Origin of the sequence: Actinoplanes sp. CA-142083 (genome assembly GCF_050942195.1) — a bacterium.
In the GTDB taxonomy this organism is placed as follows: Bacteria; Actinomycetota; Actinomycetes; order Mycobacteriales; family Micromonosporaceae; genus Actinoplanes.
This window is the reverse complement of record NZ_CP192076.1, coordinates 4792907-4904300: the sequence shown is the minus strand read 5'-3', so window position 1 is coordinate 4904300 and position 111394 is coordinate 4792907. Positions and strand designations below refer to the sequence as shown.

The following is a 111394-nucleotide window of genomic DNA, read 5'->3' as shown; positions in this document are numbered from 1 at the left end:
CGGCGCCCTGGGCGAGGGTGGGCGGGCAGGCGTGCGCGGCGTCGCCGATCAGCACGACCCGGCCGCGGTTCCACGGAGCGTCGAGCACGTGGCTCTCGAACCACGTGTAGTTGACCCGCGAGGGGTCGGTCAGCGACTCGCGGATGTCGTCCCACGGCCCGTGGTAAGCCTGCGAAAGTGAACGCATCACCTCGAGCGATTCCTGCGGCGACAGCGTGCTGCGGTCCTGGGCGTCCTCCACGACGTACGCGTAGAGGTTGTCCTCCCCGGTCGGGCAGTACCCGGCGATGTAGCTGGGACCGCCGTAGAAGAGGTCGGTCCGCGTGACGCTCGCCGGCCGCGCGGTGAACGCGCGCCAGATGCCCATGCCCACGCTGTGGGTCTCGAGGTTCACGCCGAGCATGCGGCGGGTCCACGAACGGATGCCGTCGGCGCCGATCACCAGGTCGTAACGCCCGGACGAGCCGTCCGCGAAGGTCACCGCGACCCCGGTCTCGTCCTGATCGAGCGCGGTGTAGGTGGTTCCGAAGCGAATTTTCACACCGGTCGCGGCGGCGCGATCCAGCATTAACTTCGCCAGTGTCGGACGGTACATGCCCAGCGTGGCGGGCAGGTCCGGGCCGCCGGTGCGGATGTCGTCCAGCTGCACGATGAGCGTGCCGTCCGGGTCGGGCGCGCGCAGGCCGAGCGTGTCGAACGCGTACCCGTGCTCCTTGACCTGATCCCAGACGCCGAGCGACCGGAGCACCCGCAGCGCGTTGCCCTGAAGCGTGATTCCCGAGCCGTGGGCGGAGATGTCGGGCTTGATGTCGATGAGCTCGACCGAGACGCCACCCTCGGCGAGCAGGATCGCGGCGGCGGCGCCGGCAGCGCCGCCGCCGACCACGAGAACATTGCGGACGGCGGGCACGATCGTTTCCCCTCTGTTGCCGGGAGATGTGACTGCGACCACTGTCCGGCACCACGGAGTCATCAGGAAAGAGCCAACTGGTGATGTGGGCCATCAGCGGTGCTTATACTGCGGCGGTGCCGGTCGACCGGATGCTCGCGAATCTCGATCTGAACCTGCTGGTCACCCTGGACGCGCTGCTGCGGGAGCGGAACGTCACGCGCACCGCCGAGTCGGTCGGGGTGAGTCAGCCGGCGGTGAGTGCCGCGCTGGCCCGGTTGCGGCGGCACTTCGGCGATCCGCTGCTCGCCCGGGCCGGAAACCGCTATGAACTGACTCCGCTCGCCGCGCAACTGCTCGCCTTGACCGGGCCGGCGCTGGCCGGGGTGCGCCGGGTCTTCGACGTGACGCCGGATTTCGATCCGTCCAACGTGGAGCGGGAGTTCACCGTCATCACGTCGGACTACGCGGCCACCGTGCTCGGGCCGATCATCTCGCGGAAACTCGCCGCCCAGGCGCCGGGCGTGCGGCTGCGGCTGCAGTGGACGACGCCGTACACGGTCGACCACGCCGCCGACACTTTGCGCACGGCTGACGGCCTGTTGCTGCCGCACGGTTTTCTCACCGACATTCCCTACGTCGACCTCTACGAGGACCGCTGGGTGTGCGTCGTGTCGGCAGACAACGACGAGGTCGGCCCGGAGCTGACGCTCGACCAGCTGGCCGAGTTGCCGTGGGTGGTGCTGTACAACCTGAGGACGGCGTTCGCTCCGGCCGCGCAGCAGATGCGAATGCTCGGTATCGAACCGCGGGTCGAGGTGGTGGCCGACGGGTTCCTGCCCATGCCCTTCCTGGTCGCGGGGACCCGGCGGGTCGCGCTGCTGCAGGAACGTCTCGCTCGCCGGTTGGCGGAACCCGCGGGCGTACGCGTGCTGCCCTGTCCTTTCGACGTCGTGCCGCTCGCCGAAGCCTTCTGGTGGCACCCGATCTACGCGAACGACCCCGCCCATGTCTGGCTCCGCGGCGTGCTCGCCTCGGCCGCCCGGGAGCTCACGAGCCATCAGCCTGGTTTATGAGCGCTATCGGACAATCGCTCTTCCGCTGATCGTGTGCCTGCCCCGATAGTCCGGTGTGACCTGCGTCTCCACCGTCGAAGGGCCACCCCTCCATGTCGTCACACCTGGACATTCCCGTCGAGACACCGCCGCGGCGGCAGGCCGGGCCCGCCCAGCTCGCCCTGCTGCTGGCCGGAAGCTGTCTCGCGGTGCTCGGCGCCGTGCTCATCGCCCCGGTCCTCCCGAAGATGGAGGATCACTTCGCCGGGGTGGCCGGCGCCGACGTGCTGGTGCCGATCGTCCTCACGATCCCGGCGCTGGTCATCGGCCTGACCGCGCCCTTCGCCGGCCTTGTCATCGACGCCATCGACCGCAAGCGGTTGTTGATCGTCGCTCTCGTGGTCTACGCGATCGCCGGCACGGCGCCGCTCTACCTGAGCTCGCTTGGCGCGATCATCGCCAGCCGGGCCGTCGTCGGCCTGTGCGAGGCCGCGATCATGACCTGCTGCACCACGCTGATCGCCGACTACTGGTCCGGGCCGGACCGCAGCCGCTATCTCGGCCTGCAGACCCTGACCGCGACGGTCGCGGCCACCGTTTTCCTCGCGCTGGGCGGCGCCCTGGGCTCCGCGGGATGGCGTACGCCGTTCTGGGTCTACCTGGTGGCGCTGGTTCTCGTGGTGCCGATGGCGAAACTTCTGTGGCAGCCCGCGGCGGAGGCGAAGCCGGCGAGACTTCCTCCGCTGCCGTGGCGCTCGCTCCTGGTTCCGTGCCTCGTCACGCTGGTCGGTGGGGTCGTTTTCTACGCGCTGGTGGTGCAGCTTTCGTTCGTCCTCGACGACCTCGGCGTCACCTCGAGCGCGGCGATCGGCGGCGTGAGCGCGGCGATGTCCCTGGCGACGGCGGCCGGATCGGCGTCGTTCGCGAAACTTTCCGGCCGCCGGCCGCGCACGCTGCTGCCGATCGCGTTCGGGCTCGCCGCCGTGGGTCTCGCGATCGTTTTCGCGGCCGGCAACGTGGCGGTCGTGACCGTGGGCGCGATGGTGACCGGGGCCGGGACGGGCCTGCTGCTGCCGGTCCTGCTGACCTGGGCCACCAACCGGCTGCGCTTCGAGCAGCGCGGCCGGGGCACCGGGCTGTGGACCGGGTTCCTGTTCGTCGGGGAGTTCGCGTCGCCGCTGCTGGTCGCCGCGTTCGGGGCGGCGGCCGGTGGGCTCCAGCCCGGGCTCGGCGTGCTCGCCCTGGTCGCCGCGGCACTCGCCGTGGTCACTCTCCTGGTGGTGCCTCGCAGTGCGGCGCCGCTCAATGTGACTGAATAATCCAGATTTTTCATCCTTTTCGGCAGTAGCATCGTTAAGCGTGAACCTGCTACGGCGAGTACGGGTGACACCGCGCCTGGTCGCGGGCTTCGCGATCCTGGCGCTGTGCGTCGTCGCCATGTGGATCACCGCCGTCTGGTCGGCGAACGCCACCCGGACCACCGCCCAGGCCCTGGCCCGCTCGCAGGCCCAGCTCGACGCCGCCCAGCAGCTCAAGTACCGGGTCACCGACGTCAGCGGCTGGCAGGCCGGCTACGCCTTCAACATCGTCCGCGGCGCGACCGACGCGACCGCGGACACGGCGCCCGAGCGGGCCGCTTTCCTCAAGTCGATGGCGAGCTTCACCACGGAGGTAGACGAGCTCGCGGCCCTGCCGCTGACTGACGCCGAGCTCACCGACGTGGCGCTCATCCGGGCCACGTTCCAGCAGTTCCAGGACATGGACGACCAGGTGATCGCCGCGTACCGGGCGGGCACCCCGGCCCAGGTCGACGCCGCCAACGACCTGGTCGCCGGGCCCGGGCTCGACCTGTACGCGGTGATCGCCGGTGGCGTGGACCGGCTGCTGGAGAGCGCGCGGCAGCGCGAGGCGGTCGCGCACAAGCGGGCGGACGACACCGCGAACCGGGCCAGCCACGTCGCCACCTTCGTCGGGTGCCTGACCATGCTCGTCTCGATCGTCTTCGCCGTCCTGATGGCGCTGTCGATCATCCGGCCGCTGAGCGCGCTCGGCGACCGCCTGGCCGACATCGCCGAGGGCGAGGGCGACCTCACCAAACGCCTGGAGACCAGCGGGCACGACCAGTTCACCGACGTGAGCCGCTCGTTCAACCTGTTCGTCGACAAGATCGCCGCCACGGTCCGGGAGATCGGCGCGTCGGCCTCCACGGTCACACACGCCAGCGAGACCCTGACCGCCACCGCCATCCAGATCATGGTGGACGCGAAGGCGACGTCCCGGCAGTCCGGCGACGTGGTTCTCGCGGCCGACGAGGTGGCGGCCAGCGTCCGTACGGTTGCCGCCGGCACCTCCACCATGGGCGGATCCCTGCAGCGCATCGCCGGCACGTCAGCCGAGGCGGGCCGCGTCTGCGAGCAGAGCCTGCAGGCGGCCCGCGCCACCCAGGAGGTGATCGGGCGGTTGGCCGCCACCAGCCAGGAGATCGGCGAGACCGTACGCGTCATCACCGCGATCGCCCAGCAGACCAACCTCCTCGCCCTGAACGCCACCATCGAGGCCGCGCGGGCCGGCGAGTCCGGGAAAGGTTTCGCGGTCGTTGCCGGCGAGGTGAAGGAACTCGCCCAGGAAACCGAGGGCGCCACCGACGACATCACCGCGAAAGTGCAGAGCATCCAGCACGACACGACGATGGCCACCGAGGCGATCGGCGAGATTGTCGAGATTGCCGGGCGCCTGGGTTCCTTCCAGACCGAGATCTCGGCGGCGGTCACCCAGCAGACTGCCACCACGGACGAGATGAGCCGCAACATCAGCGAGTCGACGACCAGCTCGGCCGACATCGCGGCCAACATCGCCACCATCTCGACAGGCGCGCAGACCACCACGAGCGGCGTGATCGACATCCAGCACGCGACGCAGGAGCTGTCCCAGCTGAGCAACGGCCTCCGCGTCCTGGTCGGTCAGTTCCGCGTCTGACGCGTGATCAACGCGGCGGTGTCGAGCACCCGGTGCCAATCGAGCTCGGACGGCGGCCGGTCGGTCAGCGCGCCCATCGCGGCCATGGCGGTCAGCAGCCGGAGCCGGATGACCGGCTCGGGCACCTCCGCGGCCTCGGCGAGAAGCGCGCACTCGACCTTGAATCGCTGCGACCGCGCGAACTGAACCAACGTCTCGGGCAACACCGGCGAGCCCTGCGCCGGTTGATGGTCGCCGACCTCCACCGTCAGGCGCGCACCCAAGGCCGCCGCCAGCCGGTTCACGGCGGAGAGAGTCGGATTACCCCGGCCGTTCTCCAGATTGGCGATGTAGGGCACGGAGAGACCCGCATCTGCCGCGACCGCGGCGATCGTACGGCCGGATGCCACACGCAGGTGACGTAGCCGAGCACCCAGATCATCTATCTCCACAGAATAGATGTTGTCACAAAGTGTCTCGCCGGAATACGGTCCGGCGATGATGACCGCGGTTCTGCGCCAACCCGGTTACCGCCGGCTGTGGGCGGCGACCACGATCGACGCCCTGGGCTCGTGGCTGCTGGTCATGGCGGTGCCGTTGCAGGTCTTCAAACTCACGGGATCGGCGATCTCGACCGGGCTGGCGCTTGCTGTTCAGGCGGTGCCCGCCGTGACGATCGGCCCGTGGGCGGGCGTCGCGGTCGACCGCTGGCGCCGCCGAAACGTGCTGATGACGGCCAACCTCTTCGCCATGGCCGGGGTGAGTCTGATGGTGCTGGCCACCGTGCCGGCGAGGACCGGATTCCTGTTCGCGGGGCTGTTCGCCGAGAGTGCCGCGGTCTGCTTCCTGCGGCCGGCGCTCCGCGCGGTGACACCCATGGTGGTGCATAGCGAAGCCGACCTCGCCGCGGCCAACTCGCTAGCGGCCTTCAACGACGCCGTTCTCCGCCTGACCGGACCTCTGGCCGGCACGTTTCTGGCGGCAAGGGGCTGGTTCGACGTCCTCGTCATCACCGACGCCGCCACGTACGGCATTGCCGCCGCGATCGTCGCCGGCATCGCCGTCGGTGACTCGCCCGCCCGGCGCAGCGCTGGAGCCGGCCGTCAGATACGGGACGGGCTACGCCACGTGCTCGTCACGCCTCTGCTGCGTGGCTTGCTCGCGAGCAGTTGGGCCTTCTGGACCGGAAACGCCGCCCTGACCGCTCTGCTGGTCCCCTTCACCGCGACCCGGCTGCACAGCTCCGGGCAAGCCCTCGGTTATCTCATCGCCGGGCTCGGCATCGGTTACCTGGCCGGATCGATGATCAGCGGGCGCGTGATCCTGCGACACACCACTCGCACCATCGTGAGCGTGGCCTACACCTCGGTGGGGCTTTGCTTTTTCGTCATGGTGAACGCCACCACGCTCCCGGTTGCCGTCGCGGCCGCGACCGCTGCGGGTGTGCCGGGTGTGGTGGCGCTGACCGCCATCGGGCACCGTCTGCAGGCCGACACTCCGAACGCCATCCTCGGCCGCGTCTCGGCCACCTTCTTCACCAGCGATGCCATGGCCGCCCTCGCCGGCGCGCTCGTCGCCACCGCGGTCGTCGACGTGGTGAACCTTGACACGGCTCTGCACATCTTCAGCGCCCTGGTGCTGCTCACCGGGCCGTTGGCGGCCGTCGTCGTCCCCGGGCCGACCCGGTGACCACCCGGTCAGGCGCGCGGGTCAATGTCCCGGGCGGTGTCCATCTCGTCCAGGACGCGCTGCGCGATGCGGAAGGCGGTATTCGCGGCCGGCACTCCACAGTAGATCGCCGCCTGCAGCAGCACCTCTTTGATCTCGTCGTCGGTGAGGCCGTTGGTGCGCGCCGCGCGCACGTGCATGGCGAGCTCCTCGTGGTGGCCGAGGGCCACCAACGCGGTCATGGTGATCATCGAGCGACTGCGGCGGTCCAGGCCCGGGCGGGTCCAGATCTCCCCCCACGCGTACGCGGTGATGAGCTCCTGAAAATCGCGGGTGAACGGTGTTGTCCCTGCCACGGCCCGGTCGACATGCGCGTCGCCGAGAACGGCCCGCCGCACCGCCATCCCTTGCGCGCGCACGTCGTCAAGCATCCGCCGCCCGGCGTCGATCGCGACCCCGGCCGCGCCGTCCGCCGCCTGCCCGCCCGCGACACTTTCGCCGCCGGCTTTCCCGAACAGCGCGAAATGGTCGTCGAGCTGCGCCGCCACATCGGCCGGGCACTCGGCCGGCGCCAGGTGGGCGACGCCCTCGAACACCACGAGACGGCCGTTGCGCACGGTGTCGGCGATCAGCTCGAGGCCGGATGGTGGCGCGGGCTGGTCGTCGGCGCCAGCGATGGCGAGGACCGGCGCCGCGATCTCACCGAGGCGATCCCGTACGTCGAAAGTGGCCAGCGCCTCGCAGACGAGCGAGTAACTTTCCGGGTCGGCCGCGCGCAGCGCGTCGAGCAGCGACTCCACGACTTCGGGCTCACGTTCGGGGAATCCGGGCGCGAACCAGCGCTGGATCGACCCGGCAACCACCGCGCGGGTGCCGTCGGCGCGGACCGTCTCGGCGCGCTGCCGCCAGCCCGCGCTCTCGCCGATTTTCGCGCCGGTGCCCAGCAGAACGGCCGCGTCGACCCGCTGCGGCGCGTCGAGCAGAAGCTGCAGACCGACCGCCCCGCCGACCGAGACACCCGCGTAGAGAAAGGATTCGCCGGGCCGCACGCGGTCGGCCAGCTCGAGAACGCCTTTGGCGAGCCCCGCAATGCCGAAGCCGGAGGGTGCGGGAGCGCTGCGGCCGTGCCCGGGCAGATCCCACCCGACGACGTGGAAGTCGCCGCGCAGCTGGGCAACGCAGCGAGCCCAGAGGGATTCGATAGACGTGCCCAGCGACGGGCCGAGCAGCAACAGCGGCCGGCCCGGCGACTCGTGAAGGGTGACGGCGGTCAGCATGGCTTCTCCCGGCAGGCCGCGGTGGTGTGGTGGGGGACGGCCGCCGGCACGGGTTCCCCCGCGCGCCTGCCAGCGCTCAGCACGGCTTTCCTTGCGCGCGGGCCAGCGCCGCGTCGATCAGCTCGTCGCTCGCGCCCAGATACTGGCCCTCGTCGCCCATCTTGCGGCGCTCGGCGTCGATGCCGGGACGGGCGGCAGTCAGCGTCGCGGCCATGCGGGCGGCGTCCACGCGCAGGCCTTCCAGCAGCTCTGCCGTCTGGTCGGCGGCCACGGCGGTGCGGCGGGCCAGCGTTCGCAGTGTGGCCCATTCGACGTGCCAGGAACCGTCGGGGCGCTCGTCGATCGCGTTGGCGGCGGCGGTGTGCATCGTCGCGGCCAGGGGCGGGGCGGCCAGGGCGGCGCGGCGGATCAGGATCGACAGGACCGGGTTCTGTTTGTTGGGCATCGCGGACGAGCCGCCCCGGCCCTCGGCGGGCGCCTCCGAAAGCTCGCCCACCTCGGGGCGGCTGCCCAGCAGGACGTCGTTGGCGATCTTGCCCCAGGCGTCGGTGCAAGTGACGAAAGCATCGGCGACGCGGGTGAAAGGCGCCCTCGCGGTGTGCCAGGGCGGGCGGGCCGGCAGGCCGAGGACGGCGGCGGTGGCGCTCACCAGGTCGAGAGCGGCGGCGGGCGAGCCGGCCAGGGCCGTCGGGGCCGCCAGGCTGCCGGCGGCGCCCCCGATCTGGATCGGAAGGTCCGCGGCACCGTTCAGCGCGTCGCGGGCGTCGAGCACGCCCTGCAGCCAACCGGCAGCCTTGAGGCCGAACGTGGTGGGGATGGCGTGCTGGGTGAGCGTGCGGGCCGCCATCCGCGTGCCGCGGTGCCGTTCGGCCAGCTGCGCCAGCGCGACCACCTGCCGGCCCAGCGCTTTCGCGAGGAACGCGCAAGTTTCGCGCGACTGCAGCACAAGCGCCGTGTCGAGGACGTCCTGACTGGTCAGGCCCGTGTGCAGCGTGGTGGCCACCGACGGGTTCGCCGCCCGGAGGAGCTTGAGGAACGGGATGACCGGATTGCCGCCGCCCTCGGTTTCGGCCGCCAGCGCCCGTACGTCGAAACCCGCTTTTAAATCGCTCTTGTGACCCCGGGCGGCGAGCCAGGCCGACTCGACCCGCACCATGGCCTCGACGACGCTCGCGTCGGTGAACAGGTCGCCGGCGCGGGCGTCGCCCGGCCAGAGCAGGTCGGTCATGCCCAGACGCCGCGATGTTTCGGGAAGCTCAGGAAGACCGTCTCGCGCTGGCCCTGCAAGTGAATGTCGAATCGCAGGCCCGTGTCGTCGCGCGTGGTGATCAGCGTGTGCCGGCGGGATTCGTCGACGTTGTCGAGCAGCGGATCGGGGCCGAAGAGCTCGGGATCGGGCAGATACGCGCGCGTGAACAGGCGATCGAGCAGGCCGCGCGCGAAAACGGTCACGGCGAAGAACGGCGGCCGGCCCTCCTGCGTGACGCCGGGCTCGAGCGTGGTGAACCAGTAGTGGCCGTCGGCGTCGCTGGCGGCCCGGCCGAAACCGGTGAACGTCCAGCCGTCGCGCTTGATGGAGCCGGGCACCCGGCACACCTTGCCGTCGGGGTCGGCCTGCCAGATCTCGATCATCGCGTCGGGCACGGGCACGCCGTCGCCGTCGAGCACCCGGCCGTGCAGGCGGATCGCGTCGGCCCGGCCCGGCGGCACCAGCTCGTTGCCGCCCTCGTAGGGAAGGCCGAGGTGGAAGAACGGGCCGACGGTCTGCCCAGGCGCGGCGGTCACGAATTCTCCTCGAGGTCCGTGTCGAGCGGGGTGCGGTGACTTCCGGTCAGCACGATGTCCCAACGGTATCCAAGACTGAATTCGGGACTGGTCAGGTCGTGCTCGTAAGTCGCGATCAACATGTCGCGCGCTTTGGGGTCGGTCACCGATTGGAAGATCGGGTCGAGCGGGAAGAGCGGGTCGCCCGGGAAGTACATCTGCGTGACGAGGCGCTGCGTGAAGTCGGTGCCGAACAGCGAGAAGTGGATGTGCGCCGGCCGCCAGGCGTTGAGATGGTTCCGCCACGGATACGGGCCGGGCTGAATCGTCGTGAACTTGTACCAGCCGTCGGCGTCGGTGAGGCAGCGGCCCTGGCCGGAGAAGTTCGGGTCCAGCGGCGCCGGGTGCTGGTCGCGCAGGTGGGCGTAACGACCGGCCGCGTTCGCCTGCCAGATCTCCACGAGCTGATGCGAAACCGCCCTACCATCGCCGTCCACAACCCGGCCGGACACGGTGATCCGCGAGCCCTGCGGCTCCCCCGCGTGCTGGATGGTCAGGTCGGCCTCGGCGTCGGCCACGTCCGAGTGCCCGAAGCAGGGCGCCCACAGCTCGACACCCTCGGGGTCGGCCGGCTGCAGCGCCTTGGTGGGGTGGCGCAGGATGCTGCTGCGATACGCCGGATAGTCGAGGCGTGGCTGGTGTTCGCGCGCGCCGACGCCGTCCTCGATCTCGCGGTTGATGTCCGCCTGGGTGGTCGTCACCTCCCCGACGCTATGCTTCCGCGCTTCCAGGCGCGATACTTGGCTTCCGTTGGACGGAAGGACGACGATGTCCGCGAGCGTCACCTCGCGCGCCCTCGACCTGCTCGGCGCGTTCGATCCGGACCACCGCGCGCTGACCCTCAGCGCCCTGGCCCGCCGGGCGCACCTGCCGCTCGCGACCGCGCATCGGCTGGTCGGCGAGCTGAGCCGGTGGGGCGCGCTGGCGCGGCTCGACTCCGGCGAGTACGTGATCGGCCGCCGGCTCTGGGACCTCGGGCTGCTGGCGCCGGTGCAGGCGGGGCTGCGGCAGGCGGCGTCGCCCTTCCTGCACGACCTCTACGGCGCGACGCTGGCCACGGTGCATCTGGCGGTCCGCGACGGCACCGAGGTGCTGTACATCGACCGGCTCTCCGGGCACGTCTCGGTGCCGGTGGTCAGCAAGATCGGCTCGCGGCTGCCGATGCACGCGACCGGGGTGGGCAAGGTCCTGCTCGCGTACGCGCCGGAGGAGATCGTCACCGAGGTGCTGAGCAATCTGACCCGGGTGACGGCGTACACGATCACGCAGCCGGTCCGCTTGCTGGAGCAGATCCGGCGGGTCCGCGCCGACGGCTACGCCACCACCGGCGAGGAGATGAGCCTGGGCGCGTGCTCGGTGGCCGTGCCGGTGCGCGGGTCCGGCGGCGAGGTGGTGGCCGGGCTCGGCATCGTGGTGCCCGACCTGCGGCGGGAGCGGTCGCGGCTGGTGTCGGCGCTGCAGGTCGCGGCGCAGGGCATCACCCGGACGCTGACTTCCGCTGAACGGAAATAGGGGGTTGCCGGTCCCGGGTCCGGGCGGGTTGTCTGGTGGCATGCGTACCCAGGTCGCCATCATCGGCGCGGGCCCCGCCGGCCTGCTGCTCTCCCACCTGCTCACCCGCGGCGGCGTCGAGTCGGTGGTCCTCGAGACCCGCTCGCAGGAGTACGTCGCGTCCCGCATCCGGGCCGGCATCCTCGAGCAATCGAGCGTCGACCTGCTCACCGAGGTGGGCCTGGGCGACCGGCTACGCGCCGAGGGGCACGAGCACCGCGGCATCTATCTGAACTGGCCGGGCGAGCGGCACCATCTCGACTTCGTCGACCTGACCGGCCGCACGGTCTGGGTCTACGGCCAGACCGAGGTGCAGAAGGACCTGGTCGCGGCGAGGACCGCGGACGTGCGTTACGAGGTCACCGAGGTAGCGCTGCACGACGTGGAAACTTCCCGGCCGTACGTCACCTACCTCGACAGCGACGGAAACCAGCAGCGGCTGGACGCCGACGTGATCGCGGGATGTGATGGTTCATTCGGGCCTAGTCGCCACGCGGTGCCGGCAGAGACTTTCGAGCGCGTGTACCCGTACTCGTGGCTCGGAATCCTGGCGGATGTGGCGCCCTCCACGGACGAGCTCATCTACGCCTGGCACCCCAACGGATTCGCGCTGCACTCGATGCGCTCCCCCACGGTCAGCCGGCTGTATTTACAGGTGCCCAACGGCACCGATCCGGCCTCGTGGTCCGACGACCGGATCTGGGAGGAGCTGGCGCTGCGGCTCGGGCACGGCCACGACGGCTGGAAACTGACGCCCGGCCCGATCACCGACAAGAGCGTGCTGCCGATGCGCAGCTATGTGCAGACCCCGATGCGGCACGGCAACCTCTTCCTCGCCGGGGACGCCGCGCACATCGTGCCGCCGACCGGCGCGAAAGGGCTCAACCTGGCGATCGCCGATGTGACTCTGCTTTCGCAGGCGCTGGTGGCGCTTTTCCAGTCGCGCGACTCGAGGCTCGTCGATTCCTATTCGGACGACGCCCTCCGCCGCGTCTGGCGCTGCACGCATTTCTCGTGGTGGATGACGACGATGTTGCACACAAGTGATGATCCGTTCGACGCGCAGCTCCAGCTCTCGCAGCTGAAGTGGGTCACGTCCTCGAGTGCCGGGGCGACCGGACTGGCCGAGAACTACGCGGGCCTGCCGATCGGCTTTTAATCCACACAGCCAGCGCGGTGGTGATCGGCACGGAGGCGACCAGGCCGATCGTGCCGACCGCGCTGCGCAGCACCTCCTGCGCCAGCAACTCGCCGGTCAGCACCTGCCCGGCGGGCCGCCCGTCGGTGGCCAGGAGCAGGATCAAGGGCAAGGAGCTTCCCGCGTACGCGAGGACGAGCGTATTCACCGCTGAAGCCACATGTGCTCGCCCGATGCGGCTGGCGGCCCGATAGAGGGCGCGTCCGGTTGCCTCGATCTCGGCGACGGCCGCCGCCTGGGTGACCGTCACGTCGTCGAGCACCCCCAGCGCGCCGATCACGATGCCCGCCAGCAGCAGGCCGCGCATGTCGATGTTTCCCCTGGTCGCGGCCAGGAACGCGTCGTCGTCTCCGGCCACGCCGGTCAGGTGCAGCGCGCCCGTGAAGGCGGCGCCGAGCAGGCCGGTGAGCACGAGGCTGGCGAGGGTGCCGGCGACCGCGACCGAGGTGTGCGCGTTGAAGCCGTGCGTGAGATAGAGAACGGCGAACATGATGGCCGCCGAGCCGACCACGGCGACCAGCAGCGGCGGTTCGCCGTCCAGGATCGCCGGGATCACAAACAGCAACAGAACCGCGAAACTCGCCGCCAAGCCGGCCAAGGAAGTTAATCCGAGTTTGCGGCCGAACGCGAGAACCGCACCGACCGCCGCGAGGATCAGCCAGATCATCGGGCCCGCCCGCTGATGGTCGACCACGGTGTAGGGCCGGCCCCCGGCGACCGCCTCCGGCGCGTAGAGCAGGACCACCTTGTCGCCGGTTTCCAGCGTCGGCGCGCCCGGCCCGGCCGGCAGGTCCACGGTGGTCTCGCCACCCTTGCCCGGGCCGGCGGTCACCGTCACCCGCGCGGTGGAATTGTTGATCGCCGTTATCGTGCCGAGCGCCCGTTCACCGGCCGCCGGCGCGGCCGCGGATCGCACGTGCCCCGGCCAGAGCAGGATCATCGCGACGAGCGTGGCGCACGCCGCCGGGATCAGCACGGCGGCCAGGATGCGCGGCGTCCGCGCGGCGGGCGCCTCGTGCGAGTGACTCAAGCCCGCGACGCTATGCCCCGCCAGCACCTATTCACAAATGAACATATGCGCAGCTCAGCCCAGCGTCGATTTCGTCTGGCGGGCACGGCTATGGTGGGCGCCGGCCCATCCTGTGGGGAGTGAACCCTTGAGCCCGTCCCGCCTCAGCGCCGAGGAGATCGACTGGTCCTCCTCACCACAGCCCGCCGCGCCGCCCACCCCTTCACCGACCCCGCGCCGTCGCCGGATCGGGTCGCTGGAGATCCTCGCCGTCCTGCTCGTGCTGCTGGTCGTCTTTCGCGGGTGGCTGGCCGGGCTTGTCTCCGGAGCGCGACTCCAGACCTGGACGACCGTCTTCGTGTCGGTGCTGGTGCAGGCGGTGCCGTTCCTGGTCTTCGGGGTGGTCCTCTCGGCGGTGATCGCTGTCTTCGTGCCGCGGTCGTTCTGGGCGCGGGCCCTCCCCCGCCACCCGGCGCTGGCTGTTCCGGCGGCGAGCCTGGCCGGCGTCATCCTCCCCGGATGTGAATGCGGCAGCGTCCCGATCGCCGGCTCGCTGATCCGCCGGGGCGTCACTCCCGCGGCGGCCCTCGCCTTTCTGCTGGCCGCGCCCGCCATCAACCCGATCGTGCTGACCGCGACGGCCGTGGCGTTCCCCGGCAAGCCCGAGATGGTGGTCGCGCGGGGCGTCGCCAGCCTGGTGGTGGCGGTGGCGATGGGCTGGTTGTGGCTGCGCCTCGGCAAAGCCGACTGGATCCGCCTGCCGCACCGGCCCGACCTGGACGGCGAGTCCAAGACGCAGGCCTTCGTCTCGGCGATCCGCCACGACGTGATGCACGCCGGCGGCTACCTGGTCCTGGGCGCCGCGGCCGCCGCCACCATCAACGTGGTCGTGCCGGCGTCGTGGCTGCAACGCTTGGCCGACAACCCGTTTCTGTCCGTCCTCGCCCTGGCCGTCCTGGCCGTGTTGCTGTCGATCTGCAGCGAGGCCGACGCTTTCGTGGCGGCGTCGCTTTCACAGTTCTCGCTCACGTCGCGGCTGGTGTTCCTGGTGGTGGGCCCGATGGTCGACCTGAAGCTGATCGCCATGCAGACCGGTGTGTTCGGCCGCCGCTTCATGCTGCGCTTCGCGCCCACGACCTTCGCCGCCGCCATCCTGGTAGGCACTGCCTTCGGGGTGGTGCTGCTGTGAGCCGCCTCGCCCAGGCCGTCGTGCTGCTGCTCTTCGGAGGGGCGATCCTGCGCGCCTCCTTCACCGACCTCTACCTCCGCTACGTGAAGGAGGGTCTCCGCCCGTTCCTCGTAGCGGCCGGCCTACTGCTGGTCGTGGCGGCGGTGATGACGCTCTGGCATTCACTCCGGGCCGGTGAGGCAGCCGACGACGGGACGGATGACGGGCATGGACACCATGAGCCACGCGTGGGATGGCTGCTCATCCTTCCGGTGCTAGGGCTGCTGCTCGTGGCGCCGCCCGCTCTCGGCTCCTTCGCCGCCGGCCAGGCGGGCAGCGTGGCCGCGGCGCCTACGTCCGACTCGGACTACCCGCCTCTGCCGGCGGGTGACCCGGCACCGGTCGGGCTGCTCGACTACGCGTCACGCGCGCTCTTCGACGACGGGAAGAGCCTGACGGGACGCGACCTCAAGCTCACCGGCTTCATCACGCCCGCCCCGGACGGCAGCCCGATGCTCGCCCGGATCGTGCTCACCTGCTGCGCCGCCGACGGCCGGCCGATCAAGGTCGGCATGACCGGCAAGGTCCCGCTCGAGGCCGCCGCCGACACGTGGGTCGAGGTGACCGGCGTCTACACCGCCAAGCGCACCAAGGATCCGGTCAACGACGTCGACGTCGCGTACGTCGAGGTGAAGTCCTGGCAGGAAGTCCCCCAGCCGAAGCAGCCCTACTCGTGAAGCCCGGCCGGTGACGCTTCTGCACGACCGCCCCGCCGCGGCGGACGCCCGGCAGCGCCCGCAACGGCGCAGCGCCGCCGCGGCCGCCGTGGCTGTCGCCGCCGCCGTGGCGCTGTTGGTAGCGGGGCCCCCGACGACCACGACGCCGGCCCCGGCGGGACGCGTCGACGCCGCCCAAGCCTGGCCGAAGGCCCAGCGCGCCGACTTCGACCCGGTGCTGCCCGACGGCCCGCTCTTCACGCCGCTGCTCTTCCTGGACACGACCACGGCGCTCGGCACCGCACCAACCCCGGATGCCCGCTGGGTGCGGCTCATGCTGTGGACGAAACCCGCCGCCACACCGCGGGAGCTGCGCCGCCTGCCCTTGGAGAGCAACCCGCAGTTCGAGGCGGCCACCGCCGCCGGCGACGACCTCGTCTGGACCGAGTCGACCGACAACAAACACCTGCAGATCTGGCATGCCAGGCGCAGCGGCGGTTCCGCGGCGCTTCTGACAACCGACACCGGTGATGCCCTCTTCTACGGCAACTCCTTCGACCTCGTCGTGGCCGACGGCCGGGTGCACTGGGCAGCGGCCGCCAAGGACCGCAAGTTAACGGACATTCGCTCCGCACCTATGGCCGGCGGTGACGTCGACATCCGCTCCGAGCAGGGCGAATGGGCGCTGTCCACATGGCCTTGGTTAGTGGACGAGCAGGAGGCAAGGCTGCGTAACTTGTCGACGAGCCGCGACGCCGAGGTCGTCACGAGCGGGCCGGAGCTCGCGACCTGCGGCCCGGTCTGGTGCCGGGTCATGGTGATGGGCGGCGAAGGGCTCGCCCGCATCGATCTCATGCACCCGGACGGCTCGGAACGGCGGCGGATAGCCGGCGGCGGCGCGCAGGCGGCGGTGACCGACGTGGCGGTGCTCGACCGCTTCGAGCTGCTCGCCGAGGCCGGCCCCGACGCCGACGTCACCGGCACGGCCACCCTGCTGGCCTACGACACCGCGACCGCGCGGACTGTGGCGGTCGCGAAGGAGGTCGACGGGACGTTCACTTCGGGCGGCATGCTCTGGTGGTCCACCGGCGACGACGACTCCATCACGTGGCACGCTCTGGATCTCCGTACGATATGAGGCATCGCCGCGAAGCCGAAGCCTCGCGGCGATGCCGGTTGCCGATCGGGCGGTGGCCCCGATCAGCGGTGAGGCGAGATCAGGCGGTCGTGCAGGCCGCGCCGTTGAGGGCGTAACCGGTCGGCGCGCCGCTGTTGCCGGTGTGCGTGGCCTGGAAGCCGATCGTCGTCGAGCCGCCGGTCGGCAGCGCGCCGTTGTAGGACATGTTCGTGGCCGTGACCTGGCCGGACTTCGGGTTGTAGGTGGCGTTCCAGCCGCTCGTGATGGTCTGGCCGGACGGCAGGGCAAAGGTCAGGTTCCAGCCGTTGAGGGCCGACGAGCCGGTGTTGGTGATCGTGATGTTCGCGGTCAGGCCGGTGTTCCAGGCGCTGATCTGCGAGCTGATCCGGCACGCGCCCCCGGAAGGCGGCGTGGTGGGAGGCGTCGTCGGCGGCGTGGTGGGCGGCGTCGTCGGCGGCGTCGTCGGCGGCGTGGTGGGCGTCGAGCCGTCGAGGCCGAAGAACGAGATCGCGAGCTTCGCCTGGCCGGACAGCGGCAGCGAGTGGCCGACGCCGGAGACGCTGATGCCCTCGACGGGCGCCTGCGTGGTGCTGGAGCCGTAGCGGGTGCGGGTCCAGCCGGACTGCGGCGAGTCGGTGGAGACCGGCGTCTGGCTCACGCCGAGCACGTTCGTCCACTGCTTGATCTCTTCGCCGAAGTTCGGGTACTGCAGCGTCGTGTCGGTCGTCCCGTGGAAGAGCTGCATCCGGGGACGGCGGCCGCTGTAGCCCGGGTACGCGGCCCGTACGAGATCGCCCCATGCCTGTGGGGTTTTGATGGACTGGCCGTTCGCGCAGGTGCTGTTCCAACCGGCCTGGTTGGCCGGATTGGCCGGGTCGCCGGCGCTGGCGGCGAAGCAGCCGAACGGCACGCCCATGAACGCGGCGCCGGCCGCGAACACGTCGGGGTAGTCGCCGAGCAGAACGTTGGTCGCCATGCCGCCCGAGGAGGCGCCGGTGACGAACGTGCGGTTCACATCGGTGCCGTAGCGCTGCTGCACGTAGCGCACCATCGACACGATGCCGGCCGGGTCGCTGTTGCCGCTGTGCGACAGCGCGCCCGCCGAGGAGTTGTCGAAGCAGTTCCCGGAGCGCGTCGCGGACGGGTAGATGACGATGAAGCCGTACTGGTCGGCGAGGGTGCGGAACTCGGTGCCGTTGAAGAACGCCGGGCCGTTGCCGGTGCAGTAATGCACGGCGACCAGCAGACCGGGACTCGCGGCGAGCCGGTCCGGCACGTACAGGTACATGCCGAGGCCCGTCGGGTTGTTGCCGAAGCTGGTGATCTGCTGGAGGGACGCCGCGGCGGCGGGCGAGGCCGGCAGGGCCACCAACCCGAGGACGACCGCCGCGGCGGCGGCGAAGGAGGCGAGAAGTCTCTTCATGCTGGGGGAAGCCCTTCGGGAGCGAGCGGGGCGGGGTGGCCACGGGACACCGGACGGGGGAGGTCCCGTGGCCACACCCAGATTCAGCGAGCCGTGCAGCTGGGCGTCCCGGACGGGCCGACACCCGTGCCCTGGAAGCCGAACTCGGTGTACTTCCCGGCGCCGACCGAGCCGTTGTAGCTGACGTTGGTGAAGCTCACCGCGCCGCTACTGCCGCTGGCCGTGGCGCTCCAGGTGTTGGTGACGGCGGCGCCACCCGGCAGGGAGACCCCGACGGTCCAGCCGTTGAGCGCGCTCGACCCGGCGGTCACCCGGATCGTGGCCACGAACCCGCCGGTCCACTGGTTGAGGGAGACCGTCGCGCTGCAGCCCGAGCCGTCCGGTGGCGGCGTGCTCGGCGTGGTCGGCGGCGGGTCGGTCGGCCCGTTCGAGGTCGGGCTCGAGGTCGGGGTCGTCGGCCCGACCGCGTTGAGCGCGTTCAGCGCCGACGTGTACGCCGCCTTCTTGTTGCCGCTGTTGTCGAACAGCAGCGGGGTGCCGCTGGCGCGCCACGAGTCGCTGTCCCGGATGCCCCACACGGTGATGCCGTTGCAACGGGTGACCGCGAGGCAGGCGTTCACGACGGTCGCGTACGTGTTCGCCTGCGCCGTCCCCGATCCCTCGATGTCGAGCTCGGTGATCTGCACGTCGACGCCCAGGTTGGCGAACCGCTGGAGGTTGGCCTGGTAGTCGCTGGGCACCGGCGACTGCGCGTTGATGTGGGACTGGAAGCCCACGCAGTCGATCGGCACGCCGCGCGCCTTGAAGTCCTGCACCATGTTGTAGACGGCGGTCGATTTCGCATTGACCCCGTCCGTGTTGTAGTCGTTGTAGCAGAGCTTCGCGGCCGGATCGGCGGCCCGCGCCGCCTTGAACGCGGCCTCGATCCAGTCGTTGCCGGTGCGCTGGAGGTTGGAGTCGCGCCGGGCCCCGTTCGAGCCGTCGGCGAACGCCTCGTTCACCACGTCCCAGGAGTAGATCTTGCCCTTGTAGTGGGTCGCGACCTGGGTGACGTGGTTGAGCATCGCGTTGCGCAGGGCGGTGCCGGACAGGCTCGACACCCAGCCCGGCTGCTGCGAATGCCACGCCAGGGCGTGGCCGCGGATGCGCTGGTTGTGCGACTGCGCGTGGCTGACGATCTGGTCGGCGCTGGAGTAACTGAACGAGTTCTGGGACGGCTCGGTGGCGTCCCACTTCATCTCGTTCTCGGGCGTGACCATGTTGAACTCGCGGTCGAGGATCGTGGAGTAGACGGAGTCGCTCAGCTTGTAGGCCGCGACGGCGGTGCCGAAGTAGCGGCCGGACTGGGCGGCCGAGGCGCCGAGCGTGGTGGCCGCGTCGGCGGAGCCCGCGGTGAGGAGCACCGAGCCGGCCGCGGCGAGGACGGCCGCGGTGGCGGAGAGGCTGGCGGCGAGGACGCGCCGCCGGGGGGAACGGTTCATGATTCCTTCCAGCTGTGCAGGGGACGGGCCTTGGCCGATACAGCAGAAAGTGATCCGGATCGATCGAAACATTAACGGCATGTTCCGGAAATCACAACCCGCGCGTTCCGCAGATCGTGATTTCGGGAACGCTCCCACGGCCCGTCTTATCCCCTTAAATCCGCGTTTAGCGGAGCTATTTGCGTGAGATCAACCTCCGGAAGTTTCGGAAATAGCCGCATGACATCGTTGACATCTACGAATGAACCGTTTCAGAAACGACCCGCCGCGCCGGGGTGGCGGAGGCCGCGAGCGGATACATCGCCCCGAGCAGAATCAGGGCCGCCACGGGCAGCAGATCGAGATTGATGCTGATCGCTGAATAGCCGGCGAAGAAGAGCATCGGGCTCCACACCGGCAGCCGCCCCGCCGCGACCTGCAGGCTCAACAGCCCGATCGTCCCCAGCACGAAGGCGATCGGCCCCACCGCCTGCAACAGGTCCGGCAGCGGATAGCTGTCGCGGAACGACGCCGAGAGGTCGCCGATGATCACCCAGATCATGCAGCCCGAACCGAAAACGGCCGCGGCCGTGGCGACCAGAGCGGTGCGACGAGCGAGCCGGGCCCGGCGGTACAACGCCACCGCCAGCAGCACGAACGTCACCATCGAAGCGAGAAACGCGAGGTGGCCGAGGTCCCAGGCCGGGCCGCCCTTGCGGTGCCCGTCAACCCCGTCGATCCACCGGAGGACGCCGTAGGCCAGCAGGAACAGCGGCGCGGCGAAGGCCATCGATCTCATGGGCCGAGCCTAGGAACGCGGGCACCCGAGAAGGCATCGGTGAGATCCCGCCCCGTCCCCCTAAGGCCGATCCCTGGTGAAGGCCTCGATCAGCGCCACTCGCTCCGGCAACGGCGCCGGCGGCACCTCGATCAGCTCGAACCCGAGCTCCCGATACGTCTCTTCATGGATCCTCTCGAAAACCAGCGATTGGGCCAGAGTGATCCGGCGCGCGGCCGTGGGTTCCACAAAACCCCGATTCCGTACGAGGAAAGCAGTCCTCTCATACCGATCGATCTCGTGGAGGAGGCCGTCCGGCGGCTCCCGGTCGGAGTAGCGGCACAACGCGAGCGTGCAGACCGGAGAGCGGTCGAAGAACACGACACTTTCCCCGTACGCGTCGGAAGCTCGTTGCCTTTGCAACCGCAGGATGCGCTCGGCGAAATCGGGCCGCTCCCACGGCCTCGGATCGCCGAGGGCCTGGCCGAGCGCGATGACGTCGGTGGCCGCCTCCTCCACCACCGAATGGCCGTTAACTTCCAGCTGGCGCAGGATCGCGGTCTTCCCGGATCCCGGTGTGCCGGTGAGGATGTAGGCGCGCATGGCCGTCATCGTCCCATCGGCAGCACCGCGGCGGCGGCCAGCGGGAAGACGGCCGCCGCGGCGAACGCGGCCCGATAATCGGCCGCGGCGATGACGGTGGCCATCACCGGCGCGGTGGCGATGGCGACCACGTTCTGCGCGGTGTTCTGGATCCCCAGAGCGCGACCGGCCCAGGCGGGACCGGCGTGCTCGGCGACCGCCGTGTAGGCGAGACCGTTGGGACTGACCGTGAGCACGGCCGCCGCCAGCAACGCGGTCACGGCCGCGGCCTCCCCCGCCGGCCCGGACGCGGGTGCCGCCGCCGCCAGCAACGCGACGGCGGCGGTGATGGCCACCGAGATCCGGCGGGCGGGCCGCAGCCGCAGCCCGACCCGGTCCGACCACCAGCCGGCTACGAGCCGGGCGAGCGCGCCACCCGCCTGGCTCGCCGCCAGCAGACGGCCGGCCGCGCTCGCCGTCCAGCCGTGCGCGTCGACCAGGAACACCAGCGCGAACGTCCCCACGGTGACCTGCGGGACGATCAGCAGGGAGCTGGCGGCGTGGATCCGCCACAGGATCGGCGTCCGGTAGGGCCCCGCGGCGTTCGCGGGCTTCGATTCCTCCGCCGGCGGCGGATCGCGCACGACCACCGCCACGACGGCCGCCGCCGCGAGGGCGATCAGGCCGAGCATGACCAGCGCGGCCGGCCGGCTCATCGAGGGCAGCGTCAGCGCCGCGAAGCCGACCCCGATCGGCAGGGTCGCCTGGCGCATGGCCATGGCCCGGCCCCGCTCGCGGGCGACGAACCAGCCGAGGATCAGCCGTCCGCTCGACGCGTTCACCGCCGCGCTCGTCGCGCCGGCCAGGAAGAAGCAGACGGTCAGCGGCGCCGTGCCGTGCACGAGCGCGGCGGCCGGCAGGATCAGCCCGGTCGCGGCGAGGCCGGTCGTCAGCACCCCGCGCTCGCCCCAGCGGTCGGCGGCGGCGCCCCAGGCGATCAGGGTGGCCAGCAGGCCCGCCGCCGGCGCCGAGGTGAGCAGCCCGGCCTGGGCCAGGCTCAGGCCCTCGTCGCGCAGCGCCGGGATGAGGAACGGCAGCCCGAACTGGAACGCGCAGCCGGCGGCCATGGCGGCCATCCCGGCCGCCAGGACCGCCCACCGCCGCCGGTCACTCAGCGCCGAACCACCGGGTCAGTTGCTCGCGCAGACCCTGCTGGTCGTCGCCGATCCAGGCCACATGCCCGTCCGGCCGCAGCAGCAAGGCCGTCGGCTCCTCGCCCGCCACCACGTGGTCGACCCGGTCGGCCCATCCCGTCACGTCGAGCTTGCCCGTGCGGTCGAGCAGCAGCCCGCGGCCGCGGTGCGTCAGCTCGTAGAGGCGGCCGTCTCCGAGACGCACATCGCGAAGGCGGCGGCCGAGCAGCGGAGGGCCTTCGCCGAAGTCATAGCGGATCCCGATCGCCGTCACCTTCCCGAGCAGGAAACGGATGACCTCCGGGAAGTCCATCAGCTCGGACACCAACTGCCGGACGGCCTGCGGCCCGGGCTCGGTGAGCAGCAGCTCCATCTGCGCGACCGTCGTGTTCAGCACGTCGGCCGCGACCGGGCGCCGCTCGGTCTCGTAGCTGTCGAGCAGCCCCTCCGGCGCCCGGCCGGCGACCTCGGCGGCCAGCTTCCAGCCCAGGTTGAAGGCGTCCTGGATGCCCAGGTTGAGCCCTTGGCCGCCGGTGGGCGGGTGGATGTGCGCGGCGTCGCCGGCCAGCAGCACCCGCCCGGCCCGGTACCGCCCGGCGAGCCGGGTCGCGTCGCCGAACCGGGACAGCCAGCGCGGCGAGTGCATCCCGAAATCGGTGCCCGCGTACGCCTTCACCTGTCGCTTGAGCTCGTCGAGCGACACCGGCGCCCGGGAGTCAGCGGCCACCCCCTCGGCCGGCGCGACGATGCGGAACACGCCGTCCCCGAGCGGCACCGCGCCGAACCGCAGCTGGGTCTTGCGCACCTCGGCCACGGCGGCCATCAGCGTCTCCACCGGCACCCCGATCCGCACCTCGCCCAGCAGCGTCTCGACCCGGCTGGCCTCACCAGGAAAGCCGATGCCGACCGCCTTGCGCACGAGGCTGCGCCCGCCGTCGCACCCGACGAGGTACCGGCCGCGCAGCGAGGTGCCGTCGGCCAGCTCCGCCGTCACAGCGTCGTCGTCCTGGTCCAGCCGCACCAGCTCGGCGCCGCGCCGGATGTCGGCTCCGGCCGCGGCAAGGTGCTCGGCGAGCAGGCGCTCGGTGACGGTCTGCGAAATGCCGAGCATGTAATTGTGCGCGGTGTCGAGCCGCCCGTCCCAGGGCTTGCTGATGCCGGCGAAGTAGCTGCCGATCGGATGCTTGCGGCCCTCGGCGAGGAACGGCTCGAGCATGCCGCGCTGGTCCAGCACCTCGATGGTGCGCACGTGCAGCCCGAGCGCTCCCGCCGGCCGCGTCACCTCCGTCCGCCGTTCCAGCACGACTGTTTCGACGCCGTGCAGCCTGAGCTCGCTTGCCAGCATCAGGCCGGTCGGTCCCCCGCCGGCCACAATCACGTCGACCACAAGCCGATTCTGCAACTCCCACCTCCGGCAGGGATGGCCTAGGTCCGGATCACGGTGAATCCGCCGGGCAGCACCACCGCCTGTCCCGTCGCCCGCCGCACGCCCTGCGCGTCGTAGGTCTCGATCGTCGGCCGGCCGGTGACGTCCACCTTCCGCGGCGTTCGGGCGGCGCTCCGCAGCAGCGTCGTGGTGTGCCCGTTCCCCTCGATCACGTAGCGGGACACCAGCGGCTCCAGCAGGACCGCGTCCAGCACCGCCTCGCCACCCGTCGCGGTGGCGGTCAGCTCGGTGCTGCCGGGTGCGAGCTCCCGGTCCAGGGTCACCGGCAGCAGCGCCCCGGGCGCCGGCGAGGCGCCCTGCGGGCCGATCCGGCCATGCCGCACCGCGCCGAGGCTGCGCCCGCCTGCCGACCAGCGGGTGACCGCGGCGCTGCCGGGCCGCAGGTCGGCGATCGGGAGCACGAGTTGCGGTTGGTCGCTCGGCGGCAGCTCCCAGCGGACGGTGTCGCCGGCGGCCATCCGGAGATAGCTGCCGTTGCTGAACTGGGATTCGCCGGTCCACGCCGACGGTGGCGTGACCACCGTGCCGCCGGCGCCGCTCTCGGCCTCCACTGTGGTCGAACCGATCCGCTGGGCGATGTGACCTTGGCGGGCCAGCTCGGCCACGTCCGGATGGGCGTCCAGGGCCAGCATGCTCAGCAGGCCGTGGATGGTGGATTCGGCGCCCGCGTTGCGGTTGACGGTCCCGTCGCCGGCGATGCCGTCGACCGTGCGGCCCGTCGCCGGGTCGTAGGCGGCGACACCGGCCGCGTTGGCGCCGAAGTACCACGCGGCCAGGATGCCGGCGAGCCGGCGGAAACCGGCGCGGCCGGTCGCTTCCCCGACGGCGAGCAGTGACTGCAGGCGCGAGTCCACGCCGTACGCGATCTGGTTGCGATCGATCCGGGCGGGCAGCCGGCCGTTGTCGGGGCCGCCCGAGGTGAGCAGCCACGGCGTGAAGACCGCGGCGTCGGTCACCGCCGGTCGCATCAGATCCGCGTCGCCGAGGACCTGACCGGCCCGGGCGAGCGCGGTCGGCATCTGGGAGGCCCAGGCGTGCCAGTCCGAGAGGGAGAGCGCCCACGGGCGTACCGCCCCGAACGGCCATTCACTTGCGGTGCCGTCGGACAGTGCCGCGATGCCCGCGGCGAACTGCCGCAACGCGCGCCTTGCGACACCGCCGGCTCCCGATGACACGTACGCGGCGAGGCCCAGCACCGCCTCGGCGGTCGCGTCCGCGCCGTCGACGATGAGCCACGCGGGCGCCCGGTCGCCGTCGACGACCTGCCACGTGCCGTACCGGGTGAGGACCTGGCGATCCAGCGCGCCGATCGCCAGATCGAGCCGCTGCCGCAGGAACGCCGCGAACGCGGGATCGGCGGTGCGCCAGGCGGCATACCCCTCCCCCAGCGCCCACACCGCGCGGGCCAGCCAGTACGACGGCCCGCTGTCGCTCGGGTCGGGGGAATCCGGCGGCTCGGCACTCGGCCGCAGGCTGCCGTCGGGCTGCATCCACAGCACGAAGTTGCCGGTCCGCGGTCCGGTCACGGTCTGGAAGTACGCCAGGCCGCGGAGCAATTCGTACGACGCGTCGCGGCTGCTCGCCGAGCCGGTCTGCCGCCAGTGCCGCAGGTACACCACGGCCGCGCGGGCGATGTCGTCGCCGTTGAAGGCGCCCTGCCCGTACGTATCGGTCGCCGGATCGTAGGCGCCGCCGCCGATCCGGCGGTACGTGCCGTCGGGGTTGGGTTCGGCGTAGGTCCAGAGCACCCCGATCGGCGCCGGACCGTAGGTCGTGTGCCCGGCCTGCGCGGGCGGGGTGACGCTGTCACGCAGGAAGGTCAGGTGGGCCAGGTTCGTGAGCGGAGCCGGCGCGGACTTCAGCATCGGCGCTGTCAGGGCTAGGCCGCTGCCCAGCAGGACGGAACGGCGCTTCATGGCGCACTCCTTCGGTAAGCCGGTCCAGGCGGGCGACGCCGATCTTCGAGTCCGCCATGCCGTAGAAGACGTAGTGGACCCCGTCGACCTGCTCGATGGCGGTGGGAAAGACGACGTTGGGGACGGTGCCGGACTGCTCGTCCTGGGTCTCCGGCACGAAGAGGGGTTCGGCGGTGCGGGCCAGCACCCGCCCGGGGTCGGCCGGGTCGAGCAGCATCGCCCCGGCGGCGTAGGTGACGTCCTGGCCGGTCGGATCCCAGCCCGGCGGGATGTATCCGGTGACGCCGTGGTGGATGAGCAGCCAGCCCTCGGGCACCCGCAACGGCGGCGGCCCGGCGCCGATCTTCAGCTCCTCGAAGGGGAACTGCGACAGCGCCACGCAGCGGTGGTGGCGCGGCCGGACGAGCGCGGTGAGGTCGGCCTCCGCCTCGGCGGCGGGCACGTAGGAGATCCAGATGCCGGCCCGCTCGTCGGTGACGCCGGCCGGCAGGTGAACCCCCTCGCCGGGCCGCAGCCAGCCGAGATCCCACATAGGACGGTGGAGCATGGCGTAACAAAGCTCGCCGTCCGGCCCCGGGACGGGCGAGGGGAAGAAGACCGCGTCCTTGTTGGGGAATAGGTTGAGGTCGGTGTCCAGGCCGGGCTGGTACGCGAACTGAACCGGCCCGAGTCGTTGCCACGTCATCAGATCCGCGGAGACGGCCAGCGCGAGCCGCGGCCCCAGCGGGCCGTAGGCCACGTACGTCATGAGGTGGCGCCCGAGGGTGGGAACCCAGGTCGTGCGCGGGTCCTCGACGCCGGCGTTGGCGAGGCCGCGTTCCCAGCCCTCGTCCGGCGCGAGCACGACCCCCTCCCGCCGCACACCCACCGGCACCCCGTCGCGCAGCTCCACCTCGGCCAGCCCGACCCGCGACACGTTGCCGGTGGCGACCAGCCGCGGCAGCAGGTGCAACCGCCCGTCCGGGGTGCGGCCGCTGGCGGGATTCAGGACGCCCTCGGCCTCGAGCGGGTTCGCCGGATCGGGCGTCATCACCACGCCCAGGCGCGTCATCGCGTACGGAACAGTGGTTTTGATCGTCATGTCAGCCCTTCACCCCGGAACCGAGGTCGGTGGAGACGAAATGGCGCTGGAAAGCGATGAAAAGGGCCACGGCGGGGGCGGCCAGCACGCACGCGCCGGCCAGGATCGCGCCGAACGGGTTGGCGGCGCGGGCCGACACGTTGCTGATGTAGTTGGCCAGCGAGACCGCCAGCGGTTGCATGTCCGCCTGTTTCGTGACCAGGAATGGCCAGAGAAACTCGTTCCACGGCCCGATGAAGGTCAGCAGCACCGCGGTCAGAAGCGCCGGTCGCACCAGGGGCAGCGCGACCGACCAGAGAATCCGCACCTCGCTCGCGCCGTCCAGCCGCGCCGCCGCGAAGAGGTCGTCCGGCAGCTGCAGGAAGAACTGCCGGAAGACGAAAACGGCGGTCGTGTTGATGGCAAAGGGAAGGATCATCCCGAGGTACGAGTCGGCGAGGCCGTATCCCCGGACGATCAGCACGTAGAGCGGGATCAGCAACAGCTGGAACGGGATCACCTGCACCAGCAGCACGACGACAAACAGCGTGCCGCGGCCCCGGAAACGCAGGCGCGCCAACGCGTATCCGGCGAGCACGCCGAACACGACGGTGCCGAGCAGGACGCCGCCGGTGAAGATGCCGGAGTTCACCAGCGAACCCACCAAGTCGACCCGCGAATTGATGTCCGCGTAGTTCTGGAACGTGAGATCGGACGGGGTGAACGCGCCCGCCACCGAAGTGTCCGGCTCGCTCTGCAACGAGCCGATCAGCATGTAGTAGAACGGGAACAGGAAAAGCAGCGCGCCGCCGAACAGCAACACATATCGCACCACCGTGGGCCATCGAGACATGCTCAGTCCCTTTCGATGAGACGGCGATTCACGTACGCCACGACGAGCACCCCGATGATGAGAAGCACTCCGATGGCCGCGGCGAAGTCGGGCTCGCCCTGCTGAATGCCGCGCTGGTACATCACCAGCACCGGCGAGGCGGACGCGCCGTTCGGGCCGCCGCCCCCGGTCAGCAGGTACGGCTCGGTGAACAGGTTGGCGCCGGTGATCAGCGCCACGATCACGACGAGCGCGGTCGCCGGGCGGACCGCCGGAACGGTCACCGACCAGAAGCGGTTCCACGCCGACGCGCCGTCCACCGCGGCCGATTCGTACAGTTCCTTCGGCACGTTCTGCAGCGCGGCCAGATACAGCAGGATGAAGAAGCCCAATTGCTTCCAGGTCACGAAAATCGCGATGACCGGCATGGCCAGGCTCTCGTTGACCAGCCACGACGGGTCCGGCGCGAGCGGGCCGAGCACCTGGTTGACCAGGCCGTCGGAATTGAAGAGGAACAGCCAGACGCCCACCACGGCCACGCTCGCCGTCACGTACGGGACGTAGAAAGCGACCCGCAGGAACGCCCGGGCGTGGACCACCCGGTTGAGCGCGACCGCCAGCACCAGCGCGAGGGCCGTCGTGAGCGGCACGTTGATGACGAGGAACACGACAATGTTGCGGAAAGCCTGTCGCACGGCCGGGTCGGTCACCACCGCGCGGTAGTTGTCGAGGCCGACGAACGGATGGTCGACAATGGCGCCCGGCGCGGCGAAGAAGTAGTCGTGGAAGCTCATCCAGACCGCGAAACCGAACGGGTACGCGAACACAATCGCGATGTACACGGCGTAGGGCGCCGCCAGAATCATGCCGACCGGGTGGCGCCCGAGCACCCTCGTCATGAGCCGCTGGCGAGTTGGTCGACCTTCTGCGCGGCGCCGGAGAAGGCATCGGCGACCGGCTTCTTACCGAAGATCACCGATTCCGAGTACGCGTCGCGGAAGGTCTGCCAGATCGCGACGGAATTGGGAACGTTGGGCACCTCGACGGTCCGCGCCGCCTGGTCGGCGAACTGGGCGTAGGCCGGGTTCTTGGCGAAGTAGTCCGGATAGGCGGTCTGGAGGTCCTTGCGCAACGGCATCTGGCCGGTCTTGGTGAGCAGCGCGCCGTCCTGGTCCTTGCTGGTGGCGAACTTCAGCACCTCCCAGGCGGTGGCCCGGTTCTGGCAGGCGCTGTACATCGCCACGTTCTTCGCATCGCTGAACGTCTCGACTTTGTCCTTCTTGGTCGACGTCGGCACCGGCGCCGCGCCCCATTTCACTTTGTCGCCATAAACCGCGATCGCCCACGGTCCCACGATCGCCATGGCGGCCTTCTTGTCGGCGAACGAGTCGCCGTTGTACTGCTCCTTGGCGGCCAGGCCCTCGTCGTACAGCGTCTTCCAGAACGCCGCGACCTTCTGCCCCTCGGGCGAGTTGAACTGCGCCTTGTTGTCCTCCACCAGCTGCTTGCCGCCGGTCTCGGCCGCGAACAGCGGATAGAAATCGAACCAGGACTGGAAGAATTCGCTGGTCGGCGCCGGGTAGATGGCGAACGGCGCGGCCTTGGCCGCCTTTATCTTGCGGGCGGCGGCGAGGAATTCATCGTAGGTGGAGAGCGCGGGCTTCTCGGGGTCGAGCCCCGCCTTCGCGAACAGGTCCTTGTTGTAGAAGATCATCACCGGGTTGGACTTCCACGGCATTTGGTAGAACTTTCCGTCCGGCGACTTGTACTGCTCGGCCGTGTCGCCGGTGCGATCGGCGATGTACTGCGCGCCGCCGTCGAACGTGTCCAGAGCGACGAGGCCGCCCTGCTTCTGGAACTGCGGCACCGCGGCCGGCGACGTGTTGAAGATGAGGCAGGGCGCGTTGCCGGCCGTGATCGCGGCCCCGATGACCTCCTCGGAGCTCTTGCCCGCCGGGATCTCCTGCGCGGTGATCTTCTGGTCGGCGTGCTGGGCGTTCCAGGCCTCGACCATGGCCTTGCCCCAGGCCACCTCCTCCTGGTTGTTGGAGAGCCAGACGGTGATCGGGCCGGTGGCGGCGTTGGCCTTCTTGGCGTCGCCACCGCCGCCGCCGTCACAGCCGGCGACGAGGGCGAGGGGGACGGTGAGGGACAGCAGGACTGCCGGGAGGGTGCGTTTCACGGTGTCTCCTCGTTGTTTCTCAGGACGGCGGCGCCGCCGTCGACGCTCGGATGACGAGCTCGGTGGGCGGAACGGGGATGTCACCCCCGGCTGCGCCCGCGATGAGGTCGAGAAGCGCCGTGGCGGCTTCCCGGCCCCACAGGTACGGGTCGGTGCGAACGCTCGTTAACGGCGGAGCCACATAGCCCGCCAGTTCGGTGTTGTCGAAGCCGGTGACGGAGAGCTGGGCCGGGACGGCGACGCCGTGCTCCAGTGCGACGCTCAGCCCGGCGATGGCCATCAGGTCGTTGGCGTAGACGATCGCGGTCGGTCTCGGGTCGGAGGTCAGCAGCTCGCGTGTGGCCTGGGCGCCGCCGGCCGCGGAGAAGTCGGCCTCCACCACCGCGTCGGCGGGCAGGCCGGCTTCGCCGAGCGCCTGTTCCCAGGCCAGCCGCCGGACGGTCCCGTGCAGGAACCGGGCCGGCCCGGCGACGTGGGCGATCCGCCGGTGTCCCAGCTCGACCAGGTGTCGCACGGCGGCGGCTATTCCCGGCCGATCGTCGACGAGCAGCGCCGGGAAGTCGCTGGGCAGGTCGGGCCGGGCGATGGTCACGGCCGGCATTTTCAGCTCGCGCAGCAGCGCGATCCGCGGGTCGTGGACGCGCAGGTCGAGCAGGAAGACCCCGTCGACCCGCTTGGCGTCGGCAAGCCGCCGGTAACCCGCCTCTTCCTCGTCGTCCGGCACCACCTGCAGGACGAGCGCCTGCCCGCGCTCCGAGAGGGTCCGCTCGACGCCCGCGATGAAGGCCGGGAAGAACGGGTCGGCCCCGAGCAGCTCGGGCGGCCGCGCGAGCACGATGCCCACCGCGAAGGCCCGCGAGACGGACAGCGCGCGCCCCTGGTGGCTGGGTGTCCACCCGAGAGCCTCGGCGGCGTCGAGGATCCGCTGCCGCGTCTCGGCGGCGACCCCCGGCCGCCCGTTGAGGGCGAAGGAAACCGTCCCCTTCGACACGCCGGCGGCCCGCGCCACATCCCGGATCGTCGGCCGATCCGACCTGGTCATCGCCACCTCCGCGCGGTACTAAACCGGTTTGAACGCAGACGTTAAACCGGTTTGAACGACCCCGCAAACGGAGGAGCCATATTGGTTGATCCGTATGCTGGCCGCCGTGAGCTTCTCTTCCGCCGGCCTGCCGCTCTACTACGAGTGGCACGGCCAGGGCGTCCAGCATCCGCTGTTGCTGATCCACGGCGGTGGCTCCACGATCGAGTCCAACTGGGGGCGGCTGATCCCCGCCCTGGACGATTCCCGGCGCATCCTCGCCGTCGAGCTGCAAGGGCACGGCCGCACCACCGCCGGCGACAAGCCCGCTTCGTTCGAGGGATCGGCCGACGGCGTCGCGGCGCTGCTTCAGGAGCTGAACATCGGGCCGATCGACGTGCTCGGCTTCAGCAACGGCGGGCAGGTCGCCATGCAGCTCGCCGCGCGGCATCCGGTGGCCGTTCGCCGGCTGGTGGCGGCGTCCGCGCCGTTCCGGCGTTCCGGGATGATCGAGGGCTTCTGGGACGGGATGGCGGCGGGGACCTTCGCCGACCTGCCGGCGCCGTACCGCGAGGCGGACCTCGCGGTGAGCGGCGATCCGGCGCACGCCGAGCGGATGTTCCACCTGGACCGCGAGCTGATGCTGACCGGCTTCCGGGACTTCCCGGACAGCCTGCTGGCCTCGATCGCGGCGCCGACCCTGGTCGTGGCGGCCGACCAGGACGTGGTGCGCCGCGAGCACACCGTGGAGCTGGCGGGCCTGATCCCGGATGCCCGCTTGCTGATCGTGCCGGGCAATCACGGCGACTACCTGGGCGAGCTGGCCGCGGCCGGCGACCCGGGCCCGCTCGCGCGGACGTTGCCGTTCCTCGTCGACTTCCTGGACAGGTAGGGGTAACCCCCGGCGGCAACGGCCCGCTGCCCTGACTGTGCGGGCCGCCGCGGCCGTGTTGGCTGGGCTCCATGAGGGAGATCGAGCGGGGGCCGGTCCTGGGCGGGATCGCGGTGGTCGTGCTGCTGGCGCTGCACTGCCTGCCGGACGCGGGCGGGGTGGATCCGGTACGCGAGACGCTGTCGGAGTATCCGGTCCGCTCGGCCGGGCTCGGCGTGCTGTTCGTGCTCGCGCTGTTGTGCGCGAACGCGGCGACGGCATTGCTGGGCGCCGGTATGGCGCGGCGGGGGCTGCTGCGCGTGGGCGCGGAGACGGCGTTGCTGGTCATCTGGTGTGTGAGCCTGCTCGGGCTCACCGTGTTCCTGAAGGATCCGCTCGGCGCGGCCGGGACCTGGTACGGCGAGGTGCACAAGGCGTGCGCCACGATCAACTTCGTGAGCCTGCCGGCGCTGGGAGCGTTGCTGTGGTGGCGTTTCCGGCGGGCTGCGCGATGGCGGGCCTTCGCGGTGACCGCCGGCCTGCTCGCGGCGGCCAGCCTGGCCTGCGCGACGCCGTTCGCCGCGGCGTTCCTGCTGCACGACGGAAGCGGCGCGGCCGGCCTGGTCGAGCGCGGCGTGGTCGCCCTCGACGTCGCGCTGATCGCCACGCTGGCCGCCTGGTCCCGCGCGATGGCCGATGCACCGAGCGCACGGCGCCCGACGCCGTGCTGACCCCGGACCGCGCGCGACGCCGTGCTGACCCCGGACCGCGCCCGAAGCCGCGCTGACCCGGCGGCGGCCCGCCAAAGGGCGCCGGCGACATCCGATCAGCCCTGCGCCGCGCCGGGCGCCATTCTGCTTCAGCCGCGCCTCAGTACACGTCGCGGGCGTATCGCTTCTCGGCCGAAAGCTGCTTCACATAAGCGTCGGGGTCGACCCGGCCGTGAGTGGCGGCGATGTCGCGCAGCGCCTGGTCCACGTCGCGGGCCATGCGGCTCGCGTCGCCGCAGACGTAGAGGTGGGCGCCGTCCTGCAGCCACGACCACAGGTGGGCGCCGTGCTCGCGCATCCGGTCCTGGACGTAGACCTTGCTGCGCTGGTCGCGGGAGAAGGCCAGATCGAGGCGGCTGAGCACGCCCGAGGTCTGCAGCGCCGCGAGCTCGTCGGCGTAGTAGAAGTCGGAGTCGCTGCGCTGCTCGCCGAAGAACAACCAGTTCGGGCCGGTCGCGCCGCGGGCCTGGCGCTCGCGGAGGAAGCCGACGAACGGCGCGACACCGGTTCCGGGCCCGACCATGATCATCGGGGTCGAGGGGTCGGCAGGCGGGCGGAAGTGCGGCGATCGTTGCACGAAAACGGGGACCTCGTCGGCGGTGTCGGCCAGGAACGACGAGCAGACGCCCTTGCGGGAGACGCCGCGGTGGTTGTCGAAACGCACCACCGAGACGGTGAGGCTCACCCGGTGCGGGTCGGTCAGTGGCGTAGAGGAGATGGAGTACAGCCGTGGCTGCAGCCGTTTCAGCACGTCGACCCACTCCTGGGCGGCGGCGCGCACGGGATACTCGGCGATCAGGTCGGCGGCCTGCCGGCCCCACATCCATTTCGCGAGCTCGCCCTTGTTATCGGGGCGCAGCAGTGTCTTGAGGAACGGGTCGCCGGCCCGCTCGGCGAGGAAGCGCAGCAGGTCCGGCGTGATCCGGGTGATGTCCAGGTCGCTGCGCAGAGCCGCGCTCAGCTCGCGCTCGCCCAGCTTGTCGACCGACACGGCCTGGTCGGCGCGCAGGCCGGTGACGGTGAGCCATTCACCGACCAGGTCGGGCGAGTTCGACGGCCAGATGCCCAGCGCGTCGCCGGCCGCGTAGTCGAGGCGCCCGCCGGTGTCGAAGGTGAACTGCCGCACCTCCTTGGCCGAGCCGGGCCCGCTGAGCAGCTCGTTCCCACAGAGAATCGCGGTTAACGGCGCGGCGCGGGTGGGTTGTGGAACGGGCGCGGCGACCGGCGCGGTGAGCGCGACGACGACCTGTTCGAGCCAGCCGTGCGCGTCCTCCTCGAAGTCAGGTTCGCAGTCGACGCGCGGCGTGAGCCGGACCGCGCCGAGCTCGGCGAGCCGCTCGTCGAGGCGTCGCCCGTGCCCGCAGAAGTCGTCGTAGCTGGAGTCCCCGAGGGCGAGCACGGCGAAGCGGCGTCCGTCGAGCCGTGGCGCGTCCACGCCGGTCAGCGAATCCCAGAACCCGGCGCCGTTGTCGGGCGCCTCCCCGTCGCCGAACGTGCTCGTCACGATCAGCAGGTCGGCGTCGGCGTCCAGCAGCTCGACCGCCGACGCGTCCATCCCGCGCAGCGTGGCCGGCCGGCCCGCATCGGCCAGTCGCCGCCCCACCGCCTGCGCGAAGTCCTCGGCATTGCCCGTCTGAGAGGCCCAGAGCACCTGCAGACTCCGGGCCGGCGCCAAGTCCGTTCTTTCCACAAGCCTTTCGCGTACGGAGTGTGAAGCACCCGCGAGCAGCCCGTTCACCCATGCCGCGGCGGAGGGGCCGAACGGCGCGTTGGCCGGCAGCACCGGCGGAGCGATGTCGGCGGAAAGTGCCCCGACCGCGCTGAGGAATCCGGCGAGGTAGTGCCGCTGCGACTCGTCGAGCGTCGGCGCCACGGGAAGACCGAGGACGCCGCGCAACAGATCGACCCCGGCCGGTTTCTCAGGTTCGAGGAGCACCGCTGCCGGGACCGCTGCCGGGACCGCTGCCGGGACCGCGGCCGGCGTCAGCGAAACCGCGCAAACTTTCAGCTCCGGTTGGAAAGACAACGGGTCGACCGCGTCGTTCGTGACCGCGTTGACCGACACGTACTCGCCGAACAGGTCGTTCCAGTGGAACGGCGCGAAACAGTTTCCGGGCATCACCCGGTCGGTCACCACCGCCGGCAGCACCGCCCGGCCGCGCCGGGACGCCACCTCGAGCGGGTCGCCATCCGCGACGCCCAGCGCTCGCGCGTCGGCCGGGTTGACCTCCACGAACGGCCCGGGGTTGAGTTTCGTGAGCTTGCCGACCTTGCCGGTCTTGGTGAGCGTGTGCCACTGGTGCTGCACCCGCCCGGTGTTGAGCACAAAAGGGAAATCGTCGTCCGGTAACTCGGCCGCGGGCAGGAACGTCCGCGCGTGAAACACCGCCCGCCCGGACTCGGTGGCGAAAGTCAACGCCGGTTCCGTGCCGTCCTCGTTCACGCGCAACGGCTGGCTCACGCCGTCGTTGCGGTAGCGAATCGGGTTTCGCGCCGGCGCGGAGGGCGGAAAGGGCCACTGCACCGGCCCGTCGGCGAGCCGCTCGTACGAGACCCCGCGCAGGTCGTAGCCGGTCTGCGGGTTCCAGAACTGCTTGATCTCCTCGAGGATCTCCGCCGCCGACTCGTACGCGAAAGCCTCGCCGTACCCCATCTCCCGCGCGACCATCGCGATGAGCTGCCAGTCCGGCAGGGCCTCGCCCGGCGGATCCACGGCCGCGTGCACGAGCGTGAGGCTCCGCTCCGAGTTGATCATGATGCCGTCGGCCTCGGACCACATCGCCGCGGGCAGCGCGATGTCGGCGTACGCGTTGGTCTCGGTCTCCGCGTAGGCGTCCTGCGTGATGACCAGCTCGGCGGCCTCCAGGCCGGCGATCACCGTACGGCGGTTGCCCACCGAGGCCACCGGGTTGGTGCAGATGATCCAGCAGGCCTTGATCTCGCCCGCGGCCATTCGCTCGAACATCTCGACCGTGCCCTTGCCGACGTCGGTGCGCAGCGTCCCGGCCTCGAGCCCCCACGCGTTCTCGACGAACTCCCGGTCCGCCGGCACCAGCACCGACCGCTGGCCGGGCAGGCCCGGGCCCATGTAGCCCATCTCCCGGCCGCCCATCGCGTTCGGCTGGCCGGTCAGCGAGAGCGGCCCGCTGCCCGTACGGCAGATCGCGCCCGTCGCGAGATGCAGGTTGCATACGGCGTTGGTGTTCCACGTCCCGTGGGTGCTCTGGTTGAGGCCCATCGTCCACAGCGTCACCCAGTTGCCGGCCGCGCCGATCCACTCGGCCGCCCGCCGGATTCCCTCCTCGGGCAGCCCGGTCAGCTCGGCGACGCGGTCCGGCGGATAGTCCGCCAGGAAATCGGGCATCGCCTCCCAGCCCGACGTGTACGCCGCGATGAACTCCGCGTCGATGTCGCCGTTCTCGACCAGCAGGTGCAGCAGGCCGTTGAGCAGCGCCAGGTCGGTGCCGGGCCGGATCGGCAGGAACAGGTCGGCCTTGTCGGCGGTCGCGCTGCGCCGGGGGTCAACGACGATTAACTTCGCGCCTGCCTTGACCCGCTCCATCATCCGCAGGAACAGGATCGGGTGGCAGTCGGCCATGTTCGCGCCGATGACGAAGAAGACGTCCGCGTGGTCCAGGTCGTCGTAGGAGCCGGGCGGCCCGTCGGCGCCCAGCGAGAGCTTGTAGCCGGTGCCCGCGCTCGCCATGCACAGCCGCGAGTTCGACTCGATCTGGTTGGTGCCGATGAACCCCTTCGCCAGCTTGTTCGCCAGGTACTGCGCCTCCAGCGTCATCTGCCCCGACACGTAGAGGGCGAGCGCGTCCGGCCCGTACTCGTCGATGATTTCGCGCAGTTTCGCGGCCGTGACCTGGACCGCCTCGCGCAGGCCCATCGGCGTGGGGGTGCTTTCGCGCTCGGCGCGGAACAGCGCCGTCGACAGCCGGCCCGGCGCGGAGAGCATCTCGGCGCTGGTCGCGCCCTTCGTGCACAGGCGTCCCGCGTTGGCCGGATGATCCCGGTCACCGCGCGCCTTGACCGCGACGCGGCGCCCCTCGGGGTTCCGCTCGACGTCGAGTATCAGTCCGCAGCCGACGCCGCAGTACCCGCAGACGGTCCTGACCTGCGCGGCCACGCTGTTTCCCACAGGAACGAAACTAAGTGAGCGCCGTTTCGCAGGGGTCAATCCTCTGTGCGCGAGGCGTTACCCGGCTCTCACCTTTCGCCTGCGGCGGATGTGATCGCCCTGGCGCCCAGGGGTCATGATTACTACGTGAGGTTGATTCTGAACGTTCTGTGGTTCATCTTCGGCAGCGGCTTCCTGCTGGCCATCGCCTACGGCCTCGCCGCGCTGATCTGTTTCGTGCTCATCGTGACCATCCCGTTCGGCATAGCCTCGCTGCGCCTGGCGGTCTACTCTTTGTGGCCGTTCGGTCGCACTGTGGTAAGTCGCCCCGGCGCCGGCGTGGCCTCCGGCATCGGCAACGTCATCTGGGTGATCGTCGCCGGCTGGTGGCTCGCCCTCACCCACCTGATCACCGGCATCGCCCAGTGCCTGACCATCATCGGCATCCCGTTCGGCATCGCCAACTTCAAGCTGGTCCCGGTGGCGTTCTGGCCGCTGGGCAGAGAAATCGTCGACCTCGACTAACGGTCAACCTGCGGGAGGACGTCATGGAAATCTCCGGCATCTTCACAGCCATCGTCATCGGCCTCATCATCGGCGCGCTGGGCCGCCTGGTGCTGCCCGGCAAGCAGAAGATCGGCTTCTGGCTCACCCTGCTGATCGGCATCGTGGCCGCCCTGATCGGCACGTTCATCGCCGCGGCCATCGGCGTCGACGACACCGACGGCATCGACTGGATCGAGCTGATCCTGCAGATCGCGCTGGCGGCCGGCGGCGTGGCGCTGGTCGAGGGCCTCGGGAGCAGGCGCCGCTCCTGAGTGCCGCCTCTTTCGGGAGATAGAGCATCTCTTACGAGAGCGGGATCTTGACCCCGGCCGAGAACATCGATTCGTGCAGCACTATCGATGTCAGCTTCGCGGCGGGCGGAACGTCGAAGACGAGCCGGCCCTTCACCGTGTTGCCGGGATTGATCTGCTGGAGGAAGGTCGAGGAATCCTTGTTCGCGTAGACGCCGGCGCCCGAGTCGGCCGAATACTGGTTGCCGCCGGCGTCGAAGGCGGTCTGCGAGATGTCGGTGAACATCGCGGCCGACTTGCCGACGTTCTTCACCGAGACGTCGATGAGGCAGTACTGGCCCTGCGCCTGCTGGTTGAGCACGTCGTCGCCGACCTCGGCCACGCCGCACTTCATGCCGGTGACGGTGAACTCGAAGGTCCCGTCGGCGATGGGAGCGTTCATCTTGCCCTCGGCGGCGTTCTTGCCCTTGGAGTTGCCGTCCAGCTGGTTGAGGGCGGCGCCGGTGCCGCCGAGAACGAAGGCGAACAGGCCCGCGCAGCCGAGAACGCCGGCCAGGATGATGCCGCCGAGGATCCAGGGCCACTTCGGCTTCTTGCGCGGGGAAAGTTGCGGTGGCTGCTGCGAAAATTGCGAGGGCGACGCGTACGGCTGCGGTGGCGCATAGGGATCGGCCGGCGGCATCGACTCGCCCGGAGGCCGGCCGTAAGGCTGCGGCGGCGCGTAGGGGTCGGCGGCCTGCGGCGGCGCGTACGGGTCGGCGGCCTGCGGCGGCGCGTAGGGGTCGGCGCCCGGCTGCGGAGGCACACCGGGGCGGGCGGCCGGGTGCGGCTGGCCGTAGGCCGGCTGGCTGAACGGCGGCTGGTGGGGCTGCTGGCCGTAGGGGCTGCGCTGGTTCGCGTCGTAGGACATGCGAGTGGACTCCGTTGCAGGCCGGTGGTGGACGGCGCGGACCGGTGCGGGCCGCGCAACCACCCAACGACGTTCGCGGTGCATGCGGAGTCGACCGGACGGGCCGGGGTGACCGACGTTCAGTCAACGGGACTGCACTTAAGGTCACCGATGGGGTGCGGAGTGACCGTCCATTGGGCAGGGTTCGGCTCGGACGGCACCCTCGTGGTGCGCACGGAAAGTGATGTGCGAAGCTGCGCGCTACATTCTCAGCTCTCATTGTCCGGAGGCCCTCTATGGCTTCGTTCCTTTATCTGGTCCTCGGGCTGGTGATCGGCCTGCTCGGCGGCTGGTTCCTGCGGGGACTCCGCGCCGGCTCGCAGGCCGCCCCGACCGAGTCCGTCCCGTCCGCTCCGGAAGCCGCGAAGACCGAGTCGGCCCCGGAGGCCACCCCGGCCGCGACCGCCGCCGTCGTCGAAACCGAGCCGACCGCGAAGGCCGAGGCCGCCGAAGAGGCCACGCCGATCGCGGCCGAGCCGGAGCCCGTCGCCGTCAGCGAGCCCGAGCCGGTTGCCGCCGCTGAGCCGGTCGTCGAGCCGGAGCCCGTCGCCGACACCGAGCCGGTCGTCCCCGCCGCGGAGCCCGAGCTCGTCACCGCCGCAGCCGACCCCGAGCCGGCCACCGCGCCCGAGCCCGTCGTCGCCGCTCCGGTTGTGGCCGAGCCCGTCATCGCCGAGCCCGTCATCGCTGAGCCCGTCGTCGCCGCCCCGGTCGTCGCCGAGCCCGTCATCACCGGGCCGCTCGTCGCCGAGCCGGCCGCCGGGGAGCCCGTCGCGGTCTCCCAGGTCGACAACCTCACCAAGATCGCCGGCATCGGCCCGAAAGCGGCGGCCGCCCTCTCCACCGCCGGCATCACCACCTACCGCCAGCTCGCCGACTCCGACGAGAGCGCCATCCGCGCGGCCCTCGCCGCCTCCGGCATGCGCGCCACCGCCGCCATCTCGACCTGGCCCGAGCGCGCCAAGCAGATGGTCGACACCAGCAACTAGAACCTTTCGTGTTCCGGCGGATCTCTAACGAGTGATTCGGGCGGAAACGGCACCCCTCACAGGGCAGCCACCGCCCCCGCCACCTTCTCCCGCAGCGCTTCCGGCAGCGGCGCGTACCCCAGTCGCGTCGCCGCCTCCTGGCCGGCCGTGCTCGAGGCGTACGCGAAGAAGCTCTTGGTCAGTGGAGAGGTGCCGGTCTTGCACACGATCTCGTAGGTGACCAGCACCAACGGGTAGGCGTCGGCCGCGGCGGCCCGGTAGTCGATCTGGAGCCTGAGGTCGCCGCCGGTGCCGGCCAGCTGCGCCCCGCTGATCATCCGCGCGGCGGCCTCGTCGGTGAGCGGCGCGAAACTTCCCGCCGCGTTTCCCACCGACGCGGTCGGCAAGTTGTGGAAACGTGCGTACGAAGCCTCGACGTACCCGATCGCGCCGTCGGAGCGCTCGATCGTGGACACCACCCGGTTGCTGCCCTTCTGGGCGATGCCGCCGGGCGCTTTCCAGCTGCTGCCGCTGCCGTACGACCAATTCCCGCCCGCCGTCGCCGCCAGGAATTTCGTGAAGTTGTCGGTGGTCCCCGAGTTGTCCGAGCGGTGGACCGTCCGGATCGGCGTGGACGGCAGCGCGACATCGGGATTGTCGCGGCGGATCTCTGGATCGTTCCAGGCCGGGATGCGCCCGTTGAAGATCCGCGCGATCGTGTCCGGGCGCAGTTGCAGGTTGTCGACGCCGGCGATGTTGTAGGCGAGCGCGATCGGGCCCACCACCATCGGCAGATGGATCGCCGCCGAACCACACCGGGCCGCCGCGCGGGGCTGATCGGCAGCGGACAGCGGTGAGTCGCTCCCGGCGAAGTCCCCGGTCCCGCCGACGAACGCCGTGACGCCGGCGCCGGATCCCACGCTCGCATACGACACGGTCGAGTCGGCGCAGCTGACCTGGTAGTTCTTGATCCACGCGCTGACCGCGTTGGCCTGCGCCGACGACCCCTGCCCGGCCACCTCCCCTGCCGCGCACGAGATCGGCGCGGCCGTGGCCGGCGACGCGCTGTCGCACCCCGCCGCGGCCAGCATCAGCAGCGCGACTCCGGCAAAACGCAAAGCTCTCATCGGTACTCCGCAAACCGCTTACGAACCGCCACCGGCACGAGCACGATCACCAGCCCCATCACCACGAGCGGGATGACCGCCCACCCCGTCAGCAGCGTCGACGTGTCATCCATCGCCTGATCGAAATCCGCCTGTCGCTCGTCCGCGATTTCGCCCACCGCGGCGTCGAAGTAGGTGAAGTCGAACGCCGCGTCGCCGCGGCGAATCCCGGTTAACACCCCGACGGCTTCGTCCTTCTTGCCCGCGGCGGCCAGCGCGATGATCTTCTGGTGGTCCTTCTGGTAGGCCTGCCATCGCGAGGCAACCTGCTCCGCGTCGAACGGGCTCACGTCCGGCCCGCCGGCCACGACCGGCAGCGACACCTCACACGAATCGCCGTTAACAAGGCAGGCGGCCTTCTTCTTGAAGTCGTCGTCGTAGTACGCCAGGTTCTCGCTGATCAGGTAGCGGCTCGTGTCGGCCGCCGCGTCGTAGCTGATCGCCCGCGCCTGCGACAGCGCCAGGAACGGCGACAAACTTTCGTCGCGCGCCTCGCCCAGCCGCTGACCCTGCAGCACCAGCACCGCGATGGCCGGCACGATCAGCAACACGGTCAGCACCGTCGCGACCAGCAGCGCCGGGCTGAACACCCGCCGGAACCGCCGCGCCAGCCACACCTGCAGCGTCAGAAGCAGGATCAGCAGGGCGATCCCCAGCACGAGCGCGCACGTCACGGCCAGGACCTGGGTGACCTTCTTGCCCGCGTACGCGTCATCAAGCCGTTTCTCGCTCGCATCCTTGAGCGCCTGGGCCGCCGGCAGCAGATCGAGGTGCAGAACGTTCGTCGCCTGCGTGTAGAACCCGGCCGCCGCATCCCCCGCGGTCAGCGTCTGCCACACCCGCTCGCGATAGACGGCCAGGTGATCGAGGAGGGTCAGCACGGCGGCCCGGTCGGCGGCGGTGCTCGAGGTGGTCAGCGACTTCTGCAGGTCGGCGTCGACCTGGCGGCTGCGCTCCTGGTAGGTCCCGAGGGCGTCGATCTGCGTCCCGGCCAGCGCGTCGTCGCCGCCGGTCAGCACCATCCGGGCGACCTGCGCGTCCATGTCGCTGAGCGCGAAGTAGAGGTCGGCGGCGGTCGCGGCCTGCGGCGCGGCCTCGTCGCCGATGATCCGGACCTGTTCCTGGACCCGGGCCATGAGCAGGCTCAGGGTGGCGAGCAACGCGGCGGCGGTGACCACCGTGACGGCGACCCAGAGGCGTAAACGGGCGGGAGTCTCGGGGCGCACGGCCCGGCGAGCCATTGTTCTGGTCGCCTCTATAACTGCGGGCACGGCGTCACGGTAATGCACCGCGGCAATTCCGGAATCAACGGGAGATCAAATTCCTGCCCGTTAACCCGGAGGCCACTTGCTGTTCAGGTTTACGACATGGAATGGCGAAGTCTTTGCTGCGGAACGCCGGCCGCCGTCAACTGCTCGGCGAGAATCGGAAGCGGGTTGTGCACGAACACAGCCACCTGCAGATCGTCGCCGAGGTCGCACGCGGCGGCCACCGAGCCGACGTTGATCGGATCCAACTCGGGGACATCGGCGAGGTCCAGGATCAGGCGCAACGGCCGCACGCGGCGCACCGTGTGCACCAGCACCTGCCGAAGCTCGACCGCGTTGTCCAGACCCACGACGCCGTGCGGAGCGATCACCACGCTCCCGTCGGCGCTCGTCCGCACTTCCAGCACAGAGCCGCGCATCGGGTCACCCTTCGTTACCGTGCGTTCAGCCGCCGGACCACCTTACGACGCAGATTCATCCCCCGTGAAGGAGGTGTGTCGCGGATTGCTCGGGAAACTGGAGACATCCCTCCTCCGGGGCAGTCTTGCACGAAGATGGGTGGGGCGCCGCTCGTGGCTCACGAGAATGGGGCCGTGCCAAGCAACGATCCGGGAGCCGCCGATCATGACGCTCGAAGTTGAACCCGTAGCCGGGGCCGATCTCTCCGCCTTCGTGCTGAACCTGCTGGACGACCATCTGGCAGCGATGCGGGAGATCCGCGAGCGACTACGACCCGGCGGCACGATCACCCCGGGCGGGCGGCGGACGATCGCCCTGGACAGCATCACGATCGCGGAACGTTACGCCGATCGGATGACGCGCGCGCTGAGCGAGCCACCGCTGAGCTTGCGCCACCCGTACGCGGAGCATGAGCCGCGCCTCTGACGCGAACGTGTTGACTCGTCAACATTGATGCAGTCAACACGTCAACACATCCAGTCAACACAACGCGCCCAGCCGAGGCCCGCGCGTGCAGTCAGGCCCGCGCGTGCAGTCAGGCCCGCGCGTGCAGTCAGGCCAGCGCGTGCAGTCAGGCCAGCGCGTGCAGTCAGGCCAGCGCGTGCAGTCAGGCCAGCTGGTGCAGCCAGGCCGGCGCGTGCAGTCAGGCAGGCACGTCAAGGCCGCCATTCGCGGTCGAGGATCGCGTAGAGGTCGGAGTCTCGCCAGCCGTCGCGGATCAGGATGGTCTCGCGCAGGCGGCCCTCGTGGGTCATGCCGATCTTGGTCAGAACCCGGGCCGAGCCGGTGTTGCGCGGGTCGCAAGTGCCGTACACCCGATGCAGCTGGTGCTCCTCGAACGCGATCCGCAGCAGCTCGCGGGCCGCGGCCGTGGCCAGGCCCCGCCCCCAGGCGCGCGGATGGATCCCGTACCCGATCTCGCCCTGCCCGTTCCCGCGCAGGTGCAGGTCGGCGATCCCGAGCACCTCACCGCCGGCGAGGACGACGTGCGGGAAGCTCGTCTGCGGCCGCTGGTGCCAGAGCCGCGACGCCTCCCGCACATACGACTGCGTCTCGGCCTCGGTGTTCGGCCCCCACGCCTGATACCGGCAGGAGTCGAGCAGCCTGGCCCAGTCGTGCACGGCCGGCCAATCGTCGAACTCGAGGGGCCGCAGCCGCAATTCCTCCATCAACCGATCTTGCATCAGGACGGCCTCAGGAGGGGGTCCCGAACGGAAGCCGGATCCATCCCAGCGACCGCGCCAGCGAGCGGTACAGCGGATACCCGCACAGCACCCCGAGGGCGATGGCGATCATCGACCAGACCGTGCCGAACAGATCCTCCGCCGCGGCGATGGTGTCCTTGTCCAGATATTCGGTGACGCCGATCAATCCCAATGCGCCGGGAACCAAGAGCCAGAACGCGGGCAGGAATGACACCAGAGCGGGCGGTCCGGACGGCCGGCGCTCGACGAAATAGGCGACCGGCGTCATCGCGAGCGCGCCGAAGAATCCCGATAGGTATCCGCCGAACAATTGATTGCCGATGAATTGTCCGATCCAGGCCGCGGCCAGCACGACCAGCAGCCACGGCAGCGAGCGATGGGGCGCCGAGTGGTACAGATACGTGCCGACGCCGACCACCAGCACGCCCAGCCACGGCGCCCACCAGCCGATCAGGTTCTGCGGACTGTCGATCAGCACGTCGGCGGCCGGCAGGTTCACCATCTGCGTCGCCGCCGTGATCCCGAAGGCCAGCAACAGCAGCTGAAGCGTCCCCGACACCAAGCGGCTCGCCCCGGTGATCATCTCGCCGGCGGAGAGCTCGACCACCGACATGGTTAATGCCGCCCCCGGTAGGAAAGTCACCAGCGGCGCGATCATGGCGCGCAGGTCGGCGTCCGCCCAGCCGGGCGCGGCCAGCAGGAACGTGGTCGAGGCGACGACGAACGACACCACCACCGGCATGATCAACTGCAGGCTGGGGAACCGGCCGCCGACCAGCTTGAGCGCGCCCACCAGCAGCCCGAACAGGCCGGCCAGCACGAGATCGCCCCACGTCGGCTGGAGCACCAGGCAGATGCCCACGGTCAGAACCGAGTGCCCGAAGATCGTCAGCAGCCGGCCGAACCGCGGCCGCATCTCGACGATCTCGAGCACCCGCCGGCTGCCCTCGTCCGGCGAAAGTTCACCGAGCTTCGCTTCGCGAAGCAGCTGGAACAGCGCCGCGGTCTGGTCCAGCCGGAGAAACCCCCGCAGGGTCCGGGTGGGTTCGAGAGTTGCCGCGCGTCCGGGTTCGAGCGAGATCTCGACGTACGTCGGGAGCACCGCGACCCGCGCATGCGGGGCGCCATAGGCCGCGGCCACCTCGATGATGTGGTCCTGGATCTCGTTTACCGCCTCACCCGCCGCGGTCAGCCCGCTGCCGATGAACAGCAGGAACCGCAGCAGCGCCCGCTCGTCCCCGGACGAGATCAGCGCGGCCTGGTCAGCGCCGGTTTCCCGCATAGTTCTTCAGGAACAGCGCCTCCACCAGCGCCATGTGCTCGATCTCGGACGGGTCGACGCTCTCGTTGGGGGCGTGGATGAGGCAGCGCGGCTCCTCGACCCCGATCAGCATGATCTCGGCGTCCGGGAAGGTGTCCTGGAAGACGTTGCACAGCGGGATCGAGCCGCCCTGCCCCTCGACCAGCGCCTGCCGCCCGTACGAGTCATGCATGGCACTTGTCAGGGTGTCGTAGGCCGGGCCGCTGGTCGAACCGCTGAACGGCTCCCCGTCGGCCTCGCGCTCGACGGTGACCTTGGCGCCCCAGGGAGCGGCCTGCTTGAGGTGCTCGATCAGCGCCTCCTGCGCCTGCTTGGCGTCCATGCCCGGCGGCACCCGCAAGTTGATCCGGGCTCGCGCGTGCGGTTGGATCGCGGCCGACGAACCGACCACCGGCGGGCAGTCGATGCCCAGCACGGTGACGGCGGGCCGTGCCCAGACCATGTCGGCGACCCGCGCGTTGCCCAGCAGGCTGACGCCGCTGAGCACGCTGGCGTCCTCGCGGAACTGGTCGGGCGGGTAGTCGGCGCCGGGCCAGACCTGGGTGGTGTCCAGGCCGTTGATTGTCGTGTTGCCCTCCTCGTCGCGCAGCGTCGAGAGCATGTGGACAAGTGCGGCCAGCGCGTCGGGAGCGGCTCCGCCGAACATCCCGGAGTGCATCGGGCCGGCCATCGTGTCCACGCTGACCACGACGTTCGCGAGACCGCGCAGGGTGCTGGTGACCGCGGGCACGCCGACCGCGAAGTTGCCGGCGTCGCACACCAGGATCGCGTCGGCGCGCAGCAGGTCGGCGTGGGTGGGCACGAACGCCTCGAGGCCGCCGGTGCCCTGCTCCTCCGAGCCCTCCCCCACGATCTTCACCGTGACCGGCAGCTTGTCGCCGAGCGCCCGCAGCGCGGTGAGGTGGGTGACGATGTTGCCTTTGCAGTCGGCGGCGCCGCGCCCGTACCAGCGGCCGTCCACCTCGGTGAGCTCCCAGACCGGCGTGTTCCAGGCGGCGTCGTCGAGCGGCGGCTGCACGTCGTGGTGGAAGTACAGCAGCACCGTCGGCGCGCCCTCGGGACCTTTGATCTCGCCGCAGACGGCCTTGCTGCCGTCCGGCGTCTCATAGGCGGCGACGTCCGCGAATCCAAGTTCACGGAATGTCCCCAGCAGCCAGTCGACCATGCCGTCGCACTCGCTGACCGGGAACTGCGCGGCGTCGTGGACCGATTTGAAGGCCACCATCGCGGCCAGGTCGTCCTTCGCCCGCGGCATCAGCGACTTGATCCGGCCGCGGAGCACCTCGTCATCTACCACGTTCGTCTGCCTTCCTCGTTGTGGGCACCGGAGCGGATTCACGTCTGGAGCGGCCGGGCCACAGGAACCGGACCACGATCAGCGCGGCCAGCACGATCCCGCCCGTCACGAGCAGCGCGTCCGCGATGCCGTTGCTGAAGCCGGCGGCGACCGCCGCGGTCACGGAACGGCCCAGGTCGGCCGGCAGCTGGGCGATGGCGTCCTGGAACGACGCGGAGCCGACCAGCGCGTTCTTGGCGGTCTCGATGTCGGCCGCGGACAGGCCGGCATCGCGCAGGGCGTCCTCGCTGGCACCGGCCGAGAAGCCGCGGGTCAGCGCGGTCAGCACCGCCACGCCGAGGGCGCCGCCGACCATGCTGGACATCTTGAAGACGCCGGCCGCCGACCCCGCGAGGTCGATCGGGACGTCGCCCACCGCGGTGTTGGAGATCGGGGTGGACAGCACGCCCAGGCCGATCCCGATCACCAGCAGACCGGCGGCGAGCAGCCACAACGTCGAGTCCGCGGAGAGAAAACCGAGCACGGCGAGACCCGCCGCAAGAACAAAGAGCCCGATGAGTACGGGCATTCGCCCACCGCGCCGCGATTCGAGTTTCGAGCCCTGCGGGATGAACAGGAAGATGCCGAGCGTGGACGGGAGCATCAGCAGCCCGGCCTCGACGGCGCCGTACCCGCGAACGTTCTGCAGCCACAGCACGAGCAGGTAGCTGAGCCCGCCGAACGCCAGGTTCATCACGAGGTTGGCGGTGAGGGCGCCGTCGTAGGCGCGCAGCCTGAACAGGCTCAGGTTGACCAGGGGGTCCTTCACGTTGCGCTCGATGGCGTACCAGGCGAGCACCAGGGCGACGAACGCGACAAGAAGGCCGATGACGAGGGGGTCGCCCCAGCCGACCGCCGGGCCGTCGGTGAGCGCGAAGAGCAGCGCGAAGATCGCCAGGCCGATCGTCGCCAGGCCGAGCCAGTCGATGCGGCGCGACGCCTCGGGGTCGCGGGACTCGGGGGTGCTGGCGCGCAGGATGAAGTACGTGGCGATGCCGAGCGGGATGTTGATCCAGAACAGCCATTGCCAGCCAAGGCCGCTGGTCAGGATGCCGCCGATGGCCGGGCCGATCGCCTGGCCGCCCCACGCGACGGCCTGCCAGACGCCGAAGGCCGTCAGCTCGGCCGGGCCGCTGAACTCGGCCGGGATCAGGGCGAGCGTGGCCGGCAGGATCAACGCCGCGCCGATGCCCATCAGGCCGCGGCCGGTGATCAGCACGCCGACGTTCGGCGCGAGCGCGGCCACGATCGAGAACGCCGAGAACAGCACGATGCCGAGCCCGAGCATGCGTCGCCGGCCGAAGATGTCACCGAACTTGCCCGCCGCGATCACCAGGGCGCCGGTGACCAGGCTGAACGCGTTGTTCGCCCACTGCAGGCCGGACAGGTCGGCGTGCAGGTCCTCGGCCATCGTCGGGATCGCCACGCCGAGGTCGGCGAAGGCCAGCCAGACCAGCCCGGCCGCCGTGCAGATGGCGGCCAGGGACAGCCAGCGGCTCCCGGTCGTCGCCGGGCCGGCGGTCTTGGCGTCACTCACGCGGCCCAGTCTCTGGTTCGCGCCCGCCGGTGGTCTTCATTCGCGGCGGATGGGCTTTGTGAACCGCCGTTCGCCCCTGCCACCGCGCCTGTTCCGTGCGTGCCGGTCTCATCCGCGCCGGGCGATGTGTCGATCGGCGCCGGTACCGAGACTGACGAGCGTCCGACTTGGGAGGATCGCATGGCTGACCTGGACGCGAAGGCTTCGACCGGCAAGGCCGCCGGCCTCGGGGTGCTGATCGCCGCGTGTGTGTCGACCCTGGTGGTGAACGCGAACACCTCGGCCGTCACCATCCTGCTCCCCGCCATCAGTCAGGACACCGGGACCCAGGTGGACACCCTGCAGTGGGCGGTGACCGGCTACATGCTGGTCGGCGCCGCGGTGATCGTGACCTCCGGCGCGCTGGGCGACGTGTTCGGCCGGCGCAAGATCTTCCTCGGCGGCCTGCTGCTGTTCGTGGCCTCTTGCGTGCTGATCGCGCTCTCCACCGCCGGCGCCGGCGTGATCGCGGGCCGGATGATCCAGGGCGCGGCCGGGTCGACGATCCTGGCCTGCGGCATGAGCCTGCTGTCGGTGGACTCGTCCGGCTCCGGCCAGATGAAGGCGATCACCCTGTGGGGCGCGGCCTCCGCGGCCGGCGGCGCGGCCGGGCCGCTGGTCGGCGGCGTGCTGGTCGACGCGACCGGCTGGCAGGGCCTTTTCTGGATCGACGCGGTGATCGCGGCTGCCTGCATCCCGATCACGCTCTTCATGGTCAAGGAGTCCAGCGACCCGAACCGGTCCCGCTCGATCGACTGGGCCGGCACCGTGCTGATCGCGGTCATCCTGGTGCCGCTCGTCCTGGCCCTGAGCGAGGGCGGCGACTGGGGCTGGGCGTCGCTGGCGACCATCTCCTGCTTCGTGATCGGCGCGCTCGGCGTGGCCGGCTTCATCTACGCCGAGAAGCGGGTCTCCGCGCCGCTGGTCGACCTCGCGCTGTTCCGCAACCTCGTCCTGGTCGGCTCCACCCTGGCGATCCTCATCGTGGCCGGCACCATCAACGGCCTGATGTACGTGCTGAGCCTGTACTTCCAGGATCCCGGCGGCTTCGCGTTGAGCGCGCTGCAGGCCGGCCTGGCCACCCTGCCCGCCGTGGCCGTGATGATCGCAATCACCCCGCTGATCACTCCCGTCGCCGTGAAGATCGGTTCACGTCAGGCGGTGGCGCTCGGATTCATCCTGTCGGCGGTGGCGTTCGCCGCGCTGGGCTTCGCCAAGTCGTCCTGGTCCTACGGCTACTTCGTGCCTCCCCTGGTCATCATGGCGATCGGCCTCGGCCTCGCGAACGGCCCGGCGTCGTCGGCGTCCACGTCCTCGGTCGAGCCCGCACAGGTCGGCCAGGCCTCCGGGATCTCGAACATGGCCCGCTACGTGGGCGGCTCGCTGGCCACTGCCGCGACGGCCACCGTCTACGCCGCCGCGATCGCCAACCACAAGGCGGCCGGCGCGAGCGACGCCGACGCCCTGGCGGCCGGCCTGTCACGCTCCGCGATCCTGATGGCGATCATGGCAGGTTGCGGCGTGCTGCTCGTGGCGCTGCTGGGCCGCCACCGCCCGCGCAAGGTGAGCACCGGCGCCGCCGCCGCGTCCTACTCCCACACGATCCCAGTCGCCGCCGACCACTGACCCGCCCGGCCGCCCCGGCCGCCTCAGCTCCGCCGTTCGCCGCGCGGGCCCGCACCCCGCGCTGCTCTCGGTGGCCGCCTAGCCCTTTCGCCGCGGGTGCCCACCCCGCCCTGCTCTCGGTGGCCGCCTCGCCCTTTCGCCACGCGCGCCAACACCCCGCACTGCTCTCGGTGGCCACCTCGCCCCTTCGCCGCGGGCCGGACTCGTCGAGCGCCGACCCGGACGGCGAAAGGCGGCGCGTGTGCCTTCGGTGCACAGCCGCGGTGGCTTCCGGGCATATCGGCGGTGAAGGGCGTGCAACGCTTCCGGGGTGCCGAACGTGTCTCCCTTGTGGGCGCCAGTAGCGAGCCGGTCAGAGCCGGCACCATCAGAGCGGACAGGCCGTCGGTCGTGACGGAGCTCGCCGGGTTCGACGAGTTCTACGCGGCGCACTACAGCGGGCTCACCGTGCAGCTCTACCTGTACTTCGGCGATCGCCAGGAGGCGCACGACATCGCGCAGGAGGCGTTCTGCCGTGCCTACGCCCGGTGGGGCGCCGTCTCGGCGTACGAGGACCCGGTGGGCTGGGTGCGCCGGGTCGCTTGGAATCTGGCGTTGAGCCGCTGGCGTCGTACGAGATCGGCCTTGAATTTCTTGAGACGCCACGCACGGCTCGAGCCTCCCGCGGAAGGGCCCAGCCCGGAACGGGTCGCGGTGACGGCCGCGCTGGCCAACCTGCCCGAACGGCAACGGCGGGCGGTGGTCCTGCGCTACATCGGCGACTTCACCGTGCCCGAGATCGCGGAGCGTGAAGGCGTCGCCGAGGGCACCGTCAAGTCCTGGCTGCACCGGGCCCGGGCCGCGCTGGCCGCCGAGCTCGACGACGAACCCGAGGGAGACCAGCGATGAGCGACAAAGTCGAAAGGATGCTCGACCGGGCACGCGCCGACGCCATGCGGGACGTCGTGCCCCCGGGTGTGGACAACGTGCGCCGGGCCGTGCGACGCACGCGAACCGTCATTAACGTCGGGGGCGCCGCACTGCTCACCGCGGCGACGATCGGCCTGACCGTCCTGGTCGGCCAGGCCGGGCCCTCCGCGCCGTCCGGCAGCCAGGCGGCCGGCGGGAGAACCTCGGCGGAGCCGTCCTTCCCGGTGCGAATCCCGGAGCCGGACCCGACCGAGCAGAACCGGATGGACGCCGCGAGCGCCGCGCTCGGCGACCCGAACGTCACCCCGTGGACGATGGCCACCGCCGGCATGGTCGCGGCCGACTACGAGAACCATGTGAACGACATCCCCGAGGGGGACTACCACATGTACGTCTTCTGCGTCGGCGAGGGCACGGTCCAGGTCACGGTCAAGGCCCAGGATTTCGGCAATCAGGTGCTGGCGACCGGCTCGGTGCCGTGCGGGGAGGACTTCGTGGCCGGCGAGCTGAAGGTGCACCAGCCGATCACCGGCTACCTGCGGGTCTACCTGAGCGGCGACAGCAGGGCCAACGCGGGGGCGGCGTTCGCGTTCAAGTTCGTGAACACGAGGGGCGAACCGTCCCGGGGAAGCCTCGGCCCCCGCTGATCTGGCCGGTCAGAGCTCGCCGAAGAACGCCCGGACGTCGTCCGCGAACAGCTTGGGCTCCTCGGCGGAGAGGAAGTTTCCGCCGGCCGGCAGCTCGGTCCAATGCGTGACCGGCGTGTCCCGCTCCGCGAAGCGCCGGACCGTGATGTCGGTGACGCCGAGCGCGACGCCCAGCGGAACCGTCGACTTCTCCTTCGGCGCCCACGCGGACGGGTCGTGCGCCGCTTCCCAGTAGAGGTTGGCCGAGCTGCCCGCGGTGCCGGTGAACCAGTAGAGGCTCACGTTCGTCAGCAGGAGGTCGCGGTCGATCTCGGAATCGGTCCACTCGACGAACTTCTCGGCGATCCACGCGAGCTGACCCGCCGGCGAGTCGTGCAGCGCGTAGGCGAGGGTCTGCGGCCGCGTGGACTGGATGACGTTGAAGCCCATCTTGTCGTCGCGGAACTCCTGCAAGCGGCGGAGCCGGTCCTGCTCGGCCTCGGTCAGGCTCGACAGGTCGTCGGACGGGAACGGGAAGGTGATGTGGCCGTTCACGTGGACGCCGATCACGTTGGCCGGGCGCTGGCGGCCCATCTCGACGGCGATCGCGGCGCCGCCGCCGGTGCCCTGGACGCCGTAGCGGTCGTACCCGAGCCTCGCCATGACCTCGTTGAAGGCCGCGGCGCTGCGGGAGGTGGTCCAGCCCTCGCTGAGCAGCGGGCCGGAGAAGGCGACGCCGGGGTTGCTGGCCAGGACCAGGTGGAAGTCGCCGCGCAGGGCCTCGACGACCGGCAGGTACAACGCGAAGGAGCCGGGCCAGTCGTGGCTGATCAGCAGCGGCACGGCGTCGGGGTTGGCCGAGCGGACGTGCGCGAAGTGGATCGGCTGCCCGTCCACCTCGGTGCGGAACTGGGGCAGCGCGTTGAGCCGGGCCTCGGCGGCGCGCCAGTCGAACTCGCGCTCCCAGTACGTCACCAGGTCGCGCATGTAGTCGACCGGCACGCCGCGGCGCCAGCCCTGGCCGGGGATCTCGGGGGTCCAGCGGGTGCGGGCCAGGCGGTCGCGCAGGTCGTCGAGGTCGCTCTGCGGGATGTCGATGCGGAACTCGCTGATCATCGTGCTCGCCTCCGGTCGTACGATCTGATTTAGGAACGGAATGCTTTGTTCTGTTTCGACTCTAGCAGAGCGGAACGATCCGTTCCAGTGCTAGCCTGAGAAACATGGCGAACACCGCGGGACGCGCACGCGAGGCGGCGCGCAACGACGAGACGATCCTGGCCGCGGCGCGCGAGGTCTTCCTGGCGGACCCTCGCGCGCCCATCTCCGCGGTGGCCGAGCGGGCGGGCGTCGGCATCGGCGCGCTGTATCGCCGCTACGCCGGCAAGGAGGACCTGCTGCGCACCCTCTGCCACGACGGCCTGCGGCGCTTCATCGCCGAGGCCGAGCGCGCGTCGCGGGAGGACGACGACTGGACGGCCTTCGAAACTTTCCTGCGCGCAGTCGTCGACGCCGACGTGCACTCGCTGACCGTGCACCTGGCCGGCACGTTCGTCCCGACCGCCCAGATGAACGCCGACGCCGTCCGCGCGAAGGAGCTGGCCACAACGCTCTTCTCGCGGGCGCGGCGATATTTCCGGCCCGGCGCGGTCCCCGACGACATCACGATGCTGCTGGAGATGTGCGCCGCCGGCCGCGCCAGGGAGTTCCGCCGCCGCTACGTCGTCGTCCTGCTGGACGGCATGCGCGCGGGCGGGGAGATGCCGGGGCCGCCACCCGCGGGCGCGGCGCTGGGCCGGCGCTGGGGAAAGCCTTAATGGCGTTGACACGGACAGCAATCGGCGGGGACATCTGCCGCCGCCACGATGCTCGGTATGAGGATCATCGACCGGTCCCGGACGGCACATCTGGCCGCTGACCTGATCGACGTGGCCGCTGTGTTCTTCGCAGTCGGCACCGCGCACCTGTTCGTCACGCTGCTCGGCGAGCACGCCCACGGCGCCGCGATGCTCACCGCGAGCGGCGCCATTCTCGTCGCCGGCGCAGTGCTGCGGAAACGCTGGGCCCGCCGGCGCCGGGCCACGGTCCCGCGCCGGCACGCCGCGCTGCCCGACCTGCTGGCCATCCCGGCCCGCGAACGCACGCTGATGCGCCTGCGCACCGCCCTGCCGGACCGCCCCGGCACCCTGGCCGCGCTCAGCGGCCGCCTGGCCGACCGGGGCATCAACATCCTGGCGATCCAGATCCACCCGGCCGAGCACGGCGCCGTCGACGAGCTGCTGGTCGCCGTCCCGCGCGAGCTGACACCCGACGACCTGCTGGCCACCGTGGCGGCCGGCGGCGGCGAGCTGACCGAGGTGATCCCCGCCGACGCCCACGACCTGGTCGACCCGGCCACCCGGGCGCTGACCATCGCCCGTCACGCCGTCGCGGGCCGGACCACCCTGGACGAGGCCGTCCACCGCCTGCTGGACGCCGACCTGACCGCCACTCCCCCACCGCCCGGCGTCCACGCGGCAACCCTGCACGCCGCCTCGGGCGAGCCGCATTTCCTGACCCGTACGCGGCCGGCCTTCACGCCTACCGAGGTGTCCCGCGCCCAGTCGCTGATCGACTTGTGCGAGGCGCTGTCCCGCCGCTGAACGCGCGCACGGCCGCGAAATCCTGCGATGTCAGACCGGCATAGCGGTCGACGCGCGCGCCGTCCGCCGGATCCAGGCGCTCGAGGAGGGGTTGCCGGGGTCCGGCGGGGACAGGGCGCGGGAGCGGAACGGGATCAGCGGGCCGTCGACGTCCAGGAACAGCAACGGCCTCACGCGACGAAGATGCAGAACGGGTGGCCGGCCGGGTCGGCGTAGACGCGCAGGGGCTCGTCGGGGTCGTCGCTGCGGTCGTAGAGGAGTTTCGCTCCCAGGGCCAGCGCCCGCTCGTGCTGCTTGTCCAGGTCGGGCTTGGAGTCGACGGTGGTGTCGAGGTGCAGCTGCTGCGGCACCGCGTTGTCCGGCCAGGTCGTCGGGGTCAGCGAGCCGGTCTGCTGGAAAGCCAGCTGCGGCCCGCCGTTCGGATTCTGCAGGACCAGCCAGTCGTGGCCGCGCTCGTCGGGCTCGCCGGCGGCCGGCGGCTCGTCGCCGGGGCGGTACTCGAGGCCGAACAGCTTGCGGTAGAACTCGGCGAGCTGCCGGACGTCGGTACCGTCCAGGACGGTCTGCAGCAGCCTCGGGAATGCTGTCATATCCCTCAGCAAACCACGACTCGGTTCCGCCCGCTCTCCTTGGCGCGGTACAGGGCGAGGTCGGCGCGGGCCAGCATCTGGTCGAGCGTGGCGTCGGCCGGGTCGAGCTGGGTGAGGCCGACGCTGATGGTGACCTTCAGTGGGCCGGCCGCCGTGGCGATGGGGGTGTCGGCGACCGCGCTGCGCATGCGCTCGGCCAGGTCGGGGGCGCTGCCGTCGTGGTCGGGCAGGACGACGGCGAACTCCTCGCCGCCGTAGCGGCCCAGCACGTCCGAGTGGCGGATGCTCGCCCGGACCCGGGCCGCGACCTCGCGGATGACCTCGTCACCGACGCCATGGCCGTACGTGTCATTGACGCTCTTGAACTTGTCGATGTCGAGCATGACAGCGGCCAGATCGCGGGACCCCCGGGCCGCCGACGACACGAGGGCGGTGGCGATCGCATAGAAATGCCGGCGGTTGTGCTGCCCGGTGAGCTCGTCGGTGGTGGCGAGCTCCTGCACGCGGCTGAAGAGGCAGGCGTTGAGGTAGGCGCTCATCCCCTGCGTGGCCAGCGCCGCCGCCACCTGCACCGCGCTGTCGTCGAAGCTGTCCGCGCCCAGCACCACGACCCCGCTGCGCCCATCCCGGTGATCAAGCGGCACCACCAACAGCCTTTGTCCGTAAATTTCGGACAAGTCGTTCGCGGCAACCACCGTCGGCATCAGCACGTGCGGCAGAGAAACAGGCAACGCACCGCCCAAAACGGACGGGTCGGCTTTACCGGTCACCTCTACGACAACGGACCCATCGGCGCTGAGCAGGCAACCGGCCTGAGCGTCGAGCTGCCCCGCCAGCATCCCGAAGAGGCTGCTCAGAAGCCGAGCCGGGTCGTGGATCCCACTCAACTCGGCCAGCGACGCCCGCAACATCTCGGCGAACGCCTGCTGCTGCTGAGCCGCCGCCAGCGAAAGGTGCAGCTGCGCCGCCCGCGCCGTCTCCAGCGAGACCGCGACGTGGCTGGTGACCCCGATCAGCACCTCGACGTCGTCGTCGGTGAAGATGCCGCGCGCCATCCGGCTGTCGAGATACACGACGCCGAGCGTGTTCCCCTTGAACTGCACCGGAACCACCATGATGCTGCGCAGCCCGTGCACCACCGCGCTGCGCGACCCGAGCGCCGCTCCTTGCTCGGTCCCGGTCAGCACCAATGCTTCCCCGCTGGAGGCGACCCGCCGCACGAGCGTCGCGCCGTACCCGGAGGTGGGAACCAGGTCGGTCCCGTCCGCGCCCCGCCCGGCGAACAGCGCCGGCGAACCCGCCTCGTCGAGCAGGAAGAACAGCGCCCGCTCGGCCCCGAGGATCCGCAGCATCTCGTCGAGCGCGACCCGGGCCAGCTCCTGCGGGTCGAGCACCGTCGCCGCCGCCGCGCCGACCTGCTGCAACGCCTCGAGCCGCCGGCTGCGCCCGGCGTCGCCGCGCCGGTCCACGACCGTGCCCCGGTTGGTGCCGGCGTCCTCGGCGCCGAACTCGGTGCGCGCCTGCCGCCGCCGCGACTCCCAGCCGTGCACGGTCGCCAGCGACAGCGCGATGCGCGCCTGCCGATCCGACTCGTTGACGAGACCGAGGGCCCGGAACGCCCGCGCCCGGAACCGCGCCACCTCGAAGTGCACGAGCGGCGCGTCCGCCATCCGCGCGATGTGCTCGGCCTTGTCGCTCCACTCGATGCACTTGCGCGGCTCGCCGAGCATCTGCGCCAGCGCCGCCTCGCCGATGAGATACGCGGCGTCGAGCAGTGGCGAGCTTTTGCGCACCCGCCGCAGGTCGGCCACCGCGCCACGCGCCGCCGCGATGCGGGCCGGCCGGTTCTCGTCGGTCGCCATCCGCAGCTGCGCCATCCGCCCGTGGGACTGGAAAGCGAAGAACCACTTGTGCTGCGTCATCATGTCGCGCAAGCGCAGCCCGAGCCCGCGGAACTCGGTGACGATCGCCTCGAACGGCTCGCCGAACTCGCCCTGCTCGATGGCGGCGCACGCGGCAGCGACGAGCATGTTGGCCCGCTGCACGGTGGTGCCCTCGCCCTCGGGCGTCGTGGCGCGCCACTCCGCGAGCGCGGCCGCGGCCTCGCCGTGCCGGCCCTGCATCGCCGGAATCATCACCGCGAGCATGCCGAACGAGGTGCCGCGCACCCGGGACAGGTCGTTGAGGCGCTTGACCCCGCGCTCGTACTCGGCCTGACTCTCCACTGTGTACCCGCGCAGCATCAGCCGCAGCCCGACGGTGGCGTAGCCCGGGATGAGCTGCGCCGGCCCGAACCAGCGCGCGTTGCGGGCGATGGTCTCCTCCCAGGCGCTGCCGTCGTCGAATCCACCGAACAGCCAGGCGCAGCCGCGCAGCCATTCGACGTAGGCGGTCAGCGCCGGATCCCCCAGCTGCGCGGCGACTTCGGCGGCCCGGTTGAGGCAGCGGTCGGCGGTGCCGCGCAGCTTGACCACGGCGGCGACGTAGCCGACGAGCGCGTAGACGCGAACGTATTCGGGGCAGGGTCCGAGCCTGTTCACCGCGTACATCGCGCGCATCGCGAGGACGCCGGCCTCGCGCAGGCGCAGGCCGATCCCGGCGGCATAGCCACCGGCATCCAGGGTGGCGGCAAGGGCGGCGAGATCGTCACGGCGGCGGCCCCGGGCCTTTCCCAACCCCCATCCCGTACGGCGTACCGCGCCGCCCGCCAGAGCGATGCCGACCGTGGAGGCGATCAGGCCGAGCGTGTTCGCGGGCAGTGGACGGCCGAGCTCGGTGAGCGCCGCGGCGGTGGCGGCCAGCGCCCGCTCGTCGTCCCAGAGTGTGTGGTGCAGCTCGATCCGGGTGATGAGCAGCCGCGCCCGGGCGCGGCGGTCCGCCTCGGCGGCGAGCGCCCGCTCGATGGTCGCCCCGGCCTCGGCGAAGCGGGCCGCGCGCAGATACGCCATCGCCAGCGGGTGCAAGACGGCCGTGCTGGGCGCCGGGTCGCCGTCGAGAGCGTCCTCGAGGTAGCCGACCGCCTCGGCCGGCGCCATGTCGTCGAGGGCGCGCAGGCCGGCGGCCAGGGCGCTGCGACGGCGTTTCCCGGCGGGAACGGCGTCGCCCGCGCGGCGGTGATGGCGGGCCACCGCGTACACGTGGTCGGCATCCCGCAACGGCTCGGGCAGGCTCTCCAAAGCGTCCGCGATCGCCGCGTGCAGCCGGCGGAGCCGCTGCTCGCCCACCCCGTCCAGCAGGGACTCGCGCAGCAGCGGGTGCAGGAAGACGAACCAGCCGCCCGGCCGCGCCTCGACGACCCGGCGCTCGACGGCGGCGCCGACCGCGGCCACCACCTGGTCGGCCTCTCCCCCGGCCGCCACCAGGGTCTCGGTGCGGAAGCGCGGGCCGGCGACGGCCGCCGTGACCAGGAAGTCACGGTCGCCTTCGGTGAGCGTGGCGAGCCGCGACGCGAGCAGCGCGCGCACGTCCTCGGCGGCCGGCAGAGCGTCGGCGCCGGCCACATCGAAGTGCCAGGCGCCCCACAACGGGGTCAGTAGCCCGGCGTCGAGCAGCCGCAGCAGATAGGCGACCACGGCCAGCGGCGACCCGTCGGTGCGTCCGGCGATGTGCGCGGTGAGCTCGGCCGGCGCGGTCGCCCCCGGCAGCCGCGACGCCACCAGCCCGGCGACGGCGGCGTGGTCGAGCGGCAGGCAGTCCAGCTCGAGGTCGACCGGCAGCGCGGTCGGCTTGCCGGCCCCGGACCGCTCGGTCAGCAGCATCAGCAACGGCAGCTTCGGCAGGTCTGGCGCGAGCCGGCCGAGCACCTCCCGGCTGCCCGCGTCGAGCCAGTGCGCGTCGTCGCAGAGCAGCATCAGTCCACTGTGGGCCTTCGCGAGCTCGCCCAGAAACGTTGCCACGGCGGCGAAGAGATGCTCGTCGCGGGCGTCGCCCGCCTCGCCGACGACCGCCTCGAGACGGGGGCTGAGCCGGGCCACGAGGGACGCGCCGGCGACGTCGGCGGCGTCGCGGACGAGCTGCTCGGCCTCGGCGCGGGCCGGTCCGTCGAGCAGCGCGATCCGCTGCAGGTGCCCATCGATCGCGGCGCGCAGGGCGGCCAGCGGCAGGGCCTCGTCCTCCTGGCAGGCGGCCCGCAGCACCGGCACGTCGGTGACGAGCGCGGCGGCCTCCTCGGCGAGCCGGGTGCGGCCCGATCCCGCCGGCCCGCGGATGACGGCGACGCCGCCGCGGCCGGCGCGGGCGCGGCGCCAGCGGTTGGCGAGGTCCTCGCGCTCGGTGTCGCGGCCGCACAACGGCCAGCTCGCCGCGGCCGGCTCGGCCGCCGCCTCGCCGCCCGGGCAGGCGCGCAGGGCGGTGATGAGGGCGGCGGCATCGGGGTAGCGGTCGTCCGGGTCCTTGGCGAGCAGCCGGGTCACGACGGCGGCGAGGGCCGGATCGATGCCGGGGATCTCGGGCACCGGCGCGGTCAGGTGCAGCCGCAGCAGCTGCCCGACGTCCTCCGCCTCGAACGGGAGCCGCCCGGTGAGGCACTCGAAGAGCACGACGCCGAGCGAGTACAGGTCGGAGCGGCCGTCGACCGGGCGCTTGAGCATGCCGGACTGCTCGGGCGAGGTGTAGAGGAACGTGCCGACCGCGCGGTCGTCGTCCTCGGGCACCGCGCCGAGCAGGGCGAGGCCGAAGTCGATGAGCTTCGCCGGCCGGCCCGGCGACATCATGATGTTGCCCGGCTTCACGTCGCGGTGCACGAGACCGACCCGGTGCGCGGCGGCCAGGCCGCGGCCGAGCCGGCTGGCGAGCTCGACGACCCGCTCGGGGGCGAGCGGCCCGTGGGCGAGCTGGTCGGCGAGGGAGCCGCCCGGGATGTATTCGAGAACCAGGGCGGGCGCGCCGCCGTGGAGGCCGGCGGCGTGGATGCGCGGCACGCCCGGGTCGTCGACACAGGCGAGGAGCGCGGCCTCCCGGTGGAAGGCGGTGAGCACCCCGGGGTCGTCGGCCCCGTCGGGGTTGGGGCGCTTGAGCGCGTACGTGTCATCGCCGCGCCGGACCCGGTGCACGGTGGTGAACGCGCCCCGGCCCAGCTCGTCCTCGACGGTCAGGCCGGTCAGGTCCTGGTCACTCACTGGCACCCACTCCGCAACTGAAGGTTCGTAGCTCTTCATCGGCAGGGCGGGCCGGGACTTGAACCCTGTAGCACTTGTTATAGTTGAGATAGAACAAGTAAGGTTGCTACATGCTCTGGAGGATCGACCCGGCCGGCGACGACGCGCTGTATGCGCAGCTCGTCGCGCAGGTGCACCTGGCCGTCGCACGCGGCGACCTGGCTACCGGCGACCGGTTGCCGGCCGCGCGCGAGCTGGCCGGCTCGCTCGATCTCAACGTCCACACCGTGCTCAAGGCGTATCAGCGGTTGCGCGACGAGGGCCTGATCGAGCTCCGCCGCGGGCGGGGCGCCGTGGTCACCGCCCGGGCCGCCGCCGGCCTGCCGCCGGTCGAGAAGGCGCTCGCCGCCCTCGTCCAGGCGGCGCGGGCGGCCAACCTGTCCGCCGAGACAACGGCCGTACTGGTCAAGGAGGCAATGAGCCGATGACGAACTCGAGCGCCCGGAAGGTCGTGCTGTGGTCCTCGCTGACCGCGCTGGTCCTCGTCGCCGTCGCGGCGGTCGTCGTGTGGTCCTGGCGCGACGACCTGCCCGATCCCGTCGCCTCGCACTGGGGCGCGGGGTCCGCACCTGACGGGTTCACGTCGCTGGGAGCGTTCGTGCTCGGCGTGGTGGTCATGGTGGTCGTGTTGTGCGCCCTGTTCGGCGTGATCGGCTGGCACTGGGGCAGTTCGGCGGTGACCCGCCGGATGGTCGCGGCGTCGTCCGTGTGGATCGGCGGGTTCGGGGCGAGCCTGCTGCTGTTCCTCCTCGGCGCCCAGCGCGGGCTGGCGGACGCGGCCCAGGCGACGCTGCCGGGCTGGACGCTCGCCGTCACGATCGTCCTCCCGCTGCTCCCGGCGATCGTCGCGGCCCTGCTCGTGCGCGGCGACCGGCACGACCCGGCCACCACCCCGGTGGCGGCGGACGCCGCCCGGATCGCCCTGTCCGGCGGCGAGCGCGCCGTCTGGATCCGGCGGGCCGACGGCGGTACCGGCCTGGTCGTGGGCGCCATCGCGATCGCCGGCCTGGTGCTGCTCGCCGTGGCGCTGCGGCAGTGGGCGCTGCTGATCGTGCCCGTCCTGCTGGCGGTGGTGTTCGCAGCCATGTTCGGCTTCACCGTGCGGGTCGACGCCACCGGCCTGACGGTGCGCTCGCTGGTGGGCTGGCCCGGCACCCACGTCCCGGCCGACGAGGTCGAGCGGGCCTCGGTCACCGAGGTGCGCCCGATCCGTCAGTTCGGCGGCTGGGGCTGGCGCGTGGGACGGGGCGGCCGGGTCGGTGTCGTGCTGCGAGCGGGCAACGCCCTGCTGGTCGAGCGGACCGGGGGCCGCTCGCTGGTCGTCACCGTCGACGACGCCGCCACCGGCGCCGCCCTGCTCAACACCCTGGCCGACCGGGCGAGGTCGTGAGCCGTCCTCAGCACTCGACGACGGTGACGGCCAGGCCGCCCAGCGACGTCTCCTTGTACTTGGTCGACATGTCGCGGCCGGTGTCGCGCATCGTGCGGATCGCGGTGTCGAGGCTGACGCGGTGGCTGCCGTCGCCGCGCAGGGCGAGGCGGGCCGCGTTGATGGCCTTGACGCCGGCGATGGCGTTGCGCTCGATGCACGGCACCTGCACGAGGCCGCCGACCGGGTCGCAGGTCAGCCCGAGGCTGTGCTCGAGGGCGATCTCGGCCGCGTTCTCGACCTGCGAGGGCGTACCCCCGAGAACCTCGCACAGACCCGCCGCCGCCATCGCGGCCGCGGAACCCACCTCGCCCTGACACCCGACCTCGGCGCCGGAGATCGAGGCGGCGCCCTTGATGAGGATCCCGACCGCGGCCGCCGTGAGCAGGAAGCGCACCACGCCGTCGTCGCCCGAGCCGGGCACGAAACGCCGGTAGTAGTGCAGCACCGCGGGGATGATGCCGGCCGCGCCGTTCGTCGGGGCGGTCACCACCCGGCCGCCGGCCGCGTTCTCCTCGTTGACCGCGAGGGCGTAGAGGTTCACCCAGTCGATCACGTGCAGGGGATCGTCCGCGTCGGGCCGTACGACCAGATCACGCCACAGAGCCGGCGCCCGGCGACGGACCTCGAGCCCACCCGGCAGGATGCCCTCGGCCTGCAGGCCGCGCTCGACGCAGCCGCGCATCACCCGCCAGATCCGCAGAAGCCCCTCGCGGATCTCCTCGTCGGTACGCCACGCCCGCTCGTTCACCCGCATGATTCCGGAAATGTCGGTTTGGTGCGACGAGCACAATGCGAGCAGCTCATCGCCGGAAGAGAACGGCAACGGCAAAGCGGTCAGATCGGTAGCGAGCCCCTCCCCTTCCTCCACGACAAATCCGCCACCCACGGAATAGAAAGTGCGTTCCGCCAGAAGGACCCCGTCAGCCGTCCAAGCCGTGAAAGTCATCCCATTCGGGTGGAAAGGCAGACTCCGCCGCCCATCAAGGAGCACTTCGACCGGAACCGCTCGCTCGCCGGCCAGCAACACGTTCCCGCTCGCCTGAATTGCCGCGACCCGGGCCGCGACCGTGGAGGTGTCGACGGTCGCCGGGTCCTCGCCCTCGAGCCCGAGCAACACCGCGGCATCCGAGTGATGGCCGCGCCCGGTCGCTCCCAGAGAGCCGAGAAGCTCCACGCGGAGACGGCCCGCCTTGGGCACCTCGGCGGCGAAACGGCGGGCGGCCCGCATCGGCCCCACGGTGTGCGAGGACGACGGGCCGATCCCGATGGAGTAGAGGTCGAAGGCGCTGACCGGCACGAAAGGCTCCCCTGTCGAGGGTGGCCTCCCCGCTCTGTCATGGGTACCTGAGAGCTTCACCGCCTCTGGTTCGAGGCGGTTTGCACCGTGGGTGCGGGACCACGTCGTCCCGGCTTTCCAGAGGCGCCTGCCATGCGGCGGTATCGGGGCCTGAGAGATTCCCGGGGAGGGTTTGCTCCTTCGGCGCCCCGGTGGCGGCCGGGGACTCTCCCGCCGTGGTTCGTACGGCGCGATCTTCGGTTGTGCTCCCGAGGGTACAGCCGCCGGCGCGCGCGTCAACCCGCTCAGTCCGGCGCGGAGGCTGCCGAAAGGGGAAAAGGAGGCGAACATGACATTTGTACGACGACTGCGGCTCGGCGCGCGCCTTGGGGCATGTTTCGCCGTCGTCCTGGTGCTGCTCGGCGTGGTGGTGGCGATCGCCGTGGTCGCCCTGCAGCGCCAGTCCGACTCGACCGCCAAGGTGCGCGACCTGCAGGTGCTGCGCAAACAGGTCGACGAGCAGAAGTACTACGACGCGGACATCTCGGGCTGGCAGCTCGCGTACGCCTGGGACGTCTACCGCCTGAACCCGCAGAAGGCGGTCGACCCGAAGTCGGACAACCGGGCCGGCTACCTGGCCGACGTCGAGCTGCTCAAGACGCTGCTCGACGAGACCCGCACCGACCTGATGACCGGCGAGGAGAAGACCATCTTCGCCGACCTCCAGCAGCAGTGGGTGTCGTACTTCGACTACGACGACCAGATCTCCGGCGCGTTCGGGAAGGGCCAGGTCGAGCAGGGCAACGCGCTGATCCTCGGGCCGAGCTACGAGATCTACTACAAGATCGTCGAGGGCACGAACAAGCTGGTCACGTCCGTCGCGACCCGGGCCGAGGCGACCACCCGGTCGGCCCAGAGCTCGGCGGCGGCCGCCCGCGACGCCACGCTGATCGCCTTCGCGGTGGCCGTGATCGCCGCGATCCTGCTCACCGCGGTCGTCACCCGCAGCGTGGTGCGGCCCGCCGGCCGCGTCATGGTCGCGCTGCGGAGCATCGCTTCCGGCGATTTGGGCGTACGCCTGAACGACAGCGGAAGCGACGAGTTGTCGGACATGGCTCGTGCCGTCGACACGGCGGCCGAGGGCGTGCGCGCCACGATCGTCGAGATCAGCGACGACGCCCGCGACCTGGCCGTCGCCGCGGACACCATGTACCGGGTCAGCGGCCAGATCGACGGCGCGGTCAACACCGCCTACTCCGAGGCGGACCGCGTCGCCGGGACCGCGGGCGGCGTCTCCGGGAACGTGCAGACCGTCGCCGCCGGCGCCGAGCAGATGGGCGCCTCGATCTCCGAGATCTCCCGCAACGCGGCCGACGCGGCCGGGGTCGCCTCCGGCGCGGTCACCGCCGCCCGCGACACCAGCGCCACCATCAACCGGCTCGGCGAGTCGTCGGAGCAGATCGGCGCGGTCGTCACCACGATCCAGGCGATCGCCGCGCAGACCAACCTCCTCGCGCTCAACGCGACCATCGAGGCGGCCCGCGCCGGCGAGCTGGGCAAGGGCTTCGCGGTGGTGGCCAGCGAGGTGAAGGACCTGGCGCAGGAGACGGCCCGGGCCACCGAGGAGATCGCCCAGCGGATCCAGTCGATCCAGCACGAGACCGGCGAGGCGGTCACCGCGATCGACGGGATCAGCCAGATCATCCAGCAGATCAGCGACTACCAGACGACGATCGCCTCCGCGGTCGAGCAGCAGAGCGCGACCACGGCCGAGATGAACCGCGGCGTCACCGAGGCGGCCGACGGCGCGAGCGCCATCGCACAGGGCATCTCCTCGGTGGCGCAGTCCACCGCGAGCAGCCGGGACGCGGTCGGCGAGGCGACCCGCGCGGCCGGCGACATGCACGCCCTGGCGGCCCGCCTGCGCACGGCGGTCGACCGCTTCACGGTGTGAGATATTCCTACATAGCAGATAGGGATGCTATGCTCGGCGCCTCTCCCCGGACCCAGGCGAGGCGCCACGTGACGACTTTGACCGAACAGGCCGCCGAGCTGCTCGTCGCCGGCCGCGCTTTCGACCCCGCCCCGCCCGGCTTCGTGGGCGCCGCCGTCGACGTGCCGCTGGCCGCTCCCGGCCTGCCGCCGGCCTCCGCCAGGCAGCTCGCCGCCCGCCCGGCGCTGCGGCACGGCTTCGTCACCGCGCGCTCGCCGCGCCTGGCGGTGGTGAGCGGCCCGCCGTCGCCGGGCCTGACGGCGTCGCTGTCCCGCATGACCGATGACCTGCGCGCGGCCCGCCCGCTGCTCGGCGTCTTCACCGCGCCCGGCGGCCGGGCCGGCGGCATCCGGGTAGGGCTGGAGGCCGGCCTGGAGGGTGGCGGCCCGCTGGGCCTTCCCCGCCGGTGGGCCCTCGCCCACAAGCTCGCGCCCGTGCTGGCCGCCGCCTTCGCCAACGCGCCGGGCGCCGGTTGGCGCAGCGTCCGCCAGGCGGCCCGCCGCGACCTGCCGGTGGTTCCGGCCGGCGATCCGCGTGCGGCCTGGACCGCGTACGTGCTGGACACGCCCACCACCGACGGCCGGAGCCTCCGCCGGCGGTTCCGCGCCGGGGAGCATCCCACCGCGGCGGACCTCGTGCGTCACCTGGAGTCGCTGCGCCCGCCGGTCGCCGCCCGCGGCCACCTCGAGCTGGACGTGGCCGACACCCAGCCCGGCGACGGATGGCGCCTGCCGATCGCCGTCGTGGCCGTCCTGCTCGACGACGCCAAGGCCGCCCTCGACGCCGAGGCCGCCACCGCACAGCTGCCCACCGAGCCCCGCCTGTGGGAGCGAGCGGCCCGCGACTCCCTGACGGACCCGGTCCTTGCCGCCGCGGCCCGCGACTGCTTCCTCGCGGCCTACGCGGCGCTGGCCCGCCAGGGCGCCACCCGCTCGCTGCGCGACGCCCTCGCCGGCTACACCGAGCGCTACGTCCTGCGCGGCCGCACCCCCGCCGACGACATCCTCGACCGCCTGGCCGCCCGCCCCTGACCCTCAGCCCCTCTTGGTGAGGAGTTCGAGCAGACCCAGGGCGTGGGCGTTGGCCAGCGCCCCGGCCCGGTTCCTCGCGTTCAGCTTGCGGAAGAGCCGCGCCTGAGTGTTCTCCACGGTCTTCTCCGCGATGCCGAGCGACCTCGCCGTCTGCCGCACGGTGTCGCCGCGCGCGATGGAGCACAGGATGTCGGCCTCCCGCACGGTCAGCTCCGGCAGACCCTCGGCCGCCCCGAAGACGGGCACCGGGCAGACGGCCACCCCCGGCGCGGGACGCCCGGCCAGGCCGAGCGTGACGGCCCGGGCGGCCAGCAGGCCCTGGCTGGAGACGGCCAGCTTCTGATAGATCCGGCGCTTGTGATTCTCCACCACCCGGGTGCCGAGGCCGAGCAGGCAGGCGATCCGGGCGACCGGGTGGCCGGCCGCGAGCAACGCCACGATGTCCTGCTCGCAGTCGGTCAGCTCGGCCGGCGTGCCGCTCGCCGCGACGGCGGTCCGGTCCAGCGGGCGCAGGGCCGCCCAGTGCTGTGCCAGCACCCGCAGAAGCGCGTCCAGGCCGTGCGAGGAGGGAATCAGCGAGTCCACCCCGGCCCGCCGGGCCACGGAAACGTCGAGGCGGGTCAGCTCGCGATAGATCAGCACCAGCCGGGTGCGGGAGCAGTGGGCCCGCACCGCCGCGAGCGCCGAGATGGGCCGGTACATCACCTCGTCGTCGGCGCAGCACAGCACCAGTTCCGGCGCCCGGAGGCGGCACAGCGACAGCAGGTCGGCCGGGTCGGCGACGTCGCCGATCACCTCGAACTCGGGGCGGGCCGACACCACGGTCGCGAGCACGTCGCGGAACAGCCGTGGGGCGCCACAGATCGCAACGGGCACCGGCTCAGCGGTTGACGTTTCCACCGCAGCCTCCCGGGTGGGGAGCGCGCAACTTAACCGGGTTACTACATAGACCACTGTGATTGTTCGCGCTTTCCCCAGGTTTGCAAGCCACTAGGGGGTTCCTGCACCTCCGCGCCGTCGGTTCTTGCAGATGCAGCACCTCAGAGGTCGGCCGCAATAGTCCGCAACGTGACATTTGCTGGACCGCATTCAATTGATAAACCGGTTCATTCCCGCACGGAGTCTTAGGGGAAAAACGTTGATGGCCGTCTATTGACCGCCGATCTGGAACGCTACAAGTATTGGCCCCGAGCGCGCGCTTCCCGCAATTCGTGTCACCTGTGGGAGGAGAAATGAGTTCGGTCCGAAGAAATGCTCCCAAGCCGCTCGCCGTCACCATTGTCGCGACCGTGGTCGCGGCCGGCCTCGCCACCCCGGGCCCCGCCGTCGCCGCCGTGCCGTTCGATGTGCAGAGCCTCGACGGCCGGGGCAACAACGTCGCCAACCAGAACGTCTTCTCCGAGCGGCAGCTCACCGCGTGGGGCTGGACCTGGGGGCAGTTCCTCGACCACACCTTCGGCCTGCGGCTGGGCGCCGAACCGGGCGAGCCCACGGGTGAGACCACCAACATCGGTTTCAACAGCGCCGACCCGATGGAGGACTTCACCAATGATCTCGGCGTCATCCCCTTCGTCCGCAGCGCGCCGGCCCCCGGCACCGGGGTGACCAACCCGCGCCAGCAGATCAACTCCAACAACTCCTACATCGACGCCTGGACCGTGTACGGCGGCACGCCCACCCGGCTGGACTGGCTACGCGAGGGCAGTGTGGACGGCAACCCGGCCAACAACAACGCCGGCTGCTGATGCAGAACGGCTACCTGCCCCTCCTCACGGCCACCCACACAGCCAGATCCACGGCGAGATGGAGGTGGAGGCCGACGCCGGCACGTACACGCCGGCCCAGCTGGACGCCTTCCGGGCCCAGGGCCTCGAGGTCGAGCCGGACGGCGACGAGGTCACCGTGGTCGTACCGCTGAACAAGGGCTTCTTCAACCCCGACCTGGTGCCCGCGCTCGGGCTCGGGCCGCTGCTGGAGGCCGTCGGCGGCGAGCCGCAGTACAAGAACGAAGAGATGATCGACAACCAGCTCCGGCAGGCGTTCGGGCTGCCGCCCCGGACGTCGTTCACCCAGATCACCGGCGAGGCGAGCGCGGCCTTCCCGCCCGGCACCGGCGCGGACAGCCCGGCAAGCCGCCTGGGGTTCACCTCGCTCACCGACGCCTTCGACACCGAGGTCGACCGCAACGACGCCGACGCGCTGGAGGCCACCCCGACCCGGTTCGCCCGCGCCGCGCCGCTGGCAGCCCGGCTGCAGGCCATCTACGGCAACGTGAACAACGTGGACGCGTTCGTCGGCGTGACCGCCGAGCCGCACGCGCCGGGCTCGGAGCTCGGCGAGCTGCAGCGCGCCATGTGGACCGCGCAGTTCCGGCAGCTGCGCGACGGCGACCGGTTCTTCTACGGCAACCAGGCCACGGCGCTGGACTTCATCCGCAACACGTACGGGATCGACTTCCGGCGCAACCTCGGCGACATCATCGCCCAGAACTCGGGCATCGCCCGGGCCGACCTCCCCGCCAACGTTTCTTCGCCGACGGCGACGTGCCGCCGGTCAGTTGCCGGGTCACTTACCGGGTCGGCACCCAGTGGAACACCACCGCGACGACCGGCGGATTCGGCGTCACGATGAGCATCACCAACACCGGCGCCACGCCGATCCCGGCGTGGAAGCTGCGCTTCGTCTTCCCCGGCGGGCAGCAGCTCACCGAATTCTGGAACAGCGCCGCTGAACAGGACGGCGCCCGGGTGCCGGTGGCGAACGCGCCCTACAACGCCACCATCGGCCCCGGGCAGACCCGGGACGGCATCGGCTTCAACGCCACCTGGTCGGGCACGAACAACCGTCCGGCAGCGTTCTCGGTCAACACCACGGCCTGCAGCGTCGCCTAGGCAAATCGGCCGCGGAGCCACGGTTCCGCGGCCGATCAAAGAGCGGCCAATGCCTCCAGCAACCGGTCGATGTCCTCGAACGTCGTGCCCAGCCCGAAGCTCACCCGCAACAACCCGCCGGCACACCCCGCGCTGTCCCCCGACAGCCGCCGCACCAACGGATGGGCGCAGAACTTCCCGGCCCGCACCCCGATCCCGAATTCGTCCGCGAGCCTGGTCGCCACCGCCGAAGGGTCGCGCCCGTCCAGGGCCAGCGACACGATGCCGACGCGCTCACTACCCGTACCGAAAACACTCACCTCGGCGGCGCCCGGCACCCGCCGCAACCCTTCCCGCAGATGCGCAAGCAACTCCTGCTCGTGCGCGCGCAGCGCCGCACGGTCCGCCTCCACCAGCGCCGCACAGACCGCCGCCAGCGAGACCGCCCCGAGCAGATTCGGCGTGCCGCCCTCGTGCCGCGCCGGCCCGGCGGCCCATCGCACGTCGCCGGCCCGGTCCCCCACGTGCGCGCTCGCGCCGCCGCCGGCCAGATAGGGCGGCGCGGCGTCGAGCCAGTCGGCCCGCCCGGCCAGCACGCCCGCCCCGAACGGCGCGTAGAGCTTGTGCCCCGACAGCGCCACATAGTCGGCGCCCAGCTCGGCCAGCGAGACCGGCACGTGCGGGGCGAGCTGGGCGGCGTCGACCGCGATCCGCGCCCCGTGGCGATGGGCGACCTCGGCGAGCTCCCGCACCGGCCACAGCTCACCGGTCACATTGCTCGCCCCCGTGACGGTCAGCAACACCGGGCCGTCCAGGTCACGCAGCGCACGCTCGGCCGCCGTCACCGCCTCCGCCCACGATGCGGGCGCGCGGAGACGGAGCGCGTTCGGCCAGGGCAGCAAGTTCGCGTGGTGCTCGCCGTCGAAGACCACGGTGGTCGTGCCCGGCGGCAGAGCGCGGGCCAGCAGGTTGAGCGCGTCGGTCGTGTTGCGGGTGAACACGACCTGGTCACCGGGCCGGCAGCCGAGGAAGTCGGCGATCACGTCGCGGGCCCGCTCGTACTCGAGGGTCGAGGTCTGCGACCGCGGCCCGGTCCCCCGGTGCACGCTGCCGTAGCTGGGGAGCAGCGCGTTCACCGCGTCGGCGGCGGCGCGCACGCAGGGCGCGGTCGCCGCGTAGTCGAGATGGACGAATCCAGCCCCGATGACGTCGAGGTCGCTGGTGTGGACGGCAAGGGACATGACGACAAGCCTCCGCAAGATCGCGCTTGCCCGCGTCGATCGACGCCGGCCCGGTCCTCACCCGGGGCACCCCATCGCGAACGCAAGGGTTGCCGGTCAGCAAGCCGGGGCTTGTGCGCTGACACTCATGACCTGTCCGACACGCTAGCAAATAGGGTGGGCCGATGTACAAGGACGACTGGGCCGAATGGCACGCCGGGCACGAGCGCCGGCGGGCGTCGCCGCACGGAATGCTCGCGATCACCGGGATGCACTGGCTCGAGGAGCGGCCGCAACGCTTCGACGACGTGCCCGGCTCGTGGTCGGTGACGGCCGACGGCGTGAGCGTCACGCTGCGCGAGGGTGAGTCGCTCACGGTCGGCGATTTCGAGATCAGCGGCACGCACGCGTTCGGCAAGGTCGACGAGGAGGGCGTCATCGCCGCCTTCGGCGACGCGATCGCCGAGATAGCCAGGCGGGGCTCCGGCGTCGTCCTCCGCCCGCGCCATCCGTCCAGTCAGAAGCTCATCTCGTACGAGGGGACGCCGACGTTCCCGCCCCACGAGCGATGGCTGGTCCCGGCCCGCTTCGTCCCGTTCGCCGCACCGCGCGAGGTCACCCTGTCCACGGTCGTCGACGGCTACACCGACGCCGACGAGGCGCTCGGCCACGTCGAGTTCACGCTCGACGGCGTACCCATGAAATTGATCGTCTTTCCCGGCGCCCCCGGCGCCATGACCACGCTGTTCACCGACGCCACCTCGGGGGTGACGACCTACCCCGCGAGCCGCCGCCTGCCGGTACCCCGCCCGGCCGCCGACGGCACGCTGACGCTCGACTTCAACCGCGCCACGAACCTGCCGTGCGCCTACACGGAGTTCGCGACCTGCTCGCTGGCCCCGCCGGAGAACCGGCTCCCGGTCGCCATCGAGGCCGGCGAGCAGACGCCGCGCTAGATGCGCTCGCCGGTGATGTAGCCCTCCAGGCTCTTCCGCTCGATCTCCAGCTCGTCGATGCGGTGCTTCACCACGTCGCCGATGCTGACGACGCCGGCCAGCGAGCCGCCCTCCAGCACCGGCACGTGGCGGAAGCGGTGCTCGGTCATCAGCCGCTCGACCTCCTCGACCGCCGCGTCCGGCGCGACCGAGCGCACCTGCGACGTGTGGATCGCCGACACCGGCTCGGCCAGCACGGCGGCGCCGCGCGTGGCCAGCGCCCGCACCACGTCGCGCTCGCTGACGATGCCGTCGACGCGGCTCCCGTCCGCCGACACGACCACCGCGCCGATCTTGTGCTCGGCGAGGAGTGCCAGGAGGCTGGTGACGTCGGAGTCGGGTGTCACGGTTACGACTGTGGTGCCCTTGACGCGGAGTATGTCGCTGATACGCATCGTTGCTCCCCATCTCGTGCCGGTCCGCGGAAGCCGCCGGGCGGGCCGTCCGATGACGGGGTGGCCACGCCACATTGCGTGCATATGCCTACTTGCAGTCAATCACGTCTTGAAGTCAAGAGCATCAAGATGTCAAGTCCGCGCAGGTGGTGTGGCAAACCCGCGGCGCGCGGCGCCGGGCCGCTATGGTGCATCGATGAATCGCACCGCGTTGGTCACCGGCGCGTCCTCCGGCATCGGCCGGGCCACCGCCGCCGCGCTCGTCACCCGCGGTTACCGCGTCCTCGGCACCTGCCGCGCCCCCGAGGCCCTGCCCGACGACCGCCGCGTGGCCGGCGTCGACTACCTCCCGCTCGACCTCGCCGACGAGGCGTCGATCGAGGCCATGGCCGCCCACGTGGGCGACGTCGACGTGCTGGTCAACAACGCCGGCGAGAGCCATTCCGGCCCGTTCGAGGAGCTGCCCGCCGACGACCTGCGCCGCCTCTTCCAGGTCAACGTCCTCGGCCCGGTCCGTCTCACCCAGCTCGTGCTGCCCGGCATGCGCGCACGCCGCTACGGCCGGGTCGTCATGGTCGGCTCGATGCTCGCGTCGTTCCCCCTGGCGTACCGCTCCTCGTATGTCGCGACGAAGGCCGCCCTCAAGGGCTTCAGCAACGGCGCCCGCCACGAGCTGTCACCGTTCGGCGTGTGGTTCACGACGGTCGAGCCCGGCTCCATCAACACCGGCATCAGCGAACGCCGCACGAGACACATCGCCGCCGACTCCCCGCACCGCGAGGACTTCGACACGATGCTGGCCGCCCTGAACCGCAACGAAAAAGCAGGAATCGGCCCCGGCCAGGTAGCCGCCGTGATCGTCAAGGCCATAGAGGCGCAAAAGCCCAGGCAGCGGTACGCCGTCGGCAGCAACGCGCCGCTCGTGTTCGCCCTGCGCCGCGTGGCCCCCACGTCGCTGGCCGAGAAGCTGACCCACCGCCGCCACGACCTGCGCCGCTGAGCCGCCGCGGGTCAGACGATGACGATGGCGGAGAGGAACGACGGGTTCTCCTCCTCGGCCACGTCGCGTGCCGGCGGCGCCACGATGTCGGCCTTCGTGCCGTAGTCCGAGAAGGTGAAGGCGGTGGCGCTGCCGGCCGCCTCCGTGAGGCCGATTCTCGTGAAGCGGCCCTGCTCGTCGAGGTCGGCGGTCACGCGCATCTCCGTGGCGGCCTTGGCATTCGTGACGGAGAGCTTGCCGGAGAACGAGCGGGTGCCGGTCTTGGTCATGCCGTCGGCCTTGGTCGCCGGATTCGCCAGGTTCCAGGGGAACTTGTCGCCGTACACGGTGGATAGCTCGCTGCCGTTCGGCAACCGGGTGTGCACCCAGCCGCCGGCGGCGAGGCGGTCGTACGAGGCCCGCGACGGCATCATGAGCTCCAGCGTCTTGCCGCTCGCCCGCACGTACAGCTCGTTGCCGACCCGGCGCACGACGTACTCCTTGCCAGTGACCTCCCAGTTCCTGGTCTCGGCGTTCACGATGCCGGTGAAGCTGGGCACCCCTTCCCCGGCGAACCGGGCGGATTCCGTACCCAATCGTGCTTTTGCCGCGGCGAGCGCGGCCGTGGGATCGGCCGGAATCGTCGCCGGCGCCGGCGGGGCCTGGCTCGCCGGAGTCGCGTTGTCCGTCCTGCCCGAGCAGGCGCCGACCGTGAGAACTACCGCCATCGTGGCTGTCAGCCGCCAAGCCCGCATACCGCATCCCCCCGCTTCGATGATCATGAACGGACGACACTGTAAACCGGAGATCATCACGGCGGGGTCGCGCCACCGTCATCGTTCGCGATCAAATACGGCGATCGATTCGGCGCCGACGTTGCGGAGAGCATCCATGATCGAGTTCCTCGCGGAGACACCCGTCGCCGGTTCCCTGGACGTCGCGTGGATCCACGGCCGCCGCGGCGAGCCTGCGATCCAGGTGCACTTCTACGACGAGCACACCGCGATCCTGCGGCAGAGCAAGCGGCTCAACTACGAGGCGCCCTTCATCTTTCTGCTCTTCGGCAACGACCGGGCCCTCCTGCTGGACACCGGCGCCACCGCCGACCCCGAGTCTTTCCCGCTGCGCGCGACCGTGGATTCGCTCATCGACGCCTGGCATCAAGAACACCCCCGTGACGCGTACGAGTTGGTGGTAGCGCACACCCACGGCCACGGCGACCACGTCGCCGCCGACCCGCAGTTCGCCGACCGCCCCGCCACCACGGTCGTCCCCCACCAGAACGAAGCCGTCCGCGCGTTCTTCGGCCTCACGGATGAGCCCACTAGCCATGCCTTATTCGATCTGGGCGGCCGGGTGCTGGAGGTCATCGGCTCACCGGGCCATCACGAGGCAGCCGTCACCATCCACGACCCGTGGACCGGGATCCTGTTCACCGGCGACACGGTCCTGCCCGGCCGCCTCTACGTCGCCGACCACGCCGCCTACCTAGCCACCCTCGAGAGCCTGGTCGCCTTCGCCGGCACCCACACCGTGACCCACGTGCTGGGCTGCCACATCGAGATGACCCGCAAACCCGGCCGCGACTATCCGCTGGGCGCCCAGTACCAGCCCCGCGAGCGCGCCCTGCAGATGACCGCCGCCCACCTCACCGCCATCCGCGACGCCACCGCCCAGGCCACCGGCCGCCCCGGCATCCACCGCCACCCGGACTTCATCCTCTACAACGAGCCCGGTAGGAAGGAACAGCGCAAGCTGCTGGCCCGAGCCCGCCTCCGCCGCTTCCAGGAGAAACTCCTCCGGCGCTGACCCAGCCCGCCGCTGTTCCGCGAGAACTCAAGCAGCGCGGCGAGCGCGAGACCGCCGACTGCGCGGCGCTAAGGCAAACGAATTCGCGCCGCCACGTTCGATGCCGGCACAAGCCCGCGCGGTATCCGAATCGCCGTCGGGAACATCTGTGACCAGGCCCGCAAGCATCGCGGGCCAGCACCGCAACATCACCTCACGGCGTTGGTGCCGTCCAGGAAAGATCGGAATGGGCTGCTCGCCTGGCGGAAGAGCACGGCTTGAACTGCAAGCCGGCTACGGCGAGCAGGCCGGCACGCGAGCGGGCTGGTACGCGCTCGAACGGCGGGATGGGGCCGTCGCCGGCGACTAAGCGCGAGCAGTGCCGGGTACCGTATTACGTGCGTAGTACGCTTGGGGGGTGCCATACGAATGGGATGATTGGGCGCTGGCTGCGCTCGTCGGCGTCGAGCCGTATGAGGTGCAGCAGCTCCTGGACGCCAAGCGGCGGTGGCCCCGGCGGGCTACCAGCTCCACCGGCGTTCCCGTCCTGACCGTGTGGGGCCGTACGGTGGCGGGCCGGCCGCTGATCGTTGCGGTCTACCACGTCGCCGGGATCACTTGGAAGATCATCGGTGCGCGGGAGATGACCGATGGGGAGCTGGTGGAGTTCGGGCAATGGGAGGAGACACGATGAGCCACGACAGCGACGTGCCGCGGACAGCCGAGCAGGTTGCCGCGTTCATGGATGGTCTTTCCTTCGAAGCCCCGCCCGGCCCGCAGGAGGAGCAAGCCCTGCTGGACTCGCTGCCGCCGGCGGGGTCGAGTGTCATGGTCGTGCGGTCGCTCCGGTTGCCGGCCGAGCTGGACGAGGCGGTTGCGGTTGCCGCCAAGGCGGCCGAAGTGCCCAAGACGGCCTGGATCCGGCAGGCGATCGAAATGGCCCTCGCGGTGCAGGCGGAAGACGACCAGCCGATCTCGCGCGCCGAGGCATTGCGCGCGCTGACCTTGCTGCGGCCGGCCCGCCACGTCGCCTGACCGAAGACCGGCCACCAATGCGGCGCGGGGGCTGGTTGCGCCGGGCCGCGGCGCGGAGGTTTGGCGGTATTGTCCGGCGAGGCGGCCTTTGTGTCGGCGCCGGGGCGACGAGGTCAGCTGGGCGGGTGGCGGCGCAGGCGGCGTAGGGCCAGGGCCAACTGCAGGCGCAGGCGGCCTTGCGGCTCGCGGATCGGCCAGCCGAGCAGGTGCTCGGCGGCGACTATGCGGTCCTGGAGCGTGGAGTGGTGCAGCCGTAGAGCGGTGGCTGCCGCGCGGAGACTGGGGGCGTCGGCGAAGGCATGCAGGGTGGACAAGGCCCAGGGTGCGGCGGCGGTCGCGTGTTCCAGGGCGCGCAGGTCGGGCACGTCGGCGGTGTCGGGTAGGTCGGCCAGCAGGGCCAGGGCGCCCAGATCCTCGTGGAGGACCACCGAGGGGCCAGGGTCCTCGGGGGTCCCGTCGGCGGCGAAGCGCAGCGCGATGCGGGCCGCCGCGTAAGAGGAGGGTAGGTCTGCCGGGGCGACTGCGGGGCCCACGCCGACGCGACCGGGTGGCGTGGAGGCGGCTTGCGGGGCCTCGGTGGTTGGTGCGGCGGCGACCTGGGCGGCATGTGCAGGGGGTAGGGAAACATCGGCGGGGAGCAGGAGGGGGCCGGTGACTGTCGCTGCGGCGTGAAAACGCGTGGAGTCGCTCATCTTCAGCGTGGTCGCTGCCTGACGCCGTACGTCAGAAGGAGCCGCGGCGTCGACGATCAGCTCGACCAACGCCGGGTCTTTCGCGGGGGCCCGGCCCCGCGTGCGGTCCAGGACCGCACGGGCAGCGCCCGCCGCACGCTCCAGGATCATCGCGTCCACCGGGCCGGGCTCGCCGGGGCGTTCCAGACACAGGGTGGCCGACGGGGCCAGGACCGAGTGCATCCAGGCGGGATCGGGCGGGGCGGAGCTGGGGGCGGCGTTGCCTGCCTGGTCGACGCGGATGTGGACGCGGCGGGAGAGGTCGTCGAGGCGGGCAGGGCAACCGGCCAGGACGGCCGCGCCGCGGACTATCGCCTGCAGGCCGGCCTTGTTCTCGGTCAAGCCGTCGAAGTAGGCGATGACCCGCAGCGCGGCTCCGGCGTCGGCGTCCAGTGCCGCCAGCCGCACTGCCAGGTCTTTCACGTCGACCCCCGGAGAGCCAGCGGTTGAATCAGCCGTTGAAGAGGCGGTTCAGCCAGCGTACTCGTGCGTCGCGGGCGTCCTGGCTCAGCTGGGCGGTGGGCGCCAGGCCGTCGAAGCCGTGGAAGCCGCCGGGCCAGACGTGCAGCTCGGCCCGGCCGCCGGCGTGCCAGATACGGGTTGCGTAGGTGACGTCCTCGTCGCGGAAGGTCTCGGCGGAGCCCACGTCGATGAAGGCGGGCGGCAGGCCCGAGAGGTCGGTGGCGCGGGCCGGCGCGGCGTAGGGCGAGACGTCGGGGCCGCCGCGGGAGTCGCCGAGCAGGGCGGTCCAGCCGAACTCGTTGGCGCCGTGGTCCCACACGCCGAGGCCGGCCATCTGGTGCGACGAGGGGGTGTCGTTGCGGTCGTCGAGCATGGGGTAGATGAGCATCTGGCCCAGCAGGGCGGGGCCGCCCTGGTCGCGGGCGCGCAGGGCGAGAGCGGCGGCCAGGCCACCACCGGCGCTGCCGCCGGCGACGATCATGCGGGCCGGGTCGAAGCCCAGCTCGTCGGCGTGGGCGGCGGTCCAGAGCAAACCGGCATAGCAGTCGTCGATCGGGCCGGGGTGCGGGGTCTCGGGGGCCAGACGGTATTCGACGGAGACGACGACGAGGTTGAACTGGGCGGCCCAGTCGAGCATCTCGACGACGCCGATACGGCGGTCGCCGAGGACCATGCCGCCGCCGTGGGTGTGGTAGATGCAGCCGAGTGTGCCGGTGGGGGCGGTCGGGGTGCAGATCAGCAGGGTGATGCCGGGGTCGTCGCCGAGGCCGGGGACCTCGCGTTCCTCGACCCGGAAGGCGCCGTCGCGCGCCAGCTCCTCCGCGGTCGGCATGGCCATGATCGAGCCGGAGCGCATGGTTTCGAGGAGATCGGCGTTCAGCGACGGCGGCATCATGTCGGCGAGGGCGCTGAGCGCGGCCCCGAGCTCGGGGTCGAACGGGGGCGGGGGCAGAGTGGTCGTCACGCGAACCTCCTGATGAATGGGGTGTGACCGCTGTCACCAGCATGAAACGAGGGGCGGCCGCGCCCGAGCGCCATCCGGCGGAAACTACCCGCCAGATGGCGGCTAAGGTCCAGGGATGGAACTGAACGATCAGGCCGCCCTCACCAGCGGCGCCGACTTCTGGTCCAGCACCGCGGCCGGCGCCGTCCCGGCGATCACCCTGACCGACGGCCCGCACGGCGTGCGCCTCCAGGGCGGCGACGATCTGCTCACCGGCCGGCCCGCCACCTGTTTCCCGCCCGCCGTGGCCTCCGGGTCCACCTGGGACCCCGACCTCCTGCGCCGGATGGGCGAGGCCCTCGGCGACGAATGCCGGGCGATGGGCGTGCAGGTGCTGCTCGGCCCCGGCATCAACCTCAAGCGGACCCCGCTCGGCGGGCGCAACTTCGAGTACTTCAGCGAGGACCCGCTCGTCGCCGGGATGCTCGCCGCCGCCTGGGTTTCCGGGCTTCAGAGCCGCGGCGTGGGCGCGTCGCTGAAGCACTTCGCGGTCAACAGCCAGGAGACCGACCGCATGCGCGTCAGCGCCGACGTCGACGAGCGGTCGCTGCGCGAGCTCTACCTGCGCGCCTTCCAACGGGTGGTCACGACGGCCCAGCCGTGGACCGTGATGTGCGCCTACAACAAGGTGAACGGCGTCTACGCCAGCCAGAACCATTTCCTGCTCACCGAGGTGCTGCGGGACGAGTGGGGTTTCCGCGGCGTCGTCGTTTCCGACTGGGGAGCGGTGGTCGACCGGGTGGAAGCCGTCCGCGCGGGCCTCGACCTGACCATGCCCGGCCCCGATGCGACCGGCGACCAGGCGCTGGCCGACGCGGTCAACGACGGCCGTCTCCCGGCGCCGATTCTCGCCCAGGCCGCTCAGCGGGTCTCCGACCTGGTCGCCAAAACCTTTAAGGACCAGGCTGACGCGTACGATGTGAGCGCGCACCACGAGCTGGCGCGGGAGATCGCCGCGCGGGGCATCGTGCTCCTCAAGAACGAGGGCGACCTGCTTCCGCTGAGCGCCGGCCAGACCGTCGCCGTGCTGGGCGAGCCGGCCCGCACCCCGCGCTACCAGGGCGGTGGCAGCTCCCAGATCACCCCGACCCGCCTTGACGACGCTCTCACCGCGATCTCGGAGTCGGCCCCCGGCAAGGTCACCTTCATCACCGACCCCGCCCTCGCCGCGCGGTCCGACGTCGCGATCGTCTTCGCCGCCACCGAGCAGGAGACCGAGGGCGCCGACCGCGAGTCCCTCGACCTCCCGCGCGAGCAGCTCGATCTGATCGCCCGGGTCGCGGCGGCCAATCCCCGTACGGTGGTGGTCCTCTCCAACGGCGCGGTGGTCGCCACGTCGCCCTGGGACAGCGCGGTTCCCGCCCTCATGGAGGGCTGGCTGCTCGGCCAGGCCGGCGGCAGTGCCATCGCCGACGTCCTCTTCGGCCGCGTCAACCCGTCCGGCCGGCTCGCCGAGACCATCCCGATGAAGCTCGCCGACCACCCCTCGTACCTGGACTTCCCGGGCGAGGCCGGCCACGTCCGCTACGGCGAGGGCATCCACGTCGGCTACCGCGGCTTCGACGCCCGGGCGCAGGAGGTCGCCTATCCCTTCGGCTTCGGTCTCTCCTACACCACCTTCGCGTACGGGGAGGCCACCGCGACCCTCTCGGACATCGGCGATCTCGAGATCCGCCTTGCCGTCAGCAACACCGGCTCCCGGGACGGCCGTGAGGTGGTTCAGGCGTACGTCAGCCTCGATGGCTCCCGAGTCCGTCGCGCGCCGCGAGAGCTGAAGGCCTTCGCGAACGTCCCCATCGCCGCCGGCTCTTCCCGCGAGGTGACCCTTCACATCGACCGTGCCGACCTTGCCTATTGGGACACGAAACTTTCCCGCTGGGTCGTCGAGAACGGCACCTACACGATTTCGGTGGGCGCCTCGTCCCGCGACATCCGCACCACCGTGGCGGTCGAGATCCCCGGCGACGAGGCCCGCTACCCCCTGACCGCCGACTCCACGCTCGGCGAGTGGCTCTCCGACCCGCGCGGTGCCGAGGTCCTCATGGATGTCTTCGCCAAGATGGCCGCCGAGGGCGGCGGTGGGATGGCCGGCGCGCTGACCATGGACCCCGCGATGCTGCAGATGGCGATGAGTTTCCCGCTCGTCCGGATGGCGATGTTCCCCGGCAGTCCCTTCACCGCCGAGGCCCTCGCCGAGCTGGTGGAGGCCGCCAACAGCTAGGGCGAGCCCGCCTCAGGCGAGGCCGGCGTCGTGGGCGAGCAGGGCTATCTGCGTCCGGTTGTCCAGGCTCAGCTTGGTCAGGATGTGCGACACGTGCGTCTTCACCGTGGCCAGCGTCATGTCGAGCGCCGCGGCGATCTCGGCGTTGTTGCGGCCCTGGCCGACCGCCACCACCACGTCGCGCTCGCGCGGGCTCAACGCCGCCAGCGTCGCCTTGGCGCGCGCGTACGCGCCGGCCTGGACCGCGACCCGATCCATCAACCGCCGGGTGATGCCCGGCGACAGGATCGGCTCGCCGGCCGCGACCTGCCGGACCGCGTCGGCGATCCGGGCCGGCGGCGTGTCCTTGAGCAGGAAGCCGCTGGCACCGGCACGCAACGCGTGCAGGATGTTCTCGTCGGTGTCGAAGGTCGTCAGCACGATGATCTCGGGCGGGCGCGGCCGCGCCCGCAGGCGGCGGGTCGCCGTGATGCCGTCGACTCGTGGCATGCGCAGATCCATCAGTACGACGTCTGGGGCGTGCCGATCGGCAGCGGCCGGCACCTGATCGCCGTCGGCGGCCTCACCGACCACGGAGATCCCCGGCGCGCCGTCCAGCATCATCGTGAGGCCGGCGCGCACCAGCGCGTCGTCGTCGACCACGAGCACGCGCACCGGCTGAGTCACGCCGGCCACGGTATCAGCGCGTGCAGCCGGAACTCGCCGCCGATCTCCTGGTGGTCGAGCCGCCCGCCGGCCAGGTGCACCCGCTCGGTGAGGCCGACCAGGCCCGCACCCCCGGACCAGTCGGGCGTCGCGCGTTGCGGCGGCAGCTCGTTCCGTACGTCGATCTCCAGCCCTTCGCCGGGCCCGCCGCGCAACGCGACCCGGACCACCTGCCCGGCCGCGTGTTTCCGCGCGTTGGTCAGGCCCTCCTGGATGACCCGGTAGGCCGTGCGGGCCACCGCCGGTGGCGCCTCGGCGGGCTCGTCGACGGTGTCGCGCAGCTGAACCTCGGTGCCGGCCTCGCGGGATTCCTCGACCAGCCGCGGCACGTCGGTCAGCACCGGCTGCGGACGGCCGGCGTCACCGTCCTCCGGGGCGTCCTCGCGCAGCAGTGAGATCACCTCGCGGAGCTCCTCGAGTGCCTGGTGCACGCCGCTGCGCACCACGCCGGCCGCCCGGGACAACTGCTCGGGCGAGGAGTCGGGCCGGTACTCCATCGCGCCGGCGAACGTGGCCAGCAGCGAGAGCCGGTGGGCGAGGACGTCGTGCATCTCCCGGGCGATCTTGCGGCGTTCCAGCATGCGCGCCTCGGCGACCCGGCGGCCCTGTTCCGCCTCGGCGCGGCGGGCACGCTCGTGCAACGAGCGGATCAGCGCCTCCCGGGCCCGCGCCCACGCGCCCCAGCCGAGCAGCGCGCCGTATCCGAGGGCTACCAGCACCAGCCACCACCCGTACGACATGCCGCCGTGGGAACGCCAGGCGCCCTGGATCGCGTGCGCGACGATCCCGCCCGCCGCCACCGCGATCGCGACCGGGAAGCGCCGCCGCCGGGCCACCTGCACCGCGCCGATCGTGGCCGGCGGGGTCGCGGCCGGCGACACCGCGGCGAGGGCGGTCAGCACGACCGTGGCGGAAACGGGACGCCACAACGTCAGCGGCGTCAGCGCCCAGCTGAGCACGCCAGCCACCAGGTCGAGGGCGAAGAGCGGGCCGAGCGCGCGGCCGGCCCACCACCCCACGATCGTTGCCGCGATCAGCACGCCGGAGACGGCCGTCACGGTGGCGACGGCCCCCGCGCCGGGGCGCCGGTCGCAGTCTTCGGAACTGTCCACGCCGCGAGACTAACCAGCAGGTGGCGACGGGCGACACCATCCAAAGTCGTAGGCCGGACCCACTTCGGAAAGATCCCGCGGGGCCGGCGGCCCGATGTGCGGACCCGCCCCGGACCGCGACGCTCATCGGCATGACGAACGACATGCAGCAGACCAGCACCAACCGGATTCCCGCACGGCGTACCGGCCGGGCCGTAGCCGTCGCCGGGGCAGTGGCGAGCGCCCTGATCCTCTGGGCTGTGAACGACCCCTGGGGCGGCATCGACCTCGCCGTCCGCCAGGGCGGCGCCGTCCGGCACGTGGGCCCGGTCGCCGTCGCGGCCACCGCGCTGATCGCCGGCCTGGCCGCCTGGGGCCTGCTCGCGCTGCTGGAGCGCACCGTCCGGCGGCCCGCCCGCACGTACCGGATCATCACGTCGATCCTGCTGGCGCTCTCGCTGCTCGGCCCGCTGGGCAGCGGCATCGGCACCAGCAGCAAGCTCGTCCTGCTCGCCATGCACCTGACCGTGGGCGCGATCCTGATCATCGGGCTTCCGGGCCGCCGCAACCGCTAGCCGCTCCCGGGCCGGGGTATCGCCGCCGCCGGCGATACCCTCGATCCGGGCCGGCGGGAGGTGCGATGGCGGGGCGCGGGTGGCAGGCAGTTCGGGCCGTGACCGCCGCTGCGGTCGTCATGGTGGCGCTGGCCTGTGGCTCGGCGGACACTCCATCGGCTGCTGTGCCGGCCGGCAGCACCAGCGTCGTGAAGATCGGTGGCCGGCAGGTCACCGTCCATGTCCCGGGCTCCTACGATCCGGCCCGGCCCGCGCCGCTGGTCGTCGGCCTGCACGGGCACACCTCCAGCGGCACGGATCTGGAGGCGTACCTGCGGCTGACCCCCGAATCGGACCGGCGGGGCTTCGTCTACGCCTATCCCGACGGCTCGATCGATGAGCGGGGCGATCGTTTCTGGAACGCCACCGACGCGTGTTGCGCCTTCTTCAGTCCCGCGCCCGACGACTCCCGCTACCTCAGCGAGCTCATTTCCACGCTCGAGAGCTCCTACCGGATCGACCGCGGCCGCGTCTACCTGATCGGCCATTCGAACGGCGGGTTCATGGCGTTCCGGATGGCCTGCGACCACGCCGGCCAGATCACCGCGATCGTCTCCCTCAACGGCGCCAGCTGGAACGACCCCGCTCGCTGCCGGCCGTCCGAACCGGTGAGCGTGCTCGCCATCCACAGCAGCGCCGACGAGACTGTCGCCTTCGACGGCGGCGTCATCGACGGCGACGCTTACCCGTCGGCGGCCACCACGGTCGCCCAGTGGCGAGACTACGACCGGTGCGCCGGCGCCGGCCGCGACGGTCCCGCGCTCGACCTGGTCACCGACCTGCCGGCCGCCGAGACGTCGGTGCGCGCTTACGTGGCGGGTTGCGCCCGCGGTTCGACCGTCCAGGCGTGGACCATCAACGGCGGCACCCACGCGCCGCGGCTGGGCCCCGCCTTCGCCCCAGCCGTGACAAACTTCCTGCTCTCCCAGGCCAAACCGGCTCGGTGAGGCGCGAGCTAGAGGGGCGCCGGCGCCGCATGAACCGCGCGGCGCGGTTCGTACCAGGTGCTGCCGACCGGCTCGGCCGCCATGTTCCAGCTCCACGAGATCGTGGGCGTGACCCGCAGGAAGTGGCCCGGCCCGACCATCCCGATCCGGTCGAAGGGCCCTTCGGCAACGCCGTAGACCCGGATCGAGCGGGCGATGAACGGGTCGAAGGACACCATGTCGTCCACCACCAGCGCCACCTTCTGGTTTCCGGCCGCCACGTTGCGGAACTTCCGGGTGGCGAAGACGGTGGCTCCCGACCCGCCGACCCAGAAGTAGGTGCCGTCGAACTCGAACGCGAGCGGAACGACATCCGGTTGCCCCTCGCGGCCGACGGTCGCGAGCCGCGCTACCGGCTGCGAACGCAGGTAGGCGATTTCCTGGTCAGTGAACGACATGACCCACTTCCTATCGGATCCTCGGAGCGCGTCGAATGCCGGGTCACCGCCACGGGCGGAAGGTATGGCAATGTCTCGGCGTGACCATGAACCAGCGGCTCGTCGATGCCGCGATCGAGCAGATGAATCGCCGGTGGCCCGGGGACGAGGACGGTGGCGCCGCGGCCGTGTGCCTGGAGGACGGCGAGATCCTGACCAGCGTGTGCCTCGACAATCTCAACGGTGGCGTCTCTCTGTGCCACGAGACCGGGGCGATCTGCCAGGCGTACACGTTGAACAAGCGGGTGACCGCCTCGGTCTGCGTGCTGCGGGAGGCGGGCAGCTCGGAGATCGTCGTGCTGGCGCCGTGTGGCATCTGCCAGGAGCGGCTCGCCCTGTGGGGCCCGGAGGTGCAGGTCGGCGTCGGTGACCCGGGCAGCCCCACGGGGTGGTCGGTGCGCACGCTCCTCGAGGTGAATCCGTATTACTGGGGTGCCCATTTCGCCGACGGCGGGCGCTGGCCGTCGGAAGCGCGGCATTCCTCTTAGCGGAACGCCATGGGGTCCCAGCCGGCGCCGTAGCGCAGCAGTCCCCGCCAACGGCACACGAAATGCATGCGCCCGACTCTAGGCGGGATGGACCGCCGTCGAGGCTCGGGGCACCAGGCGGCCGGGCAGGGCGCGGCGGCCGTGGGCCGGGTCGCCGTTGATGGCGTCCAGCAGCATCTCGGCGGCCGTGCGGCCGATGCCCTCCAGGTCCATGTCGATGCTGGTCAGGGCCGGGCGGCAACCGTCGACCATGACGTCCCAGTTGTCGAAGCCGACCAGGGCGATGTCGGCGGGGACGCGGCGGCCCGACTCCTGCAAGGCCTCGGCCAGGCCGCGGGCGATCTGGTCGCTGCCGCAGAAGACCGCGTCCACCTCGGCGCCGGTGGACAGCAGGATCCCGGCGGCCTGGCGGCCCCACGCCTCGCTCCACTCGCCGAACAGGACGGGCGCCGCCGGCTCCAGGCCCGCCGACGAAAGCGAGGAAAGTGCCGCGGAAGCGCGGACCGTGGCGGAGTGGTGGTGCTCGGGGCCGGTGACGTGGGCGATGCGGCGGCGGCCGATGGCCAGCAGGTGCTCGATCGCGCGGCGGGCGCCGTCGGCCTCGTCGGGGACCACCGAGCAGTCGGACGGGTCGGTCGAGCTGATGAACGCGTAGACCACCGGCACCGGCAGGGCCTGCCCGATCGGCGGGCGGGCCTGGGTGCGGCGGCCGGTCACGATGATGCCGTCGACCTGGCGGCCGAGCAGGGTGCGCAGGTAGTACTGCTCGCGGATCGGGTCGTCGCGGGCGTCGCAGAGGAACACCGACACCTGGCCGGCGCCCAGCGCGTCCTCGGCGCCGATCAGCAGCGGAATGCTGAAGCGGCCGATGCTGTCGGTGGTGATCATCCCGACCGTGTAGGTGCGGCCGGCCTGCAGGCTGCGGGCGGCGGCGTTGGCGATGAAACCCAGCTGCTCGGCGGCCTCCTGGACGCGCTGGCGGGTCTCGGGGCGCAAGGCGCCGCGACCGTTGAGCGCCTTGGAGGCCGTCCCGGGGGAAACTCCGGCAAGGGCCGCGACCTCGCTGATGGTGGCGGCCCGATCGATGGTTCCCAGTGTTTCCTCCCCGTTTTCCGTGCTCGGCAACCAAACCGTAACGCCCCCTTGACAGCCCTGCAAGGCCCTCCCTAGCGTTCAGGGCAATCGTTTTCCTTCCGTTTCTTCCTCCTCGGAAACCAAGGGGTACCGAATATGACCCTCTCCCGCCGGGTGTGGGGCGCCATGGCCGCCCTGTCGCTCGCCGCCGGCATGACGGCCGCCTGCTCCAACGACGACAGCGCCGGCGACAGCGGCAACGCGGCAAGCGGCACCTACAACATCTGGGACCCGTACCCCCAGTTCGACGACTCCTCCGACTGGGTCAAGCTGCTGCAGAAGTGCGGCACCGACGCCGGCGTGACCGTCAAGCGCACCGGTTACGACACCACCGATCTCACCAACAAGGCCCTGCTCGCCGCCCAGCAGGGCAACTCCCCCGACGTGCTGATCGTCGACAACCCGGTGGTCTCCACGCTGGCCGAGGCGGGCGTGCTCACCACCACCGACGACACCAAGATCGACACTTCGGCGGTCTCGCCCAACCTGCTCGCCGCCGGCCAGCTCGACGGCAAGACCTACGGCATCCCGATCGGCGCGAACACACTCGCGCTCTACTACAACAAGAAGGTCCTGGACGCGGCGAAGGTCGACCCCGCCTCCGTCAAGGACTGGGCGAGCCTGACCGCCGCGCTCGAGAAGGTGAAGGCGGCCGGCAAGAAGGGCATCACGTTCTCGGCGATCGGCACCGAGGAGGGCTCGTTCCAGTTCCTGCCCTGGTTCTGGGGCTCGGGCGCCAACCTCACCCAGCTCGACTCGGCCCAGGGCGTGGCGTCGCTGACCCTGTGGACGGACTGGCTGAAGAAGGGTTACGCCCCCAACTCCGTTCTCAACAACACGCAGACCACGAGCTGGCAGGAGTTCGCGACCGGCGACTTCGCGTTCAGCGAGAACGGCACGTGGCAGCTGGCCAACGCCAAGAAGACCGGCTTCGAGTACGGCATCATCCCGATCCCGGCGCAGGCCGGCGGGACGGCTCCGGCGCCCACCGGCGGCGAGTTCGTGACCGCCCCGGTGCAGAACGACACCGGCAGGTACGCCACCAGCGAGAAAATCATCAAGTGCCTGACGAACGAGGAGAATGCGCTCACGACGGACACGACCCTCTCGTACGTGGCGGCCACCAAGGCGGTCCAGGAGAAGCAGGTCGCGGCCAACCCGGAGCTGAAGGTGTGGGTCGAGGCGGTCGGCGCCGCGAAGGGCCGGACCAGCGACAACCTCGGCACCAAGTACCCGAAGATCTCGGAGCAGATGTGGACGGCGTTCCAGGCCGCTCTCTCCGGCAGCAAGCAGCCGCAGGAAGCCCTGACCGCGGCCCAGACCGCGGCAGCCGCGGCGACCAAGTGACCGACGTGCTGACCCGTTCCGAGGCGGCGGTCGCCGCCCCGGAACGGGTACCTCGAAGAAGCAAAGGGCAATGGGCGGCCTGGGGCTTCCTCGCCCCGGTCGTGATCTACCTGGTCGCCTTCTACGCGTACCCGCTCTACCGCAACCTCGACCTGAGCCTGCACAAGTACACGGTCCGCTCGTTCGTGCAGGGCGGGGCGCCGTTCAGCGGCCTCGACAACTACCGGGCGGTCATCGACAACCCGACGTTCTGGCCGGCGCTGACCCACACGGTACTGTTCACCGGCGTATCGCTGATCTTCCAGTTCTCGATCGGGATGGCGCTGGCGGTCTTCTTCGCCCAGAACTTCCGGCTCTCGGCCACTCTGCGAGCGCTCTTCCTCGTACCGTGGCTGCTGCCTTTGATCGTGAGCTCTTCGACCTGGTCGTGGATGCTGAACAGCGATTCGGGCGTGGTGAACGCGGTCCTCGGCGCGCTAAAGATCCCCGAAGTCAACTGGCTGACGTCCCCGCAATGGGCACTCACGTCCGTGATCATCGCGAACATCTGGATCGGCATCCCGTTCAACCTGGTCGTGCTCTACAGCGGCCTGCAGGCCATCCCGAGCGACATCTACGAGGCCGCCGCGCTCGACGGCGCGACCGGCTGGCAACGCTTCTGGCGGGTCACCTTCCCGCTGCTGCGGCCGGTTTCGGCGATCACGCTGCTGCTCGGCCTGGTCTACACGCTCAAGGTCTTCGACATCATCTGGATCATGACGAAGGGCGGCCCGACGGACTCGTCCACCACCTTCGCCACCTGGTCCTACAAGCTCAGCTTCGGCAACCTGCTGCCGCAGTTCGGGCCGGGCGCGGCCGTCGGCAACCTCCTGATCGTCATGGCGCTGATCTTCGGCCTGCTCTACATCCGCACCCAGCGGAAGGCCATGTCATGAGAAGTCGCGTCAAGACCGGCATCGCGATCCTGCTCACCGCGATCATGCTCTTCCCGGTCTACTGGATGATCAACGTGTCCTTCACCAAGGACACCGACATGCGCCACGACCCGCCCTACCTGTTCCCCATCCACGGCACGCTCGAGGGATATCGGGCCGTCATCGACCAGCAAATGCCCTACTTGGGTACGAGTCTGCTCGTGGGCCTGGGCACCGTGGCGCTCACCCTCGCCCTGTCCGCCCCCGCTGGTTACTCCCTCGCGAAGCTGCGACCGCGCGGTGGCGGGGCGCTGAGCTTCGTCCTGCTGATGGCCCAGATGATCCCCGGCATCATCATGGCGATGGGCTTCTACGCCATCTATCTCAAGCTCGGCGTGCTCAACAGCGCCGCCGGCCTGGTCCTCGCCGACTCGACCATCGCCGTCCCGTTCGGGGTCCTGATCTTCACGGCCTTCATGTCGGGAATCCCAAGCGAGCTGCTCAACGCCGCCAAGATCGACGGCGCCGGGACGTGGCGGACGTTCCGCTCGGTGGTGCTGCCGGTCAGCCGCAACGCGATCGTCACGGTCAGCCTCTTCGCGTTCCTCTGGGCGTGGTCCGACTTCGTCTTCGCCACGACGCTCGACGGCGGCGGCGCCCGCCAGCCCATCACGCTCGGCATCTACCACTACATCGGCAACAACAACCAGCAATGGAACGCGATCATGGCCACCGCCGTCATCGCCTCCATCCCCGCAACGCTGCTGCTCATCCTGGCGCAGCGCTACGTGGCCGCCGGCGTCACCGCCGGCGCCGTGAAAGATTGAGGATCCACATGGAAGGCCCCGCCGCGCCCACCCCGTCGGCGCTCGCCGCGCTGCGCCCGCTGCCGCTCGACGCCGTCCGGCTCGACCCCGGCGGGCTGCTCGGCGGCTGGCAGGAGCGCAACGCGTCCGCCACGCTGCCGCACTGCCTCGACCAGCTGACCGCCTACGGCAACCTCGCCAACCTGCGCCGGGTGACCGGCGACTCGGACGAGAAGTTCGCCGGCATGTGGTTCGCCGACACGGATGTCTACAAGACCCTCGAGGCGACGGCCTGGGAGATCGGGAGATCCGGCGGGTCCACGGAGTGGATGGCCGACATCGCGGCGCTGCTGGAGAAGGCGCAGGACGCCGACGGCTACCTGAACTCGTACTACCAGGTCGACCACCGCGACGAGCAGTGGAGCGACCTGGGGTTCAGCCACGAGATGTACACCGCGGGGCACCTGATCCAGGCCGCCGTCGCGGCGGCACGAGCCGCCGGCAGCCCGCAGTTGGTCACCGTGGCGCGCCGGTTCGCCGATCTGCTCGTACGGAAATTCGGGCCGGACGGCGCGGACGTGATCGACGGCCACCCGGAGGTGGAGACCGCGCTGGTCGAGTTGTACCGGCTGACCGGCCACGAGCCGTATCTCGCGCTGGCCCAGCGGTTTCTGACCCTGCGCGGGCACGGGCTGCTGGGTGAGGGCCGCTTCGGGCCGCGCTACTGGCAGGACCACGCGCCGCTGCTCGACACCGACGAGGCGACCGGCCACGCGGTGCGGCAGGTCTATCTGCTCGCCGGCGCGGTCGACGTGGCCGTCGAGACCCACTCGGCGGAGCTGCTCGCGGCCGTCGAGCGGATCTGGGAGTCGGCGCTGGCCGGCAAGACGTACCTCACCGGCGGCATGGGCTCGCGGCACAAGGACGAGGGCTTCGGCGACAACTACGAGCTGCCGCCGGATCGCGCTTACGCGGAAACTTGCGCGGCGATCGGCAGTTTCCAGCTCGCATGGCGTCTCCTGCTCGCGACCGGCAAGGCGCGTTACGCCGACGAGATGGAACGCGCCCTCTACAACGGCATCGCGGGGAGCACGGCTCGCGACGGCCGATCCTTCTTCTATTCCAACCCCCTGCAATTGCGTACGGGTCATGACGGCTCCCATGAGGACACTCCGTCGCAGCGGCTCACCTGGTACTCCTGTGCCTGTTGCCCCCCGAATCTCGCCCGGCTGATGGCCTCGCTGCAGGCGTACGCGGCGACCGGTTTTGAAAATGGCCTGCAGCTGCATCTGTATGCGGCGGGCACGGTGACGGCCGGCGGATTCCGCCTCGGCGTGCGCACGTCCTATCCGTGGGACGAGCGGATCGACATCACCGTCGAGGAGGCCGGCAAGGGCCCGTTCACGCTCGCGCTGCGGGTCCCGGCGTGGTGCCGCGAGGCCCGGCTGACCGTGAACGGCTCGCTGGTGCGCGCCGGCGCCCAGGAGGGCTATCTGCGGATCACCCGTACCTGGAAGGCCGGCGACGTGGTGACGCTGGTGCTGGCGATGCCGCCGCGCCTGGTGACCGCGCATCCGCGGGTCGACGCGGTCCGGGGCAGTGCGGCCCTGACCCGGGGTCCGGTCGTCTACTGCCTGGAGCACGCGGATCTGGCCGCCGACGGTTCCTTCGAGGACTGGGAGCTGGACGCCTCGTCGCCGCTCTCGGTGGCGGAGCATGAGCTCGCGCCCGCCATCCGCGCGGAGTTCCGCCGTCGTCCGGACACCTCGGGTCCGCTCTACCAGCCGCTCGCGGACGCCACGCCCGGCTCGGAATCGGTGACCGCGCCGGCCATCCCCTACTTCCTCTGGGCGAACCGCGCGCCCGGCCCGATGCGCGTATGGATCCCGTTGACCTGAGGTTTCCCCGGGGCGGTACGTTGCTCAGATGCACCGGCCGCGTACCGCCACCATCCGCGATGTGGCAGCCCTGGCGGGCGTCTCGGTCGGCACCGCGTCGAAGGCGCTCAACGGCCGGGGCTCCCTGCGGGCCGACACGATCGCCCGCGTCCGCCAGGCCGCCGACCAGCTCGACTTCCACCCCAACCCGGCCGCCCGCAGCCTGCACGCCGGCCGCACCTACACGGTCGGGATGATCACCACCGACACCATCGGCCGGTTCAGCATCCCGCTGCTGATCGGCGCGGAGGACACCCTCGGCGCCGGCGAGATGTCGGTGCTGCTGTGCGACGCCCGCGACGACCCGATACGCGAGCAGCACCACCTGCGCACCCTGCTGGGCCGCCGGGTCGACGGCATCATCGTCACCGGCCGCCGGGCCGGCACCCGCCCGCCACTGGCCGCCACCTCCGGCGTCCCGGTGGTCTACGCGTTCCTCGCCTCGGCGTCGCCCGATGACTGCTCGGTCGTGCCCGACGAGCCCGGCGGCGCCCGCCTCGCGGTCGACCACCTGCTCACCGTGGGCCGCCGCCGGATCGCCGTGGTGACCGGCCCCGAGCACCACCACTCGGCCCGGGTCCGGGCCGCCGCGACGATCGAGCGCCTCGCCGGGCACGGCCTGGAGCCGGTGACCCCACCGCTGCACGGCGAGTGGAGCGAGTCCTGGGGCCGCCAGGGCGTCGGCCTGCTCCTCGCCCAGCAGGTCGATTTCGACGCCGTCGTCTGCGGCAGCGACCAGATCGCCCGCGGCGCCGCCGACACCCTGCGCGAGGCCGGCCGCCGTGTCCCGCAGGACGTGGCGCTGGCCGGCTTCGACAATTGGGACGTGATCGCGCTGGCCAGCCGCCCGCCGCTGACCAGCATCGACATGGACCTCGAGGGCCTGGGCCGGGCGGCCGCCGAGCTGCTGCTGCAGGCGATCGAGGGCAACCCCTCCCCCGGCGTCCACCCGCACCCGGCCAAGCTGGTCATCCGCGACTCAACCGTCCCGGCCTGACCCTCAGCAGCGCCGGATCACGTGGTCGGCCTGGTCCGGGTAGTCGACGTAGGGGATGCGCCCGTACTCGATCGCGCTGAACAGGTACTCGTCGAGGGCGTGAGCCCACTCCGGGTGGCCGTAGTCCTGGTGGTTGTAGAAGTCGACGACGTCGTCGACGGCGTTGTGCACCGAAGCCGTGCGGTCGTTCCACTTGTACTTGCCGAGGTCCTGCCAGCCGCACGAGCTGAGCTTGCCGCGCGGATACCCGAACTCGTAGTTGTCGTAGAAGCAGAACCAGTCGAACGGGCAGTCGTCGGGATTCCCGAACGCGGCGACGGCGCCCGGCATCGCGTACGTGACCACGAACTTCCCGCCGTCGTAGGACACCTCGTTCGGCGCGGTCTGCACGCCGCCCGGTGCGTACCGCATCTGCAACGCGATCTGCTGCTTCAGCTCGGCGGCGGAGCCCGCCTGCCGGCCCAGCCGGTCGAGTATCTGGTCGTGGCTCAAAGCCTGCAGCGGCGTGGCGTCGGCGCGCGTGGCGCCCACCGCCACCAGGGTCAGCGCGGCGATCAGCGCCGCCGCGAGTCGTCGTGCGTGAAACACGGCGTTCCTCCTCGAGTCGCCCGGCTTCCCCGTGGCAGCCGGCGCGCCCCTGGTCTAGCAGCGTCGACCGTCCACACTCAACGGTGCTGCAGAAACCCGCAACTCACGCGGGCAGCCGGATGGTGAAGACCGCGCCGCCCGGGCTGGCGGCCGTCACCGTGCCGCCATGGGCCTCGACCAGCTTCTTCGTGATGGCCAGCCCCAGCCCGCTGCCGCCGGTCTGCCGGCTGCGCGACTTCTCGGCCCGCCAGAAGCGCTCGAACACCAGCGGCAGATCCTCGGCGGCGATGCCCGGCCCCTCGTCGGCCACCTCGATCTCGACCCATGGCGAAGACAACCGGGCGGAGAGCGTCACCGTCCCGCCCGGCGGCGAGTGCCGGACGGCATTGGTCGTCAGGTTGGTGACGGCCTGCCGCAGCCGCAGCGGGTCGGCGGTCACCATCAGGCCGGGCGGCGCGACGACCCGGTGACCGCGCCCGACCTGCCGCAGCAGCACGGCGACGTCGACCGGGCCCGGGTGCAACCGCAGCTCGCCGGCGTCGGCCGCGGACAGGTCGCGCAGGTCGTCGAGGATGTGCGAGAGCAGCAGCGCCTCCTCCAGCAGCGACGACACCAGCGCCCGGTCCATCGTCGCGACGCCGTCCTCGGCCGCCTCGAGCCAGCCGCGGATGTTCGTGACCGGGGTGCGCATCTCGTGGGCGATGTCGCCGACCAGGTCGCGGCGCAGCTGCTCGACCTCCTGGCGGCGGGCGGCCATGTCGTTGAAGACCGTGCCCAGCCGGGCGATCTCGTCGTTGCCGGTCACCCGCACCCGTGCCCCGGCGTCGCCGTCGCGCATCCGCTGGGCGGCGCCGGTGAGGGCGCGCAGCGGGCGGGCGAGCCGGCCGCCGACGAGCGCGCCGCCGGCGATCGTCACCAGCAGGACCAGGGCGCTCACCCCGACGATGCGGGCGCGGTTGGCGGGCGACAGGTCGAAGCCGGTGACCGGCGAGGCGCCGGGCGCGGTCAGGTACAGCAGCGCGGCCGGCGCCACGTAGGGGGTCAGCTGCGAGCGCCGCGCCTGGGCCAGGCAGCGATCCACGGCGGCGTCCTGGCCGAGGCCGGCGCGGACCGCGGACGGGTCCTGCCAGCGCCAGCCGAAGTCGGGCGCGACCCGGACCGCCGGCACACGATGCGGGCTCAGGCAGGCGTTGACCAGGCCGTCGAGCTGGGCGATCGCCTTGCGCTCGGTGCCGGTCGGCTCGGCCAGGACGCCGCGCGGGCGCAGGCAGGCGTCGTCGCGGCTGAGGTCGGCGCCGGGCGTCTCGACCAGCGGGCGGCCGCTGGGACCGACCACGACGCGGGCGTGGCGCACCACGCGGTCCGCGGGCGCGGCGGCCGGGCGCGAGTCGCCGGCCGGTGTCGTACGCAGGCAGGTGACGACCTGGTCGGCCAGGCCGCGCAGGGCGGTCTTCTCGGCCGGCGGCAGCATGAACGGGCCGACCGCGCGGCCGTCGATGCCGCCGCCGAGGTCCTGCAACGGATCCACGGTGGCCGACGGGCGGGCCGGCAGCGCTCCCCGGCCGGAATCCAGCAGGGGATGACCGGCAAAGGTGGTGAGGGCGACGCGGTGACCGGTCGATCGCGCGAGGGACTGCACCAGCGGCGCGGCGCCGGACCAGGAACGGTGGGTGGCGGCGTAGCCGAGCAGCGTGTCGTAGACGCGGGCGTCGTCGGTGAGGGCCTGCGCCTGCTCCTGCCGGATCGCCCGGGTCGTGGTGCGCACGGCCAGCCACGCGGTCGCCGCGATCGAGCAGATGGAGACCACGGCGAGGGCGGCGAGCAGGCGCACCCGCAGCGAGCGCATCACGCGGCGGCGAGCTTGTAGCCAACCCCGTACACGGTCACCAGCAGGTCGGGCTCGCGCAACTTCTTGCGGAGATTCATCACGTGTACGTCTACCGTGCGCACCGTCACGTACCGGTCGAACCCGTGCAGGCGGCGCAGCAGCTGGGCCCGCGTGAACACCCGGCCCGGCTCCTCGGCCAGGGCCTCCAGCAGCTGGAACTCGCCGGGCGTGCAGTCGACCGGGCGATCGCCGAGGAACACCTCATGACGTACGGGATCGACCCGCAACGCACCCACCCGCAGCGCGGACGGCCGGGGCGCGGAGCGTCGCAGCAGCGTGCGCACCCGGGCGGCCAGCTCTCGAGGGCTGTACGGCTTGGTCAGGTAGTCGTCGGCGCCCAGGCCGAGGCCGAGCAGCAGGTCGTCCTCGGTCGCCCGCGCGGTCAGCATCAGCACCGGCAGATCGGACTCGCGGCGCAGCGCCCGGCACACGTCGAGCCCGTCCATCCGCGGCATCATCACGTCGAGGACCAGCAGGTCGGGCCCGCCGCGCCGCCACTGTTCGAGCGCGGACCGGCCGTCGCCGACCACCGTGACGGAGTGCCCGTCGTGCTCGAGGTAGCGGCGCACCAGCTCCGCCTGTTTCGCGTCGTCCTCGGCCACCAGCACGTGCGCACACATGGCGGCGAGTGTAGGCGGCAACATCACCCGCTCACGGATTCCTGACAGGTTCCATAAAAGTCCCCGGCACTGTCGCTCGGCATGCGGAAACTCATCATCGCCGCGGCCGCACTGGCCGCGCTGGCCCCGCTCGGCGCCTGCTCGTCGCCCGCGAAGCAGCCGGAGGTCGCGACGCTGGCCGGCGCTCCGTCGGCGGCGACACCCTCGCCGGCGAAAACGGCCGGACAACGGCCTCAGTTGCGGCTCGACACCAGCGACGAGGAGCGCGACCGCCTCTTCACCGCCTACGACGACTGCCTGGTCGGGCACGGCGTCAAGATGGTCCCGGTGCAGGAGGCCGCCCCGGCCGGCGCGACGCGGCGCCTCGACGACAGCGGCGAGCCCAAGGCGGCCTACCTCGCCTGCGCGAACAAGCTGCCCCTGCAGCCCAAGGAGCTCGACCCCGACAGCAACCCGCGGTTCGCCGAGCAGTGGAACGACAACGTGCGCTGCCTGCGCAAGCACGGCCTCAAGGTGCACGTCACCGTGCCCGGCGAATGGACCTACGACAGCTCCGACGTCGCGATCCCGCCCAACCAGGACGAGATCGAGCAGGCGTGCGTCAAGGAGGCGTTCGGTGCGGGCGATTAGGTTGTCCGTGGTCGCTCTGGTGCTGGCCGCGGGCGGCTGCCGGCCGGCCACGGCACCGGCCGCCGCCGTGCCGTCGCTGACTTTCGCGACCGTCACGAAAGCCGACCTGGCCGACAGCCGGTTGCTGCCGGGGACGCTGGACTACGGCGCGGGCGTGAAGGTGCGCGGCAGCGGGACCGGCATCGTCACCCAGCTTCCGGCGGTGGGCGCCAAGGTGCGCCGGGGCAAGGCGCTGTTCCGGGTCGACGACCAGCCGGTGGCCGTGCTGTTCGGCGACACTCCCCTGTTCCGGCCGCTGGACAAGCCCGGCCTGACCGGCCGGGACGTGGCGGAGCTGCGGGAAAATCTGGCCCTTCTCGGGTACGCGTCGATGCGCGTACGGGATCGGGACGTGCTCGACGCCAAGTTGCTCGACGCCGCCAAGCGGTGGCAGCACGACCTCGACATCCCCTCCCCCAGCTTCGTCACGCCCCAGCGGGCCGTCGTTCTCGACGGCCCGGGCCGGGTCAGCGCGGTCACCGCCCGGCCCGGTGACCCGGCCGGCGGCGACCTGCTCACGGTCACCGGCGCGACGAAGGTGGTGTCGGTGCCGGTCGCGGCCACCGACGCGAGCTCGATCCGGGTCGGCGCGGCGGTGAGCACGCTGCTGCCGAGCGGCGGCCAGACGCCCGGGGTGGTGCGCTCGGTCGGCACCCAAGTTTCGCCGGCCGAGGCGGGCGAGCCGCCGAAAGTTTCCGTGACAATCCGCCTCACCAAGCCCGCCGACGTGGCGAAACTCGACGCGGCGGCGGTGCAGGTGCGGTTCACCACGGCGGCCCGCAAGGGCGTGCTCTCGGTCCCGGTGGGCGCGCTGGTCGCGCTGCGCGAGGGCGGGTACGCGCTGCAGAAGCGGGACGGCTCGCTGGTGCCGGCCCGGATCGGGATGTTCGCCGGCGGCCTCGTCGAGGTGAGCGGGCCGCAGGTGGCCGAGGGCCTGGAAGTGGTGACGACGCCGTGACGGTCCTCGACTTGAAGGGCGTGACGAAGGCGTACGCGGGCGGGGTGGTCGCCCTCGATGACGTGTCGCTGAGCGTGCACCCGGGCGAGTTGCTGGCGATCGTGGGGCGGTCCGGATCAGGGAAGTCGACGCTGCTGAACATCATGGGCACCCTCGATGCGCCGAGCTCCGGATCCGTGCGCGTCGATGGTGTCGATGCCGGCGCCCTGCGCGACCGCCGTCTCTCCGCCCTGCGCGGCACCCGGATCGGCTTTGTCTTTCAGCACTTCCATCTCCTGGACGGGCTCACGGCTGTGGATAACGTCGCGACGGCGCTGTTGTACACGCGAACGCCGCGTAACAAACGCCGCGCGCTCGCGGAAGAGGCCCTGCGGCAGGTCGGTCTCGGCCATCGCGCGGGTCATCGGCCGCAGCAACTTTCCGGCGGCGAGAAACAGCGCGTCGCGATCGCCCGCGCGCTCGTGCACAGGCCGGCGTTGGTGCTCGCCGACGAGCCGACCGGCGCCCTCGACACCGCGACCGGAACCGCGGTTCTCGACCTGCTCATCGACATCAACAAACGCCTCGGCACAACCATCGCGGTGATCACCCACGACCGGGACGTGGCGGCGCGGCTGCCGCGGCGGATCACCCTGCGCGACGGGCGGATCGTCGCGTGATCGACACGTTCCTGCTGGGCCTGCTCGGCCTGCGCAGCCGCCGCCTCCGGGCCGTGCTGTCGGCGCTCGGCATCGCCATCGGCGTGGCCACGATGGTGGTGGTCACCGGCATTCCCGCGGCCGGACGGCAGGCGCTCGCCGACCGCCTGGCCGCGCTCGGCACGAATCTGCTGCGCGTGCAGCCGGTGACCTCGGACGCGACTCCGCCCTCACTTCCCGCCACGGCGCCCGGCATGGTCGCGCGGATCGGCCCGGTCACCCAGGTCAGCGCGATCGCCAACACGCACGCCGTGGTGCGCCGCTCGGACCTCGTCGACCCGCACGACGGCTCCGGCCTCAGCGTGCTCGCCGCGCGCACCGACCTCCTCGCCGCCGTCGGCGGCAAGATGCTTTCCGGTGGGTTCCTCGGGGCGGCCACGTCACGCTTCCCGACGGCGGTTCTGGGGTACGAGGCGGCCACGCGGCTCGGATATTCGTCGGTCCCGCCGCTCTCGCCGCCCAAGGTCACCATCGGCGACCGGTGGTTCACCGTCATCGGCATCATGGCGCCGGCGCCGCTCGCGCCCGACCTCGACCAGGCGGTGCTGGTCGGCTGGGAGGCGGCCCAGTCGGTGCTCGGCTTCGACGGCCGGCCCACGGTCCTCTACGTGCGAGCGCGGGAGGAGGCGCTCGACGACGTCCGGGCGGTGCTGCCGGCGACGGTCAACCCGGCGCTGCCGGGCTTTGTGCAGGTGAGCCGGCCGTCCGACGCCCTCGCCGCCAAACAGGAGGGCGACCGCACGTTCGGGGCGCTGTTCCTCGGCTTGGCGGCGGTGTCGCTGCTGGTCGGCGCGGTCGGGGTGGCGAACACGATGGTCATCTCGGTGCTGGAGCGGCGGCGGGAGATCGGGCTGCGGCGGGCGCTGGGCGCGCACCGCGGGCAGATCCGGGCGCAGTTCCTCACCGAGTCGGTGCTGCTCTCGGCCCTGGGCGGGCTTTCCGGCGCTCTGCTCGGCGTGCTCGCCACCATCGGGTACGCCCTGTGGCAGCGGTGGCCGGTCGTGATCCCGGCCGGACCGCTGGCGCTGGGGCTCGCGGGCGCGACGGTGGCGGGGGTGCTCGCGGGGGTCTACCCGGCCGTCCGGGCGGCTCGCCTCACGCCGACCTCGGCGCTGGCCTCGACCTAGGGCCTGTGTCGAAGTAGGAGACGGGCTGCGGCGTGGCCCAGCCGCCGTCTGGCCGCACGACGCGAACACCCCAATACAACCCCGGTATTCGGGCGCCCGCGTCGCACGCCCAGACGACACCTGGACCTCGCCTCGCTCCGGCCCCTACTTCGACACAGGCCCTCGGAGAAGAGCGGACGACGGGATTCGAACCCGCGACCCTCACCTTGGCAAGGTGATGCGCTACCAGCTGCGCTACGTCCGCGTTGAGGAAGACCATACCGGAAGCGCGTTGAGGATCGCGCGCAGCCCTGCGACGATTCCCCGGTGGTGTCGTCCTTCCCCGAGCTCGGCGAGTCGCCGGCTGAGATGAGCGTCTGGGCCTTCCCGGTGCTCACGCCCGAACAGTTCGCCCGCCTGGCCGGGTACGGCACGCGGCACCAGGCCGAGGCCGGTGAGATCCTCTACGACGTCGGCGACGAGAACTGCGATCTCATCCTGGTCGAGACGGCCACCGCCGAGGTGGTGCGCACGCCCACCGCGACCGCGCCCGAGGAGCTGTTCCTGACCGCCGGCGCCGGGCAGTTCCTGGGCGAGATGAACCTGCTGACCGGGCAGACCCGCCTGCTGTCGGCCCGGGTCAGCGCGCCCGGCCTGATCCACCGGATCGACGAGGCCGCGTTCCGCCTGCTGATGGCCCGCGACACCGAGCTCAGCGACCTGCTGCTGCACGCGTTCCTGGCCCGGCGGCTGCTGCTCGCCGACCGCTCGGGGCGCAACCTCGAGATCATCGGCGACGAGTCGACCGGCGCCGGGATCGCGCTGCAGACCTTCCTGAAGAGGCAGGAGCAGCCGCATCTCTGGCTGGCGCACACGTCGGAAGCGGGCCGCCGGGCGATGACCGAGGCCGGGCTGGCCGCCACCGATCTGCCGGCCGTGGTGACGCCGCGGGAGACGCTGCGCTCGGTCAACCCGGGGATCCTCAGCCAGCATCTGGGTCTCACCTATCGGCGTACCCCGAAAGGGGTCGCCGACCTCACGATCGTGGGCGCCGGGCCGGCCGGGCTGGCGGCGGCGGTCTACGGCGCGTCCGAGGGCCTGGAGACGGTGCTGCTCGACGCGGTCGCCACCGGCGGGCAGGCGGCCGCGAGCTCCCGCATCGAGAACTACATGGGCTTCCCGTTCGGGCTCAGCGGTGCCGCGCTGACCGGGCGGGCCGCCGTGCAGGCGCTGAAGTTCGGGGCCCACCTGGGCAGCCCGTGCGGCGTCGGCTCGCTGCGCACCTCGGCCGACGGGCACGTGATCACGCTGGTCGACGGCACCGAGATCCCGACCCGGACGGTGCTGATCGCGACCGGCGCGGCCTACCGCAACCTGCCGCTCGAACGCTGGCCTGACTTCGTGGGCTCGGGCATCTACTACGCGGCGACCGATCTGGAGGCGCAGGCGGTGGCCGGGCTGCCGGTCACGGTGGTCGGCGGGGCGAACTCCGCCGGGCAGGCGGCGATCTATCTGGCGCGGCGGGCGCGGAAGGTCACGCTCGTGGTCCGGGGTCCCGATCTGTACGCGAAGATGTCGAGCTACCTCGTCGAACGGATCCTCGCCGACCCGGGCATCGAGGTGCGGACGTCCACGCAGGTCACCGCCCTGCACGGCAGCACGCGGCTGGACGAGATCACGCTGACCTCCCCCGATATGTCGGCGGCGTGCGGGTGCTTCGGGCTGTTCTGCTTCATCGGGGCGGCGCCGGCCACGTCGTGGCTCTCCGATGTGGCGCTCGACCCGAAGGGGTTCGTGCTGACCGACGTGCAGCTGGGGTCGCGATGGACGGGCGCGGGGCGTGATCCGCTGCCGTTCGAGACGAGCGTTCCCGGAGTCTTCGCCGCCGGGGACGTCCGGCTGGACTCGATGAAGCGGGTCGCGGCGGCCGTCGGCGAGGGGGCCAGCGCCGTCCGCTCCGTGCACCGTGCGCTGGCCCTCGGGTAGCATCTGGCGAATGCCGAACGACCCTACGATCCGGTACGAGCCGGCGGATCCCGACGGCCTCGTGGTCGCCGCGCTCGCCGGTGAGCTCGACCTGGATCGCGCCGACGACGTCCGTGACAGCCTCGCCGCCGCGGCGGGCGTGGCGGGCTGCCGCTACCTGCGGATCGACGTCAGCGAGCTGGGGTTCATCGACTCGTACGGACTGGGGGCGCTGGTCAGCGCCCGCAACAGCGCCGCCGCCAAGGGCGTCACGCTCACCCTCGCCGAGCCGTCGCCGCCGGTGCGCAAGGCGATCGAGGTGACCGGGCTCGGGCACGTCTTCGGGCTCTGATCAACCCATTCTGATCAAAGCGTTGCCGCCCAGGACCAGGACGTCGGCGATGGCGACCAGGGCCATGCTGCGGCGCAGGCGGTGCGCCGCCACCTCGGGGTCGTCGTGGGCCAGGCCGATCACGGCGTAGACGATCGCGGCGATGACCAGCGGGATGCCGCCGATGAGCAGCAGGCCCACCGATTGCGGCGTCTTCTCCTGGGCCACCAGCAGGCTCACCATGGTCATCGGCACGATGCCGAAGAGCACCGCGGCGAGCACCGCATACCAGCGCAACTGCCGCAACCCGTCCGTCATGCCAGGCATGGTAGCCGGGGCAGTGATCAGCGCCGGGGGCGGCGGGTCATCCGTACGCCGGTGAGCGTCACCAGTGCCGCCTGCCGGCGCATGCGCCGCCGCGCGGCCGCGGGCGCGGCCCGGCCGGGTCCGCGATTCGCCCGCGGCGACAACTCGATCGTCTCCCGCGCCGGGGCTTCCTCTTCCGGCTCGGGCTCTTCCTCGTACGCGTCCTCTTCGATCGCGTCTTCCTCTTCGTCTTCCTCGAGCTCGAACTCCTCCTCCGCGACCGGGTCGTCGGAATTGCGGAGGGCGAAGGCGGCGAAGAGGTTGGCGAGGGCGAACAGCCCGCCCACCGCGGCGATGAACGGCGACCGCCCGAACGAGGTCACGACCAGCACGCTGATCGCGGCCGCGGTGGCCAGCGCGGCCGCGATGCCGCTGCGGCGGAAGTCGTGGTTGCCGCGGCCGATGGCCTGCACGGCCACCCGGGCGGACGCGGCGCCGAGCCCGGCCGCCACGACCCACCAGGTGACCAGCGGCCACATGCGATCCCACGTGCCGGTGTCGTCGTCGGCGAAGATGTAGGCCAGGAACGGCGCGCCCACCACCGCGATCAGCAGGAACAGCGCGGCGTTGATGGTGAGCACGATGCTCGCCGCCGTGACCGTGTCCACGCGCCGGGACCGCGAGAAGTCCCCAACTTCGATCATCTCCACCATGAGGTGGCACCGTAACGTATCGATACCACGATTTTCGACCTGCTCGGCTATCGAGCACCCTCCGGGCGGCTGAGCCACTCGGGGAAGGTCATGGCCCCGATGCGTGCCTCTCCGGTCGGCACCAACGACTTCTCCGACAGCAGGCCGCCGAAATACGTGGCCTCCGGATCGTCGACGACCTTGCGCTTGTCGTACGTGGCATCGAGGAATCGCCGCAGGAAGTCGCCCATCGAGAGCGACTCGGGCCCGGCCAGGTCGACGATCGCGTTCGCCGGCTCGGCCACGGCCACCTCGGCCAGCTCCGCCGCCACGTCGTCGGCCGCCACCGGCTGGAACTGGCCCACCGGCGCGTGCACCACGCCGTCGACGGTCGACGCGTCCGCGATCGTCTCCAGGAACTCGTAGAACTGGGTGGCGCGCACGATCGTGTACGGCACGCCGGACGCCTCGATCACCTTCTCCTGGGCGACCTTGGCGCGCTGGTAGCCACTGTCCGGGTTGCGGTCGGCGCCGACGATCGTGAGCGCGATGTGGTGCCCGACGCCTGCGGCCTTCTCCGCCTCGACCATGTTGCGCGACGAGGTCCGGAAGAAGTTCAGCACCTCGTCGTCGCCCCACGCGGGCGCGTTCATCACGTCGACCACCACCTGCGCGCCGGCCAGAGCCTCGGCCAGCCCTTTCCTGGTGACCGCGTCGACGCCGGTCGACCGCGACGCCGCGACCGCCTCGTGTCCCTCCGCCGCCAGCAGCTTGATCAGCTTGCGCCCGATCTGCCCGTTGCCCCCGAAGACGACAACCTTCATGGCTTCCACGCTCCCCCAACTCGGATATCTGTTGTCCGGGACTCTACCCGGACAAGATCTATCCGAGTCAAGTAGGGTGTGACCATGAAGATGTCCGGCGGTGTCGAGTGGGCCCTGCACTGCGCGTTCGCGCTGACCGCCGCCAATCGTCCGGTTCCCGCCGCCCGCCTCGCCGAGATGCACGACGTCTCCCCCACATACCTGGCCAAACAGCTCCAGGCGCTGTCCCGGGCCGGCCTGATCCACTCCGTGCAGGGCCACGCGGGGGGTTACGCGCTGAGCCGCCCGCCGTCGGAGATCACCGTGCTGGACGTGGTCGAGGCGATCGACGGCCACTCCCCCGCCTTCATCTGCACCGACGTCCGCACCCGCGGCCCGCTGCCCGCCTCTCCGGAGGCCTGCCGCACCCCGTGCGCGATCCACAAGTCGATGCTCGCCGCCGACGACGCCTGGCGCGCTTCCCTGCGCTCGGTGACCATCGCCGACCTGGCCGCCGACGTCACCGGCGAGCACGGCCCCGGCGTCCTGGCCGGCGTCCGCGCCTGGCTCAGCACCGAAGGGGCAGCCCGGGGGGTGTGAGAGAGACCGGGCCGCCCCTCCGGGCCCACGGCACGCCCCACGGGGGCTGGGCGCGCCGGGAGCCTCACACCTACATCTTGTAGGGGCGGCCCGGAACCCTCAACCCGGTAGTCCCGCCGCCGATCGCCACGTCGACCCATCCGGGGTCCGCCGGACGCAACCACCCAGCACCCAGGTGGGCACTTGCCGTGCACCGTACGCCCCGGAATCTCTTTCCCATGCCCGGCCGACAACGCGGCTGGACAACGCGGGGGAGATTGAATGTTTCGCAAGTCCGTGTACTCGCTTGCCGCTGTGCTCGCCGGTGTCGGTGCCGCCCTGGGCGGAGCCGGCCAGGCGGCGCAGGCCGCGGCCGACGCGCCGGTCGCCAAGACCGCGTGCGTGACCAACGCCAAGCTGGTGCCGAGCTGCAACGTGCTGTGGGGCGCCGCCGCCGGCGGTTTCACGAGCCTGCCGCGCGACCACGAGCTGCGCACCTGGGAGAAGCTCTCCGGGCGCACCTCCACCATCTTCCACACGTACCACAAGGGTGACGAGAAGTTCCCCACCGCCGCCGAGATCGCGATGACCCAGGACAAGGCGCACCCCCGGGTGCTGCTCCTGAACTGGCGCGTCGAATACGGCTCGACCTGGGCGAACGTCGCCGCCGGCAAGCTCGACAAGCGCATCGACGCCTTCGCGGCGCGCATCAAGTCGACGTACGCGAACAAGAAGTTCTTCCTGGTGCTCAACCACGAGCCCGAGGACGACGTGCGCCCCAACGCCGGCTCCGGCATGACGGCCAAGGACTTCCGCGCGTCGTTCCGCCACGTCATCCAGCGCCTGCGCTCGAAGGGCGTCAGCAACGCGGTCAGCGTCGTCGCCTACATGGGCAACGAGAAGTGGATGGCGCAGTCGTGGTGGAAGGACCTGTACCCCGGTGACGACGTCGTCGACTGGGTCGGCCTCGACTCGTACGTGAGCGCCGAGCAGAACTACTACCACCACGGCATGTTCGGCGACCTGCTCGACCGTCGCGCCCCCGGCGGCGTCGGCTTCTACGACTGGGCCGTGCGCAACCACAAGAGCAAGCCCATCATGGTCGCCGAGTGGGGCGTCTACCACCGCGTCGGCAGGGTCACCGACAAGTCCGCCCAGTACAACAGCGTCCTGCCCGAGCTGCGCAAGCGCCCCGCCATCAAGGCGATCGTCTACTTCGACACGAAGAAGGACGCCTTCGGCGACCGCGACATCAGCATCAACAGCTCGGCGAAGAGCCTGACCACCTTCAAGAAGCTGGCCACGAACCCGATGTTCAACGTCCAGCTCCGATAACCACGACGAGCCGCCCGGCCCACGCCGGGCGGCTCACCCCTTTCCATGCCTACGCGACCGAGCCGACGCGGATACTGCTGCGGGCGGCCGCGCGAAAGGCTTCCCTTCGCACTTCGTACCCGTCCCACAACTCGTTCCAGGGCACCTGCACGCCGGGCTCGTCTCTTGCGTAGTCCTCCATCTGTGCGAGCCATTCGTACAACTCCTTGGCCGCCTCCCTGACGTGGCTCTCACTCTGGAGCGACAGTCGTTCCCACGCTCTCTCGCGAGGGAGCCGCGCGTCGGCGAGCCTTCGCACGCATGTTTCCCGGTCCAGCCGATCGGTGTACTTGAAGTCGCCCTTGTCTCTCGCCCTGCCCATGACGATCACGACAGTTTCCTTGAGCGCCTCCGCGTAGGTGAGGTATGCCTCCTCGCGCTTGGCGGCCTCGGTCTTGGCCCAGTCGTACCTCTGCTGCTGCTTGATCGAGTCGATCTGGAACCGTCGCTGTGCTGCCGCCGCCGCGTAGGTGCCCGCTATGCCGCCAAGCCCGATCACGCCGGTGACCACCGGCGCCAGCCACTCCATCGCCATGGGGCCATGGTCGCCGATCAATGCACCCCGGCCCGGCCAACGGGTCGCTAGGCTGCGGGGATGGTCCGGGACGAGTTGCTGCGGCTGCGCGCGAGCGCCGAGGCCGAGGCGGCGACGCTGGCCCGCGACCTGGAGGCGCTGTTCACCGCTTCGCGGGATTCGAACGCCGATGACGAGCACGACCCGGAGGGCGCCACCATCGGCTTCGAGCGCGCCCAGCTGACCGCGCTGCTGGCCGCCGCGCGGGAGCGGATCACCGAGGTCGACGACGCGCTGCGCCGGGTGGACGCGGGGACCTACGGCACCTGCGAAAGGTGCGGCGGGCCGATCGCCGCCGAACGGCTCGCCGCGCGGCCCTTCGCCCGCAACTGCATCGCCTGCGCATAGGCTATTTCGAGCGCCAGGCACGCTCCGCAACGCGGTAGGTCGGCTCGTCGAAAAGGACCAGGCGGGCGACCTCCACGGTGGCCGGCGAGGCCTCCAGCGCCGTCAGAGCCTGGACGACCGCGTCCTCCTTCGGCCAGCGGTACACGCCGGAGGAGATCAGCGGGAAGGCAATCGACTGCGCGCCCAGGCCGTCGGCGACCGTCAAGCATGCCGTGTAGCAGCTGTGCAGCAGCGGCGCGCGATCCACATCGGCGCTGAACACCGGGCCGACGGTGTGGATCACCCACCGGGCGGGCAGCCGGCCGGCGGTGGTCGCCACCGCCTGGCCGACCGGCAGGCCCCGCCCGTATCGGCTCGCCCGCAGCGCGCGGCACTCCTCGAGAATCGCCGGGCCGCCCTTGCGGTGGATCGCCCCGTCGACTCCGCCGCCGCCGAGCAGGGACGAGTTGGCCGCGTTGACGATCGCGTCGACCTGCTCGGTCGTGATGTCGCCGACAGCCAGCTCGATCCGCATGGGGGTATTAGATGGCGGCGGGGGTCAGGAAGTCGAACAGTTAACGCCGTTGAGGCGGAAGTCGGTGGGGGCGGCGTTGGTCCCGCTGTAGCCGGCCTGGAACCCGAAGGTGACCGTGCCGTTCGCGGCGACGGACCCGTTCCAGGACGCGTTGCGTACGGTCACCGCCTGGCCCGACTGGCTGTAGGTGGCGTTCCACGCGTTGCCGATCCGCTGATTCCCGGCGAAGGTCCACGTCAGAGCCCACGAGCTGACGGCCGGCCCGGTGTTGGTGACGGTCACCGCCGCGGTGAAGCCGGTGCTCCACTGGTTGAGCTCATAGCGGACGGCACAAGCGGCGCCGGGGGTCGTCGTGCCTGTCCGCGGGAAGCGGATCACCCGGTCGTCGTTGGCCGCGGGGGTGCCGCGGCCGTCGCGGTTGCTCGTGGTTATCCACAGCCACCCGTCCGGTCCCTGCTCGACGGTGCGCAACCGGCCGTAACTTCCGGTCAACTGGGCGGTCGGCGTGCCGCCGTCGATGGGCACCTGCCACAGCCGGGTGCCGCGCAGGGCGGCCGCGTACAGGGTGTCGCCGACGATGGCGGCGCCGCTGGGCGAGGCCTCGGCGGTGGACCATTGCACGATCGGGTTGCGGAACCGGGGATCGGTGCCGTTGCCCTCGACGATGGGCCAGCCGTAGTTGCCGCCGGCGACGATCTGGTTCACCTCGTCCCACGTGTTCTGGCCGAACTCGGTGGCGAACAGCCTGCCCTGCGCATCCCAGGCCAGGCCCTGCACGTTGCGGTGGCCGAGGCTGTAGACCAGCGAGCCGGCGAACGGATTGTCCGGCGGGACGCCGCCGTCCGGGCGCATCCGGAGGATCTTGCCGTTGAGGCTCTGCTGGTTCTGCGCGTTGGCGGTGTTGCCGGCGTCGCCGACGCCGGCGTAGAGCATGCCGTCGGGGCCGAACTCGATCCGGCCGCCGTTGTGGATGCTGGCCTTGGCGAGGCTTGTCAGCACGGGCTCGACCGTCTGCGGCGCGCTGAGCCGGAACCGGACGATCCGGTTGTCGGTGGCCGCGGTGAAGTAGGCGTACACGTAGCTGTCCTGCGCGTACGTCGGAGAGACGGCCAGGCCGAGCAGGCCGCCCTCGCCGCTGGGCGCGACGCCGGGAACCGTGGCCACCGTCTCGGGTGACGCGCCGGGCCGCAGCCGCAGGATCCGGGCGGACATCCGCTCGGCGACCAGCGCGCTGCCGTCGGGCAGGAAGGTCAAACCCCAGGGCACCTCGGTGCCGGTCGCGACCACGTCGGGCCGGGTGAAGTCGAAGCTGGGCGTCGCGGCTGCGGCGGGCGCTTCCATGGACGCCAGAACCAACGTGGCCGCGGCCAGAACAGCAAACCGCCTGATCATGCGCTACCTCCCGAACCAATAGAGAGACAGCCATCAATGTAACAGCGCGCACGCGACGCTGCAGAAGCGGCCAAGCGGCGCGTGCCGGCCTCTAGCCGCGAAGGTTGACCGGGAGCTCGTCGAGGCCGAAGACGATCGAGGCGCGGCGGAACTTGAGCTCGGCGGGCGGCACGGCCGGCGTCATGTCCGGGAACCGGCGGATCAGCGCCGGGTACGCCGTGCGCAGCTCCATCCGGGCCAGTTCCGCCCCGACGCAGCGGTGGATGCCGTAACCGAACGCCATGTGCGACTTGTGCGGATCGCGAGCGGGGTCCATCCGCTCCGGATCGTCGCCCACCACGTCGTCGCGGTCGGCGCCGCTGAGCGAGCAGATCACCACGTCACCGGCGCGGATGTCGGCGTCCGCGACGCGGACGTCCTTGACCGCCACCCGGGGGAAGGCCACCTGCACCACCGTGAGGTAGCGCAGCAGCTCCTCGACCATCTGGTCGACGTTGTCGCCCTCGCGCATGCGGGCGGCCATGCCCTTGTCGCTCATCAGCACCAGCGCGCCGAGCGCCAGCATGCTCGCCGACGTCTCGAGGCCGCCGGTGAGCACGCCGTCGGCCAGGCCGGCCAGCTCGCGGTCGTCGATCTCGTCGCCGTGCGCCCGGATCAGCGACCCGAGCAGGCCGTCGCCGGGGTTGCGGCGCTGCTCCGTGATCAGGCCGCCGAGGTAGGTCAGCGATTCGCCGATGGTGTCCAGCGTCGTGTGCGCGCCCTCGGCCATGTCGAAGCGGGCGGTGCTCAACTTCTGGAAATAATCGCGATCCGCGTACGGGACGCCGAGCAGCTCGCAGATCGTCAGGGCGGGGATCGGCAGCGCGAAGTCGTGCCAGAGGTCCGCCGTGCCGTCCGTCTCGGCCATCGCGTCGAGCCGGCCGGCCACGATCGCGTCGATGCGCGGCTGGAGGCGGGCGAGGCGGCGCATGGTGAACTCGGGCGTCAGCACCTTGCGCAGCCGGCTGTGCACCGGCGGGTCGGCGAACCCGAGGCCGCCCGGGTCCTGGGCGACGCTGATCCCGATCCGGCCGGCGAACTTGCCGAAGTCGTTGCTGTAGCCGTCGATGCTGCCGAGCACCTGCCGGACCGGCTCGTAGCCGGTGACCAGCCAGGCGCGCATGCCGAACGGCAGCGGCATGCGCGCTACCGGGCGCTGCGCGCGCCACTCGGCCATCCGCGGCACCGGGTCGAGGCCGTCGCGGTGCAACGGCCAGAGGATCTTGTCGGGCAACATGGACAAACCCGCGTACGGGCCGTTGCCGCCGGAGAACCGGCGCGCGACCAGCCCCAGCACCTGTGACCGCACCGCGGACACCATCGCCGTCATGCCCACCGGGTCCTCCACCCCACGCGCCGGATTTTCGTTCGGAGCATGATCACACGGCCCTCATCAAATTCTCGTGTGGCCCGCGATGAAAATCCTCACTCGTTCCGGGCGTCTTCGTCGACGAATCAGGCATAGACGGTTGCGCTGCGTGCTGGAAGTATCGACGCATGGTAGCCAGCCATGGCTGAGGTGCCGATATCCGGGCCCGGGCACGATCCGTGGACCGTGGCGCTGTTCGCGGCGTCCGACCTGCGCGCCCTGGGCTGCGGCGTGCTCGTCGACCGGCGGCGGGTGCTGACGTGCTGGCACGTCGTGGACGGCAAGGCTGATCTGTTCGTCACGTTCCCCAAGGCAGGCGTGTCCCGCGCGGTCCGGCGGTCGATCAAGGAGGTACGCGGCAGCGCCGAGACCGACGTGGCGGTCCTGGAGCTCGACGATCTCGCCCCGCCCGAGGCGACCCCGGCCCCGCTGCGGTCCCCGCTCCCCCGCGCGCTCAACGGCGACCAGTGGTGGGCGTTCGGCTTCCCGCAAGATTCCCCGCTCGGGGCGGAGGCGCACGGCCGGGTCGGCGGACCGCTCGCGTACGGATGGGTGGGTCTGGAAACCCGATCGAGGTTCATCGTGCGCGCCGGGTTCAGCGGCTCGGGTCTGTGGTCACGCGACTTCAACGCGATCGTCGGCCTGGTCGGGCAGGCCCGGGCCGGCGGGGCCCACGCGGGCGACGCGCAGGCGATCACCCTGCACCAGATCGACCAGGACCTCCCGGAGGAGAAGCTGCGCGAGCTCACCGCCTGGTCGGTCGCGGCGGCCGGGGACACCGCGCTCGAGGCGTGGGGCTGGTCGCTGCGCGAGGACGTCGAAGCGGTGCGCCACTGGCGGCCACGGGCGCGCGGGGTCTCGATCGACACCGAGGGCGGCTACCGGTTCCGCGGGCGCGCCACCGCGCTCGCCGAGATCGTGGAGTGGCTGCGCCGCCCTCGGCCCGACCCGCGGGTGCTGATCGTGACCGGCTCGCCCGGTGTCGGCAAGTCGGCGGTGCTGGGCCGGATCGTCACCACCGCCGACAAGGATGTGCGGGCCGCGCTGCCCAGCGACGACCGCAACGTGGCCGCGCCGATCGGGTCGGTGTCGTGCGCGGTGCACGTGAAGGGCAAGACGGCGCTCGACGTGGCGGTGGAGGTGGCGCGGGCGGCGTCGGTGCGCATTCCGCACACTGTGGACGAGCTGGTCCCGGCGCTACGCGACCGGCTCTCGCACGCGGGCGGGCGACGGCACTTCAACCTGGTCTTCGACGCGCTGGACGAGGCGGTGAACCCGCGGCAGGCGCGGCTGGTGGTCTCGTCGCTGCTGCTGCCGATCGCACGGCAGTGCTCCCGCTACGGCGCGCAGGTCATCGTGGGGAGCCGCCGGGTCGACGACGGCGGGGAGCTGCTGCGCGCGTTCGGTCCGGGGACCCGGCTCATCGACCTCGATCGGGCGGAGTATTTCGCGCCGGAGGACCTGGAGGACTATGCGGAGGCGACACTGGCGCTGCTCGGCGCGGAACGGCCGGGGAACCCGTACGCGGATCATGATGTCGCCGCCCCCATCGCCCGCCGCATCGCGGCACTGGCGGAACGAAACTTTCTCATCGCGGGTTTGATCGCCCGTTCGCACGGGCTCTACGACACTGTCGCGGTCACCGCCGAGGAGCTTTCGTTCACCGCGACCGTGGACGACGCGCTCGCGGCCTATCTGCACCGGCTGCCGGCGGTCGACGGGCGGCCCGCCACCGGCATCCTCACCGCGCTCGCCTACGCGCAGGCGCCCGGGCTCGCGCCCGACCTGTGGCAGGTGGCGCTGGAGGCGCTCGGCATCACGATCTCGCGGGAGGCGCTGGTCGGCTTCGTCGGCTCGTCGGCCGCGAACTTCCTGGTCGAGAGCAGCGACTCGCGGTACCGGCTGTTCCACCAGGCGCTCAACGACGCGCTGCTGCGCGGGCGGGAGCGCAGCGGCGAACGGGAGGAGGACGAGGCGGCGCTGGCGGCGCAGTTCATCGGGCACGGCCGCCGGGTGGGCTGGGCGCGCACCGACGCGTACCTGTTGCGGTCCCTACCGGCGCTGGCCGCCCGCGCCGGAATGATCGACGCCCTGCTCGCCGACGACGCCTTTCTCCTGTACGCCGACCTGCCGCGGCTCACCCAGCTCGCCGAGCAGGCCGCCTCGCCGGAGGGGCAGGCGCGCGCCCGGTTGCTACGCCTGACCCCCCACGCCATCCGGGCCGCGCCGGCCGAACGAGCCGCCATGTTCGGGGTGACCGCCGAGATCGAGCAGCTCGGCAGCACCTTCGCCGGGTGGCGCGGCCTGCCGTACCGGATCCGGTGGGCGTCGGTGCCGAGCCGTTCCGAGCACAGCGCGCTCGAGGGACACGCCGGCGCCGTGCGGGCGATCTGCGCGGTCACGGTCAACCGGCGGGCGCTGCTCGCCACGGCCGGCGAGTACGGCTACGTCCGGCTCTGGGACCCCGCCAGCGGCCGCCGCTGGGACGTGCCCATCCGCGGCGATCCGGTGTTCGCGCTCTGCAAGGTCGTCGTCGGCGGTCGTGTCATGCTCGCGGCCGGCGGCAGCAGCGGGGCAGTCTCGCTCGTCGACCCGATCGACCGCAGCGTGGCCGGGACGCTCGCCGGTCCGGCCCAGCCGATCCGCGCGCTCACCACGATCACCGTCGGCGATCAGCAGCACCTGGCCGCGGGCGCCGACGACGGCATGGTCCGCACCTGGAGCCTCGCCGACGGGCGGTCGCGCAGCTACGAGGCGCACTCCGCCGGGGTCCGGGCGGTGACCACGTTCCGCAGCGGCGGCCGGCAACTGCTGCTCAGCGCGGGCGCCGACCTGCAGGTCCGCGTCTGGGACCCGGCCACCGGCCAGGCGGTGAGCGCCCTCGACCTGCTCGCGCTCTCGGGCCACGTCGACAGCCTGCGCGCCGCCCGGATCATGGCGTTCGAGGGGCACGGCGTGCTGGTCACCGCGAACGGCGCCGAGGCGCGGATCTGGAACCTGCGCGACGGCGGCGCGCCCGGCCCGGTCTTCGCCGGCCACGGCAAAGCGGTCCGCGACGTCGTCCCGGTGCAGGTCGCCGGCCGTACCCTGCTGGCCACCTCGGCCGCCGACGGCGACGTGCGCGTCTGGGACCCGTCCGACGGCCGCTGCCTGCGCGTCTTCTCCGGGCACACCGACGTCGTCCACGCCCTGTGCACCCTGACCGTCGACGGGCACGACTTCCTCGCCTCGGCCAGCCGCGACCGCACCGCGCGCCTGTGGGCCGTCTCCGGCGCCGAGGCGCGCCCCGGTCCTACCGGACGCGGCGGCCGGGTCAGCGTCGCCTGCCCGATCCGGGTCGCCAGCCGGCGCCTGGTCGCCGTGGCCGACGGCGAAGGCGGGCCGGTGCGCCTGCAGGACATCGAAACCGGTGCCGAGACCCACACGCTCGACGGCGTCGCGACCTCGGTCATCGGCCTGTGCCCGGTGGCCGGCGGGCACGAGCTGCTCGCCATCGCCACCAAGCGCGGCCTTCTCGCCACCTGGGATCCGACGGTGACGCGCGGCCGGCACACGCTGTACCGGCGGTTCGAGACCGTGCACGCGATCTGCGCGACGCACGGCCGCGACGGCACCCCGATCGTCGCGGTGGTCGGCGACCGCCGCCTCTACCTGCACCGCCCGGGTGCCGACCGCTTGATGGCGCGGCACCGCATGGGTGGCTTCCTCCCCGACGGCGAGATCATGTCGCACCTGGACTCGCTGCACACCGTCTGCCCGGTGCCCGTCGACGGGAGCACGATGCTGGCCACGGCCGGCGACGATCCCGCGGTGATGCTGTGGACCCCGGGCGGGCGTCTGGTCGCGGCGCTGACGGGACATCGCGGTCCGGTGCGGTCGCTGGTCACGGTCACCGTCGACGACCGGGTGCTGCTGGCGAGCGGCAGCGACGATCAGATCGTACGGGTGTGGGAGCCGGCCACGCGGCAGTGCGTGTCGACCCTGGCCGGGCATCTGGACGGGGTCGACGCGCTCTGTCCGGTCACCGTGGACGACCGGGCGATGCTGGCCTCCGGGGGACGGGACCGGACCGTACGCGTCTGGGATCTCGCCAGCCGGTCGCTGGTCCTGACCATTCCGGTGCACCATCCGGTGCTGACGTGCCTGGAGGTCTCGGGCCTGCTGTTCGTAGGGCTGACGGCGGGGTCGCTCGCCCTCGACCTCAACACCCGCCGCAACGAGCTGGCCCACTTCCGCGAGATCTAGCGGCGCACCTTGAAACGCAGGTGCAGCACCCGGTCGCCCTGGATGACGACGTGCGGATCCTCCAGCAGATGCTGCCCCTCGACGCTGCCGAAATAGCGCCGGCCCGACCCGAAGACCACCGGCACCACGTCGATCGCCACCTCGTCGACGAGGCCCGCCGCGAGGATCTGGCCGCCCACCTCGCCGGCGTTCACCGCGACGTCGCGATCGCCGGCGAGCTCCTTGGCCTTCGCGACCGCGGCGGTCACGTCGTCGACGAAGTGGTACGACGCCTCGGGATGCCAGCCCTCGGGCTTGGGCCGATGGGACACCACGACCACGTGATCGCCGGCGGGCGGTTCGCCCTCCCATCCGTTGACCTGGTCGAAGAGGCGGCGGCCCATGATGATCGTGCCGAGGCCCGCCCACGTCGACTTGACGTAGTCCGCCGACGCTCGCGAGATCTTCATGCTGCCGCCCTCGACGATCGGGACGTCCCCGCTGAAGTACCAGTCGTGAAGGGGGCCGACGTCGTCCTTCTCGTCGGCGATGAAGCCGTCCACCGACGCCACGCTGTGCAAGATCACTGTGCCCACGGGTGCTCCTCCTTGTGCGGTCGCCCCCGATCCTGTCGCCCCCGGAAGGTGATCGGCTTGTAAAAAATCACTCGGCCGGCATCGGGCCCGCATCCGGGGAGAAACCCGGCTCGGCGGGGAAGCGGCGGCGCAGCTCCAGGTAGCCGGTCGGGGTGTGGCCGGTGAAGTCCTTGAACT

The 111394-nt window shown here is 71.4% G+C and carries 106 protein-coding genes, 1 tRNA gene and 2 riboswitches (2 of these 109 cut by a window edge); of the genes, 51 read left to right on the top strand and 56 right to left on the bottom strand.

The window, feature by feature from the left end; genetic code table 11:
* Positions 1 to 910, bottom strand: partial view of an FAD-dependent monooxygenase gene (locus tag ACQPZX_RS22435; protein WP_433383825.1) — the 5' portion only. 221 nt of this gene lie to the left of the window's left edge; only the first 910 of its 1131 coding nucleotides appear in the window; it begins with the start codon at positions 908 to 910; its stop codon lies beyond the left edge, outside the window.
* 83 nt (positions 911 to 993) lie between these two features.
* Between ACQPZX_RS22435 and ACQPZX_RS22430 the strand changes: the two genes are divergently transcribed.
* From ACQPZX_RS22430 to ACQPZX_RS22420, 3 genes are all read left to right on the top strand, one after another.
* The gene (locus tag ACQPZX_RS22430) at positions 994 to 1965 is read left to right on the top strand and encodes a LysR family transcriptional regulator (protein ID WP_433385383.1); all 972 of its coding nucleotides are present in this window, start codon (positions 994 to 996) and stop codon (positions 1963 to 1965) included.
* A gap of 92 nt (positions 1966 to 2057) precedes the next feature.
* The gene (locus ACQPZX_RS22425; RefSeq protein WP_433383823.1) at positions 2058 to 3263 is read left to right on the top strand and encodes an MFS transporter; all 1206 of its coding nucleotides are present in this window, start codon (positions 2058 to 2060) and stop codon (positions 3261 to 3263) included.
* A gap of 40 nt (positions 3264 to 3303) precedes the next feature.
* Complete coding sequence (locus tag ACQPZX_RS22420; RefSeq protein WP_433383821.1) at positions 3304 to 4920, top strand: methyl-accepting chemotaxis protein; 1617 nt, start codon at positions 3304 to 3306, stop codon at positions 4918 to 4920.
* On the opposite strand, the gene ACQPZX_RS22415 is transcribed toward ACQPZX_RS22420, so the two are convergent.
* A complete protein-coding gene (locus tag ACQPZX_RS22415; protein ID WP_433383819.1) occupies positions 4905 to 5351 on the bottom strand; it encodes a helix-turn-helix domain-containing protein in 447 nt (148 codons plus the stop codon). The genes ACQPZX_RS22420 and ACQPZX_RS22415 overlap by 16 nt on opposite strands.
* A 46-nt stretch (positions 5352 to 5397) precedes the next feature.
* Here ACQPZX_RS22415 and ACQPZX_RS22410 point away from each other — a divergent pair, with 46 nt between their 5' ends.
* Complete coding sequence (locus ACQPZX_RS22410) at positions 5398 to 6588, top strand: MFS transporter (RefSeq protein WP_433383817.1); 1191 nt, start codon at positions 5398 to 5400, stop codon at positions 6586 to 6588.
* An 8-nt stretch (positions 6589 to 6596) separates the two neighbouring features.
* Here the strand turns inward: ACQPZX_RS22410 and pcaC are convergent, their stop codons facing one another.
* The 4 genes from pcaC to pcaH all read right to left on the bottom strand — a co-directional run bounded on the left by pcaC (position 6597) and on the right by pcaH (position 10369).
* Positions 6597 to 7844: a 4-carboxymuconolactone decarboxylase gene (gene pcaC / locus ACQPZX_RS22405; RefSeq protein ID WP_433383815.1), complete on the bottom strand. Its 1248-nt coding sequence runs from the start codon at positions 7842 to 7844 to the stop codon at positions 6597 to 6599.
* Between the two features lie 76 nt (positions 7845 to 7920).
* On the bottom strand, positions 7921 to 9072 hold the full coding sequence (locus tag ACQPZX_RS22400; protein ID WP_433383813.1) for a lyase family protein: 1152 nt from the start codon (positions 9070 to 9072) through the stop codon (positions 7921 to 7923).
* A complete protein-coding gene (gene pcaG, locus ACQPZX_RS22395) occupies positions 9069 to 9629 on the bottom strand; it encodes a protocatechuate 3,4-dioxygenase subunit alpha (protein ID WP_433383811.1) in 561 nt (186 codons plus the stop codon). Before pcaG ends, ACQPZX_RS22400 begins: the two co-directional genes overlap by 4 nt.
* The gene (gene pcaH, locus ACQPZX_RS22390) at positions 9626 to 10369 is read right to left on the bottom strand and encodes a protocatechuate 3,4-dioxygenase subunit beta (RefSeq protein ID WP_433383809.1); all 744 of its coding nucleotides are present in this window, start codon (positions 10367 to 10369) and stop codon (positions 9626 to 9628) included. Before pcaH ends, pcaG begins: the two co-directional genes overlap by 4 nt.
* Positions 10370 to 10436: 67 nt before the next feature.
* On the opposite strand from pcaH, the gene ACQPZX_RS22385 reads away from it, so the two are divergent.
* Together ACQPZX_RS22385 and ACQPZX_RS22380 are read left to right on the top strand one after the other, a co-directional pair.
* Positions 10437 to 11180, top strand: coding sequence for an IclR family transcriptional regulator (locus ACQPZX_RS22385; RefSeq protein WP_433383807.1), 744 nt, complete (start codon positions 10437 to 10439; stop codon positions 11178 to 11180).
* Between the two features lie 40 nt (positions 11181 to 11220).
* Positions 11221 to 12378, top strand: a complete 1158-nt coding sequence (locus ACQPZX_RS22380) for a 4-hydroxybenzoate 3-monooxygenase (RefSeq protein WP_433383805.1) — start codon at positions 11221 to 11223, stop codon at positions 12376 to 12378.
* Here ACQPZX_RS22380 and ACQPZX_RS22375 read toward each other — a convergent pair.
* On the bottom strand, positions 12311 to 13447 hold the full coding sequence (locus ACQPZX_RS22375; RefSeq protein WP_433383803.1) for a YibE/F family protein: 1137 nt from the start codon (positions 13445 to 13447) through the stop codon (positions 12311 to 12313). The two genes, ACQPZX_RS22380 and ACQPZX_RS22375, sit on opposite strands and share 68 nt — an antisense overlap.
* 127 nt (positions 13448 to 13574) lie before the next feature.
* Between ACQPZX_RS22375 and ACQPZX_RS22370 the strand changes: the two genes are divergently transcribed.
* Genes ACQPZX_RS22370 through ACQPZX_RS22360 form a run of 3 tightly spaced genes read left to right on the top strand, consistent with a single transcriptional unit; the run spans position 13575 to position 16448 of the window.
* Positions 13575 to 14615, top strand: coding sequence for a permease (locus ACQPZX_RS22370; RefSeq protein WP_433383801.1), 1041 nt, complete (start codon positions 13575 to 13577; stop codon positions 14613 to 14615).
* Positions 14612 to 15331 carry a TIGR03943 family putative permease subunit gene (locus ACQPZX_RS22365; protein ID WP_433383800.1) on the top strand — a complete coding sequence of 240 codons (720 nt, stop codon included), beginning with the start codon at positions 14612 to 14614 and terminating at the stop codon, positions 15329 to 15331. Before ACQPZX_RS22370 ends, ACQPZX_RS22365 begins: the two co-directional genes overlap by 4 nt.
* Positions 15332 to 15341: 10 nt before the next feature.
* Positions 15342 to 16448, top strand: coding sequence for a hypothetical protein (locus ACQPZX_RS22360; RefSeq protein ID WP_433383798.1), 1107 nt, complete (start codon positions 15342 to 15344; stop codon positions 16446 to 16448).
* 79 nt (positions 16449 to 16527) lie between these two features.
* On the opposite strand, the gene ACQPZX_RS22355 is transcribed toward ACQPZX_RS22360, so the two are convergent.
* The 12 genes from ACQPZX_RS22355 to ACQPZX_RS22300 form a co-directional block, all read right to left on the bottom strand.
* On the bottom strand, positions 16528 to 17871 hold the full coding sequence (locus ACQPZX_RS22355) for an extracellular catalytic domain type 1 short-chain-length polyhydroxyalkanoate depolymerase (RefSeq protein WP_433383796.1): 1344 nt from the start codon (positions 17869 to 17871) through the stop codon (positions 16528 to 16530).
* An 83-nt stretch (positions 17872 to 17954) separates the two neighbouring features.
* On the bottom strand, positions 17955 to 19352 hold the full coding sequence (locus tag ACQPZX_RS22350) for an endo-1,4-beta-xylanase (protein ID WP_433383794.1): 1398 nt from the start codon (positions 19350 to 19352) through the stop codon (positions 17955 to 17957).
* Between the two features lie 235 nt (positions 19353 to 19587).
* Positions 19588 to 20130, bottom strand: coding sequence for a hypothetical protein (locus tag ACQPZX_RS22345; RefSeq protein ID WP_433383793.1), 543 nt, complete (start codon positions 20128 to 20130; stop codon positions 19588 to 19590).
* Between the two features lie 60 nt (positions 20131 to 20190).
* Entirely contained in the window at positions 20191 to 20712 is a 522-nt protein-coding gene (locus tag ACQPZX_RS22340) for an AAA family ATPase (RefSeq protein WP_433383791.1), read from the bottom strand.
* A 5-nt stretch (positions 20713 to 20717) separates the two neighbouring features.
* Positions 20718 to 21818, bottom strand: a complete 1101-nt coding sequence (locus tag ACQPZX_RS22335; RefSeq protein WP_433383789.1) for an MFS transporter — start codon at positions 21816 to 21818, stop codon at positions 20718 to 20720.
* Positions 21819 to 21858: 40 nt separating this feature from the next.
* Complete coding sequence (gene rox / locus ACQPZX_RS22330; RefSeq protein ID WP_433383788.1) at positions 21859 to 23271, bottom strand: rifampin monooxygenase; 1413 nt, start codon at positions 23269 to 23271, stop codon at positions 21859 to 21861.
* 38 nt (positions 23272 to 23309) lie between these two features.
* The gene (locus tag ACQPZX_RS22325; protein ID WP_433383786.1) at positions 23310 to 25247 is read right to left on the bottom strand and encodes a hypothetical protein; all 1938 of its coding nucleotides are present in this window, start codon (positions 25245 to 25247) and stop codon (positions 23310 to 23312) included.
* Entirely contained in the window at positions 25138 to 26328 is a 1191-nt protein-coding gene (locus ACQPZX_RS22320) for a glycoside hydrolase family 130 protein (RefSeq protein WP_433383784.1), read from the bottom strand. Before ACQPZX_RS22320 ends, ACQPZX_RS22325 begins: the two co-directional genes overlap by 110 nt.
* A gap of 1 nt (position 26329) precedes the next feature.
* The gene (locus ACQPZX_RS22315) at positions 26330 to 27160 is read right to left on the bottom strand and encodes a carbohydrate ABC transporter permease (protein WP_433383782.1); all 831 of its coding nucleotides are present in this window, start codon (positions 27158 to 27160) and stop codon (positions 26330 to 26332) included.
* 2 nt (positions 27161 to 27162) lie between these two features.
* Positions 27163 to 28038, bottom strand: a complete 876-nt coding sequence (locus ACQPZX_RS22310) for a carbohydrate ABC transporter permease (RefSeq protein ID WP_433383780.1) — start codon at positions 28036 to 28038, stop codon at positions 27163 to 27165.
* Positions 28035 to 29321, bottom strand: coding sequence for an extracellular solute-binding protein (locus tag ACQPZX_RS22305; RefSeq protein ID WP_433383778.1), 1287 nt, complete (start codon positions 29319 to 29321; stop codon positions 28035 to 28037). Before ACQPZX_RS22305 ends, ACQPZX_RS22310 begins: the two co-directional genes overlap by 4 nt.
* 19 nt (positions 29322 to 29340) lie before the next feature.
* Positions 29341 to 30363, bottom strand: a complete 1023-nt coding sequence (locus tag ACQPZX_RS22300; RefSeq protein WP_433383776.1) for a LacI family DNA-binding transcriptional regulator — start codon at positions 30361 to 30363, stop codon at positions 29341 to 29343.
* 106 nt (positions 30364 to 30469) lie between these two features.
* On the opposite strand from ACQPZX_RS22300, the gene ACQPZX_RS22295 reads away from it, so the two are divergent.
* Together ACQPZX_RS22295 and ACQPZX_RS22290 are read left to right on the top strand one after the other, a co-directional pair.
* Entirely contained in the window at positions 30470 to 31234 is a 765-nt protein-coding gene (locus ACQPZX_RS22295; RefSeq protein ID WP_433383774.1) for an alpha/beta fold hydrolase, read from the top strand.
* Between the two features lie 71 nt (positions 31235 to 31305).
* Positions 31306 to 31944: a DUF998 domain-containing protein gene (locus ACQPZX_RS22290; protein ID WP_433383772.1), complete on the top strand. Its 639-nt coding sequence runs from the start codon at positions 31306 to 31308 to the stop codon at positions 31942 to 31944.
* A gap of 139 nt (positions 31945 to 32083) precedes the next feature.
* On the opposite strand, the gene ACQPZX_RS22285 is transcribed toward ACQPZX_RS22290, so the two are convergent.
* Positions 32084 to 36127 (bottom strand): molybdopterin-dependent oxidoreductase, encoded by a 4044-nt coding sequence (locus ACQPZX_RS22285; RefSeq protein ID WP_433383771.1) that lies wholly within the window; start codon positions 36125 to 36127, stop codon positions 32084 to 32086.
* Between the two features lie 126 nt (positions 36128 to 36253).
* On the opposite strand from ACQPZX_RS22285, the gene ACQPZX_RS22280 reads away from it, so the two are divergent.
* Together ACQPZX_RS22280 and ACQPZX_RS22275 are read left to right on the top strand one after the other, a co-directional pair.
* Positions 36254 to 36631: a YccF domain-containing protein gene (locus ACQPZX_RS22280; protein ID WP_433383769.1), complete on the top strand. Its 378-nt coding sequence runs from the start codon at positions 36254 to 36256 to the stop codon at positions 36629 to 36631.
* 23 nt (positions 36632 to 36654) lie between these two features.
* The gene (locus tag ACQPZX_RS22275) at positions 36655 to 36924 is read left to right on the top strand and encodes a GlsB/YeaQ/YmgE family stress response membrane protein (RefSeq protein ID WP_433383768.1); all 270 of its coding nucleotides are present in this window, start codon (positions 36655 to 36657) and stop codon (positions 36922 to 36924) included.
* A 31-nt stretch (positions 36925 to 36955) separates the two neighbouring features.
* On the opposite strand, the gene ACQPZX_RS22270 is transcribed toward ACQPZX_RS22275, so the two are convergent.
* A complete protein-coding gene (locus ACQPZX_RS22270; protein ID WP_433383766.1) occupies positions 36956 to 37813 on the bottom strand; it encodes a DUF4352 domain-containing protein in 858 nt (285 codons plus the stop codon).
* A gap of 275 nt (positions 37814 to 38088) precedes the next feature.
* On the opposite strand from ACQPZX_RS22270, the gene ACQPZX_RS22265 reads away from it, so the two are divergent.
* Entirely contained in the window at positions 38089 to 38841 is a 753-nt protein-coding gene (locus ACQPZX_RS22265) for a helix-hairpin-helix domain-containing protein (RefSeq protein WP_433383765.1), read from the top strand.
* A 56-nt stretch (positions 38842 to 38897) separates the two neighbouring features.
* Here ACQPZX_RS22265 and pstS read toward each other — a convergent pair whose 3' ends face one another.
* The 3 genes from pstS to ACQPZX_RS22250 all read right to left on the bottom strand — a co-directional run bounded on the left by pstS (position 38898) and on the right by ACQPZX_RS22250 (position 41673).
* On the bottom strand, positions 38898 to 39947 hold the full coding sequence (pstS, locus tag ACQPZX_RS22260) for a phosphate ABC transporter substrate-binding protein PstS (protein WP_433383763.1): 1050 nt from the start codon (positions 39945 to 39947) through the stop codon (positions 38898 to 38900).
* Positions 39944 to 41257 (bottom strand): hypothetical protein, encoded by a 1314-nt coding sequence (locus ACQPZX_RS22255; RefSeq protein WP_433383761.1) that lies wholly within the window; start codon positions 41255 to 41257, stop codon positions 39944 to 39946. Before ACQPZX_RS22255 ends, pstS begins: the two co-directional genes overlap by 4 nt.
* 89 nt (positions 41258 to 41346) lie before the next feature.
* Complete coding sequence (locus tag ACQPZX_RS22250; protein WP_433383759.1) at positions 41347 to 41673, bottom strand: hypothetical protein; 327 nt, start codon at positions 41671 to 41673, stop codon at positions 41347 to 41349.
* Between the two features lie 205 nt (positions 41674 to 41878).
* On the opposite strand from ACQPZX_RS22250, the gene ACQPZX_RS22245 reads away from it, so the two are divergent.
* On the top strand, positions 41879 to 42139 hold the full coding sequence (locus tag ACQPZX_RS22245) for a hypothetical protein (protein WP_433383758.1): 261 nt from the start codon (positions 41879 to 41881) through the stop codon (positions 42137 to 42139).
* Between the two features lie 230 nt (positions 42140 to 42369).
* Here the strand turns inward: ACQPZX_RS22245 and ACQPZX_RS22240 are convergent, their stop codons facing one another.
* The 4 genes from ACQPZX_RS22240 to ACQPZX_RS22225 are packed head-to-tail and all read right to left on the bottom strand — an operon-like array spanning position 42370 to position 47112.
* On the bottom strand, positions 42370 to 42882 hold the full coding sequence (locus ACQPZX_RS22240; protein WP_433383756.1) for a GNAT family N-acetyltransferase: 513 nt from the start codon (positions 42880 to 42882) through the stop codon (positions 42370 to 42372).
* A gap of 25 nt (positions 42883 to 42907) precedes the next feature.
* Positions 42908 to 44200, bottom strand: coding sequence for a threonine/serine ThrE exporter family protein (locus tag ACQPZX_RS22235; protein ID WP_433383755.1), 1293 nt, complete (start codon positions 44198 to 44200; stop codon positions 42908 to 42910).
* Positions 44181 to 45536: a dipeptidase gene (locus tag ACQPZX_RS22230; protein WP_433383753.1), complete on the bottom strand. Its 1356-nt coding sequence runs from the start codon at positions 45534 to 45536 to the stop codon at positions 44181 to 44183. The genes ACQPZX_RS22235 and ACQPZX_RS22230 overlap by 20 nt, the downstream gene beginning before the upstream one ends.
* Positions 45526 to 47112 (bottom strand): MFS transporter, encoded by a 1587-nt coding sequence (locus tag ACQPZX_RS22225; protein ID WP_433383752.1) that lies wholly within the window; start codon positions 47110 to 47112, stop codon positions 45526 to 45528. Before ACQPZX_RS22225 ends, ACQPZX_RS22230 begins: the two co-directional genes overlap by 11 nt.
* 180 nt (positions 47113 to 47292) lie before the next feature.
* Between ACQPZX_RS22225 and ACQPZX_RS22220 the strand changes: the two genes are divergently transcribed.
* From ACQPZX_RS22220 to ACQPZX_RS22210, 3 genes are all read left to right on the top strand, one after another.
* A complete protein-coding gene (locus tag ACQPZX_RS22220; RefSeq protein ID WP_433383750.1) occupies positions 47293 to 48777 on the top strand; it encodes an MFS transporter in 1485 nt (494 codons plus the stop codon).
* 390 nt (positions 48778 to 49167) lie between these two features.
* The gene (locus ACQPZX_RS22215; protein ID WP_433383749.1) at positions 49168 to 49665 is read left to right on the top strand and encodes a SigE family RNA polymerase sigma factor; all 498 of its coding nucleotides are present in this window, start codon (positions 49168 to 49170) and stop codon (positions 49663 to 49665) included.
* Positions 49662 to 50333: a hypothetical protein gene (locus ACQPZX_RS22210; RefSeq protein ID WP_433383747.1), complete on the top strand. Its 672-nt coding sequence runs from the start codon at positions 49662 to 49664 to the stop codon at positions 50331 to 50333. Before ACQPZX_RS22215 ends, ACQPZX_RS22210 begins: the two co-directional genes overlap by 4 nt.
* A gap of 9 nt (positions 50334 to 50342) precedes the next feature.
* Here the strand turns inward: ACQPZX_RS22210 and ACQPZX_RS22205 are convergent, their stop codons facing one another.
* On the bottom strand, positions 50343 to 51428 hold the full coding sequence (locus ACQPZX_RS22205; protein WP_433383746.1) for an epoxide hydrolase family protein: 1086 nt from the start codon (positions 51426 to 51428) through the stop codon (positions 50343 to 50345).
* A 104-nt stretch (positions 51429 to 51532) separates the two neighbouring features.
* Between ACQPZX_RS22205 and ACQPZX_RS22200 the strand changes: the two genes are divergently transcribed.
* The gene (locus ACQPZX_RS22200; protein ID WP_433383744.1) at positions 51533 to 52126 is read left to right on the top strand and encodes a TetR/AcrR family transcriptional regulator; all 594 of its coding nucleotides are present in this window, start codon (positions 51533 to 51535) and stop codon (positions 52124 to 52126) included.
* Between the two features lie 57 nt (positions 52127 to 52183).
* On the top strand, positions 52184 to 52951 hold the full coding sequence (locus ACQPZX_RS22195) for an ACT domain-containing protein (protein WP_433383742.1): 768 nt from the start codon (positions 52184 to 52186) through the stop codon (positions 52949 to 52951).
* 30 nt (positions 52952 to 52981) lie between these two features.
* Here the strand turns inward: ACQPZX_RS22195 and ACQPZX_RS22190 are convergent, their stop codons facing one another.
* The 3 genes from ACQPZX_RS22190 to ACQPZX_RS22180 are packed head-to-tail and all read right to left on the bottom strand — an operon-like array spanning position 52982 to position 58658.
* Entirely contained in the window at positions 52982 to 53125 is a 144-nt protein-coding gene (locus tag ACQPZX_RS22190; RefSeq protein WP_433383740.1) for a hypothetical protein, read from the bottom strand.
* Positions 53122 to 53541: a VOC family protein gene (locus tag ACQPZX_RS22185; RefSeq protein ID WP_433383738.1), complete on the bottom strand. Its 420-nt coding sequence runs from the start codon at positions 53539 to 53541 to the stop codon at positions 53122 to 53124. The genes ACQPZX_RS22190 and ACQPZX_RS22185 overlap by 4 nt, the downstream gene beginning before the upstream one ends.
* A 5-nt stretch (positions 53542 to 53546) precedes the next feature.
* Positions 53547 to 58658: a diguanylate cyclase gene (locus tag ACQPZX_RS22180; RefSeq protein ID WP_433383736.1), complete on the bottom strand. Its 5112-nt coding sequence runs from the start codon at positions 58656 to 58658 to the stop codon at positions 53547 to 53549.
* 110 nt (positions 58659 to 58768) lie between these two features.
* On the opposite strand from ACQPZX_RS22180, the gene ACQPZX_RS22175 reads away from it, so the two are divergent.
* Both ACQPZX_RS22175 and ACQPZX_RS22170 read left to right on the top strand, forming a co-directional pair.
* Positions 58769 to 59125 carry a GntR family transcriptional regulator gene (locus ACQPZX_RS22175; protein WP_433383734.1) on the top strand — a complete coding sequence of 119 codons (357 nt, stop codon included), beginning with the start codon at positions 58769 to 58771 and terminating at the stop codon, positions 59123 to 59125.
* The gene (locus ACQPZX_RS22170) at positions 59122 to 60087 is read left to right on the top strand and encodes a hypothetical protein (RefSeq protein WP_433383733.1); all 966 of its coding nucleotides are present in this window, start codon (positions 59122 to 59124) and stop codon (positions 60085 to 60087) included. Before ACQPZX_RS22175 ends, ACQPZX_RS22170 begins: the two co-directional genes overlap by 4 nt.
* Positions 60088 to 60094: 7 nt before the next feature.
* Here ACQPZX_RS22170 and ACQPZX_RS22165 read toward each other — a convergent pair whose 3' ends face one another.
* Positions 60095 to 61426 (bottom strand): L-serine ammonia-lyase, encoded by a 1332-nt coding sequence (locus ACQPZX_RS22165; RefSeq protein WP_433383731.1) that lies wholly within the window; start codon positions 61424 to 61426, stop codon positions 60095 to 60097.
* 128 nt (positions 61427 to 61554) lie between these two features.
* A riboswitch (glycine riboswitch) is annotated at positions 61555 to 61649 on the bottom strand.
* A gap of 168 nt (positions 61650 to 61817) precedes the next feature.
* Here ACQPZX_RS22165 and ACQPZX_RS22160 point away from each other — a divergent pair.
* Positions 61818 to 63359 (top strand): methyl-accepting chemotaxis protein, encoded by a 1542-nt coding sequence (locus ACQPZX_RS22160; protein ID WP_433383729.1) that lies wholly within the window; start codon positions 61818 to 61820, stop codon positions 63357 to 63359.
* 68 nt (positions 63360 to 63427) lie between these two features.
* Positions 63428 to 64429, top strand: coding sequence for a glutamate-cysteine ligase family protein (locus tag ACQPZX_RS22155; protein WP_433383727.1), 1002 nt, complete (start codon positions 63428 to 63430; stop codon positions 64427 to 64429).
* A gap of 3 nt (positions 64430 to 64432) precedes the next feature.
* On the opposite strand, the gene ACQPZX_RS22150 is transcribed toward ACQPZX_RS22155, so the two are convergent.
* Positions 64433 to 65329, bottom strand: a complete 897-nt coding sequence (locus ACQPZX_RS22150) for a response regulator transcription factor (protein WP_433383725.1) — start codon at positions 65327 to 65329, stop codon at positions 64433 to 64435.
* Positions 65330 to 65661: 332 nt separating this feature from the next.
* Between ACQPZX_RS22150 and ACQPZX_RS22145 the strand changes: the two genes are divergently transcribed.
* From ACQPZX_RS22145 to ACQPZX_RS22135, 3 genes are read left to right on the top strand one after another with little or no spacing between them, the layout of a single operon-like run.
* Positions 65662 to 66174, top strand: coding sequence for a peroxidase family protein (locus tag ACQPZX_RS22145; protein WP_433383723.1), 513 nt, complete (start codon positions 65662 to 65664; stop codon positions 66172 to 66174).
* 58 nt (positions 66175 to 66232) lie between these two features.
* On the top strand, positions 66233 to 67060 hold the full coding sequence (locus tag ACQPZX_RS22140; protein ID WP_433383721.1) for a peroxidase family protein: 828 nt from the start codon (positions 66233 to 66235) through the stop codon (positions 67058 to 67060).
* Positions 66973 to 67320, top strand: a complete 348-nt coding sequence (locus ACQPZX_RS22135) for a cellulose binding domain-containing protein (protein WP_433383720.1) — start codon at positions 66973 to 66975, stop codon at positions 67318 to 67320. Before ACQPZX_RS22140 ends, ACQPZX_RS22135 begins: the two co-directional genes overlap by 88 nt.
* A 35-nt stretch (positions 67321 to 67355) precedes the next feature.
* On the opposite strand, the gene ACQPZX_RS22130 is transcribed toward ACQPZX_RS22135, so the two are convergent.
* On the bottom strand, positions 67356 to 68540 hold the full coding sequence (locus ACQPZX_RS22130; protein WP_433383718.1) for an aminotransferase class V-fold PLP-dependent enzyme: 1185 nt from the start codon (positions 68538 to 68540) through the stop codon (positions 67356 to 67358).
* Positions 68541 to 68557: 17 nt separating this feature from the next.
* Positions 68558 to 68673, bottom strand: a riboswitch (SAM riboswitch).
* Positions 68674 to 68704: 31 nt separating this feature from the next.
* Between ACQPZX_RS22130 and ACQPZX_RS22125 the strand changes: the two genes are divergently transcribed.
* The gene (locus ACQPZX_RS22125) at positions 68705 to 69475 is read left to right on the top strand and encodes a DUF1684 domain-containing protein (RefSeq protein ID WP_433383716.1); all 771 of its coding nucleotides are present in this window, start codon (positions 68705 to 68707) and stop codon (positions 69473 to 69475) included.
* Here the strand turns inward: ACQPZX_RS22125 and ACQPZX_RS22120 are convergent.
* Complete coding sequence (locus ACQPZX_RS22120; protein ID WP_433383714.1) at positions 69472 to 69861, bottom strand: CBS domain-containing protein; 390 nt, start codon at positions 69859 to 69861, stop codon at positions 69472 to 69474. The genes ACQPZX_RS22125 and ACQPZX_RS22120 overlap by 4 nt on opposite strands.
* 244 nt (positions 69862 to 70105) lie before the next feature.
* On the opposite strand from ACQPZX_RS22120, the gene ACQPZX_RS22115 reads away from it, so the two are divergent.
* Complete coding sequence (locus ACQPZX_RS22115) at positions 70106 to 70909, top strand: SDR family oxidoreductase (RefSeq protein ID WP_433383712.1); 804 nt, start codon at positions 70106 to 70108, stop codon at positions 70907 to 70909.
* A gap of 11 nt (positions 70910 to 70920) precedes the next feature.
* On the opposite strand, the gene ACQPZX_RS22110 is transcribed toward ACQPZX_RS22115, so the two are convergent.
* Positions 70921 to 71616, bottom strand: coding sequence for a hypothetical protein (locus ACQPZX_RS22110; RefSeq protein WP_433383710.1), 696 nt, complete (start codon positions 71614 to 71616; stop codon positions 70921 to 70923).
* A 163-nt stretch (positions 71617 to 71779) separates the two neighbouring features.
* Between ACQPZX_RS22110 and ACQPZX_RS22105 the strand changes: the two genes are divergently transcribed.
* The 3 genes from ACQPZX_RS22105 to ACQPZX_RS22095 all read left to right on the top strand — a co-directional run bounded on the left by ACQPZX_RS22105 (position 71780) and on the right by ACQPZX_RS22095 (position 73711).
* Positions 71780 to 72697, top strand: coding sequence for an MBL fold metallo-hydrolase (locus ACQPZX_RS22105; RefSeq protein ID WP_433383708.1), 918 nt, complete (start codon positions 71780 to 71782; stop codon positions 72695 to 72697).
* Positions 72698 to 73094: 397 nt separating this feature from the next.
* Positions 73095 to 73370 (top strand): hypothetical protein, encoded by a 276-nt coding sequence (locus ACQPZX_RS22100; RefSeq protein WP_433383707.1) that lies wholly within the window; start codon positions 73095 to 73097, stop codon positions 73368 to 73370.
* Positions 73367 to 73711, top strand: coding sequence for a ribbon-helix-helix protein, CopG family (locus ACQPZX_RS22095; protein ID WP_433383705.1), 345 nt, complete (start codon positions 73367 to 73369; stop codon positions 73709 to 73711). The genes ACQPZX_RS22100 and ACQPZX_RS22095 overlap by 4 nt, the downstream gene beginning before the upstream one ends.
* A gap of 113 nt (positions 73712 to 73824) precedes the next feature.
* Here ACQPZX_RS22095 and ACQPZX_RS22090 read toward each other — a convergent pair whose 3' ends face one another.
* Positions 73825 to 74865, bottom strand: coding sequence for a helix-turn-helix domain-containing protein (locus ACQPZX_RS22090; protein WP_433383703.1), 1041 nt, complete (start codon positions 74863 to 74865; stop codon positions 73825 to 73827).
* Positions 74866 to 74893: 28 nt separating this feature from the next.
* A complete protein-coding gene (locus ACQPZX_RS22085; protein WP_433383701.1) occupies positions 74894 to 75868 on the bottom strand; it encodes an alpha/beta hydrolase in 975 nt (324 codons plus the stop codon).
* 115 nt (positions 75869 to 75983) lie between these two features.
* On the opposite strand from ACQPZX_RS22085, the gene ACQPZX_RS22080 reads away from it, so the two are divergent.
* Complete coding sequence (locus ACQPZX_RS22080; protein WP_433383699.1) at positions 75984 to 78128, top strand: glycoside hydrolase family 3 C-terminal domain-containing protein; 2145 nt, start codon at positions 75984 to 75986, stop codon at positions 78126 to 78128.
* Positions 78129 to 78140: 12 nt separating this feature from the next.
* Here the strand turns inward: ACQPZX_RS22080 and ACQPZX_RS22075 are convergent, their stop codons facing one another.
* Both ACQPZX_RS22075 and ACQPZX_RS22070 read right to left on the bottom strand, forming a co-directional pair.
* Positions 78141 to 78803 carry a response regulator gene (locus ACQPZX_RS22075; RefSeq protein WP_433383697.1) on the bottom strand — a complete coding sequence of 221 codons (663 nt, stop codon included), beginning with the start codon at positions 78801 to 78803 and terminating at the stop codon, positions 78141 to 78143.
* Positions 78791 to 79945, bottom strand: a complete 1155-nt coding sequence (locus ACQPZX_RS22070; RefSeq protein ID WP_433383695.1) for a histidine kinase — start codon at positions 79943 to 79945, stop codon at positions 78791 to 78793. Before ACQPZX_RS22070 ends, ACQPZX_RS22075 begins: the two co-directional genes overlap by 13 nt.
* A 131-nt stretch (positions 79946 to 80076) precedes the next feature.
* On the opposite strand from ACQPZX_RS22070, the gene ACQPZX_RS22065 reads away from it, so the two are divergent.
* Together ACQPZX_RS22065 and ACQPZX_RS22060 are read left to right on the top strand one after the other, a co-directional pair.
* A complete protein-coding gene (locus ACQPZX_RS22065) occupies positions 80077 to 80499 on the top strand; it encodes a DUF6069 family protein (RefSeq protein ID WP_433383693.1) in 423 nt (140 codons plus the stop codon).
* 98 nt (positions 80500 to 80597) lie between these two features.
* Positions 80598 to 81485: an alpha/beta hydrolase family esterase gene (locus ACQPZX_RS22060; RefSeq protein ID WP_433383691.1), complete on the top strand. Its 888-nt coding sequence runs from the start codon at positions 80598 to 80600 to the stop codon at positions 81483 to 81485.
* 8 nt (positions 81486 to 81493) lie between these two features.
* Here the strand turns inward: ACQPZX_RS22060 and ACQPZX_RS22055 are convergent, their stop codons facing one another.
* The gene (locus ACQPZX_RS22055) at positions 81494 to 81922 is read right to left on the bottom strand and encodes a PPOX class F420-dependent oxidoreductase (RefSeq protein WP_433383690.1); all 429 of its coding nucleotides are present in this window, start codon (positions 81920 to 81922) and stop codon (positions 81494 to 81496) included.
* A gap of 86 nt (positions 81923 to 82008) precedes the next feature.
* Between ACQPZX_RS22055 and ACQPZX_RS22050 the strand changes: the two genes are divergently transcribed.
* On the top strand, positions 82009 to 82449 hold the full coding sequence (locus tag ACQPZX_RS22050; protein ID WP_433385380.1) for a cytidine deaminase: 441 nt from the start codon (positions 82009 to 82011) through the stop codon (positions 82447 to 82449).
* Positions 82450 to 82527: 78 nt separating this feature from the next.
* On the opposite strand, the gene ACQPZX_RS22045 is transcribed toward ACQPZX_RS22050, so the two are convergent.
* Positions 82528 to 83574 carry a LacI family DNA-binding transcriptional regulator gene (locus ACQPZX_RS22045; protein WP_433383688.1) on the bottom strand — a complete coding sequence of 349 codons (1047 nt, stop codon included), beginning with the start codon at positions 83572 to 83574 and terminating at the stop codon, positions 82528 to 82530.
* 105 nt (positions 83575 to 83679) lie between these two features.
* On the opposite strand from ACQPZX_RS22045, the gene ACQPZX_RS22040 reads away from it, so the two are divergent.
* From ACQPZX_RS22040 to ACQPZX_RS22020, 5 genes are read left to right on the top strand one after another with little or no spacing between them, the layout of a single operon-like run.
* Positions 83680 to 84930 carry a sugar ABC transporter substrate-binding protein gene (locus ACQPZX_RS22040; protein ID WP_433383686.1) on the top strand — a complete coding sequence of 417 codons (1251 nt, stop codon included), beginning with the start codon at positions 83680 to 83682 and terminating at the stop codon, positions 84928 to 84930.
* Positions 84931 to 84935: 5 nt separating this feature from the next.
* The gene (locus tag ACQPZX_RS22035) at positions 84936 to 85865 is read left to right on the top strand and encodes a carbohydrate ABC transporter permease (RefSeq protein WP_433385377.1); all 930 of its coding nucleotides are present in this window, start codon (positions 84936 to 84938) and stop codon (positions 85863 to 85865) included.
* Complete coding sequence (locus tag ACQPZX_RS22030) at positions 85862 to 86671, top strand: carbohydrate ABC transporter permease (protein WP_433383684.1); 810 nt, start codon at positions 85862 to 85864, stop codon at positions 86669 to 86671. The genes ACQPZX_RS22035 and ACQPZX_RS22030 overlap by 4 nt, the downstream gene beginning before the upstream one ends.
* An 8-nt stretch (positions 86672 to 86679) precedes the next feature.
* Positions 86680 to 88548, top strand: a complete 1869-nt coding sequence (locus ACQPZX_RS22025) for a glycoside hydrolase family 127 protein (RefSeq protein ID WP_433383682.1) — start codon at positions 86680 to 86682, stop codon at positions 88546 to 88548.
* A gap of 28 nt (positions 88549 to 88576) precedes the next feature.
* The gene (locus ACQPZX_RS22020; protein ID WP_433383680.1) at positions 88577 to 89584 is read left to right on the top strand and encodes a LacI family DNA-binding transcriptional regulator; all 1008 of its coding nucleotides are present in this window, start codon (positions 88577 to 88579) and stop codon (positions 89582 to 89584) included.
* A gap of 3 nt (positions 89585 to 89587) precedes the next feature.
* On the opposite strand, the gene ACQPZX_RS22015 is transcribed toward ACQPZX_RS22020, so the two are convergent.
* The 3 genes from ACQPZX_RS22015 to ACQPZX_RS22005 all read right to left on the bottom strand — a co-directional run bounded on the left by ACQPZX_RS22015 (position 89588) and on the right by ACQPZX_RS22005 (position 92680).
* On the bottom strand, positions 89588 to 90172 hold the full coding sequence (locus ACQPZX_RS22015) for a peptidase inhibitor family I36 protein (RefSeq protein ID WP_433383678.1): 585 nt from the start codon (positions 90170 to 90172) through the stop codon (positions 89588 to 89590).
* Between the two features lie 103 nt (positions 90173 to 90275).
* Entirely contained in the window at positions 90276 to 92018 is a 1743-nt protein-coding gene (locus tag ACQPZX_RS22010) for a sensor histidine kinase (protein ID WP_433385374.1), read from the bottom strand.
* Complete coding sequence (locus ACQPZX_RS22005) at positions 92018 to 92680, bottom strand: response regulator transcription factor (protein ID WP_433383676.1); 663 nt, start codon at positions 92678 to 92680, stop codon at positions 92018 to 92020. The genes ACQPZX_RS22010 and ACQPZX_RS22005 overlap by 1 nt, the downstream gene beginning before the upstream one ends.
* A gap of 81 nt (positions 92681 to 92761) precedes the next feature.
* On the opposite strand from ACQPZX_RS22005, the gene ACQPZX_RS22000 reads away from it, so the two are divergent.
* Genes ACQPZX_RS22000 through ACQPZX_RS21985 form a run of 4 tightly spaced genes read left to right on the top strand, consistent with a single transcriptional unit; the run spans position 92762 to position 96132 of the window.
* A complete protein-coding gene (locus ACQPZX_RS22000) occupies positions 92762 to 93310 on the top strand; it encodes a hypothetical protein (RefSeq protein WP_433383674.1) in 549 nt (182 codons plus the stop codon).
* A complete protein-coding gene (locus ACQPZX_RS21995; RefSeq protein ID WP_433383673.1) occupies positions 93297 to 94307 on the top strand; it encodes a hypothetical protein in 1011 nt (336 codons plus the stop codon). The genes ACQPZX_RS22000 and ACQPZX_RS21995 overlap by 14 nt, the downstream gene beginning before the upstream one ends.
* Positions 94304 to 94966 carry an ABC transporter ATP-binding protein gene (locus ACQPZX_RS21990; protein ID WP_433383671.1) on the top strand — a complete coding sequence of 221 codons (663 nt, stop codon included), beginning with the start codon at positions 94304 to 94306 and terminating at the stop codon, positions 94964 to 94966. The genes ACQPZX_RS21995 and ACQPZX_RS21990 overlap by 4 nt, the downstream gene beginning before the upstream one ends.
* A complete protein-coding gene (locus ACQPZX_RS21985; protein ID WP_433383669.1) occupies positions 94963 to 96132 on the top strand; it encodes an ABC transporter permease in 1170 nt (389 codons plus the stop codon). The genes ACQPZX_RS21990 and ACQPZX_RS21985 overlap by 4 nt, the downstream gene beginning before the upstream one ends.
* 171 nt (positions 96133 to 96303) lie before the next feature.
* Here ACQPZX_RS21985 and ACQPZX_RS21980 read toward each other — a convergent pair.
* A tRNA-Gly gene (locus ACQPZX_RS21980) sits at positions 96304 to 96376 on the bottom strand.
* A 62-nt stretch (positions 96377 to 96438) separates the two neighbouring features.
* On the opposite strand from ACQPZX_RS21980, the gene ACQPZX_RS21975 reads away from it, so the two are divergent.
* Both ACQPZX_RS21975 and ACQPZX_RS21970 read left to right on the top strand, forming a co-directional pair.
* Positions 96439 to 98097: an FAD-dependent oxidoreductase gene (locus ACQPZX_RS21975; RefSeq protein WP_433383667.1), complete on the top strand. Its 1659-nt coding sequence runs from the start codon at positions 96439 to 96441 to the stop codon at positions 98095 to 98097.
* 10 nt (positions 98098 to 98107) lie between these two features.
* Positions 98108 to 98428: an STAS domain-containing protein gene (locus ACQPZX_RS21970; protein ID WP_433383665.1), complete on the top strand. Its 321-nt coding sequence runs from the start codon at positions 98108 to 98110 to the stop codon at positions 98426 to 98428.
* On the opposite strand, the gene ACQPZX_RS21965 is transcribed toward ACQPZX_RS21970, so the two are convergent.
* The 3 genes from ACQPZX_RS21965 to ACQPZX_RS21955 are packed head-to-tail and all read right to left on the bottom strand — an operon-like array spanning position 98429 to position 100229.
* Positions 98429 to 98725 (bottom strand): hypothetical protein, encoded by a 297-nt coding sequence (locus ACQPZX_RS21965; RefSeq protein ID WP_433383663.1) that lies wholly within the window; start codon positions 98723 to 98725, stop codon positions 98429 to 98431.
* Between the two features lie 26 nt (positions 98726 to 98751).
* Positions 98752 to 99426, bottom strand: coding sequence for a hypothetical protein (locus tag ACQPZX_RS21960; protein WP_433383661.1), 675 nt, complete (start codon positions 99424 to 99426; stop codon positions 98752 to 98754).
* Between the two features lie 47 nt (positions 99427 to 99473).
* A complete protein-coding gene (locus tag ACQPZX_RS21955; protein ID WP_433383659.1) occupies positions 99474 to 100229 on the bottom strand; it encodes an SDR family oxidoreductase in 756 nt (251 codons plus the stop codon).
* An 84-nt stretch (positions 100230 to 100313) separates the two neighbouring features.
* Here ACQPZX_RS21955 and ACQPZX_RS21950 point away from each other — a divergent pair, with 84 nt between their 5' ends.
* On the top strand, positions 100314 to 100808 hold the full coding sequence (locus ACQPZX_RS21950) for an RrF2 family transcriptional regulator (protein WP_433383657.1): 495 nt from the start codon (positions 100314 to 100316) through the stop codon (positions 100806 to 100808).
* A 261-nt stretch (positions 100809 to 101069) separates the two neighbouring features.
* On the top strand, positions 101070 to 102122 hold the full coding sequence (locus ACQPZX_RS21945; protein WP_433383655.1) for a glycoside hydrolase family 26 protein: 1053 nt from the start codon (positions 101070 to 101072) through the stop codon (positions 102120 to 102122).
* A gap of 49 nt (positions 102123 to 102171) precedes the next feature.
* Here ACQPZX_RS21945 and ACQPZX_RS21940 read toward each other — a convergent pair whose 3' ends face one another.
* A complete protein-coding gene (locus ACQPZX_RS21940) occupies positions 102172 to 102696 on the bottom strand; it encodes a hypothetical protein (RefSeq protein ID WP_433383653.1) in 525 nt (174 codons plus the stop codon).
* A gap of 60 nt (positions 102697 to 102756) precedes the next feature.
* On the opposite strand from ACQPZX_RS21940, the gene ACQPZX_RS21935 reads away from it, so the two are divergent.
* Positions 102757 to 103083, top strand: coding sequence for a TraR/DksA family transcriptional regulator (locus ACQPZX_RS21935; protein WP_433383651.1), 327 nt, complete (start codon positions 102757 to 102759; stop codon positions 103081 to 103083).
* 1 nt (position 103084) lies between these two features.
* Here ACQPZX_RS21935 and ACQPZX_RS21930 read toward each other — a convergent pair whose 3' ends face one another.
* From ACQPZX_RS21930 to ACQPZX_RS21920, 3 genes are all read right to left on the bottom strand, one after another.
* On the bottom strand, positions 103085 to 103597 hold the full coding sequence (locus ACQPZX_RS21930; RefSeq protein ID WP_433383650.1) for an O-acetyl-ADP-ribose deacetylase: 513 nt from the start codon (positions 103595 to 103597) through the stop codon (positions 103085 to 103087).
* 24 nt (positions 103598 to 103621) lie between these two features.
* Positions 103622 to 104989 carry a PQQ-dependent sugar dehydrogenase gene (locus ACQPZX_RS21925; RefSeq protein ID WP_433383649.1) on the bottom strand — a complete coding sequence of 456 codons (1368 nt, stop codon included), beginning with the start codon at positions 104987 to 104989 and terminating at the stop codon, positions 103622 to 103624.
* Positions 104990 to 105080: 91 nt separating this feature from the next.
* Entirely contained in the window at positions 105081 to 106358 is a 1278-nt protein-coding gene (locus tag ACQPZX_RS21920; protein WP_433383647.1) for a cytochrome P450, read from the bottom strand.
* 180 nt (positions 106359 to 106538) lie between these two features.
* On the opposite strand from ACQPZX_RS21920, the gene ACQPZX_RS21915 reads away from it, so the two are divergent.
* Positions 106539 to 110642: a trypsin-like peptidase domain-containing protein gene (locus ACQPZX_RS21915; protein WP_433383645.1), complete on the top strand. Its 4104-nt coding sequence runs from the start codon at positions 106539 to 106541 to the stop codon at positions 110640 to 110642.
* On the opposite strand, the gene ACQPZX_RS21910 is transcribed toward ACQPZX_RS21915, so the two are convergent.
* Together ACQPZX_RS21910 and ACQPZX_RS21905 are read right to left on the bottom strand one after the other, a co-directional pair.
* Positions 110639 to 111217 (bottom strand): dihydrofolate reductase family protein, encoded by a 579-nt coding sequence (locus ACQPZX_RS21910; protein WP_433383643.1) that lies wholly within the window; start codon positions 111215 to 111217, stop codon positions 110639 to 110641. The genes ACQPZX_RS21915 and ACQPZX_RS21910 overlap by 4 nt on opposite strands.
* Before the next feature lie 67 nt (positions 111218 to 111284).
* On the bottom strand, positions 111285 to 111394 hold the 3' end of the coding sequence (locus ACQPZX_RS21905) for a helix-turn-helix domain-containing protein (protein ID WP_433383641.1). Its footprint extends 715 nt past the window's final position; the window shows 110 of its 825 coding nt (coding positions 716-825); its start codon lies off the right edge, out of view; the stop codon is at positions 111285 to 111287.

What these genes read in the sequence shown, in the direction of transcription:
- ACQPZX_RS22430 (WP_433385383.1), top strand. Translation starts at nt 994, where the DNA reads ATGTGGGCCATCAGCGGTGCTTATACTGCGGCGGTGCCGGTCGACCGG.
- ACQPZX_RS22425 (WP_433383823.1), top strand. Translation starts at nt 2,058, where the DNA reads ATGTCGTCACACCTGGACATTCCCGTCGAGACACCGCCGCGGCGGCAG.
- ACQPZX_RS22410 (WP_433383817.1), top strand. Translation starts at nt 5,398, where the DNA reads ATGATGACCGCGGTTCTGCGCCAACCCGGTTACCGCCGGCTGTGGGCG.
- pcaC (WP_433383815.1), bottom strand. Translation starts at nt 7,844, where the DNA reads ATGCTGACCGCCGTCACCCTTCACGAGTCGCCGGGCCGGCCGCTGTTG.
- ACQPZX_RS22400 (WP_433383813.1), bottom strand. Translation starts at nt 9,072, where the DNA reads ATGACCGACCTGCTCTGGCCGGGCGACGCCCGCGCCGGCGACCTGTTC.
- ACQPZX_RS22385 (WP_433383807.1), top strand. Translation starts at nt 10,437, where the DNA reads ATGTCCGCGAGCGTCACCTCGCGCGCCCTCGACCTGCTCGGCGCGTTC.
- ACQPZX_RS22380 (WP_433383805.1), top strand. Translation starts at nt 11,221, where the DNA reads ATGCGTACCCAGGTCGCCATCATCGGCGCGGGCCCCGCCGGCCTGCTG.
- ACQPZX_RS22355 (WP_433383796.1), bottom strand. Translation starts at nt 17,871, where the DNA reads ATGAAGAGACTTCTCGCCTCCTTCGCCGCCGCCGCGGCGGTCGTCCTC.
- ACQPZX_RS22350 (WP_433383794.1), bottom strand. Translation starts at nt 19,352, where the DNA reads ATGAACCGTTCCCCCCGGCGGCGCGTCCTCGCCGCCAGCCTCTCCGCC.
- ACQPZX_RS22345 (WP_433383793.1), bottom strand. Translation starts at nt 20,130, where the DNA reads ATGAGATCGATGGCCTTCGCCGCGCCGCTGTTCCTGCTGGCCTACGGC.
- ACQPZX_RS22340 (WP_433383791.1), bottom strand. Translation starts at nt 20,712, where the DNA reads ATGCGCGCCTACATCCTCACCGGCACACCGGGATCCGGGAAGACCGCG.
- ACQPZX_RS22335 (WP_433383789.1), bottom strand. Translation starts at nt 21,818, where the DNA reads ATGGCCGCCGGCTGCGCGTTCCAGTTCGGGCTGCCGTTCCTCATCCCG.
- ACQPZX_RS22325 (WP_433383786.1), bottom strand. Translation starts at nt 25,247, where the DNA reads ATGAAGCGCCGTTCCGTCCTGCTGGGCAGCGGCCTAGCCCTGACAGCG.
- ACQPZX_RS22320 (WP_433383784.1), bottom strand. Translation starts at nt 26,328, where the DNA reads ATGACGATCAAAACCACTGTTCCGTACGCGATGACGCGCCTGGGCGTG.
- ACQPZX_RS22315 (WP_433383782.1), bottom strand. Translation starts at nt 27,160, where the DNA reads ATGTCTCGATGGCCCACGGTGGTGCGATATGTGTTGCTGTTCGGCGGC.
- ACQPZX_RS22310 (WP_433383780.1), bottom strand. Translation starts at nt 28,038, where the DNA reads ATGACGAGGGTGCTCGGGCGCCACCCGGTCGGCATGATTCTGGCGGCG.
- ACQPZX_RS22300 (WP_433383776.1), bottom strand. Translation starts at nt 30,363, where the DNA reads ATGACCAGGTCGGATCGGCCGACGATCCGGGATGTGGCGCGGGCCGCC.
- ACQPZX_RS22290 (WP_433383772.1), top strand. Translation starts at nt 31,306, where the DNA reads ATGAGGGAGATCGAGCGGGGGCCGGTCCTGGGCGGGATCGCGGTGGTC.
- ACQPZX_RS22275 (WP_433383768.1), top strand. Translation starts at nt 36,655, where the DNA reads ATGGAAATCTCCGGCATCTTCACAGCCATCGTCATCGGCCTCATCATC.
- ACQPZX_RS22270 (WP_433383766.1), bottom strand. Translation starts at nt 37,813, where the DNA reads ATGTCCTACGACGCGAACCAGCGCAGCCCCTACGGCCAGCAGCCCCAC.
- ACQPZX_RS22265 (WP_433383765.1), top strand. Translation starts at nt 38,089, where the DNA reads ATGGCTTCGTTCCTTTATCTGGTCCTCGGGCTGGTGATCGGCCTGCTC.
- pstS (WP_433383763.1), bottom strand. Translation starts at nt 39,947, where the DNA reads ATGAGAGCTTTGCGTTTTGCCGGAGTCGCGCTGCTGATGCTGGCCGCG.
- ACQPZX_RS22250 (WP_433383759.1), bottom strand. Translation starts at nt 41,673, where the DNA reads ATGCGCGGCTCTGTGCTGGAAGTGCGGACGAGCGCCGACGGGAGCGTG.
- ACQPZX_RS22245 (WP_433383758.1), top strand. Translation starts at nt 41,879, where the DNA reads ATGACGCTCGAAGTTGAACCCGTAGCCGGGGCCGATCTCTCCGCCTTC.
- ACQPZX_RS22240 (WP_433383756.1), bottom strand. Translation starts at nt 42,882, where the DNA reads ATGGAGGAATTGCGGCTGCGGCCCCTCGAGTTCGACGATTGGCCGGCC.
- ACQPZX_RS22235 (WP_433383755.1), bottom strand. Translation starts at nt 44,200, where the DNA reads ATGCGGGAAACCGGCGCTGACCAGGCCGCGCTGATCTCGTCCGGGGAC.
- ACQPZX_RS22220 (WP_433383750.1), top strand. Translation starts at nt 47,293, where the DNA reads ATGGCTGACCTGGACGCGAAGGCTTCGACCGGCAAGGCCGCCGGCCTC.
- ACQPZX_RS22210 (WP_433383747.1), top strand. Translation starts at nt 49,662, where the DNA reads ATGAGCGACAAAGTCGAAAGGATGCTCGACCGGGCACGCGCCGACGCC.
- ACQPZX_RS22205 (WP_433383746.1), bottom strand. Translation starts at nt 51,428, where the DNA reads ATGATCAGCGAGTTCCGCATCGACATCCCGCAGAGCGACCTCGACGAC.
- ACQPZX_RS22200 (WP_433383744.1), top strand. Translation starts at nt 51,533, where the DNA reads ATGGCGAACACCGCGGGACGCGCACGCGAGGCGGCGCGCAACGACGAG.
- ACQPZX_RS22195 (WP_433383742.1), top strand. Translation starts at nt 52,184, where the DNA reads ATGAGGATCATCGACCGGTCCCGGACGGCACATCTGGCCGCTGACCTG.
- ACQPZX_RS22185 (WP_433383738.1), bottom strand. Translation starts at nt 53,541, where the DNA reads ATGACAGCATTCCCGAGGCTGCTGCAGACCGTCCTGGACGGTACCGAC.
- ACQPZX_RS22175 (WP_433383734.1), top strand. Translation starts at nt 58,769, where the DNA reads ATGCTCTGGAGGATCGACCCGGCCGGCGACGACGCGCTGTATGCGCAG.
- ACQPZX_RS22170 (WP_433383733.1), top strand. Translation starts at nt 59,122, where the DNA reads ATGACGAACTCGAGCGCCCGGAAGGTCGTGCTGTGGTCCTCGCTGACC.
- ACQPZX_RS22145 (WP_433383723.1), top strand. Translation starts at nt 65,662, where the DNA reads ATGAGTTCGGTCCGAAGAAATGCTCCCAAGCCGCTCGCCGTCACCATT.
- ACQPZX_RS22140 (WP_433383721.1), top strand. Translation starts at nt 66,233, where the DNA reads ATGGAGGTGGAGGCCGACGCCGGCACGTACACGCCGGCCCAGCTGGAC.
- ACQPZX_RS22130 (WP_433383718.1), bottom strand. Translation starts at nt 68,540, where the DNA reads ATGTCCCTTGCCGTCCACACCAGCGACCTCGACGTCATCGGGGCTGGA.
- ACQPZX_RS22125 (WP_433383716.1), top strand. Translation starts at nt 68,705, where the DNA reads ATGTACAAGGACGACTGGGCCGAATGGCACGCCGGGCACGAGCGCCGG.
- ACQPZX_RS22115 (WP_433383712.1), top strand. Translation starts at nt 70,106, where the DNA reads ATGAATCGCACCGCGTTGGTCACCGGCGCGTCCTCCGGCATCGGCCGG.
- ACQPZX_RS22110 (WP_433383710.1), bottom strand. Translation starts at nt 71,616, where the DNA reads ATGGCGGTAGTTCTCACGGTCGGCGCCTGCTCGGGCAGGACGGACAAC.
- ACQPZX_RS22105 (WP_433383708.1), top strand. Translation starts at nt 71,780, where the DNA reads ATGATCGAGTTCCTCGCGGAGACACCCGTCGCCGGTTCCCTGGACGTC.
- ACQPZX_RS22095 (WP_433383705.1), top strand. Translation starts at nt 73,367, where the DNA reads ATGAGCCACGACAGCGACGTGCCGCGGACAGCCGAGCAGGTTGCCGCG.
- ACQPZX_RS22080 (WP_433383699.1), top strand. Translation starts at nt 75,984, where the DNA reads ATGGAACTGAACGATCAGGCCGCCCTCACCAGCGGCGCCGACTTCTGG.
- ACQPZX_RS22065 (WP_433383693.1), top strand. Translation starts at nt 80,077, where the DNA reads ATGACGAACGACATGCAGCAGACCAGCACCAACCGGATTCCCGCACGG.
- ACQPZX_RS22055 (WP_433383690.1), bottom strand. Translation starts at nt 81,922, where the DNA reads ATGTCGTTCACTGACCAGGAAATCGCCTACCTGCGTTCGCAGCCGGTA.
- ACQPZX_RS22050 (WP_433385380.1), top strand. Translation starts at nt 82,009, where the DNA reads ATGAACCAGCGGCTCGTCGATGCCGCGATCGAGCAGATGAATCGCCGG.
- ACQPZX_RS22040 (WP_433383686.1), top strand. Translation starts at nt 83,680, where the DNA reads ATGACCCTCTCCCGCCGGGTGTGGGGCGCCATGGCCGCCCTGTCGCTC.
- ACQPZX_RS22030 (WP_433383684.1), top strand. Translation starts at nt 85,862, where the DNA reads ATGAGAAGTCGCGTCAAGACCGGCATCGCGATCCTGCTCACCGCGATC.
- ACQPZX_RS22025 (WP_433383682.1), top strand. Translation starts at nt 86,680, where the DNA reads ATGGAAGGCCCCGCCGCGCCCACCCCGTCGGCGCTCGCCGCGCTGCGC.
- ACQPZX_RS22020 (WP_433383680.1), top strand. Translation starts at nt 88,577, where the DNA reads ATGCACCGGCCGCGTACCGCCACCATCCGCGATGTGGCAGCCCTGGCG.
- ACQPZX_RS22010 (WP_433385374.1), bottom strand. Translation starts at nt 92,018, where the DNA reads ATGCGCTCGCTGCGGGTGCGCCTGCTCGCCGCCCTCGCCGTGGTCTCC.
- ACQPZX_RS22005 (WP_433383676.1), bottom strand. Translation starts at nt 92,680, where the DNA reads ATGTGTGCGCACGTGCTGGTGGCCGAGGACGACGCGAAACAGGCGGAG.
- ACQPZX_RS22000 (WP_433383674.1), top strand. Translation starts at nt 92,762, where the DNA reads ATGCGGAAACTCATCATCGCCGCGGCCGCACTGGCCGCGCTGGCCCCG.
- ACQPZX_RS21970 (WP_433383665.1), top strand. Translation starts at nt 98,108, where the DNA reads ATGCCGAACGACCCTACGATCCGGTACGAGCCGGCGGATCCCGACGGC.
- ACQPZX_RS21965 (WP_433383663.1), bottom strand. Translation starts at nt 98,725, where the DNA reads ATGACGGACGGGTTGCGGCAGTTGCGCTGGTATGCGGTGCTCGCCGCG.
- ACQPZX_RS21960 (WP_433383661.1), bottom strand. Translation starts at nt 99,426, where the DNA reads ATGGTGGAGATGATCGAAGTTGGGGACTTCTCGCGGTCCCGGCGCGTG.
- ACQPZX_RS21955 (WP_433383659.1), bottom strand. Translation starts at nt 100,229, where the DNA reads ATGAAGGTTGTCGTCTTCGGGGGCAACGGGCAGATCGGGCGCAAGCTG.
- ACQPZX_RS21950 (WP_433383657.1), top strand. Translation starts at nt 100,314, where the DNA reads ATGAAGATGTCCGGCGGTGTCGAGTGGGCCCTGCACTGCGCGTTCGCG.
- ACQPZX_RS21945 (WP_433383655.1), top strand. Translation starts at nt 101,070, where the DNA reads ATGTTTCGCAAGTCCGTGTACTCGCTTGCCGCTGTGCTCGCCGGTGTC.
- ACQPZX_RS21940 (WP_433383653.1), bottom strand. Translation starts at nt 102,696, where the DNA reads ATGGCGATGGAGTGGCTGGCGCCGGTGGTCACCGGCGTGATCGGGCTT.
- ACQPZX_RS21935 (WP_433383651.1), top strand. Translation starts at nt 102,757, where the DNA reads ATGGTCCGGGACGAGTTGCTGCGGCTGCGCGCGAGCGCCGAGGCCGAG.
- ACQPZX_RS21930 (WP_433383650.1), bottom strand. Translation starts at nt 103,597, where the DNA reads ATGCGGATCGAGCTGGCTGTCGGCGACATCACGACCGAGCAGGTCGAC.
- ACQPZX_RS21925 (WP_433383649.1), bottom strand. Translation starts at nt 104,989, where the DNA reads ATGATCAGGCGGTTTGCTGTTCTGGCCGCGGCCACGTTGGTTCTGGCG.
- ACQPZX_RS21920 (WP_433383647.1), bottom strand. Translation starts at nt 106,358, where the DNA reads ATGACGGCGATGGTGTCCGCGGTGCGGTCACAGGTGCTGGGGCTGGTC.
- ACQPZX_RS21915 (WP_433383645.1), top strand. Translation starts at nt 106,539, where the DNA reads ATGGCTGAGGTGCCGATATCCGGGCCCGGGCACGATCCGTGGACCGTG.